This is a genomic window from Mycoplana sp. BE70 (genome assembly GCF_031455855.1).
In the GTDB taxonomy this organism is placed as follows: domain Bacteria; phylum Pseudomonadota; class Alphaproteobacteria; order Rhizobiales; family Rhizobiaceae; genus Mycoplana.
Genome location: NZ_JAVDTM010000001.1, coordinates 56139 through 168136, shown reverse-complemented (window position 1 = coordinate 168136; position 111998 = coordinate 56139). Strand labels below are relative to the sequence as shown.

General features: G+C 61.8%; 116 protein-coding genes, 3 tRNA genes and 2 pseudogenes (2 of these 121 cut by a window edge). 78 read left to right on the top strand and 43 right to left on the bottom strand.

Features of this window, described 5'->3' with window-relative positions; translation table 11 throughout:
* From cydB to J2Y48_RS00830, 10 genes are all read right to left on the bottom strand, one after another.
* Positions 1 to 174 carry the start of a cytochrome d ubiquinol oxidase subunit II gene (gene cydB / locus J2Y48_RS00875; protein ID WP_310411271.1) on the bottom strand. Its footprint begins 831 nt before the window's first position, so the window shows 174 of its 1005 coding nt (coding positions 1-174); its start codon is at positions 172 to 174; the stop codon falls past the left edge of the window.
* The gene (locus J2Y48_RS00870) at positions 171 to 1565 is read right to left on the bottom strand and encodes a cytochrome ubiquinol oxidase subunit I (protein ID WP_310411269.1); all 1395 of its coding nucleotides are present in this window, start codon (positions 1563 to 1565) and stop codon (positions 171 to 173) included. Before J2Y48_RS00870 ends, cydB begins: the two co-directional genes overlap by 4 nt.
* A 188-nt stretch (positions 1566 to 1753) precedes the next feature.
* Positions 1754 to 1984 carry a hypothetical protein gene (locus J2Y48_RS00865; RefSeq protein WP_310411267.1) on the bottom strand — a complete coding sequence of 77 codons (231 nt, stop codon included), beginning with the start codon at positions 1982 to 1984 and terminating at the stop codon, positions 1754 to 1756.
* A 292-nt stretch (positions 1985 to 2276) separates the two neighbouring features.
* The gene (locus J2Y48_RS00860) at positions 2277 to 2519 is read right to left on the bottom strand and encodes a hypothetical protein (protein ID WP_310411264.1); all 243 of its coding nucleotides are present in this window, start codon (positions 2517 to 2519) and stop codon (positions 2277 to 2279) included.
* A gap of 305 nt (positions 2520 to 2824) precedes the next feature.
* Positions 2825 to 3994 (bottom strand): M20 aminoacylase family protein, encoded by a 1170-nt coding sequence (locus J2Y48_RS00855; protein ID WP_310411261.1) that lies wholly within the window; start codon positions 3992 to 3994, stop codon positions 2825 to 2827.
* A gap of 1 nt (position 3995) precedes the next feature.
* Positions 3996 to 4817 (bottom strand): ABC transporter permease subunit, encoded by an 822-nt coding sequence (locus J2Y48_RS00850; protein WP_310411258.1) that lies wholly within the window; start codon positions 4815 to 4817, stop codon positions 3996 to 3998.
* The gene (locus J2Y48_RS00845; RefSeq protein WP_310411255.1) at positions 4817 to 5548 is read right to left on the bottom strand and encodes an ABC transporter permease; all 732 of its coding nucleotides are present in this window, start codon (positions 5546 to 5548) and stop codon (positions 4817 to 4819) included. The genes J2Y48_RS00850 and J2Y48_RS00845 overlap by 1 nt, the downstream gene beginning before the upstream one ends.
* A gap of 105 nt (positions 5549 to 5653) precedes the next feature.
* Positions 5654 to 6436: a transporter substrate-binding domain-containing protein gene (locus tag J2Y48_RS00840; protein ID WP_310411252.1), complete on the bottom strand. Its 783-nt coding sequence runs from the start codon at positions 6434 to 6436 to the stop codon at positions 5654 to 5656.
* An 80-nt stretch (positions 6437 to 6516) separates the two neighbouring features.
* Positions 6517 to 7296: a transporter substrate-binding domain-containing protein gene (locus tag J2Y48_RS00835; RefSeq protein WP_310411249.1), complete on the bottom strand. Its 780-nt coding sequence runs from the start codon at positions 7294 to 7296 to the stop codon at positions 6517 to 6519.
* A 31-nt stretch (positions 7297 to 7327) separates the two neighbouring features.
* Positions 7328 to 8101, bottom strand: a complete 774-nt coding sequence (locus J2Y48_RS00830) for an ABC transporter ATP-binding protein (RefSeq protein WP_310411246.1) — start codon at positions 8099 to 8101, stop codon at positions 7328 to 7330.
* 245 nt (positions 8102 to 8346) lie between these two features.
* Here J2Y48_RS00830 and J2Y48_RS00825 point away from each other — a divergent pair, with 245 nt between their 5' ends.
* The 5 genes from J2Y48_RS00825 to J2Y48_RS00805 all read left to right on the top strand — a co-directional run bounded on the left by J2Y48_RS00825 (position 8347) and on the right by J2Y48_RS00805 (position 13516).
* Complete coding sequence (locus tag J2Y48_RS00825; RefSeq protein WP_310411244.1) at positions 8347 to 9225, top strand: arginine deiminase family protein; 879 nt, start codon at positions 8347 to 8349, stop codon at positions 9223 to 9225.
* Positions 9222 to 9851, top strand: coding sequence for a TetR family transcriptional regulator C-terminal domain-containing protein (locus J2Y48_RS00820; RefSeq protein ID WP_310411241.1), 630 nt, complete (start codon positions 9222 to 9224; stop codon positions 9849 to 9851). The genes J2Y48_RS00825 and J2Y48_RS00820 overlap by 4 nt, the downstream gene beginning before the upstream one ends.
* A gap of 17 nt (positions 9852 to 9868) precedes the next feature.
* Positions 9869 to 11059, top strand: coding sequence for a pyridoxal phosphate-dependent aminotransferase (locus J2Y48_RS00815; RefSeq protein WP_310411236.1), 1191 nt, complete (start codon positions 9869 to 9871; stop codon positions 11057 to 11059).
* Entirely contained in the window at positions 11056 to 12672 is a 1617-nt protein-coding gene (locus tag J2Y48_RS00810) for a 5-guanidino-2-oxopentanoate decarboxylase (RefSeq protein WP_310411233.1), read from the top strand. The genes J2Y48_RS00815 and J2Y48_RS00810 overlap by 4 nt, the downstream gene beginning before the upstream one ends.
* A gap of 109 nt (positions 12673 to 12781) precedes the next feature.
* A complete protein-coding gene (locus tag J2Y48_RS00805; RefSeq protein WP_310411230.1) occupies positions 12782 to 13516 on the top strand; it encodes a DUF1003 domain-containing protein in 735 nt (244 codons plus the stop codon).
* Between the two features lie 21 nt (positions 13517 to 13537).
* On the opposite strand, the gene J2Y48_RS00800 is transcribed toward J2Y48_RS00805, so the two are convergent.
* Positions 13538 to 14434, bottom strand: a complete 897-nt coding sequence (locus J2Y48_RS00800) for a LysR family transcriptional regulator (protein WP_310411228.1) — start codon at positions 14432 to 14434, stop codon at positions 13538 to 13540.
* A gap of 165 nt (positions 14435 to 14599) precedes the next feature.
* Between J2Y48_RS00800 and J2Y48_RS00795 the strand changes: the two genes are divergently transcribed.
* The 6 genes from J2Y48_RS00795 (at position 14600) to J2Y48_RS00770 (ending at position 22115) form a co-directional block, all read left to right on the top strand.
* A complete protein-coding gene (locus J2Y48_RS00795; protein ID WP_310411225.1) occupies positions 14600 to 15463 on the top strand; it encodes a D-amino-acid transaminase in 864 nt (287 codons plus the stop codon).
* A 42-nt stretch (positions 15464 to 15505) separates the two neighbouring features.
* Positions 15506 to 16366, top strand: a complete 861-nt coding sequence (locus J2Y48_RS00790) for an ABC transporter substrate-binding protein (protein WP_310411222.1) — start codon at positions 15506 to 15508, stop codon at positions 16364 to 16366.
* A 19-nt stretch (positions 16367 to 16385) separates the two neighbouring features.
* Positions 16386 to 17489 (top strand): amino acid ABC transporter permease, encoded by a 1104-nt coding sequence (locus J2Y48_RS00785; protein ID WP_310411220.1) that lies wholly within the window; start codon positions 16386 to 16388, stop codon positions 17487 to 17489.
* A gap of 25 nt (positions 17490 to 17514) precedes the next feature.
* Positions 17515 to 18258, top strand: coding sequence for an amino acid ABC transporter ATP-binding protein (locus J2Y48_RS00780; RefSeq protein WP_310411217.1), 744 nt, complete (start codon positions 17515 to 17517; stop codon positions 18256 to 18258).
* A 117-nt stretch (positions 18259 to 18375) separates the two neighbouring features.
* A complete protein-coding gene (locus J2Y48_RS00775) occupies positions 18376 to 19407 on the top strand; it encodes a P1 family peptidase (protein WP_310411214.1) in 1032 nt (343 codons plus the stop codon).
* A 494-nt stretch (positions 19408 to 19901) separates the two neighbouring features.
* Positions 19902 to 22115: a hypothetical protein gene (locus J2Y48_RS00770; RefSeq protein ID WP_310411212.1), complete on the top strand. Its 2214-nt coding sequence runs from the start codon at positions 19902 to 19904 to the stop codon at positions 22113 to 22115.
* A gap of 61 nt (positions 22116 to 22176) precedes the next feature.
* Here J2Y48_RS00770 and J2Y48_RS00765 read toward each other — a convergent pair whose 3' ends face one another.
* Entirely contained in the window at positions 22177 to 22983 is an 807-nt protein-coding gene (locus J2Y48_RS00765; protein ID WP_310411209.1) for a nickel-binding protein, read from the bottom strand.
* 240 nt (positions 22984 to 23223) lie between these two features.
* Here J2Y48_RS00765 and J2Y48_RS00760 point away from each other — a divergent pair, with 240 nt between their 5' ends.
* From J2Y48_RS00760 to J2Y48_RS00745, 4 genes are read left to right on the top strand one after another with little or no spacing between them, the layout of a single operon-like run.
* Complete coding sequence (locus J2Y48_RS00760) at positions 23224 to 24177, top strand: metallophosphoesterase (protein ID WP_310411207.1); 954 nt, start codon at positions 23224 to 23226, stop codon at positions 24175 to 24177.
* Between the two features lie 32 nt (positions 24178 to 24209).
* Positions 24210 to 24554, top strand: a complete 345-nt coding sequence (locus J2Y48_RS00755) for a cupredoxin domain-containing protein (protein WP_310411205.1) — start codon at positions 24210 to 24212, stop codon at positions 24552 to 24554.
* Positions 24555 to 24602: 48 nt separating this feature from the next.
* Positions 24603 to 25154, top strand: coding sequence for a sigma-70 family RNA polymerase sigma factor (locus tag J2Y48_RS00750; RefSeq protein WP_310411202.1), 552 nt, complete (start codon positions 24603 to 24605; stop codon positions 25152 to 25154).
* Positions 25147 to 25941, top strand: a complete 795-nt coding sequence (locus J2Y48_RS00745) for an anti-sigma factor (protein ID WP_310411199.1) — start codon at positions 25147 to 25149, stop codon at positions 25939 to 25941. Before J2Y48_RS00750 ends, J2Y48_RS00745 begins: the two co-directional genes overlap by 8 nt.
* Before the next feature lie 78 nt (positions 25942 to 26019).
* Here the strand turns inward: J2Y48_RS00745 and J2Y48_RS00740 are convergent, their stop codons facing one another.
* The 3 genes from J2Y48_RS00740 to J2Y48_RS00730 all read right to left on the bottom strand — a co-directional run bounded on the left by J2Y48_RS00740 (position 26020) and on the right by J2Y48_RS00730 (position 28975).
* Positions 26020 to 26754: a DUF1003 domain-containing protein gene (locus tag J2Y48_RS00740; protein WP_310411196.1), complete on the bottom strand. Its 735-nt coding sequence runs from the start codon at positions 26752 to 26754 to the stop codon at positions 26020 to 26022.
* 96 nt (positions 26755 to 26850) lie between these two features.
* Positions 26851 to 28356, bottom strand: a complete 1506-nt coding sequence (locus J2Y48_RS00735) for a DegQ family serine endoprotease (protein ID WP_310411193.1) — start codon at positions 28354 to 28356, stop codon at positions 26851 to 26853.
* A gap of 145 nt (positions 28357 to 28501) precedes the next feature.
* Positions 28502 to 28975 carry a hypothetical protein gene (locus J2Y48_RS00730; RefSeq protein ID WP_310411191.1) on the bottom strand — a complete coding sequence of 158 codons (474 nt, stop codon included), beginning with the start codon at positions 28973 to 28975 and terminating at the stop codon, positions 28502 to 28504.
* A gap of 388 nt (positions 28976 to 29363) precedes the next feature.
* Between J2Y48_RS00730 and J2Y48_RS00725 the strand changes: the two genes are divergently transcribed.
* Positions 29364 to 29756, top strand: a complete 393-nt coding sequence (locus J2Y48_RS00725; RefSeq protein WP_310411188.1) for a hypothetical protein — start codon at positions 29364 to 29366, stop codon at positions 29754 to 29756.
* Positions 29757 to 30369: 613 nt separating this feature from the next.
* Here the strand turns inward: J2Y48_RS00725 and J2Y48_RS00720 are convergent.
* A complete protein-coding gene (locus tag J2Y48_RS00720; protein ID WP_310412731.1) occupies positions 30370 to 30606 on the bottom strand; it encodes a hypothetical protein in 237 nt (78 codons plus the stop codon).
* Here J2Y48_RS00720 and J2Y48_RS00715 point away from each other — a divergent pair.
* Positions 30517 to 30934, top strand: a pseudogene (locus J2Y48_RS00715) (ParB-like protein). The gene J2Y48_RS00720 and the pseudogene J2Y48_RS00715 overlap by 90 nt on opposite strands.
* Positions 30935 to 31255: 321 nt before the next feature.
* Positions 31256 to 31465, top strand: a complete 210-nt coding sequence (locus tag J2Y48_RS00710; protein WP_310411185.1) for a hypothetical protein — start codon at positions 31256 to 31258, stop codon at positions 31463 to 31465.
* Positions 31466 to 31537: 72 nt separating this feature from the next.
* On the opposite strand, the gene J2Y48_RS00705 is transcribed toward J2Y48_RS00710, so the two are convergent.
* The 10 genes from J2Y48_RS00705 to J2Y48_RS00660 all read right to left on the bottom strand — a co-directional run bounded on the left by J2Y48_RS00705 (position 31538) and on the right by J2Y48_RS00660 (position 37908).
* Positions 31538 to 31613, bottom strand: a tRNA-Phe gene (locus J2Y48_RS00705).
* 173 nt (positions 31614 to 31786) lie between these two features.
* Complete coding sequence (gene yacG / locus J2Y48_RS00700) at positions 31787 to 31993, bottom strand: DNA gyrase inhibitor YacG (RefSeq protein ID WP_310411183.1); 207 nt, start codon at positions 31991 to 31993, stop codon at positions 31787 to 31789.
* A 4-nt stretch (positions 31994 to 31997) separates the two neighbouring features.
* A complete protein-coding gene (locus tag J2Y48_RS00695; RefSeq protein ID WP_310411179.1) occupies positions 31998 to 32618 on the bottom strand; it encodes a Maf-like protein in 621 nt (206 codons plus the stop codon).
* A 52-nt stretch (positions 32619 to 32670) separates the two neighbouring features.
* Positions 32671 to 32889, bottom strand: a complete 219-nt coding sequence (gene infA, locus J2Y48_RS00690) for a translation initiation factor IF-1 (RefSeq protein WP_004435948.1) — start codon at positions 32887 to 32889, stop codon at positions 32671 to 32673.
* A gap of 139 nt (positions 32890 to 33028) precedes the next feature.
* Entirely contained in the window at positions 33029 to 33502 is a 474-nt protein-coding gene (locus J2Y48_RS00685; RefSeq protein ID WP_310411176.1) for a low molecular weight phosphatase family protein, read from the bottom strand.
* Positions 33503 to 33507: 5 nt separating this feature from the next.
* Positions 33508 to 33975: a UPF0262 family protein gene (locus J2Y48_RS00680; RefSeq protein WP_310411173.1), complete on the bottom strand. Its 468-nt coding sequence runs from the start codon at positions 33973 to 33975 to the stop codon at positions 33508 to 33510.
* Positions 33976 to 33992: 17 nt separating this feature from the next.
* A complete protein-coding gene (hisD, locus tag J2Y48_RS00675) occupies positions 33993 to 35291 on the bottom strand; it encodes a histidinol dehydrogenase (protein WP_310411170.1) in 1299 nt (432 codons plus the stop codon).
* 104 nt (positions 35292 to 35395) lie between these two features.
* Positions 35396 to 35833, bottom strand: a complete 438-nt coding sequence (locus tag J2Y48_RS00670; RefSeq protein ID WP_310411167.1) for a DUF2948 family protein — start codon at positions 35831 to 35833, stop codon at positions 35396 to 35398.
* Positions 35834 to 36039: 206 nt separating this feature from the next.
* Positions 36040 to 37332, bottom strand: a complete 1293-nt coding sequence (murA, locus tag J2Y48_RS00665) for a UDP-N-acetylglucosamine 1-carboxyvinyltransferase (protein ID WP_310411164.1) — start codon at positions 37330 to 37332, stop codon at positions 36040 to 36042.
* A gap of 339 nt (positions 37333 to 37671) precedes the next feature.
* Complete coding sequence (locus J2Y48_RS00660) at positions 37672 to 37908, bottom strand: hypothetical protein (RefSeq protein WP_310411161.1); 237 nt, start codon at positions 37906 to 37908, stop codon at positions 37672 to 37674.
* A 156-nt stretch (positions 37909 to 38064) separates the two neighbouring features.
* Between J2Y48_RS00660 and J2Y48_RS00655 the strand changes: the two genes are divergently transcribed.
* From J2Y48_RS00655 to J2Y48_RS00640, 4 genes are all read left to right on the top strand, one after another.
* A tRNA-Thr gene (locus tag J2Y48_RS00655) sits at positions 38065 to 38139 on the top strand.
* Between the two features lie 320 nt (positions 38140 to 38459).
* Positions 38460 to 38807 carry a hypothetical protein gene (locus tag J2Y48_RS00650; RefSeq protein ID WP_310411159.1) on the top strand — a complete coding sequence of 116 codons (348 nt, stop codon included), beginning with the start codon at positions 38460 to 38462 and terminating at the stop codon, positions 38805 to 38807.
* A gap of 34 nt (positions 38808 to 38841) precedes the next feature.
* Positions 38842 to 39243 (top strand): hypothetical protein, encoded by a 402-nt coding sequence (locus J2Y48_RS00645; protein WP_310411156.1) that lies wholly within the window; start codon positions 38842 to 38844, stop codon positions 39241 to 39243.
* 421 nt (positions 39244 to 39664) lie between these two features.
* Positions 39665 to 39740: transfer RNA gene (locus J2Y48_RS00640), tRNA-Ala, on the top strand.
* A 308-nt stretch (positions 39741 to 40048) separates the two neighbouring features.
* On the opposite strand, the gene J2Y48_RS00635 is transcribed toward J2Y48_RS00640, so the two are convergent.
* The 3 genes from J2Y48_RS00635 to J2Y48_RS00625 all read right to left on the bottom strand — a co-directional run bounded on the left by J2Y48_RS00635 (position 40049) and on the right by J2Y48_RS00625 (position 44440).
* Positions 40049 to 41146, bottom strand: a complete 1098-nt coding sequence (locus J2Y48_RS00635) for an acyltransferase (RefSeq protein ID WP_310411153.1) — start codon at positions 41144 to 41146, stop codon at positions 40049 to 40051.
* A 550-nt stretch (positions 41147 to 41696) separates the two neighbouring features.
* Entirely contained in the window at positions 41697 to 43979 is a 2283-nt protein-coding gene (locus J2Y48_RS00630; RefSeq protein ID WP_310411152.1) for a methyl-accepting chemotaxis protein, read from the bottom strand.
* 206 nt (positions 43980 to 44185) lie between these two features.
* Complete coding sequence (locus J2Y48_RS00625) at positions 44186 to 44440, bottom strand: GlsB/YeaQ/YmgE family stress response membrane protein (protein WP_310411149.1); 255 nt, start codon at positions 44438 to 44440, stop codon at positions 44186 to 44188.
* A gap of 240 nt (positions 44441 to 44680) precedes the next feature.
* On the opposite strand from J2Y48_RS00625, the gene pncB reads away from it, so the two are divergent.
* From pncB to visR, 14 genes are all read left to right on the top strand, one after another.
* Entirely contained in the window at positions 44681 to 45985 is a 1305-nt protein-coding gene (gene pncB / locus J2Y48_RS00620; protein ID WP_310412677.1) for a nicotinate phosphoribosyltransferase, read from the top strand.
* Between the two features lie 766 nt (positions 45986 to 46751).
* On the top strand, positions 46752 to 48335 hold the full coding sequence (locus J2Y48_RS00615) for a globin-coupled sensor protein (RefSeq protein ID WP_310412674.1): 1584 nt from the start codon (positions 46752 to 46754) through the stop codon (positions 48333 to 48335).
* 116 nt (positions 48336 to 48451) lie between these two features.
* The gene (locus J2Y48_RS00610) at positions 48452 to 48751 is read left to right on the top strand and encodes an STAS domain-containing protein (RefSeq protein ID WP_310411146.1); all 300 of its coding nucleotides are present in this window, start codon (positions 48452 to 48454) and stop codon (positions 48749 to 48751) included.
* The gene (cheY1, locus tag J2Y48_RS00605; RefSeq protein ID WP_310411144.1) at positions 48748 to 49113 is read left to right on the top strand and encodes a chemotaxis response regulator CheY1; all 366 of its coding nucleotides are present in this window, start codon (positions 48748 to 48750) and stop codon (positions 49111 to 49113) included. Before J2Y48_RS00610 ends, cheY1 begins: the two co-directional genes overlap by 4 nt.
* Before the next feature lie 16 nt (positions 49114 to 49129).
* On the top strand, positions 49130 to 51415 hold the full coding sequence (locus J2Y48_RS00600) for a chemotaxis protein CheA (protein ID WP_310411140.1): 2286 nt from the start codon (positions 49130 to 49132) through the stop codon (positions 51413 to 51415).
* 4 nt (positions 51416 to 51419) lie between these two features.
* Positions 51420 to 51884 (top strand): chemotaxis protein CheW, encoded by a 465-nt coding sequence (locus J2Y48_RS00595; RefSeq protein ID WP_310411137.1) that lies wholly within the window; start codon positions 51420 to 51422, stop codon positions 51882 to 51884.
* Entirely contained in the window at positions 51881 to 52783 is a 903-nt protein-coding gene (gene cheR, locus J2Y48_RS00590) for a protein-glutamate O-methyltransferase CheR (protein WP_310411134.1), read from the top strand. The genes J2Y48_RS00595 and cheR overlap by 4 nt, the downstream gene beginning before the upstream one ends.
* On the top strand, positions 52780 to 53838 hold the full coding sequence (cheB, locus tag J2Y48_RS00585; RefSeq protein WP_310411131.1) for a protein-glutamate O-methylesterase CheB: 1059 nt from the start codon (positions 52780 to 52782) through the stop codon (positions 53836 to 53838). The genes cheR and cheB overlap by 4 nt, the downstream gene beginning before the upstream one ends.
* A complete protein-coding gene (locus tag J2Y48_RS00580; RefSeq protein WP_310411129.1) occupies positions 53838 to 54227 on the top strand; it encodes a response regulator in 390 nt (129 codons plus the stop codon). Before cheB ends, J2Y48_RS00580 begins: the two co-directional genes overlap by 1 nt.
* Complete coding sequence (gene cheD / locus J2Y48_RS00575) at positions 54224 to 54778, top strand: chemoreceptor glutamine deamidase CheD (protein WP_310411127.1); 555 nt, start codon at positions 54224 to 54226, stop codon at positions 54776 to 54778. The genes J2Y48_RS00580 and cheD overlap by 4 nt, the downstream gene beginning before the upstream one ends.
* 83 nt (positions 54779 to 54861) lie before the next feature.
* The gene (locus tag J2Y48_RS00570) at positions 54862 to 55254 is read left to right on the top strand and encodes a hypothetical protein (protein WP_310411124.1); all 393 of its coding nucleotides are present in this window, start codon (positions 54862 to 54864) and stop codon (positions 55252 to 55254) included.
* 341 nt (positions 55255 to 55595) lie between these two features.
* A complete protein-coding gene (fliF, locus tag J2Y48_RS00565) occupies positions 55596 to 57281 on the top strand; it encodes a flagellar basal-body MS-ring/collar protein FliF (protein ID WP_310411121.1) in 1686 nt (561 codons plus the stop codon).
* 633 nt (positions 57282 to 57914) lie between these two features.
* On the top strand, positions 57915 to 58655 hold the full coding sequence (gene visN, locus J2Y48_RS00560; protein ID WP_310411119.1) for a transcriptional regulator VisN: 741 nt from the start codon (positions 57915 to 57917) through the stop codon (positions 58653 to 58655).
* Positions 58656 to 58666: 11 nt separating this feature from the next.
* Positions 58667 to 59401, top strand: coding sequence for a transcriptional regulator VisR (visR, locus tag J2Y48_RS00555; protein ID WP_310411116.1), 735 nt, complete (start codon positions 58667 to 58669; stop codon positions 59399 to 59401).
* A 24-nt stretch (positions 59402 to 59425) separates the two neighbouring features.
* Here visR and J2Y48_RS00550 read toward each other — a convergent pair whose 3' ends face one another.
* The 6 genes from J2Y48_RS00550 to motA all read right to left on the bottom strand — a co-directional run bounded on the left by J2Y48_RS00550 (position 59426) and on the right by motA (position 64686).
* Positions 59426 to 59881 (bottom strand): hypothetical protein, encoded by a 456-nt coding sequence (locus J2Y48_RS00550; RefSeq protein ID WP_310411112.1) that lies wholly within the window; start codon positions 59879 to 59881, stop codon positions 59426 to 59428.
* An 18-nt stretch (positions 59882 to 59899) separates the two neighbouring features.
* A complete protein-coding gene (gene flhB, locus J2Y48_RS00545; RefSeq protein ID WP_310411109.1) occupies positions 59900 to 60967 on the bottom strand; it encodes a flagellar biosynthesis protein FlhB in 1068 nt (355 codons plus the stop codon).
* Between the two features lie 145 nt (positions 60968 to 61112).
* Positions 61113 to 62150: a flagellar motor switch protein FliG gene (fliG, locus tag J2Y48_RS00540; protein ID WP_310411106.1), complete on the bottom strand. Its 1038-nt coding sequence runs from the start codon at positions 62148 to 62150 to the stop codon at positions 61113 to 61115.
* Between the two features lie 27 nt (positions 62151 to 62177).
* Complete coding sequence (fliN, locus tag J2Y48_RS00535; RefSeq protein WP_310411104.1) at positions 62178 to 62810, bottom strand: flagellar motor switch protein FliN; 633 nt, start codon at positions 62808 to 62810, stop codon at positions 62178 to 62180.
* Between the two features lie 52 nt (positions 62811 to 62862).
* Positions 62863 to 63813, bottom strand: a complete 951-nt coding sequence (locus J2Y48_RS00530) for a FliM/FliN family flagellar motor switch protein (protein ID WP_310411101.1) — start codon at positions 63811 to 63813, stop codon at positions 62863 to 62865.
* Positions 63814 to 64686 carry a flagellar motor stator protein MotA gene (motA, locus tag J2Y48_RS00525; RefSeq protein WP_310411098.1) on the bottom strand — a complete coding sequence of 291 codons (873 nt, stop codon included), beginning with the start codon at positions 64684 to 64686 and terminating at the stop codon, positions 63814 to 63816.
* Between the two features lie 185 nt (positions 64687 to 64871).
* On the opposite strand from motA, the gene J2Y48_RS00520 reads away from it, so the two are divergent.
* The 37 genes from J2Y48_RS00520 (at position 64872) to J2Y48_RS00340 (ending at position 97909) form a co-directional block, all read left to right on the top strand.
* Positions 64872 to 65651: a DUF1217 domain-containing protein gene (locus tag J2Y48_RS00520; protein ID WP_310411096.1), complete on the top strand. Its 780-nt coding sequence runs from the start codon at positions 64872 to 64874 to the stop codon at positions 65649 to 65651.
* Positions 65651 to 66376, top strand: a complete 726-nt coding sequence (flgF, locus tag J2Y48_RS00515; RefSeq protein ID WP_310411092.1) for a flagellar basal-body rod protein FlgF — start codon at positions 65651 to 65653, stop codon at positions 66374 to 66376. Before J2Y48_RS00520 ends, flgF begins: the two co-directional genes overlap by 1 nt.
* A gap of 45 nt (positions 66377 to 66421) precedes the next feature.
* Positions 66422 to 67804 carry a flagellar protein export ATPase FliI gene (gene fliI / locus J2Y48_RS00510; RefSeq protein WP_310412671.1) on the top strand — a complete coding sequence of 461 codons (1383 nt, stop codon included), beginning with the start codon at positions 66422 to 66424 and terminating at the stop codon, positions 67802 to 67804.
* Positions 67801 to 68361: a flagellar protein gene (locus J2Y48_RS00505; protein WP_310411090.1), complete on the top strand. Its 561-nt coding sequence runs from the start codon at positions 67801 to 67803 to the stop codon at positions 68359 to 68361. The genes fliI and J2Y48_RS00505 overlap by 4 nt, the downstream gene beginning before the upstream one ends.
* 175 nt (positions 68362 to 68536) lie before the next feature.
* Complete coding sequence (flgB, locus tag J2Y48_RS00500; protein WP_310411086.1) at positions 68537 to 68917, top strand: flagellar basal body rod protein FlgB; 381 nt, start codon at positions 68537 to 68539, stop codon at positions 68915 to 68917.
* Positions 68918 to 68919: 2 nt separating this feature from the next.
* Entirely contained in the window at positions 68920 to 69339 is a 420-nt protein-coding gene (gene flgC / locus J2Y48_RS00495) for a flagellar basal body rod protein FlgC (protein ID WP_310411083.1), read from the top strand.
* Positions 69336 to 69674, top strand: coding sequence for a flagellar hook-basal body complex protein FliE (locus J2Y48_RS00490; protein WP_310411080.1), 339 nt, complete (start codon positions 69336 to 69338; stop codon positions 69672 to 69674). The genes flgC and J2Y48_RS00490 overlap by 4 nt, the downstream gene beginning before the upstream one ends.
* Before the next feature lie 11 nt (positions 69675 to 69685).
* A complete protein-coding gene (flgG, locus tag J2Y48_RS00485) occupies positions 69686 to 70468 on the top strand; it encodes a flagellar basal-body rod protein FlgG (protein WP_310411078.1) in 783 nt (260 codons plus the stop codon).
* Between the two features lie 20 nt (positions 70469 to 70488).
* Positions 70489 to 71007, top strand: a complete 519-nt coding sequence (gene flgA / locus J2Y48_RS00480; protein ID WP_405030139.1) for a flagellar basal body P-ring formation chaperone FlgA — start codon at positions 70489 to 70491, stop codon at positions 71005 to 71007.
* Complete coding sequence (locus J2Y48_RS00475) at positions 71004 to 72119, top strand: flagellar basal body P-ring protein FlgI (protein WP_310411073.1); 1116 nt, start codon at positions 71004 to 71006, stop codon at positions 72117 to 72119. Before flgA ends, J2Y48_RS00475 begins: the two co-directional genes overlap by 4 nt.
* Positions 72116 to 72658 (top strand): MotE family protein, encoded by a 543-nt coding sequence (locus J2Y48_RS00470; RefSeq protein ID WP_310411068.1) that lies wholly within the window; start codon positions 72116 to 72118, stop codon positions 72656 to 72658. Before J2Y48_RS00475 ends, J2Y48_RS00470 begins: the two co-directional genes overlap by 4 nt.
* The gene (gene flgH / locus J2Y48_RS00465) at positions 72655 to 73365 is read left to right on the top strand and encodes a flagellar basal body L-ring protein FlgH (protein WP_310411065.1); all 711 of its coding nucleotides are present in this window, start codon (positions 72655 to 72657) and stop codon (positions 73363 to 73365) included. The genes J2Y48_RS00470 and flgH overlap by 4 nt, the downstream gene beginning before the upstream one ends.
* A gap of 23 nt (positions 73366 to 73388) precedes the next feature.
* The gene (locus J2Y48_RS00460) at positions 73389 to 73907 is read left to right on the top strand and encodes a flagellar basal body-associated FliL family protein (protein WP_405030138.1); all 519 of its coding nucleotides are present in this window, start codon (positions 73389 to 73391) and stop codon (positions 73905 to 73907) included.
* Positions 73904 to 74644, top strand: coding sequence for a flagellar type III secretion system pore protein FliP (gene fliP, locus J2Y48_RS00455; RefSeq protein WP_310411062.1), 741 nt, complete (start codon positions 73904 to 73906; stop codon positions 74642 to 74644). The genes J2Y48_RS00460 and fliP overlap by 4 nt, the downstream gene beginning before the upstream one ends.
* Before the next feature lie 354 nt (positions 74645 to 74998).
* On the top strand, positions 74999 to 76189 hold the full coding sequence (locus J2Y48_RS00450) for a flagellin (RefSeq protein WP_310411059.1): 1191 nt from the start codon (positions 74999 to 75001) through the stop codon (positions 76187 to 76189).
* Positions 76190 to 76497: 308 nt separating this feature from the next.
* A complete protein-coding gene (locus J2Y48_RS00445) occupies positions 76498 to 77688 on the top strand; it encodes a flagellin (RefSeq protein ID WP_310411056.1) in 1191 nt (396 codons plus the stop codon).
* A 227-nt stretch (positions 77689 to 77915) separates the two neighbouring features.
* The gene (locus J2Y48_RS00440; protein WP_310411053.1) at positions 77916 to 79160 is read left to right on the top strand and encodes a flagellin; all 1245 of its coding nucleotides are present in this window, start codon (positions 77916 to 77918) and stop codon (positions 79158 to 79160) included.
* A gap of 353 nt (positions 79161 to 79513) precedes the next feature.
* Entirely contained in the window at positions 79514 to 80794 is a 1281-nt protein-coding gene (locus J2Y48_RS00435) for a flagellin (RefSeq protein ID WP_310411050.1), read from the top strand.
* Between the two features lie 351 nt (positions 80795 to 81145).
* The gene (locus J2Y48_RS00430) at positions 81146 to 81799 is read left to right on the top strand and encodes a hypothetical protein (protein ID WP_310411047.1); all 654 of its coding nucleotides are present in this window, start codon (positions 81146 to 81148) and stop codon (positions 81797 to 81799) included.
* Complete coding sequence (locus J2Y48_RS00425; protein ID WP_310411044.1) at positions 81796 to 82956, top strand: flagellar motor protein MotB; 1161 nt, start codon at positions 81796 to 81798, stop codon at positions 82954 to 82956. The genes J2Y48_RS00430 and J2Y48_RS00425 overlap by 4 nt, the downstream gene beginning before the upstream one ends.
* 4 nt (positions 82957 to 82960) lie before the next feature.
* The gene (gene motC / locus J2Y48_RS00420) at positions 82961 to 84316 is read left to right on the top strand and encodes a chemotaxis protein MotC (protein ID WP_310411041.1); all 1356 of its coding nucleotides are present in this window, start codon (positions 82961 to 82963) and stop codon (positions 84314 to 84316) included.
* Positions 84313 to 85701, top strand: coding sequence for a flagellar hook-length control protein FliK (locus tag J2Y48_RS00415; RefSeq protein ID WP_310411037.1), 1389 nt, complete (start codon positions 84313 to 84315; stop codon positions 85699 to 85701). The genes motC and J2Y48_RS00415 overlap by 4 nt, the downstream gene beginning before the upstream one ends.
* On the top strand, positions 85634 to 86203 hold the full coding sequence (locus J2Y48_RS00410) for a lytic transglycosylase domain-containing protein (RefSeq protein ID WP_310411034.1): 570 nt from the start codon (positions 85634 to 85636) through the stop codon (positions 86201 to 86203). The genes J2Y48_RS00415 and J2Y48_RS00410 overlap by 68 nt, the downstream gene beginning before the upstream one ends.
* Positions 86204 to 86472: 269 nt before the next feature.
* Positions 86473 to 87144, top strand: a complete 672-nt coding sequence (rem, locus tag J2Y48_RS00405) for a transcriptional activator Rem (protein WP_310411031.1) — start codon at positions 86473 to 86475, stop codon at positions 87142 to 87144.
* A 114-nt stretch (positions 87145 to 87258) separates the two neighbouring features.
* Positions 87259 to 88815: a flagellar hook protein FlgE gene (locus J2Y48_RS00400; RefSeq protein WP_310411028.1), complete on the top strand. Its 1557-nt coding sequence runs from the start codon at positions 87259 to 87261 to the stop codon at positions 88813 to 88815.
* A 38-nt stretch (positions 88816 to 88853) separates the two neighbouring features.
* Positions 88854 to 90284 (top strand): flagellar hook-associated protein FlgK, encoded by a 1431-nt coding sequence (gene flgK, locus J2Y48_RS00395; protein WP_310411025.1) that lies wholly within the window; start codon positions 88854 to 88856, stop codon positions 90282 to 90284.
* A 4-nt stretch (positions 90285 to 90288) separates the two neighbouring features.
* Entirely contained in the window at positions 90289 to 91350 is a 1062-nt protein-coding gene (locus J2Y48_RS00390; RefSeq protein ID WP_310411023.1) for a flagellar hook-associated family protein, read from the top strand.
* Between the two features lie 38 nt (positions 91351 to 91388).
* A complete protein-coding gene (flaF, locus tag J2Y48_RS00385; RefSeq protein WP_310411020.1) occupies positions 91389 to 91736 on the top strand; it encodes a flagellar biosynthesis regulator FlaF in 348 nt (115 codons plus the stop codon).
* On the top strand, positions 91733 to 92179 hold the full coding sequence (flbT, locus tag J2Y48_RS00380) for a flagellar biosynthesis repressor FlbT (protein ID WP_310411017.1): 447 nt from the start codon (positions 91733 to 91735) through the stop codon (positions 92177 to 92179). Before flaF ends, flbT begins: the two co-directional genes overlap by 4 nt.
* Positions 92173 to 92586 (top strand): flagellar hook assembly protein FlgD, encoded by a 414-nt coding sequence (gene flgD / locus J2Y48_RS00375; protein WP_405030137.1) that lies wholly within the window; start codon positions 92173 to 92175, stop codon positions 92584 to 92586. Before flbT ends, flgD begins: the two co-directional genes overlap by 7 nt.
* A 5-nt stretch (positions 92587 to 92591) precedes the next feature.
* Positions 92592 to 92858, top strand: a complete 267-nt coding sequence (gene fliQ, locus J2Y48_RS00370; protein ID WP_310411014.1) for a flagellar biosynthesis protein FliQ — start codon at positions 92592 to 92594, stop codon at positions 92856 to 92858.
* 112 nt (positions 92859 to 92970) lie between these two features.
* Positions 92971 to 95058: a flagellar biosynthesis protein FlhA gene (flhA, locus tag J2Y48_RS00365; RefSeq protein WP_310411011.1), complete on the top strand. Its 2088-nt coding sequence runs from the start codon at positions 92971 to 92973 to the stop codon at positions 95056 to 95058.
* Positions 95055 to 95804 (top strand): flagellar biosynthetic protein FliR, encoded by a 750-nt coding sequence (gene fliR / locus J2Y48_RS00360; protein ID WP_310411007.1) that lies wholly within the window; start codon positions 95055 to 95057, stop codon positions 95802 to 95804. The genes flhA and fliR overlap by 4 nt, the downstream gene beginning before the upstream one ends.
* 10 nt (positions 95805 to 95814) lie before the next feature.
* Positions 95815 to 96213: a hypothetical protein gene (locus tag J2Y48_RS00355; protein ID WP_310411004.1), complete on the top strand. Its 399-nt coding sequence runs from the start codon at positions 95815 to 95817 to the stop codon at positions 96211 to 96213.
* 224 nt (positions 96214 to 96437) lie between these two features.
* The gene (locus J2Y48_RS00350; RefSeq protein ID WP_310411002.1) at positions 96438 to 97001 is read left to right on the top strand and encodes a rod-binding protein; all 564 of its coding nucleotides are present in this window, start codon (positions 96438 to 96440) and stop codon (positions 96999 to 97001) included.
* Between the two features lie 15 nt (positions 97002 to 97016).
* Positions 97017 to 97385, top strand: a complete 369-nt coding sequence (locus tag J2Y48_RS00345) for a hypothetical protein (protein WP_310410999.1) — start codon at positions 97017 to 97019, stop codon at positions 97383 to 97385.
* Entirely contained in the window at positions 97382 to 97909 is a 528-nt protein-coding gene (locus J2Y48_RS00340; RefSeq protein WP_310410996.1) for a hypothetical protein, read from the top strand. Before J2Y48_RS00345 ends, J2Y48_RS00340 begins: the two co-directional genes overlap by 4 nt.
* A gap of 120 nt (positions 97910 to 98029) precedes the next feature.
* On the opposite strand, the gene J2Y48_RS00335 is transcribed toward J2Y48_RS00340, so the two are convergent.
* Complete coding sequence (locus J2Y48_RS00335; RefSeq protein ID WP_310410993.1) at positions 98030 to 98923, bottom strand: WecB/TagA/CpsF family glycosyltransferase; 894 nt, start codon at positions 98921 to 98923, stop codon at positions 98030 to 98032.
* Between the two features lie 296 nt (positions 98924 to 99219).
* Between J2Y48_RS00335 and folD the strand changes: the two genes are divergently transcribed.
* Entirely contained in the window at positions 99220 to 100119 is a 900-nt protein-coding gene (folD, locus tag J2Y48_RS00330; protein WP_310410990.1) for a bifunctional methylenetetrahydrofolate dehydrogenase/methenyltetrahydrofolate cyclohydrolase FolD, read from the top strand.
* Positions 100120 to 100187: 68 nt separating this feature from the next.
* Here the strand turns inward: folD and J2Y48_RS00325 are convergent.
* Positions 100188 to 100379: pseudogene (locus J2Y48_RS00325) on the bottom strand (transcriptional regulator); the annotation flags it as partial.
* 128 nt (positions 100380 to 100507) lie between these two features.
* Here J2Y48_RS00325 and J2Y48_RS00320 point away from each other — a divergent pair.
* Complete coding sequence (locus tag J2Y48_RS00320; RefSeq protein ID WP_310410985.1) at positions 100508 to 100921, top strand: hypothetical protein; 414 nt, start codon at positions 100508 to 100510, stop codon at positions 100919 to 100921.
* A 185-nt stretch (positions 100922 to 101106) separates the two neighbouring features.
* Here J2Y48_RS00320 and edd read toward each other — a convergent pair whose 3' ends face one another.
* The 3 genes from edd to zwf all read right to left on the bottom strand — a co-directional run bounded on the left by edd (position 101107) and on the right by zwf (position 105261).
* On the bottom strand, positions 101107 to 102927 hold the full coding sequence (edd, locus tag J2Y48_RS00315; RefSeq protein ID WP_310410982.1) for a phosphogluconate dehydratase: 1821 nt from the start codon (positions 102925 to 102927) through the stop codon (positions 101107 to 101109).
* A 154-nt stretch (positions 102928 to 103081) separates the two neighbouring features.
* The gene (gene pgl, locus J2Y48_RS00310; RefSeq protein ID WP_310410979.1) at positions 103082 to 103780 is read right to left on the bottom strand and encodes a 6-phosphogluconolactonase; all 699 of its coding nucleotides are present in this window, start codon (positions 103778 to 103780) and stop codon (positions 103082 to 103084) included.
* Positions 103781 to 103788: 8 nt separating this feature from the next.
* The gene (gene zwf / locus J2Y48_RS00305) at positions 103789 to 105261 is read right to left on the bottom strand and encodes a glucose-6-phosphate dehydrogenase (RefSeq protein ID WP_310410976.1); all 1473 of its coding nucleotides are present in this window, start codon (positions 105259 to 105261) and stop codon (positions 103789 to 103791) included.
* A gap of 431 nt (positions 105262 to 105692) precedes the next feature.
* Here zwf and J2Y48_RS00300 point away from each other — a divergent pair, with 431 nt between their 5' ends.
* Positions 105693 to 106655: a sterol desaturase family protein gene (locus J2Y48_RS00300; protein WP_310410972.1), complete on the top strand. Its 963-nt coding sequence runs from the start codon at positions 105693 to 105695 to the stop codon at positions 106653 to 106655.
* Positions 106656 to 107000: 345 nt separating this feature from the next.
* Here J2Y48_RS00300 and J2Y48_RS00295 read toward each other — a convergent pair whose 3' ends face one another.
* Positions 107001 to 108287 carry an FAD-binding oxidoreductase gene (locus J2Y48_RS00295; protein ID WP_310410969.1) on the bottom strand — a complete coding sequence of 429 codons (1287 nt, stop codon included), beginning with the start codon at positions 108285 to 108287 and terminating at the stop codon, positions 107001 to 107003.
* A 111-nt stretch (positions 108288 to 108398) separates the two neighbouring features.
* On the bottom strand, positions 108399 to 109835 hold the full coding sequence (locus J2Y48_RS00290; protein WP_310410965.1) for a glutamine synthetase family protein: 1437 nt from the start codon (positions 109833 to 109835) through the stop codon (positions 108399 to 108401).
* A 185-nt stretch (positions 109836 to 110020) separates the two neighbouring features.
* Here J2Y48_RS00290 and J2Y48_RS00285 point away from each other — a divergent pair, with 185 nt between their 5' ends.
* Positions 110021 to 111202, top strand: a complete 1182-nt coding sequence (locus J2Y48_RS00285; RefSeq protein ID WP_310410962.1) for an NAD(P)/FAD-dependent oxidoreductase — start codon at positions 110021 to 110023, stop codon at positions 111200 to 111202.
* A 226-nt stretch (positions 111203 to 111428) separates the two neighbouring features.
* Positions 111429 to 111581, top strand: coding sequence for a hypothetical protein (locus J2Y48_RS00280; RefSeq protein ID WP_310410959.1), 153 nt, complete (start codon positions 111429 to 111431; stop codon positions 111579 to 111581).
* Between the two features lie 50 nt (positions 111582 to 111631).
* Here the strand turns inward: J2Y48_RS00280 and J2Y48_RS00275 are convergent, their stop codons facing one another.
* Positions 111632 to 111998 carry the end of a helix-turn-helix transcriptional regulator gene (locus J2Y48_RS00275; protein ID WP_310410956.1) on the bottom strand. 716 nt of this gene lie beyond the right edge of the window, so the window shows 367 of its 1083 coding nt (coding positions 717-1083); the start codon falls outside the window, past its right edge — the gene reads right to left on this strand; it ends in the stop codon at positions 111632 to 111634.

Below are 111998 nucleotides of genomic sequence, written 5' to 3'. Positions count from 1 at the left end.
TTCATTGCCATCCCAGACGGGGGCGACCGAGTTCATCATCACGTCGCGGTCGTGCTTTTCGGGAAAGAAGGGGAAGAGGATGCCGACACCGAGGTCGAATCCGTCGAGGATGACATAGGCCAGGACCGCAAAAGCGATGATCGCGGCCCAGATGAAGGGAAGGTCGATGGTCATGGCGTGCTCCCCTTGTGACTGTGTGCCGGCGTGATGCCGGCGGAGCGAAGGGGACCCTCCTCCAGATCCGGCCTAGCGTCATGCGGCAGGCGCGACATCAGGCGCAGGATGTAGAAGGTGCCGGCGCCGAAGACGAGGAAGTAGACGATCACGAAGGCGGTCAGTGAGGTTGCAACCGCGGGCGCGTCGATCGGTGAGTGCGATTGCGCCGTCAACATGTGCCCGTAGACCGTATAGGGTTGCCGCCCGACCTCGGTCGTCACCCAGCCGCACAGGACCGCCACGAAGCCCGCCGGTCCCAGCAGTACCGCGGCGCGATGGAGCCAGCGGTTCGATGCGAGCGTTCCCCGCCAGCGGCACCACAGCGACCACCCGCCGATGCCGAGCATCGCAAAGCCGATGGCGACCATGATGCGGAAGGACCAGAAGACGATCGCGACCGGTGGTTCCAGTTCGTCGGGCACCGTGTCGAGCCCATCCAGCGGCGCGTCGAGGCTGTGCTTGAGGATGAGGCTGGAGAGTTTCGGGATTTCGATCGCGTAGTCCACTCTCTTTTCCGTCTGGTTGGGAATGCCGACGAGGATGAGCGGTGCGCCCTGCGGATGGCTGTCGAAGTGACCCTCCATGGCCATGACCTTCGTCGGCTGGTGTTCCAGCGTGTTCAGCCCGTGTAGATCGCCGGCAAAGATCTGGATCGGTGCGACGATCGCCGCCATCCACATGGCCATCGAGAACATGGTGTACGAGCGCCGGTGTGCCGTGTTCCTCAGGAGATGCCACGCGCCGACACCGCCGACCACGAAGGCGGTGGTCAGGTAGGCGGCGAGCACCATGTGCACGAGCCGGTAGGGGAACGACGGACTGAAAATGACCGCCCACCAGTCCGTTGGGACGAATTGTCCGGCGGCATTCATGGCGAACCCGGCAGGGGTTTGCATCCAGGAGTTCGCCGCGAGGATCCAGGTGGCCGAGATCAGCGTGCCAAGTGCCACCATGCAGGTGGCGAAGAAGTGCAACCCGGCACCGACCCGGTTCAAGCCAAACAGCATGATGCCGAGAAAGCCGGCTTCAAGGAAGAAGGCCGTCAGAACCTCGTAACCCATCAACGGTCCGATGACCGGCCCGGCCTTGTCCGAGAAGACGGCCCAGTTCGTGCCGAACTGGTAGGTCATGACGATGCCAGACACGACCCCCATGCCAAAGACAAGCGCGAAGATCGTCTTCCAGAAGTCGAATAGCTCCTGATAGACCTCGTCCTTCTCCCACAGCCAAAGCCCGTTCAGTACCGCCAGATAGCTGGCAAGGCCGATCGAGAAGGCGGGGAAGATGATGTGGAACGACATCGTGAAGGCGAATTGGAGCCGGGCCAGCAGAGCAGTATCCAGCATCATGCATCCTTCCTCGGCCAGTCGGGCCGGGCGAAAGCAAGCCGCGGGTCGGCGCGGACATATAATGAATGTGGCGCGGAACGGCGAAACGTCAATTCCGATGCGAACGGCAGGTTGTCAAACGGACGCTACCGCGCGCGGGAAACAGCAGGGGCGGGGATGCATTCCGCAAGCACTCCGGAGGACTCCGGTCACTTCAAGGGCATTTGCCAGTTGTGGCTATGCTTTCGTTCGGCGCAGTGCCCGCTGGCTGCATTGCAAGGCCTTTCTCCGATCCGTCCGGTCTCCTTCCGGGCGAGGCCGCCATTGCCCAGCCACTCGTCGACCTGGACAAAATGGGGCAAGCCGAAGCTTTGCGGGAAGGCGGAGGCAGCGGTTGCGGGCAGCGCCAGAACCACAGCGGCAACGACAAGGCTTTTCATTTTTAGATCCTCGGAGCTCTGCCCGGTCACAAGGCCCAGTGCCGCAAATGGGCCGTTCACTGTATTTTAATAAAATCTGATATAAAAGAAACGTTGACCAAAGCGTGGTCTGCCCCTGGCAGTGAAGCAATCCACCGCTTGGAGGATGAACGCACGGTCACACTGCCCCGATGGAGCGGGGAAGAAAACCCGTGTCTGATTGCGGGGCCGACGCCGATTGGTTGGCACGGAAGGGTCCCCGACCAACCGCCAGCCGCAAGGCGGTCATTCGGGGACCGATGTCATCGCGGGTTCAGTTCTTCTGGGAACCCTCTTGAACCGGCTTGGCTGAAGGGTCGGCGCAGCGCCGCACCGTCTTGACGCCAAACTTGCAAGTCTGCAGTTCGACCGACCCGGTCATGGTATTGTCTATCATGCTTTCATTGGACGCGATGATCGGATCTCCGAACCTTGCGCGATCAAAATTTGCGGTAACTGCAAATGCACCAGTGGCCGAAACGGCCACGACAGCAATCGATACAACGAATGTCTTCATGGTGAGGTCCTTTGATTGCGGGGAACATCGGACATCCTCGTGCAGCAAACGAATCATATGGGGTAAAGGCGGGTTGTGTTAAGTGGGGTGTCAAACGAAAAATCGTCACGTTTTAGTGATCGCTGAAAAACAGCGGGCCGATCCGGCCATTCCGGGCGGCGAAGAGCGCCGCGCGCTTACTACAATTGGAGGGTCGTGGCCCGAGCGGGCCGTGAAAATGGAGCGGATTCCGGTTCCGCGTACCTCAAAAGAAAAGCGGCGCATTCTTTAGCGCCGCTCTTAAAAAGGATAGCCCTTACCCGACCTCAGACGGGCCTGAGATAGCTCTCGGTGAGCTCCGTCCAGAAAGCCGCGCCGATCGGCAGCAGGTCGTCGTTGAAGTTGAAGCCGGGGTGATGCAGCGGCTTTGCCTGGTCCGACGCCTTGGCGCCGAGGAAGAAGTAGCTGCCGGGGCGCTCCTTCAGCATGTAGGCGAAATCTTCGCTGCCCATGAACGGTCGCGGCAGATCGACCACCTTGTCGGCACCGGCGAAACGGGTGGCGAGATCACGCAGCAGGTCGGTTTCGGCCTTGTGGTTGATGGTGGCGTCGTAGCTGCGCCGGTAGTCGACCGTCGCGGTCATCGCGTAGCTTTCGGCCTGACGCTCGGCGATCAGGCGGATGCGACGTTCCAGCTCGTCACGGACGCCGGGATCGAAGGAGCGGATGCCGACGACGATTTCGGCCCGCTCGGGGATGATGTTGCTGGCTGAGCCGCCGTGGAAGGAGCCCACGGTGACGACGGTCGGGTCAAGCGGATGGATGTTGCGCGATACGATCGACTGCAGCGCCATGATGATCGAAGCGCCGGTGACGATCGGATCGGCGGTCTCCTGCGGCTCGGCGCCATGCCCGCCCCGACCGTTGACCGTGATGCGCGCCTCGTCGACGGCGGCCATGATCGGCCCTTCGCGCAGGGCGAACTGGCCGAAGGGCAGACCCGGTTCGTTGTGAAGCGCAAAAACGGCATCGCACGGGAAGCGGTCGAACAGGCCTTCCTCGACCATGATCTTCGCGCCGCCGAAATTCTCCTCCGCCGGCTGGAAGATCAGGTGAACAGTGCCGTCGAAGTTCTTCCGTTCCGCAATGGCGCGCGCCGCGCCAAGCAGCATAGCCGTGTGCCCATCGTGGCCGCAGGCATGCATCAGGCCGGGCGTCTTGCTGGCGTAGGGCAGGCCGGTTTCCTCGAAGATCGGCAGCGCATCGATGTCGGCACGAATGCCGATCGATTTGCGGCTGGTGCCGTTCGAGAGCGTCGCCACCAGGCCGGTCTTCGCCAGTCCGCGCGTCACCTTGTAGCCGTAGCTTTCCAGATGCCGCGCAATTACGTCCGAGGTGCGCACCTCCTCCAGCCCGAGTTCTGGATGGGCGTGCAGGTCGTGGCGGATGGCGACCAGTTCCGGGATGGCGTTGGTGAGGGAAGCGCGAATGTTCATGTCAGGCACCACGAGTTGGAATCTTGTTTTCGAGATAGCGGAACCCCACAACGAGGATCGCTGTCAAGCAAAGGTAGATGAGTGCAAGCAGGAGCAGGGGCTCGTAGGTCAGGTAGGTCATCTGCCGGATCTTGGAAATCACGGCGTAGACGTCGATGACGGTGATGGTGGCGACCAACGGGGTCGATTTCAGCTGCAGCACCGTCTCGCCGTTCAACGTCGGCAATGCCCGGTGGATTGCGCGCGGGAGCCAGATGCGGCGGAAGACCTTCCAGCGGCTCATGCCGTAGGCGCGGGCCGCCTCCAGTTCGCCCGCGGGCACGCCGGCGAAGGCGCCGCGCATCACCTCGCCCTCGTAGGCGGCGAACGAGATCGTCAGGGCGGCGAGGCCATAGGGCCATGCCTCGCGCAGATAGGGCCAGAGGAACGAGTCCCGGATGGCCGGAAACTGGGGAAACAGCGAGCCCAGGCCGTAGTAGAGCAGCCAGAGCTGGAGCAGCAGCGGCGTGCCGCGGATGATCGTACAGAAGCCCTTGGCGAGCATCTTCAGCGGCCACGGGCCGGTGACCTGAACAAGGCCAATCGGGAGCGCGAAGAGAAAGCCGAGAATGCAGGTGCTGAAAAGCATCAGCAGCGTGACGCCGACGCCGGACAGAAGCCGTCCGCCATATTCCGGCACCCAGTCCCAGCGCATGAACCAGACGACGCAGAAGACCATGATCGCCGCGATTGCCATCAGCGCGATCCGGTGCGGCTTGAAGAAGCTTTGCCGGTTCGGCAGTTCGGTGAGCGCCATGGCGTCGATCGTGCTGCCCTCGCTCATCATGCTGTCGCCACCATGCCGCGCCGCGCGCGGGCTTCAATAATGCGGATGATCACGTTCGAAACGAGCGTAAGGGTGAGATAGAGGGCGCCGGCGGCGCAGAAGAACAGCAGGTAGGCCTTGGTGCTGCCGGCCGCCTGGCGCGTCACGAGCGTCAGCTCGCTGAAACCGACGACGGCGAGCAGCGCGGTGTCCTTCGTGGCGATCAGCCAGAGATTGGAGAGGCCGGGGATGGCATGCGGCAGCATGGCGGGCAGCGTCACGCGCCGCATGATCTGGGCGGGCGACATGCCGAAGGCGCGGGCAGCCTCGATCTGACCGGCCGGCACGGCCTTGATCGCCCCGCGTAGCACCTCGGTCGAATAGGCGCCCTGCACGACGCCGATGACGAAGATGCCGGCGGCAAGCCCGCTGATGTCAACGGGGCCGTAGCCGATCGCCGACATCAGCTGGTTCAGAAGATCCGTTCCCGCATAGTAGAGAAGCAGGATCAGCACGAGTTCCGGAATGGCCCGCACGAGGGTCGTGTAGACCTCGAGCAGATCCTTCAGCACGGGTCCGCCATAGAGCTTGCCGAAGGCGCCGCCGGTTCCGAGCGTGAGCCCGAGTGCATAGCCACCGACCGCGATCTTGATCGAATTGAGGAGACCTCCAAGAAGCACGCCGCCCCAGCCGGGCGGGTCGAGCGCCAGAAGGCTCCAATTGATCAAACTACCGGGATCGGTCGCCATGAACCTTGTATCCGTTTGAATCCGGCCGGTCGCCCGGCGGAAAAGTCGTTGACAGTACCAGCCAGGAAGCCGTGCCGCGCTTCCCGCGGCACGGCTCGAGACGGATCATTCGCCGTAGATGTCGAAGCTGAAGTAATTCTTCGTGAACTCTGCGTAGGTGCCGTTGTCTCGGATCGCCTTGATTGCCGCGTTGAGCTTGGCCTTCAGTTCATCCTCGCCCTTGCGGAGGCCGATGCCGGTGCCGACGCCCAGGATCGCCGGATCGTCCTTGACCACGCCCTTCATCTCGCAACAGGCCTGGCCTTCCTCCGTCTTGAGGAAGTCCTCGAGCGGGATCAGGTCGGCCTGGATCGCGTCGATGCGCCCGGCGACCAGATCCTGGTTCGCCTCGTCCTGCGTCTGGTAGATCTTCACGGTCGAGCCATTGCCGCTGAAGTACGTGTTTGCGTAGACTTCCTGCGTCGTCGATACCTGGACGCCAATCGTCTTGCCGGCGAGACCTTCCGGCGTGGGTTCGAACGCCACGCCCTTCGTGCCGATCACACCGCTCGGTGTCTTGTAGTACCGGTCGGTGAAGTCGATGGTCTTCATGCGTTCTTCGGTGATCGTCATCGAGCCGATGATGACGTCGATCTTTTTCGACGTAAGCGCCGGGATGATGCCGTCCCAGGCAACCGGGGTCAGTACGCAGTCGAGCTTGGCTTCGGCGCAGAGGGCCTTTTGAAAATCGATCTCCCAGCCTTGCCAATTGCCTGTTGCGTCGGGCGATGTGAACGGCGGATACGGTTCGGCCGCCAAGCCGACCTTGATTGTTTCCGCGGCGGCGGCGCCCGCGGCGATGATGCCGAGCGCGGTAGCCATCGCCAGGATTTTCGCAGTCTTTTTCATGCTGTTCCCTTGGTTTTTTTTAGCAATTCAAAGGTCACGGGGCTGGCGCGCTTCTCCCGATGCGCGCCAGCCGACGGTGATCAGTCGCCGTACACGTCGAAGTCGAAGTACTTCTTGGTGATGGTATCATAGGCGCCGCTTGCACGGATCGCCTTGATCGCGGCGTTCAGCTTGTCCTTCAGTTCGGTTTCGCCCTTGCGCATACCGACGCCGACACCGGCACCGAGGATCGCCGGGTCATCCTTGACGAGACCCTTGAGCTCGCAGCAGTCCTTGCCCTGATCAGTCTTCAGGAAATCGCTGAGGGCGATGGAGTCGGCCTGGACGGCGTCCAGACGGCCGGCGGCCAGGTCATTGTTGGCTTCGTCCTGGGTCTGGTATTCCTTCAGCGTCGACGTCGCGCCGAAGTAGTGGTTGGCGTAGGCCTGGTGAATGGTCGCGACCTGGACGCCGATGGTCTTGCCGGCCAGGCTTTCCGGAGTGGCGTCGAAGGCCACGCCCTTCGGCCCGATCACGCCGGTGGGCGTGTTGTAGTATTTGTCGGAGAAGTCGATCGTCTTCTGGCGTTCGGCGGTGATCGACATCGAGCTCATGATCATGTCGATCTTGCCGGAGGTGAGCGCCGGGATGATCCCGTCCCAGGCCACCGGGGTCAGCACGCACTCGAGCTTGGCCTCGGCGCAGACCGCATTCATGAAGTCGACTTCCCAGCCTTCCCACTTGCCGGCGGCATCAGGCGCGGTGAACGGCGGATAGGGCTCGGCCGCAACGCCGACCTTCAGTGCAGCGGCGGCTGCGCCGGTGATGCCGGCCAGGCCGACGACGGCGGCCAGCGCGAGCGTTTTCAATGCAGTCTTCATGCTTTTTCCCCTCTGTTGGTTATTTATACTTTCAGTGGATGGAGCTGATAAACTTCTTCAATCGTTCCGATTTCGGTGCGCCGAAGATCTCTTCGGGCGGGCCCTGCTCCTCGATCACGCCATTGGCGAGGAAGACGATGTGGTTGGCCACGTTGCGGGCGAACTTCATCTCGTGCGTCACGAGGATCATCGTGCGCTTTTCCTTCGCCAGGTCGCCGATAACGGTCAGCACCTCTCCCACCAGTTCCGGATCGAGTGCCGACGTTGGCTCGTCGAAGAGCATGACATGCGGCTGGACGGCGAGCGCCCGGGCGATGGCGGCGCGCTGCTGTTGGCCGCCGGAGAGGAACGCGGGATAGGCGTCGCGCTTTTCGAACAGGCCGACGCGGCGAAGGATCGCCTCGGCGCGCTCCACCGCCTTGGCCTTCTGCTCGCCCAGAACATGGACGGGCGCCTCGATCACGTTTTCGAGGATCGTCATGTGTTGCCAGAGATTGAAGCTTTGGAACACCATTCCCAGGCGCGAGCGAATGCGCTGCACCTGCTTCCGGTCAGCCGGCATGAGGCCGCCGTGGCCGTCCTTCTTCATGGCGATCGTTTCGCCGTGGATCGTCACGGATCCGGCGCTGGGGAGTTCCAGCATGTTGATGCAGCGAAGCAAGGTGGACTTGCCCGAACCAGACCCGCCGATGATGGCGATCACGTCGCCTTCTCGTGCCGTGAGCGAAACCCCCTTGAGGACCTCGAGCGGTCCGAAGCGCTTGTGCAGGTTTTCGACTGCGATTGCCTCGGCGCGATCCGTCATCGGACAGATTTCTCCGCGCGGCAGAACACAGCATCACTCATGCGCATTTCTTCCCCTGTTTTTCTTCGCACACCGTGCCGTTGCAGCCGGTGGCTCTTCGTCGTGCGGGCATCTTCGGCTCGTCACGTCCTTCCATTGACACCATCGTTGCACTTGTGGCGTAATTGTTCAAGCGTATAATAACCCGCGTCGCCGACTTTTTGTTTGGCGCCGCCAAAACGCCTTTTCGGTCAAAGGAGTAGCTCATGTCCGCGTTCGGATCCCAGGAAATGTCGGCCCCGCTCTTGCGCGTGCTGATGCGCCGTCCCGGCCCGAGCCTGGTCGCCGCCGATCCGGTCAAATGGCACTACGGGCCGACTTTCGACGGACAGAAGGCGGTGCGCCAGTATGCGGAATTCACTCGGCTCGTAGAAAAGTCGGGGACGGAGATCATCTGGCTCGAAGATTCCGCCGACGGGCTCGCCGATGCGATGTTCACGCACGACCCCTCGCTGATGTCCGACCACGGCGCGATCATCCTGCGTATGGGCAAGCCGCTTCGGGCGAACGAGACCGAACTGCACGAGAAGGCCTATGCCGAACGGCAGATCCCCATTCTTGGGCGGATCGAGTCCCCGGGCACGGTCGAGGGCGGCGATTGCATCTGGCTCGATACGAAGACGCTCGTCGTCGGCCGGGGCGTGCGCACCAATCAGGAGGGTATCGACCAGTTGACGAGCATGCTTGCGCCGCATGGCATCTCGGTGCTGGCCTATGACCTGCCGCTCTGGCAGGGCGAGGAGGCGTGCCTGCATTTGATGAGCGTGATGAGCCCGCTTGCCGGCGACCTCGCTCTCGTCTTCGCGCCGCTCCTGCCGGCAGCATTCTATCTGCTTCTCAAAAAACGTGGCATTCGCCTGATCGAGGCACCGGCCGACGAGTTCCATGCCAGCAACGGGCTTAGCCTCAACGTCCTTCCGACCCGGCCGAACGAGGTCATCATGGTTGCCGGCTTTCCCAAGACGAAGGCGGCGATGGAGGCTGCCGGCTGCACGGTCGAAACCTTCGAGGCCGACGCGCTCTGTATCGCCTGCGAGGGCGGCCCGACTTGCCTGACGCGGCCTGTCCTCAGGCGGGCTGCATGACGAGACGCCCCTTTCATCGCGCGCCCGAAAGCGAACGCCGCCACGATCTGATCGAGGCGACGCTGGACTGCATCGCCGAATCCGGCTTGCAGGGCGCGACGGTGCGCCAGATCGCCATCAAGGCCGGCGTGACGGCCGGGCTGATCCGGCACTATTTTTCCTCCAAGGAGCACATTCTCCACGAGGCCTATCGGGTGGTGATCGCCCGGCTGACGGAAAAAGCTGAGCGCGTGACCGGCGACCCGGAGGAGCGGCTGCGCTCGTTCATCGTCATCAACCTGACGGAGCCGGTTGCGAATAGCCGCAGCCTGTCGCTCTGGGCCTCGTTCATCAGCCAGGTGAGCGTCGACCCGATGCTTTCGGCCATCCACCGCGAGGGCTATCTCAGTTTCCGCGATGCGCTGGAGGGGTTGCTTGCCGACTTCCTCGCGAACAGGGGGCAGGATGCCAGCCCGGCGCGCTGCCGGGCGCTTGCCATCGCGATAAACGGACTGCTCGACGGTCTCTGGCTGGAAGGCTGCCTGGCGGGAGATCTTTTCGAGGAAAGCGAACTGGTGAAAATCGCACTCGCCTCCGTCGAGGCGTTGGTAGGAGTGCCGATCGGGTTGCCGAAGGCAATTGACTAGAAATGGAGAGGACGACGATGCGCTATGCATCCATCACGGATCGGCTGGCAAGCCTGGGCTCAGAGAAGTGGGCAGTGCACTCGGAGGCACGCCGCCGCAAGGAGAAGGGCGAGCCAATCATTGAATTGACGATCGGCGAACCCGATATGCCTCCGCACGAGAGCCTCCTGGCCGAAGCGACGCGGGCGATGCATGCCGGTCGCTACCGCTATTCCAATGGCCGGGGCGAGCCGTCGGTGGTCGAGGCACTGGTTCGCAAGTACAAGAAGCGCCGCGCCGATGTGACGAGCGCAAACGTGCTCTGCTTTCCCGGCACGCAGACGGCTCTCTTCGTCGTCATGCTCGGGCTTGTCGAGAAGGGTGACGGGGTGTTGGTCGGTGACCCGCTCTACGCTACCTACGAAGGGGTGATCCGCGCCACCGGCGCAGATCAGGTGACGGTGCCGCTGAGTGCGGAAAAGGGCTTTCACATGCAGGCGGAGGACCTCGAGCGGGCGATCACGCCGCAATGCCGCGTGCTGCTGCTCAACACGCCGCACAATCCCACTGGAGCGGTGCTGACCGCCGCCGAGATCGTGGCGATCGGCGAAGTCTGCCGCAAGCACGATCTCTGGATCGTTTGCGACGAGGTTTACGAGGAACTGGTGTTTTCCGGCGGCTTCGCCTCGCCCTTCGACAGTCCCGACCTCGCCGAGCGCACGATCGTCTGCTCGTCAATCTCGAAGTCGCATGCCGCCCCCGGGTTCCGCAGCGGCTGGGCGATCGGACCGGAGGAATTCACGAACCGGTTGCTCTCCGTTTCCGAGACGATGCTCTTCGGCACGCAGCCCTTCATCGCCGACATGACCGCCTTTGCGCTGGATAATGCCATCGACACCTCTGCGCGCATGCGGAAATCCTACAAGAGCCGGGCCGAGCGGATTGTGACGGTTCTGTCCGAGGCGCCCGGGCTGGTTCCGCTGATGCCGGAGGCCGGCATGTTCATCGTCGTCGACGTCTCCGGGACGGGCATGAGCGGTGAGGAATTTGCATGGGCCCTGCTGGATGAGGAGCAGGTCGCAGTCATGCCCGGAGCCTCCTTCGGAGACAGGGCGGCCGACTTCATCCGCATCAGCTTGACGGTGCCGGATGACCAGATTGAAGAGGCCAGCCGGCGGATTTCCGCCCTGGCGATGCGATCGAACTGCAGGAAGGAAAAGCGGGCATGACGAGTTCCATCACGAGACCAAAGACAGTCGGCGAGGCGATGGTCGATCTCCTCGAGGCGAACGGCGTCGAGGTGGTCTTCGGCATTCCCGGCGTGCACACGGTCGAACTTTATCGAGGCCTTGCCACCTCCAAGATCCGCCATATCACGCCGCGCCATGAGCAGGGCGCAGGCTTCATGGCCGATGGCTACGCCCGCGTGACGGGCAAGCCCGGCGTGGCGCTCGTCATCACCGGCCCGGGCCTGACGAACACGATCACGGCCATGGCGCAGGCACGCCAGGATTCGGTGCCGATGCTGGTAATCTCCGGCGTCAACCGCCGCAACTCGCTCGGCCATGGCCGCGGTCTGCTGCACGAACTGCCGGACCAGGCAGCGATGATGAAGAGCTTTGCCCTTTATTCGCACACCCTGGTCGATCCCGCCGACCTGCCCGCGGTGATCGCGCAGGCCTTTTCGATCATGGGTTCGGCACGGCCGGGTCCGGTCCACATCGAAATCCCAACGGATGTGATGCCGCTTCCGGCCGGCGACTACACGCCGAAGGCAACCCGAGCGGCGCGCCCCAGTGCGGATACCGCGACGCTGGCGGAACTGGCCGCCCTGTGCAACCAGGCAAGACGTATCGTGCTGATGTGCGGTGGCGGCGCCGCCTCGGCGGACAAGGCGGTTACAGCGCTGGCCGAAAAACTGGATGCACCGGTCGTCCTGACGACGAATGCCCGTGGCATGCTGTCCGGCCATCCGTTGCGAGTACCCGCAAGTCCAAGTCTGAAGGCGCCCCGGGCGCTGATCGCGGATGCCGACCTCGTCATCGGTCTCGGGACGGAGATGGGGCAGACGGACTACGACATGTATGCCAACGATGCCTTCCCGGCGCTGAAGAAATTCGTGCGGATCGATATCGACGCCCAGCAACTGGCGCGGGAGCCCCGGGCGGACCTGCCGGTTCTGTCGACGGTGCAATCGGCCATCGACGGATTGCTGCCCTTGCTGTCTGCGCACAGCGCCGAGGGCGCACAGCTGGCTCGCAATGCGCGCGAGGGCGCCTGGAGCGAGCTTTCGCCGAAGATCCAGACGGAGATCGGTGTGATCGGCATGATCTACAAGGCGCTGCCAGATGCGGTTGTCGTTGGCGATTCCACCCAGGCCGTCTATGCCGGTAACATCTACCTCGACGTCGCGCGACCGATGAGCTGGTTCAACGCCGCGACCGGATTCGGTGCGCTTGGCTACGGCGCGCCGGCAGCGGTGGGGGCGGCGATCGGCGCTCCCGACCGTCCAGTCGTCTGCCTCACCGGCGACGGCGGCTTCCAGTTCTCGCTGGCAGAAATCGGCTCTGCGGCGGATGCCGGCGCAAAGGTCATCTTCCTCGTCTGGAACAACGACGGCTACCAGGAGATCGAGAACTACATGGTCGAAAACGGGATCGAGCCGGAAGGCGTTAAGCCTTCGGCGCCCGACTTCCTGGACATCGCCAAGGCCTACGGGGTTCCGGCCGTCCGGCTCTCGGATGTCGCGGAATTTGGTCCTGCATTGCAGGCGGCCGCACGCCGCAACGGCCCGAGCCTGATTGAGATCCACCAGACACGAACCAGAGGCGCGACCGCCTGAATTCGCGTCGGGCGAGCGGCGACGCGAGTTGCCGCTCGCCTTCGCCCACTGTAGCTTTCCGGTCGGGCAGGCTTTCTGCAGGCTTACCGATTGGTGGGAGAGTTGCGGGATGGGCAAGAACGGAAACGGCCTCCACGCCAGGACGGAGCGATGTGCCGTCTGCGGCGAACTGTTTGCCGCCGGCAGGCTCTACCACGCCTCCTCCATCCGACCCGGCATTTCGGAGCTGATCGCCAGAGACGTGAAGGATTGGAATGCCGACAGCCGTATCTGCGGTCCGGACCTGTCGTCGTACCGCCGTCGCTACGTGGCCGACCTTCTCGAACAGGAGCGCGGCGAACTAAGCGATCTGGACCGTCAGGTGCTGGAGAGCTTCGAGAAGGGCGCCTCCTCCGTTCACGCCACTGCTGCAAGCGCGGTGAGGAAGGACCTCGAAGCGGAAACCTTCGGACAGCGGGCCGCGGACAACGTTGCCGCGTTTGGCGGTTCCTGGACCTTCATCATCGCCTTCTGCTTGGTGCTGGTCGGCTGGATGACGATCAACGTGACAGGGTTGCTGGTCGGCGGGTTCGACCCCTATCCCTTTATCCTGCTCAATCTTGTTCTTTCCTGTGTGGCCGCCTTCCAGGCGCCAGTCATCATGATGAGCCAGAAACGCCAGGAGGCGAAGGATCGCCGGCGCTCGGAAAACGACTACATGATCAACCTGCGCGCCGAGCTCGAGATCCGTCAGCTGCACGACATGATCGATCACCAGATGGCGCATCAGTGGGAGCGCCTGGCGGAACTGCAGCAGATCCAGATCGAGCTTCTTGAGGGTAGACAACAGGGGAAGCGCGACTGAGCGCACCGACGCTCACGGCCTCTATCCGGAGCGGATCGCCTGCCAGAAGGCTTCCACGATCGGTCGGCCCGCCGCGGCGTGGCGGTAGATGCGGATCTGCGTTTCAAGGTCCCAGGCGGGATCATCGCTCGCCCGTACTAGGCTTCCTTCCGCCAGTTCCTGGCGGATGAGGCTCTCCGGCAGCCAGGCGAGCCCCCAGCCGGCCAGCGCCATCGTCTTCAGGCCAATGGAGATCGTGTTCTCGTGGACGATCCGTCGCGTGAACGCAGGCCGTGCCGCAAAGAGCTTCGCCAATGCGACCCCGAAGAACGAGAAGTCGCCGTAGCTCAGATAGGGAATCGGTTCTCCGCTTTTGATTGTCGCGTCAAGCGTCTGAACGCCGGTGTCAGGGCGGCAGACTGGAATGACCCGTTCCGTCCCAAGTACGCAGTAGGGAAAGAGTTTTGAATCCAGCAGAAACGGCACGGCGGGGTGGGCGTAGGTGAGGAGGAAATCCGCCTCTCCATCCACCAGTGTACCGATATTCTCCTCGATCCCACCCTTGTCGGGGCTGAGGCGGGAGCGAATGCTGCTCAGCCTCTTGGCCACGGTGTTGAGCCACTCCGGGAAGAACGTCACCGTCAGTGTGTGGAGCGCCGAAAAGGTGAGCGTCTGGTCGTTCTTGTGCGGACGGAGGGCGTCGCGGGTCGCGTAGAAATTCCGGATCGTTTCCTGTGCGACCGGCAGGAACGCCCTTCCTTCGCGGGTCAGTTCGGCAGGAAAGGTTGCGCGGCTGACGAGCGTCACCCCGAGCCACACCTCAAGCTGTTTTATCCGTCGGCTGAACGCCGACTGCGTGACGTTGCGCTCTTCCGCGGCTCGCGAAAAGCTGAGTGTCTGAGCGAGAGTCGTGAAATCCTCGAGCCATTTCAGTTCCATGGGCGCCGCTCTCCTCGTGCGGATGTGTCTTCCTATCAAAGTGCCGCAAATGAGCCTATGCAAAAAATGCATAAATCTTGAAAAACAAAGCATTGGCCAGGCAAAGGCCTTTTCCATAGCGTTCGGCCCGCGAGCTTTTCATCTCAATTTACCGAGGTTTTCGCCTTGACCAGGACCGTTTATGTGAACGGGCAGTACCTGCCCGAACACGCTGCACAGATTTCAATTTTCGATCGCGGTTTCCTTTTTGCCGACGGCATTTACGAGGTGAGCGCAGTCATCGACGGCCGACTCGTCGACAACGACCTGCACCTTGCCCGCCTGGAACGGTCGCTCAGGGAAATCATGATTCCGCTGCCGCTGCCGGTCGCCGAGATCATGAAGGTCCAGGCTGAACTGATCCGCCGCAACGAACTGCGCGAGGGCGTCGTCTACCTGCAGGTGACGCGTGGAGCGGCGGACCGCGACTTCGGCTTCGCCGACGGCATGCAGCCGACTTTCGTTGCCTTCACCCAGGCGAAGAACCTGCGCGGTGCCGCATCGGTGCAAAATGGCGTCGCTGTGGACGTGATCGAAGACCAGCGCTGGGCGCGCCGGGACATCAAGACCGTGATGCTGCTCGCACAGGTGTTGGCCAAGAAGCAAGCGAAGGCCAAGGGCTTCCACGAGACCTGGCTGGTGGAGGACGGCTTCGTCACCGAAGGGGCCTCCTCGACCGCCTATATCGTTACCGCCGACGGCAAGATCGTCGTCCGGCCGAACTCCCATGCCGTCCTGCCCGGCTGCACGCGGCAGGCCATTCTGAAAATTGCGGAAGACCTGGATGCTCTAATCGAGGAGCGCCGGTTCACGGTCGAGGAAGCCTATCAGGCCAAGGAAGCCTTCCTCACCAGCGCGTCCAGCCTTGTGACCCCGGTCATAAGAATAGCGGATCGCACGATTGCGGACGGCAAGCCCGGTCCGATCACGCGCCGCCTCCAGACCGTCTATCTCGAGCTCGCCCTGAAGAACTCTGAGCCGCTCCTCTAGACGCCAATCCTCTCAAGCAAACGACCATAAAGGAAGGGAACCATGACCATCTCCAAGATCACGAAACGCGTTGCGACCGGCGCACTGCTCGCCGCCTCGCTGGCGCTTTCCGCCGGCACGGCAATGGCTTCGGAAGGCTACGGCGATTGCCCGCTGACCGGCCAGAAGGGCACCGCTTCGATCACTCCGGCCGTTCCGGGGCAGTTCACCGTCATCATCAACCTGCCGGCCGTGGGCCAGTTCAACGGCGACACGCCCGAGACGATCAAGGACGGCTTCGAGTTCTGCATGGCCGTCAACATCGCCCACCGCCTCGGCCTCGACAAGGTCAAGCTGGTCAACGCCTCGTTTGATTCGATCGTTGCCGGCCAGAACAGAGAATTCGACATCGCGCTGGCGCTGATCTCGGTCACCGAGCCGCGCAAGAAGGTCGTCGATTTCTCCATGCCCTATGCCTCCTCCGACTACGGCATCGCCGCCAAGGCCGGCTCGACGCTGAACGAAGAGACGATCAAGACGAGCCACATGGGTACCCAGGCCGGCACGACGATGATCCCGTTCCTGCAGGAGACGCTGAAGGTCGCACAGGTCGACGTGTTCGACGACACCGGCTCGATGTTCACCGCCGCCGCAGCCGGCAAGGTCGATGCGGTCATGACCGACCTCGGCATCGTCCTCGGGCAGGTTGCCAATTCGAACGGCAAGCTCGTCACGCTCGGCAAGTACTCCACCGGCGGCCAGACGGCCGGCATCTACCAGAAGGGCTCGTCCAACAACCCGGTCATCGACAAGGTCATGGAAGAGCTGAAGGCCGACGGCACGCTGAAGCAGCTGGAAAAGGCCTATCTGCTGGAATCCTTCGGCGGCGTTTCGCCGGACGATGTTCCGGCCTGGAAGCAGTAATCGAGAATAGAGAGACCCCATGACCATATCGGCTGTCGAAGCCGGGGGAGAGCGCGCCAACAACTGGCGCGCTCGCAACCAGGTGAAAACCCATGGCAGGCGCGCCTTCGTGGTGCTGATCTGCTCGATCCTCACGCTTCTGGCCGTTGTCTACACGGTCTATACCATCCGCGACTACGTCCTGGCCCAGGGCTGGTCGGCAATGCCGGTCAATCTGATCTCGATCCTTGCGGTCATCCTTCCTGTCGTCGTGGTCGGTGTGGCGCTGCGGGCCGTGTCATTGTCGCGACAGTCGGCACGTTCCTCGGACATCTATCTTGGTCGCGAGCTTGGCGCGAAAGCGTCCGACACCTCGTGGAAAGCGCTCGCCTATGCGGCTTCGTTGCTGATCATCTGTGCCGCCGCCGGGTTCCTTGTCGTCAATGACGCGGCGGTAAGCCGGACCTTCTTCGACGTCGGGCTGATTGCGAAATCCGCTGGCGCCGTGCTGAAGGCCTTCGGTACCAACGTCTTCATCTTCGTCGTTTCCTGTATCCTGATCCTGGTTTGGGCATTGGTCGTGGCGATCGCCCGCACCTTGCCGGGCGAGGCGGGCAGGCCGATCCGCACCATCGCCATCATCTATGGCGATCTGTTCCGTGGCCTGCCGGCGATCATCACGATTTACCTGATCGGTTTCGGCCTGCCGTTGACCGGGCTGCCGATCCTGAAGGATCTTTCGTCCAACGCCTATGCGATCATCGCGCTGACGCTGACCTACGGCGCCTACACGTCCGAGGTCTATCGCGCCGGCATCGAGAGTATTCACCCGAGCCAGATCGCCGCCGCCCGCTCCCTTGGCCTCTCCTACTTCAGGACGATGCGCTATGTCGTCGTGCCGCAGGCCGTGCGTGGCATCGTGCCGCCGCTGATGAACAACTGCATCAGTTTGCAGAAGGATACGGCACTGGTCGCCATCATCGGCACGATCGACGCCTTCAACCAGTCGAAGATCATCGCCAGCAACTATTTCAACCTCTCCGCCGTCACGACCGTCGCGATCATCTTCATCATTATCACCATCCCGCAGGCCCGTTTCGTCGACAAGCTGATCGAACGCGACCGCCGCAAGATGCGCTCGTGAGCCGGCAGGTAAGGAATTCAGAGACATGGCACTCGTCGAAATCGACAAGGCATACAAGCGCTACGGACCCGTCGAGGTTCTGGCCGGCATCTCGCTGGATATCGAGGAACATCAGGTCGTCTGCCTGATCGGCCCGTCCGGCTGCGGCAAGTCCACGCTGCTTCGCTGCATCAACCGCCTGGAGACGATCCAGGAAGGGGAAATTCGCCTGCATGGCGACCGGGTCACTGGTCCCGGCGTCGATCTTGACATGCTCCGGCGCGAGATTGGCATCGTCTTTCAGGGCTACAATCTTTTTCCGCATATGACAGTGATGGAGAACGTCACGCTGGCGCCGCTCAAGGTGCTCGGTATGGACAAGAAAGAGGCTGTCGAGAAGGGCAAGGAGCTGCTTGCCCGTATCGGCCTCGATCACAAGGCAAGTGAGTATCCCGATCGCCTCTCCGGTGGCCAGCAGCAGCGCGTGGCGATCGTCCGCGCACTGATGATGGACCCGACCTTGCTCCTGCTCGACGAGATCACCTCGGCGCTCGACCCGGAACTGGTCTCCGAAGTGCTGGACATCGTCCGCGATCTTGCCAAGAAGGGCATGACGATGGTGCTCGCCACCCACGAAATGGGCTTTGCCCGTGAGGTGGCCGACAAGGTCTGCTTCCTGCAGGGCGGCGTCGTCTATGAGGAAGGTCCTCCGTCGCAGATCTTCGGCCAGCCGCAGGGCGAGCGCACGCAGGCTTTCCTGAAGCGGATCATCGAGGCGGGCCGGCTTTGATCCGTTGGGTAGCGGGCGAACGGCCGGGCCGATAAGGTTTGGCCCGGGTCTCGGCCGCCTCGCCTCGGTCGGTGAAACCGGCACCATTCGAGACAGTAGAGCAGAAGGGAAGACGTCATGTCGATGGCAGCACGCAATCTCGGAATCGTCTGTGGCATCCTGCCGACCGGCGAGAAGAACGCCATTACCGACGTGCCGGGCGTCCGCGTCGGCCACCACACGATCCGTGACGGCGATGTAAACACCGGCGTGACCGCGATCCTGCCGCATGGCGGCAATCTGTTCCGCAAGAAGGTGCTGGCGGCCAGTGAGGTGATCAACGGCTTCGGCAAGTCCGCGGGCCTCGTGCAGGTCGATGAGCTCGGCACGATCGAAACGCCGATCCTGCTGACGAACACGCTCTCGGTCGGCACCTGCGTCACGGCGCTGGTGCGTGAGGCGATTGCGGCCAATCCGGACATCGGCCGCACCACCTCGACCGTCAATGCCGTCGTGGGCGAATGCAACGACGGTCCGCTGAACGACATCCAGGCGCTGGCCGTGACCGAGGAACACGTTCGCTCGGCGCTGGCAGAGGCGCATTCAGGCGAGGTCGCCGAAGGCAGCGTCGGTGCGGGCACCGGCATGACCTGCTTCGGCTTCAAGGGCGGGATCGGTACGTCCTCGCGCCGGATGGTGCTTGACGATCGGGACTTTCACCTAGGCGTGCTCGTGCTGTCCAACTTCGGCCGTGTCGGCGACCTCGTGCTGCCGGACGGCCGCCGTCCCGACCCGCGCGCGAAGCAGGAGGCGGAGAAGGGGTCGATCATGATCGTGCTCGCCACGGACGTGCCGATGGAACACCGCCAATTGAAGCGCGTGACGCGGCGGTGTGGCGCCGGTATCGCCCGGCTTGGGGCCTTCTGGGGGCACGGCAGCGGCGATATCGCGATCGGTTTCACGACCGGGGCTAGCGTTGACCACGACGAGTCGGGGGACTTTTACCCGATCACCGCGCTGAACGAGGATCGGATCGACATGCTCTTTCGCGCCGCCACCGAGGCGACGCAGGAGGCCATCCTGAACTCGTTGTGTGCGGCCGAAGCCTTTCGGGGAAGGGGCGGAACCAAGCGGCCCTCGCTCGCGGACTGGCTGCGCCAGCAGAGCTGACCCGGCTTCGAAAAAAGCCGGCGGGCGAACCCGCCGGAGTTTTGCTCGGTCTCCATTCCGAGCAGGTGCAGTGACAAGCACCAGGTAAATGACGGTTGAAAGGCCCGATTTGTTCCCGGCATCATCCGAAATGATGACGTTTTTCGGCGTGCTTTCCGTATCGAGGCACTTGGCATGCGAACGCTTGCGTGCATGACGCTGCGTCATGCTCGCGTGAATGGTCAGGTGTCTTGGTGCAAGCAACCGATGATGCGTTGAAAACCTTTGTTTTGGCGGTACCCTTCAATTGCACTCTGTGCGCGTGCTGGGGCGCCCAAGCGCCTTGCTCATGAACTTTCCCAATCGGATCCGCCCGGTCGATCGCATTGCGTCCCACGGCTCGAACGAATGGAAACTCGAATTAAGCGTGCTTCCGAACTCCAATCTTCCGGGCCATCCAATCGTCCCGAAGGTTGGTAGATCCGCTGAACACTGCGGAAGGAGACGTCGAAGCGATGCCCAAGAACGCGAGGTCTGGTGTGAGCGGCCTCGACGTGGGTGCGTTCCTCATCTGTGCAGCGTTTGCGGCCGGACTTGCCCTCCTGATTGCGGCGCGATCCTCGTCCGATCTTGTCTTCATTCTGCCGATCGACCGGCAGATTGATGTTCACTCCGCGCAGGCGTTGAAGGTCCGTATTGCCGACCTGAGTGTGCTGGACGAGGACTTCGGCGCATCGTTGCGCAAGAAGGGTGGCGAAGACTTGGCGCTGTCGCTTGAAATCGACAGGGCCGAAAAGCTGGTCACGGTCAAACCTCTGTCGCCCCTGGAAGGGGCGAGCGAATATACTCTTTGTCTGTCGCGTGTATGGCAGAGGTCCGTCTTCCGAGAGATGCTCGAAGATTGGTTGCCGAGCGCCAGTTGCACCTCGTTCACGACGCGTGCCGTTGCGGCGGGAAACCATCAGGACGGTGCAGCCGGCCTGATCGTCGTTGGAACGGACAACACCTACGCCTCCTACTACGAGGAGATTTTGAAGGCTGAAGGGCTCAACCTCTTTGATTCGGTGCCGCGGGAGCGTTTCGATACCGGCTTGCTCAAGCACTATTCGACGGTCGTTCTGGCCAATTCTTCCCTCCCGTCTGCGCAGCTTGCGTCGCTGGTCGAATGGGTGAGGGCAGGAGGAAGCCTGGTCATGATGCGGCCAGACGATGACCTCCTTGCCCTGATGTGCCTGGAAAAAGACGGGACATTGCTTCACGACGCCTACCTGCGTGCGACCCCGGACCTCGAGGCGGTCAAGGCGTTCGCGACCCGACCGCTGCAGGTCCATGGCGAGATTGACCGGTTGAAACCACGGACATCATGCGAGGCTAAACCGGTTGCGGCGGGCGGCGGCGTGTCGGAGGAAGCACCACGCACCATTGCCGCCCTGTCTGTGGGGGCTTCTTCGCCGTCTCTGGCACCGGCCATTGCCATGCTGCGTATGGGCCGGGGCACCTTGACGGCGTTCTCATATGACCTCGCCCGCTCCATTGTCTATACCCGTCAGGGAAACCCCGACTGGGCGGGCCAGGACAGGGACGGCCAGGCGCCGCGCCGTCCAAACGACCTGTTCTATCCGGACTATCTCGATCGCGAACTGATCGGCGTGCCGCAGGCGGACGAGCATCAGCGTTTGTTCGCCAACATCGTCCTCTCGACGACCGCGATGCCGCTTCCCCGCTTCTGGTATCTGCCTGGAGACCGCCGCGCTGCCATCGTCATGGTTGGCGACGATCACGCCACCCGCGATGCAACGGCGACCCTGCTTGCAAAGCTTGTCGAACTTAGCCCCCTGAACTGCAGCTTGAAGGGTTGGGCGTGCTTGCGCGCGACCGCACTGTTGACGCCGGAGACTGAGATGGCGCCTGCGCTCGTCAAGACCTACCACGATCAGGGCTTCGAGTTTGGGGTGCATGTGAATACGAAGTGCAAAAACGCCGACACGGAGGAGTTTGAAGAGCTGCTGCGCCGGCAGGTGAGCGAATTCAGGGCCAGGTATCCTTTCCTCGGAAGGCAGCAAGTCGAGCGCTTTCACTGCATCGTCTGGAACGGCTGGACAGAGTCGGCCGAGCTGGAGGTCGAGGCCGGGATCCGCTTCGACATGAACTATTACAACTGGCCGCCCGCCTGGCTCGAAGGACGCCCCGGTTTCATGACCGGGTCGGCCTTGCCAATGCCGTTCGTGACGGAGGACGGAACTGTTCTCGACATCTATCAGGCGGCGACCCAACTGGTAAATGAAGACCAGGTCCCCCATCCATTCGGTGTCCGGACGATGATCGAACGGGCACTCGGCGCCGATCAGTTCTTCGGCGCCTTTGTCACCCACTATGACTATTCCGATGACTACGCCGACATACTGGTCGACGAAGCGAGGCGGCACAACGTGCCGCTGATTTCAGCCGAACAATTGCTGGCTTGGGTCGATGGTCGCAACCGCTCCCGTTTCGCCGACCTGAGCTGGCGAGACGGCGTGCTGCACTTCAGTCAGCGTGTCGCAAGGGGGGCCGAAGACGCCTTCGTGCACCTGCCCCTGCACGCGACTGGGGGACAATTGCGTGCCGTCCGCTGCAATGGTCAGCAGATCGCCTTCAATATGCAGGATATCAAGGGGCTGCCGGTTGCCACCTTCCCCGCCCGCGCAGGCGACTGTACGGCGACCTATGGCGGCGGCCGGGCAAGTTGAAGGCTGTCGCGGTCTTCAGATCCGCTCGCTGTTCCGACTCCGCCATATGGGAAGCGCCGGATCAGTTCATCCACTTGCATTGGTAGGCAAGGACGGGGCGCGCAAATCCTTTGAGGTGGCGGTGAGTGGCGTGCGCGAAGATGTCGGCCGCGCCATACTCTCTGTAGATGTTCTCGGAAACCAGGATCTGATCGCCGCTCGCCGCCGCGCACAGCCTTGCCGCCAGTTGGACCGTGGAACCGAAAAGATCGTTGCTGTCCTCGACGGGCTCGCCGCAATCGATCCCAATCCTGACATGAACCGGCTCGGAATTGCTGGAATTGAAGCGTCGGAACTCCCACTGGATGTCCATTGAACACTCCACGGCCGATACGATTGAGGAGAAGGCGGCCATTATGCCGTCGCCGGTATGTTTGATTTCCCTGCCATTTGTTCGGTTTAGGCAGCGGCGGACAAGGGCATCGTGCGCCCTGACGAGTTCCGTCGCTATGCGATCGCCCAGCCGCGAGGTCATTTCCGTCGATCCGACGATGTCCGTAAAGAGGATGGCGCGATGACCAGGATCATTGTCGCTGGCGCTTGAGGGCGTGAGATCTTCTATGCGCCCCAGGAAGGCCTCGACCGCCGACAGGGGCACCTCCAGGACCTCAGCGGCGACAAAACCGTGAGCCTCGCGGTGGACGCACTGTGCGGTCTCGGCATCAGGAGCGTCAATCAGGCAGAACGTGTTCCCATTGCGATGGTCGAACCAGTAGGTGAGAAATTTGACGCCATACCGATCCTGTATGCTCAGATCCTTGAGGTGAGCTTGAGCCACGTCCGCCGCGGACACACCCGGAAGCACGTGTCGGTCTATAAAGATTGGCATTCGCTAGCTCCTGCCAAGACCATTGGGGATGGGAGTTTAGAGCAGGCGTCGCCGATCGTCCATCTTCCTGTGGCGACCCTCACCGTCGGGCTTTGCCTTCGTCCCCGATGGGCGACTCGCCCTGGCGGCCAATTTCGTCGCCGCACCCCGGCTCACGAGAACGTGTGCGCTTGCCCAGAATAAGCGCGCGGCTTCCTCGGTCTCCTACTCCGACGACGGACGTTTGAAAGGAGAACGGCAATGCGCAAGGACGAACAAGAGACCGATGCTGGCTTCGTGCTGACGCGCCGGCATGCGCTCGAATGCATGGTATGGGCGGGAACGGGCGTGCTGTGGACCATCTCAGGCGGCATCCCTAGGTCGCTCGGGTTGCTCGACACAGCCCAGGCCGCCGACGCCGCGCAAGGCGCGATGACCTTCCTGCAGATATCGGACAGCCATATCGGCTTCGACAAGGAAGCCAAGGTAACCGCCGTCGATACGCTGACCGAGGCGATCGACAGGATCAAGGCGCTTCCGGTCAAGCCCGCCTTTATGATCCATACGGGCGACATCACCCACTTGTCCAAGAGCGGTGAATTCGACGATGCCGCCCGAATCATCGGCAGCACTGGACTGGAGGTTTCCTATGTTCCCGGCGAACACGACCTGATCGATCCGGAACAGGGAAAGGCCTATCTCGATCGCTATGGAAAGGGAACGCTTGGCGCCGGCTGGCATGCATTCGACCGCGACGGGGTCCATTTCATCGGGCTGGTCAACGTCGTCAATCTCAAGGCCGGGGGGCTCGGCAATCTCGGCGCCGAGCAACTCGCCTGGCTGAAGAACGACCTCGACGGGCGCTCGGCCTCGACGCCGATTGTCGTCTTCGCCCATATCCCGCTGTGGTCGATCTATCCGCAATGGGGCTGGGGCACCGACGACGCCGCGCAAGCACTCGCGTTGCTCCGGCGCTTCGGTTCCGTGACTGTTCTCAACGGCCACATCCACCAGATCATGCAGAAGGTGGAGGGCAACATGGTCTTCCACACCGCCCGCTCGACGGCCTTTCCGCAACCGCAACCCGGCACGGCCGACAAGCCCGGCCCCGTGATCGTTCCGGCTGACCAGTTGCGGTCGATGCTGGGCCTGACCTCCGTCGACTTCACGGTCGGCAAGGAAAGGCTCGCGATCACTGATACCACCCTCGCGTGAGAGGCCTGACATAAACATGCAGGAAGGGAGCAATGACCATGCCCGGCATTCTGCTTAACACTGTCAAGATGGGGTTTGCCGCCACGTTTGTCGCCTTTCTTGTCCAGCCGATAACGCCGGCTGGCGCAACGGAGGCGCTGGTGACAATCTCGAATTTCACATTCAAGCCGCAGGCGTTGACGATCGAGCGTGGCGACACGGTGCGCTTCGTCAATTCCGATGACATGGTCCACATAATCGTGGCGGGCGACGGCAGCTTCCGCTCCGCGCCGCTCGATACCGACGACAGTTTCGTCCGGACCTTCGCCCAATCCGGCACGATCGATTATTTCTGTGGTCTGCACCCCTTCATGAAGGGTAGCATTGTCGTCAAATGACCGACGCGGCGGCCGCTCGGCCGGCGCGGCAACGAAGGACACGAGCGCTTGCACGAGGATCAGCCGGCGACCCGATTCCGGGAATTGGTCGTGCCGCACCTTCAGGACGCGCTGATCTTCGCGCGCGGGCTGACGGGCAATCGCGACGATGCGGAGGATGTCGTGCAGGAGGCTTGCCTCAGGGCCTATGCCGCGGCCGGCCGCGGCACCGTGCTGCACCCGCGTGCATGGCTGCTGGCCATCGTGCGTAATACCGCGTTCACCTGGATGGCGAAGAACCGCCCGAAAGCAGTCCTCGTGCTCGGCGATGACGCGGAGCTCGATCGGCTGGCCGAGACGGCAGACGCAGCTTTCACCGATACCCCGATCCTGACGCCGGAGGCCGAACTGATCCGCAAGGCCGAGGCCGCCGCCGTCCAGCGGGCCGTCGATGCGCTGCCGGCGCCGCTGCGTGAGGTTCTGGTGCTGCGCGAATTCAATGATCTGAGCTATCGCCAGATCGCTGACCTTTTGTCGGTGCCGATCGGTACGGTGATGTCGCGTCTGTCACGCGCGCGCCTCCTGCTCGCCATCTCGATCGCGGAGGCTCATCGTGACTGAAGCCAGATTGCCGCCGGAAGCCGATCTTGTGCTGCTGAACGCGCTTGTCGACGGCGAACTCGACGCACCCACCGCTGCGGCAATAGAACGCCGTATCGCGGATGAGCCGGAGATGGGGAAGGCCCATGAGGCCATCGTCGTCACGCGCGCGGCACTGGCCAGGCTCGAACGCGAGGAGGTTGGCACGAGGCTGCTCGACAGAATCGAGTCCGGCGCCGGCATCTCCGTTCCTGCTTCCCCCCAGCGGCAACCACGCGGACTGGCGGACTGGCGGGCGATGGCCGCCTCCGTTGTCGTCGCCTTCGTCATGGCCGGAGGCGGTGGCTACTGGCTGGGTGCGACCCGCCCAAGCGAAACCACCAGCGATCTCGTGGCAAGCACCCACCGCCGCAGCCTGCTTGCCGCAAGCCCGGTCGACATCGCCTCGTCCGATCGCCACACGGTAAAGCCCTGGCTCGATAATCGGATCGGCATTTCGCCGCCGGCCCCCGATCTGGCTGCGAAAGGCTTTTCGCTTGTCGGTGGCCGCGTCGACGTCATCGGCGGCCGCGCCGTCCCGACGCTCGTCTACCGCCACAACGAGCATCTCATCACGGTGGTGGCGGAGCCGGCAGCGGCCGGGACTTCCGGTCCCCAAAGCAAACAGGCCGACGGTTACAACATGGTGAGGTGGACGGGCAGCGGCTTTAGCTACTGGGCGGTGTCCGATCTGGAGCGCGCCGAACTGGATGGCTTCGCTGAAGGTTATCGCATTGCCACTGGCGTGACGGCGGCGCCTGAGCCTTGATGCCGGCCAGTCGTGTCGACTGCGTCGGGTATTGGGTCCTGAAACAAAGTGAAGCCGCTGCGGCCATTTCGTTTCTCTTCATGCAGAGCCGCCGCGCCCGCGCGCAAGTTCTTCGAACATGTCAAGTTGTGCTTCTTGTATCTTCGATAACCGCTCCCATTGACCAATGAGAATGTGATCGAGTTTTTCGTGCAAGTGGCGGATCTCGAGCTCTGCCTTGAGATTGATCTGGTAGTCGTTCTGAGAACGCAACCGGTCTTTTTCTTCCTGTCGCCGCTGGCTCATCATAATCAATGGAGCTTGAAGCGCCGCAACCATGGACAGGAATAAATTCAGCAGGATGAAAGGGTAAGGATCGAAAATCGAAAACAGGGCCGGCAAGATGTTGATGAACATCCAGAACAACATGAAGGCAACGAACGACACGATGAAGGTCCATGACCCGGCAAATGACGACGTGCGGTCGGCAACGCGGTCTCCGATCGTCGTGGTTTCCTCGTAGCTTTCATCGGTGTTCTCTGTAACCGTTTCGTGCGCTGCTAAACTCTCGATAACCTCTCTATCCAGTTCAGTCAGTTCGCCGTGCTCACGCCTGATCATCGCTTCTACGGATTTGCGTCGATAGTCCTGCAGATCGGTCCGGCAGATCCAGCCGGTATCCCGCCAGTCTGGAATGGCTTTATCCAGTTCCGCGGCGACTGAGGTGCGCACAATGTCGCATTCGGTCATGTCCGTGAGGGGTTTGGTTAATCCGCAGACACCGCAGACTTGCGTGAGCGTTTCTCGATGCAAGTGATTTCTGGATTTGGACATGACCCAACTCCCTGATCTCGAAATATCGACGAGAAATGCCGACCGGTCAGAGACCGGACGGCAATGGAGTACTGACCAAGCGTGCCAGCAAGCGGCTCAGTTGACGGCGAACGGTACCGTTACCAAGCTCTGACCATCTTGCCCGCGGACCAAGAGCAAGACTGACTTATGCCCGCTACGACCGGCATCAGCGACGGCAGCCTTCGCCGCTTTGGCTGAGGTGACCGGTTGCTGGTTTACCGACATGATGACGTCCCCGGGCTGCAGGCCGGCGTCCGCCGCCGGCTGGCCCTCAGCAACGCTTGTGATCACGGCGCCCGATTCGTCGCGCGGCAGATGAAGCTGGCGTCGAATGCCGGGCGTGATATCGCCGAGGTGTATGCCGATTGTGGGCCGCCGTTGGGCAGACGCATCGGATTTTCCGCTCGTATCAGCAACTGCAGACTGCTGCGCTGCTTGGTCCTGCCCGATCGTGATGCTGAGCTCGTTGCTCTTGCCCCTGCGCCATACGGTAACGGTCTCCGGTGTGCCCGGGGCAAGATCTGCGACAACCCGCGAAAGATCGCGAGGCGAAGATATTGGAGTTTTGCCGAAAGCGGTTATCACATCGCCCGCCTTGACGCCGGCAAGAGCTGCCGGCTCGCCCGGCTTCACACCAGCGACCAGGGCACCAGCCGCTTTCGGCAGGCCAATCGCCTCCGCGACGTCGTCGGTGACTGGCTGGATCATGACACCAATCAGGCCGTGAGCGATCGTTCCATCTTTGATGAGTTCCGCCACCACCTTACGCGCCTGATCAGAGGGAATAGCGAAGCCAACGCCCACGCTGCCGCCATTTGGTGAGTAGATCGCCGTGTTGATGCCGACAACTTCACCGTTGCGATCGACCAGCGGCCCGCCCGAATTGCCGCGATTGATCGGCGCATCGATTTGAATGAAATCGTCATAAGGCCCGCTGTGAAGATCACGGCCGCGTGCGGAAACGATCCCAGCCGTCACAGTCGTGCCTATCCCGAAGGGGTTCCCGATCGCAATGATCTGGTCGCCCGCACTCAGTACATCGGAATCGCCCCAGTGCAGAACGCTGAGCACCTTTGGCGTCTGCACCTTGAGCACGGCGAGATCGGACTTCGGGTCGGCGCCGACTAGCTTAGGCGTGAGTTCAGTGCCATCGTCGAGCGTGACCTTGATCGATGTCGCATTTTCGATCACGTGGTTGTTGGTCACGATATAGCCGTCGGACGCGATGATGAAGCCCGAACCAAGCGACTCGGTCTGGGGCAGAGGTGTCGAGGGCGAAGATGAATCACCTTGGTCACCGAAGAACTGGTGGAACTGTTCGCCGAAGGGCGTGCCAGGCGACACGTCGGCAGAAGCGGAGTCTTGCTCCTTCACCGTCGCCTCGATCGTAACGACGGCAGGCCTGTCGACGGAAACAATGGGAGCAAAGGAGTCTGAAACTCCAGTCGGAGCAGCACCTTTTGGCGCGGCTGCAACATTGTCAGCAGCCCCTGCGGTTGACGTCAACATTACGATCGGTGCGGCAGCTATCACGACCCCGAAAAGTGCCGCGACTTCGCGCCTATGAAGAGTGGTCGCCATGTCGTTTCTCCCTCGAACCCTGGATCAACCTGTTTCCAGTATTTGCCTGCGGTCGGGCGCGGTCCCGGGGAGCCATAGCCAGTATGTTCCAGGCCTCCGGAAGCCGCGGAATTGGCGCCGGGCCGGCCGTTCGGCCGCTTGCGGCTCAACTCGATCGCGCGACGTCGCGATCAAGTTGACGGATTTCATTCTGCAACTGCGCATAGGTCAGGTTTGGAATAGTGCCGCCATGTCGGTCGGCGGTGTTAACTGCCTGAGCCCGAATGTTCGATTCCTCGCGCTCGAGGCGGTTGAATGCAGTGGCGGAAAGCTTGCCGTGTGTGCGGTCGCGGTCAATTCGATGATCTTCGGCACGCAGTTCACCCAGAACATGGGTAAGGCGCGGCCGCTCGACAACGCCCCGGTGTGGCGCCACGACGACCATCATGTTCGCGGGATAACCAGGATTTTCATCGACAAAGTGGTCCTGGCCCTGGTTGGATTGAGGTTGCGATGACGCCACGACATGTTGATCGCCGCTATCGTGGTCATGGTGACTGGCTGCGTATGCTCCGCCTCCGCCGGCGCCTGCATACAGAATTAGTGTGGCAATCGCAGTAGTCTTGAGAAGCGAGCGCATGATTGAATCTCCACAATTGCGGATACCGTCGCGTCGCGGCTCACCGAGTCGCCGGCAGTATCCGGCTAGATGCAGAGTGTATTCCTTCCAGTTTTTCGGGTCATGTTACGTTTGAGTAAGATTCTGTTCGGTTGAGCGGTCGCGGTCACGGGCGATCAATATTTGTTTACCGCAAAAATGGCGCAAATTTCAAATGCATAGCAAGGGTCGACCTGCAGAGAATCACTAGGTAGCTGCTGTGTGTTCAAATTATTTATAGTTGCCTATATTTAATTTTGATATTTTTTCTTTTCGCTCCAAAGTGTCAGTGTGCTGGCATTCGTTGCCGGCATGCAGAATACGCCCGCGCAATTCGAATTGATCCCGAGACGTGAGGCGGAGGAGGCTCATGGATCGTTCGATTTTTCTTGCCAGACTGGTCGGGCCGACATTGATCGTGGTTGCGCTCGGCATGCTGGTCAACATCGGTATGTACGAGAAGATGATCGTGGACGCGCTGCACTTCGGCATCCTGCTCTATCTGTCCGGTCTTTTGTCGATGCTCGCCGGTCTTGCTATCGTCAACCTGCACAACAAATGGCAGATGGACTGGCGGGTGGTCATCACCATATTGGGCTGGCTGATGACCGTCGGTGGCATTATCCGAATTGCTTTGCCGAAAGTCGCAATTGCGGCAGGTTCGACGATCTATAGCGGTCGAGCGTCTATCGTCGTGGTGGCGATGATTTCCGGATTTGCTGGGCGCTTTCCTAAGCTTCAAGGGATATGGGGGCGTGGCTGAAGGGCAGGTGCGCCGTGATGGGTGATGCGGAGGCGGCGCGCGCCGCCATTGCCTCGCTCCTCAAGTCAATTCACGGATGCGCGATAATGGCATAGCGCGATGGCTGCGCGCCGACAGGTTGCTGACGCGCCGCAGCGGTTCGCGCCGACTCCTAAAAGCAGATGGGAGGGCATCACTGATAACGTTTGGCGTCACTCTGCTCGCAATCTCAGCCGGCCCGGCCTGGGCCCTCAATGTTCACACAGTAACCGGGATGAAGGGGCAACCGAGCCAAACGATTGGCACCCCTCAGACGGGCAGTGCTACGCCCGGCCATGCCAGTTCTGCTCCGGGTTCGGCCTTCAACCCAGATGGAAACGCTGGGGCACACTACGCCGGCACCCAGCCACAGAATTCCAAGAACCCGAAAAGCGTATCTCAGTACGACGTAGCTGGTTTCCAGCAGTCGCATAAACGTCACTGACCGGAGCGGTGGTCTTTGCTGCAAGATAGCGGTGCTCGACCGGCCAGACCGGAGCGGAAACAGCAGGCATTTCGAACTGCTGTTGTTGGAGGTGCTCCTTCAGAGCAGCATTGGGCAAAGCTCGCTTCGGTTCCGCATTCCTGGGCTGCCTCAGCTCGAACTCACTACCCATCCAAATGCATGAATACGTCGATTTGCAGAAAGTCGCGATGCCGCCGTGACAAGGGATACCCCATGCCCATGAACGTCTTCCCCGTCCTGCATGCCGTTTCCTTGAAGTCCCTGCGCCCCACCCAGATGACCGTTGGTATGCGCGAGGTGGCGCTGAAGCGCAAAGAACTGCAGAAGATGACGACCGGCAAAACCGGAATTTTCCTGGGCGGCCATTTCCTTCCTGCGGTTCCGCTCGTGGCTGCATCCGTTCGACGCGTCTGGCAGGCGACGGCCTTATGGCGATCTTCCCGAGAGACTCGACAAGCTCAGCGACGACCCGTTCCGCAGCCTCGCTGGCGAGGTGAGGCGCCTTGGCGGCTATGCCAAGGAGGAGGCGCCCTTCGCCGAGTTCCTGTGGGCGGACTTCTTCTGCCGCCGCATGGACGCTGATGGCCTATGGGACGAACTGCAACTGGCGAGGCACAAATCGGCCGCCTATCTGCCGGGCGGTGCGGTCCGGAGGATTGATTGCGCGGTATCACGTGAACCCGTCGGGAGATGACATCAGGAGCATCGGAGTGCAATGCGCATGCCCTGATTTGGTGGCTCAGGGTGCCGTCGTAGAAGAATGCGACCGGCGGTCGAGGACCCGCCGGTCACTCTGAGGCATTTAAGTTTGAGCAAAGCGGCAAGCTCAAACTTGCGAAAGGATGCCATGAGTTTCTGACAGAAGCCTGAACAATTCCCGGTAGAAAGGCGCACAGTGGCGGGGCAACGGGCGTCACACATGGCTCTGGCAATGCGGTCACGCCTCCGCGGGAGATGGCGGGTATTCCGTCCTCCCCTCCGTGTCGCAATCCTCGCCCACGTCGTGGATTGGCAGATGGCCGTTCCCGCCAGCCACTCCCGAACGATCAGTGCGATCGTATACTCGCGACCCAACGGGATGATCTGCCACTTCCGTCCCTCGACGATCGAGGGCGTGCATCTCAAGGCCGAGATGATGCTGCAGGCACTGTTCATCGTCGAATGCGAGAACGATGACTATTTCACCCAGGCCGAACGGATCAGTGGCTTCCTACCACCGGATTGATGGTAGACGGCGAGGGTGCAACGGTCGCGCTTTTTGCTATGAGGCTGAAAAACAGGGATCTTTGAAAGCAAATGGTGCCCGGAGGCGGATTTGAACCACCGACACGCGGATTTTCAATCCGCTGCTCTACCAACTGAGCTATCCGGGCATCCTTGCTGGCTTCCTTTGGAAGCCGTGGGGCGGTTGGTTTCGCCCCGGAAGCGAGCGGGGTTATAGCATCTTGCTCGACGGTGTCCAGCCCCCTCGGATGATTTTCGCTGGAAAAAACGGATAAAGACAAGCTGCGGAAATAATTGAATTTTCCGCCGCGATGTGCAGCCCTTACTCGTCCTCGTCAGGCTTTCTCTCGTCTTCGCTGGCGGGAATGGCATAGGAGCCCGACAGCCAGCGGTTCAGGTCGATGCTGCGGCACCTGTCCGAGCAAAAGGGATAATGTTCCCGCGTCGACGACCGGCCACATTCGGGGCAGGGACGGCTCTTGCGCAATGGGGCGACCTTGGCGGTCGGCTTTTCCTTGTTTGCCGGCATTCTCTCAGGCCTCGGACCAACGCCTGTGGATGTCGTAGCCCTCGCCCGAAAGAAGCGACAGCGTCTCTTGCAGCGGCAGGCCGACAACGTTGGTATAGGAGCCGACCAGCTTGACGACGAAGCTGCCGGCGATCCCCTGGATGGCATAGCCGCCCGCCTTGCCACGCCACTGGCCGGAGGCGAGATAGTTCTCGATATCGAGCCCCGAGAGGCGCTTGAAGCGGACTTTCGTATCGACGATGCGCTGGCGGACTTTCCTGTCCGGCGTGACCAGGCAGATGCCGGTGAAGACGCGGTGGCTTCGGCCGGAAAGCAGATGCAGCGCGCTCGACGCCTCGTCGACCATCTCGGCCTTGGGCAGGATGCGCCGCCCGACCGCCACGACCGTATCGGCCGCCAGGATATAGCTGCCCTCCGCGCCCGGATCGCCCTTGATGGCGGCCAGTGCCGCTTCGGCCTTGCCGGTGCTCAGGCGCCGTGCCAGGGAACGCGGATGCTCGGATTTCTTCGGCGTCTCGTCGAGGTCCATCGGCATCAGACGCGCAGGTTCGATACCAACTTGCGCCAGAAGCTCGACGCGGCGCGGCGAACCGGATGCCAGGATGAGCTTTTCGTCCAATGCCATGAAACCTCGAAGGAGCCTGACCCCAACGCCGGTGGCGCCGGGAGCGATGTGCTTATTTGAAACGGTAGGTGATGCGGCCCTTGGTGAGGTCGTAGGGGGTCATTTCGACAAGGACCTTGTCGCCGGCAAGCACGCGGATGCGGTTCTTGCGCATGCGGCCGGCCGTGTGCGCGATGATCTCGTGCTCGTTCTCGAGCTTGACGCGGAAAGTGGCGTTCGGCAGCAGTTCCGTCACGACGCCGGGAAATTCTAGGACTTCTTCTTTGGCCATACTGTGGTGATGATCCTTCGTTGATGGGCCGCACAATGCAGCCCCTCGGAATTTTGCCGGAAACTACACAATCGGTGGTCCTTTGTGAACACCAATGATTCGGCTTTCTGCAATTGCGCGCGCAACAGGCCATCTTTGCCTATGAAGGTGTGGCCATGCCGTTGCCCAGATGACGTCCAATCAATGATGCTAGGTGGTTCCGAACGTCCCGATAGGCCGTCAGGATCTGGTCGCGCGTACCCGTCACCACGGTGGGATCAGGGGTCGGCCAGTAAACCACCTCTACCGCATTGGACCGGGTCAGTTCCAGCGCGGCGTGATGGGCTTCTGGTGCCAGCGTGACGATCAGATCGAAATAGTCGTCCTCAAGTTCTTCGAGCGCGCGGGGCGCGTGGCGCTCGATCGAAAGCCCGATCTCGTCGAGGACGGCATCGACGAACGGATCGCGCTCGCCCGGCCGGATGCCGGCCGATGCCACGTAGGTGCCCAACGGCAGGACGCTGCGGGCAATCGCCTCGGCCATTGGCGAGCGCACCGCGTTCATGCGGCACATGAAGAGGAGCGACCTGGGGCTGCGCGTCACGTCCTGTCCCTGCGCGGTGCCGCCGATCATCTCGCCTACCCGCGCCAATAGAGCACGCAGACGAGCGTAAACAGCCGCCGCGCCGTGTCGAAATCCAGTTTTATCTTGCCGGAAAGGCGATCCATCAGCGTCTGCGATCCGTCGTTGTGGATGCCGCGACGGCCCATGTCGATCGCCTCGATCTGGCTCGGGGTGGCTGATCGGATCGCCTGGTAGTAACTCTCGCAGATCAGGAAGTAGTCCTTGACGATCCGCCGGAAGGGGGTGAGGGAGAGGATGTGCGTCGCGACCCTCCCGCCGTCCTCGGTGGTGATGGCAAAGATAAGCTTCGAGTCCATCAGCGACAATTGCAGCCGGTACGGCCCGCCCGAGTGGCCGACGGGCTCGAAAGCATTCTCCTCGATCAGATCGAAGATCGCCACCGCCCGCTCATGCTCGACGTCCGGTGTGGCACGGCCGATCGTCTCGTCCAGCACCACGTCGCACAGGCGGAATACGGGCATTTTCGTCATCCCCGTCGTCAACCTCCCGGATTGAGGCGGATGGCGACGGACCGTGCATGCGCGCCAAGCCCTTCTGCCTCGGCCAGCGTGATGGCGGCGGGGCCGAGTGTGCGGAGCTGGTCCGGGCCGAGCCGGAGGATCGAGGTGCGCTTCATGTAGTCGAGCACCGTAAGCCCGGAGGAGAAGCGCGCCGAGCGCGCGGTCGGCAATACGTGGTTCGAGCCGCCGACATAGTCGCCGATGACTTCGGGGGTATGGCGGCCGACGAAGATTGCGCCCGCATTGCGGATTTTCGGCACGAAGGCCTCGGCGTCCCCGGTGGCGATCTCCAGGTGTTCGGCGGCGATCCGGTTGGCCAACGGTATGGCCTTTTCCAGATCGGGCACAAGGATGATCGCGCCGAAGTCGCGCCAGCTCGCCTCGGCGGTCTCGGCGCGCGGGAGCGTTTTCAATTGGCGCGCCACCGCGGCCTCGACCGCGTCGGCGAGGTCCGCGCTATCGGTGACCAGAATCGATTGGGCGCCGCGATCGTGTTCGGCCTGGGCCAGAAGGTCCGCGGCCAGCCAGTCGGGATCGTTCTCGCCATCGGCAATCACCAGGACCTCCGAGGGGCCGGCAATCATGTCGATGCCGACCGTGCCGAACACCTGACGCTTGGCGGCGGCGACGAAGGCGTTGCCGGGGCCGGTGATCTTGGCGACCGGTTCGATCGTCTCGGTGCCGTAGGCGAGCGCCGCCACGGCCTGCGCCCCGCCGATGCGATAGATCTCGTCGATGCCGGCAATGCGGGCGGCCGCCAGCACCACCGGATTGATCGCGCCCTCCTTCGCCGGGACGACCATGACGATGCGCGGCACGCCGGCCACCTTGGCCGGAACCGCGTTCATCAGCACCGAGCTCGGATAGCTCGCCGTGCCGCCCGGAACGTACAGGCCCACCGCATCGATCGCCGTCCAGCGCGAGCCGAGTCCGACACCGATCTCGTCTTCGTAGATGTCGTCCTTCGGAAGTTGCCGGGCGTGGTGCTTCTCGATGCGAGCCGCCGCCAGCTCAAGCGCCGCCACAAGTTCGGCAGGCGTCTCGCGATACGCCTTTTCGATCTCATCAGCGCTGACGCGCATCGGGGTGACGTTGAAATCGAGGCCATCGAAGCGCAGCGAATAGGCGGCGAGCGCCTTATCGCCGTTGTCGCGCACATCCTCGATGATGGCGCGGACGGTGGCGTTCACATCTTCCGAAACTTCGCGCTTGGTGGTCAAAAAGGCGGCAAACCGCGCTTCAAAGTCACCGTCGCCATAATCAAGCCTGATCGCCACTTTCTAAATTCCCTGTCCTTGCGGGCTCAGCCCGTTGAGCGTGCCCCGCGGCCTTTGCGGGCGGGTCGCATCGTCGTTGAGCAACATCGCGAACCTTTTTTGCTCTAGCCCGCTGGATGGCGCGGTTTCAAGCTGGTTTCCCACGCCCCGCCGGTATCCGCAAGCTGACTTTCTATGCATTCCACCTCGAGTGCGATGGAGGCGTCGCCGGACATCAGGAATTCAACCGTGCCTTCGGGACCGTCTGCCGACGGCGCAAAGCGGATCGCCAGCAGGGACAGCACCGCATCGCGATCGTTGCGGTCGATGCCGATCGATCGGACCGCCCGCACCCGCTTGAACGCAACCAGCGCGCGGCGGCGCTGAAAACCCTTGCGCCGCTCGCCGGCCTTTTCCCAGACGAAGCGGTTGACGGCGACGGAGAAAACGCCGTGACCGGCATCCCAGCTGATGTCGTCCGTCTTGAATACGGCATCCTGCAGGTGCGCCGAAACGACGGCGAGATCCTCCGCATCCAGCGCCAGCAACTTCAGACTGTCCATAGCGTTCCTTCCAGGCGGCCGCGTTGCATAACCGCTGCTTCGGGGCGGCTTCCGCCTCGCTCCCGAAGCCGGCCTCAGTAGTGGCAACGGTTGAGGGAAAGGCGAGGGGGCCGCCTGTTTTCCTGTTCAGGAAATAGGACGGGCGGCAGGCAAGCGCAACCGCCGACCCGCTGAATGACGCTCGGGTCGGCGTCGAAACGTGATGATCAATCGCTGACGCGCTCGACGGAGGCGCCGCAGCGGCGGAGCTTTTCCTCCAGCCGCTCGAAGCCGCGGTCGAGATGGTAGACGCGCGAAACCATCGTCTCGCCCTCGGCGGCGAGGCCCGCGATCACCAGCGAGACCGAGGCGCGCAGGTCCGTCGCCATGACGGGAGCGCCGCGCAGGCGCTCGACGCCCTCGATTTTCGCAGTCTGGCCGGAAAGCGAAATCTTTGCGCCAAGGCGGGCCAGTTCCTGCACGTGCATGAAGCGGTTCTCGAAGATCGTCTCGGTAATGTGCGAGACGCCGGTCGATTTCGTCATCAGCCCCATGAACTGGGCCTGCAGGTCGGTCGGGAAGCCCGGATAGGGATCGGTGACGATGTCGACCGGCTTGATGCCGCCGCCGTTGCGCACGACGCGGATGCCGCTTTCGGTCGAGGTGATTTCGGCGCCGGTGCGGCGGATTGCTTCCAGTGCCGTCGAAAGCAGTCCTGCCTCGGTGCCTTCCAGCAAAACGTCGCCGCCGGTCATGGCGACGGCCATGGCATAGGTGCCGGTTTCGATGCGGTCGGGCAGCACGCGATGGCGTGCACCGGAGAGGGCTGTGACCCCTTCGATGGTGATCGTGCTGGTGCCGGCGCCGGTGATCTTCGCACCCATCGCATTCAGGCACTTGGCAAGATCTTGCACTTCGGGTTCGCGCGCGGCGTTGCCGATCACGGTCGTGCCGCGGGCAAGGGTTGCCGCCATCAGCATCACGTGCGTCGCGCCGACGGAAACCTTGGGGAAGGTGTAATGCGCGCCGATCAGCCCGCCGTCGGGCGCGGTGGCGTCGACATAGCCGCCGTCGATCTCGATCTTGGCGCCGAGCGCGGCCAGCGCTTCGATGAAGAGGTCGACCGGGCGCGTGCCGATCGCACAGCCGCCGGGCAGGGAAACGCGTGCGTGGCCTTCCCGCGCCAGAAGCGGACCGATAACCCAGAAGCTCGCCCGCATCCGTGAGACCAGCTCGTAGGGGGCGGTCGTGTCGACGATCTGCCGGGAGGTGAAGTGGATGGTGCGCGAATAGCCTTCGCTCTGGCGCTCGCGGCGGCCATTGACGGAAATGTCGGCGCCGTGATTGCCGAGAATGCGGATCAGCTGCTCGACGTCGGCCAGGTGGGGCACGTTTTCCAGCGTCAGCGTATCGTCCGTCAGGAGCGAGGCGATCATCAGCGGGAGCGCTGCATTCTTGGCGCCCGAAATCGGGATCACGCCCTTGAGCTCGTTGCCGCCTACAATCCTGATACGATCCATGTGTCCCTACGGGCCCGCGCCCGCCTTTCTCAAACTAGCGGCTCTTGGAGGAAGGCGCCTCTTTAGAGCATCGTCGCAAAAAAATGAAGTCCACCGCATTGGCGCGGGCGTGGAAGTATTGGTGCTGGGCCGATCCTGTCCCTGGGATTGCGTTTCAGCCCTTCTCGATGCCGCACGCAACAATTCAGCTCGAATATCGATGACGTCCCCTGGCGCCAGGATTGGCGCTGTTCAACCTGAAGCGCGTCGCGATCTTCCAGATTCGCTTGGCACGCTTGGGGCCTTGTTCTCTCGCATGTCTTTGTCCCGAAACCGGTTCCCACTTTTGGGAGACATGCTTTAGTTCTCTGATTCGTCCGTTTTTGCGGCAGGCAGGCCTTCGGTCTCGTCGGCTGCCCCTTCGCGGCGGGCACGGGCCTGCTGTTTGCGGCGGGAGAGATTGTCGCGCAATGTCTTTGCCAGCCGCGCCTTGCGCTCCTCGGCACGTGCCCGCACCGCTTCGCTTTCCGGCGCCTGCGGCTTTGCCCTGCGTCCGCCGTCGGCCCTGGCGCCGTTTGTGTCGTCTTCGCTTTGCATGGGCTATCGATAGCGCGAATCCGCCCCGCGCAAAAGCGCGATGGCGTTTTCCAGAATTTGTTGTCCCGATCACGCGTTTGCGGCTTGCATAGGGGGTGAGACTGTGGCAATAGGCGCCTCGCTTGACGCGAACGCAGCCACACTGCTTCGCCGGATGCTGCTATAGCTCAGGGGTAGAGCACTCCCTTGGTAAGGGAGAGGCCGAGAGTTCAAATCTCTCTAGCAGCACCATTCTTTCTGCCATGATTTCAGAAAGTTACGGTTTTTCAGGCTATTGAGATGCCTCCGGTTATGTACAGCGGGCATGTACATGGTGCTTCCTCTGGTCAATCCCACAAAGTCCAAAGACGACGTCTATTACTTCATCCAGCGCGTTCCCTCGTTTTATCGCCCCAGTGCCGCATAACGGGGGACGACAAGGCGCGCCCAAAGAGTGCCCAGTCATTACCTGATCGCTAACCACGACGGAAACATTTCCGGGACCGAGTTGTGCCGCGCTAACCACCTCGAATAGTGGTTGCAGTAGCTTTTGCATGAAGGTGTGCTGTCCCTTGGCGGAGGTTGATTTGGAGAGGGTTGCCGTAATCTTGATCGGAGCGATGTTAGCTGTCGCCGGTGTGCTGTTCCGCCCGCTGTGGCAATCCGAGTGGGGGCCATACGTTTTCATCTTCCTCCTGTGGCTTTCAACGTCGATTGCCTGCGGTTGGGGCGGCAAAGGTAAGCCGTACTCCCTGAGTTTCGGTTTGGTTGTTGGGGCCGGTGCTGCCATTGTGATGCTGGTTACACTTTTCACAAACCCCTACCTCGCCATCGGTGTGGGAGCTGGCCTTGTTCATATCGGGTTCAAGTCAGGGTTCTTTGACCGTCGAGCCGAACAGCTAAAGTCCAATCAGGACTAACAGATTACGTGGCTGTACCCGCCGGAGTGATGGAATGTGGAAATTTTTCTCTGTTTTGACCATCGTGATGACATTCTACGGCGTGAGCTTGACGAATGACGAACCCGTAACGTTCGAGAAGATTATTGGGAACGGCATGGCGTTGTTGTCATGCTATGTAATTTTTGGATACGCCTTTAAGAAGAATGTATTGCCAAGGAAAACGGCAAAGACATTCGCTTGGTTGTTTAGTGGCTACCTGATCGTAACGAACTTGGTGTTCATAGCCAGATTGTATGAGAAGTACTCCACCGCAGATACTCCGCTGTGGGCCGCAGTGGTGGCATTCGTGATTGGCGCTGGCATTAACTACATCGAATGGTTGGCTGTTTGGCGCTACGGTAATGACGAGATCGATACCTCAGCACAGGTTGCTTGGGACCGCCCCCGGCCATGAGGGCTAATTCCGAAACAGGTCGCCTAGAAACAGGTCGCCTATGGGGCAACGACTATTTCGCGGCTAGATACCGGCAGCGGCAGCATCACGGCCTCCACGTACCTGCGCTTCTTGGCCTCCGAGGCCCCTCAGAGGAGACCTTGAGCGTGATCTTGCGGCAGCACCATTCTCCTCAATTCTCCTCGACAGAATTCAACTTGTTAGAGCCGCTCTGATGCGCGACATCCTGAAGGATCGCCGGGGCACCGGTTGCCCCGGCTTTTCCATGACGTTCATCCTGCAGTGACATCCGTGATACCTCGGCTGCGGACAACGCTTGATCGACATGATGAACGCGCTTCTGCGTTGCGAGTTCCAGTGGCCATTAGACTTTCCTCCGCATTGTCACGGGCGTGTTCTGGTGCTCTACTGCAGATGTCGTGGGGCCGTAGCTCAGCTGGGAGAGCGCCGCAATCGCACTGCGGAGGTCGGCGGTTCGATCCCGCTCGGCTCCACCAAGACCGGATGGCATGGCCCAGGACGAGCGGCGCCGGCCTCCGCGCGGCGGCCCTCGGGCTTCAGCACAATGGTGGCCTCTAGGTCGACAGGGCTTGCAGCGAATCCCGGGCTCTGCCCGGTCCTCTGACGCTGCCGGCGGATGCGGTCAGGCCACGATGGCCGCGGTCCTGATCTCATCTCTGGGACGTTGTAGTGACGCAAAGGCGCGATGCGGGGAACCGCGCGGTTTTGACTTAAGACTGCGCGGAAGGCGACCCGAAACGTCCGGGTGACGCGCGCAAAACACGCACATTCCGTCTTCTCTGCCTCATGGCGAGCGCTGTAGGCTGCCCGCTTGGGGAGCCGGCAGTCTGCCATGGCTGCCGCGCCGAAACGAGGTCTCTACAAAGACATAGGATGCGATCGAGACGCAAAACGACAGAATCGACGCCAGCACGACGCTCCACCAGTGATCAAGGCCCAAATGCACATCCACCAAGTAGAAAATGGGAAAATGCCAGAGGTAGAGCCCGTAGGAAATCATGCCAACACCGACCAAGGCCGGTCGCGTCAAGCACCATCGAACCAAGCCGGTGGAATGAATGGAAATAATGATCAGAAGTGATGTGGACACGATAATGGTGAGCCACGCAGCCTGGAGAGAGATAGACTTTGGATCGGCGGCGGAGACGATCGCCAGCGCACTGAGGGCGACAAGAGCTGCTATGTCAGCCATGGGTTGAGGGGCGGAAGGCATTTGCAGCGTGCCCTTGAGGCGGATGAGGGCGAGCAAGGCTCCGCATATCAGCATTTCGAACCCTCCGAGGCTTGCGAGCAGATTCTCGCCTTGCGGCGACGGCTCGCGGCGAAGGGTGACCACGATGCCAAAGACCAAGATCAAGATGAGGGCACCGGCCGCTCTGCCGGCAAGTTGCGGGGCCAGACCGGGCCGCCGGCTGGCAATCCACAGCAGTAGCGCTGGCCAGAAGAGGTAGAATTGCTCTTCGATCGACAGCGTCCAGGTATGATGCAGCATGCCAAGGCCCTTGTCCGGGTTCAGGACCAGCATCCAGTTCGTAAAATAGAACACACTGGCAAGCGCACCGCGTAGCGTGCCCCAGCCCGGGACAAAAAAAAGTGCGATCGAGCAAAAGGCCAGCGCAAGCACATAAGCTGGCAGCAGACGTCGCACACGCCGGATGTAAAAATTCCTCAGCGAGAAGCGCCCCGTATTCCCGATCTCCGTCATGATCAAAGTGGTGATCAAGAAACCGCTGAGTACAAAAAAGACGCCCACCCCCACGATGCCTGTCCGGAAGCCGTCAACTCGCCCATGAAACAGCAAAACCTGCAGGACCGCTAATCCGCGTAGGCCGTCCAGCGCAGGCTGATAGCCCAAGGGCCTGACAATTTGGGCGGTTTGCATGAATTTTCCCGTCAGCGTGAGGGTGCGCTAGTCGCTCAGGGAGTGTCAGTCGTATATGCTGCAATGGTCAATTACGACAAAAGACGGACGCCAACGTCTTCGTTCTCGCAAAGCGTTCAAAATATTTATGTCGATGCATTTCTCCGGCTTTATTCCAAGGCATTCGCCCCAGCTACTGCGTCTCCGAGACATCGGACTTCCTGCGCTCGGAGGGCGCCGCGTCAAGCATGGACATCGGGTTGGCTGCGCGGCTTCATCGGAACCTTCGCTGTCGACGCCGACCGTTCACAGCGCCGGCCGTTCTGATCACCGGAGCGGTCAAGAGCATGCCGGAGGACGGGAGGCCCGCCTCGATCGCAACGATCATCCCGGAAGATGGCCAGGTTTCTATCAAGCTCGGCCGGGTCGCAACTCAGGCTCCCGGTCATCCCCGCCCAGTTAAAGGCTTGGGGTGCGGTCTCGCGCAACAGGCTTCAGGTCACGACGCATGCAGGCCGCCCCGAAATGCCGCCTGCATGATCAGAGATGCGAGCCGAGCACCGGGATGGGCTCAGAACCGCTCCCAGCTTTCCTGGCGTGCCAGGGCCAAATTGCCGTGGCTGGCATAGGCAACCGCTGTTTGCCGCTTCGGCGCTGGCTGTGGCGGGGAGGCAAGTGTGCTCGAGCTTGCATACGCACCGTCCCCCCGCCTTGTTGGCTGGTCGTCGAGGCGGAAGTTGGCGAGGAGTGTCGAGAGATTTTCGCTTTCCTTGGCGAGCGCCACGCCGGCTGCGCTCATCTCCTCGACCATGGCGGCGTTCTGCTGTGTCGTCTGGTCCATCTGGTTGACGGCCGTATTGACCTGCTCGAGCCCGAGAGATTGCTCCTGCGCGGCCAGCGCTATTCCGTCCATATGCGCGTTGACGACCTGCACGAGTTGCGCAATCGCGTCGAGCCCTTCGCCCGTGTCGCTGACCAGGCGGACGCCCTCGCTGACCGCCGTCGCCGAATTGCCGATCAGCCGCTTGATTTCCTTTGCAGCATTTGCCGAGCGTTGCGCGAGTTCCCGCACCTCCTGGGCGACGACGGCAAAGCCCTTGCCCGCTTCGCCGGCGCGGGCGGCCTCGACCCCCGCGTTCAACGCCAGCAGGTTGGTCTGGAAGGCAATCTCGTCGATCACCCCGATGATCTGGCTGATCTGCTTGGAGGACGCTTCGATCTTTTCCATGGCGACGATCGCGGTGCGCACGATGTCGCTCGAGTGATCGGCCTTTGCCCGGGCATCGCGCACGACGTCGCGTGCTTCCGTCGCCCGTTTCGAGGTCGCCGCGACGTTGGCCGTGATCTGCTCGAGTGCTGCCGCCGTCTCTTCCAGGGATGCGGCCTGCTGCTCGGTCCGGTACGACAGGTCGTCGGCGGCAGTGGATGCTTCCCGAGACCCGTCGGTCACCGCTGATACCGAGTCCCCGACGCTTTGCAGCGCGTCCCGCAACTGCCTGACCGCGCTGTTGAAGTCCATCCGCAGGGATTCGAATTGCGATGCCAGCGGCTCATGCAACTCGCAAAGCACATCGCCTGCCGCCAGACGCTTCATGCTGGCCGCGAAGGTGCTTGTCGCTTGAACCAGGTGCGCCTCTGCCTCGGCCTCGGCGGCACGCTGCATTTCCGCCCTTTCGCCTTCCGCCCGCGCCCGGGCCGATGCCTCGGCCGCTTCTAGTTCACGGTTACGGATGGCGGCTTGCCGGAACACCTCGACAGCGCGCTCCATGTCGCCGACCTCGTCCTTGCGCCCGGAAACAGCCGGAACAGCATCGATCTCGCCGCTCGCAAGCCGGGTCATGGCCTCAACCAGCCGGCCGATCGGGCGCACGACGCTCATGGCGATCAGCGCGGAAAATGCGAGCATCGCGGCACCGCCGACAATGCCGGCACCGGCGATGATGATCAGGTCCCGGAGCGCGCTTTCGGCGTTTCGGTCTGCAAGGGCGCGGGTTTCCGTCAGGCTTTCATTTTCGATCTGTTTCAGCGTATCGATGCGCTTGGTTGCCGTAGCGAACCAACGGCTGCTGTCGAGACCGTCCAGTTCGGCGTTCTCGCCGTTGGCAATGATGCGAGAACGCATCTCGGCAACGTCTTTCAAGACTGGAGACAACATGGCCTGGAATTGCGTGCGCTCGTTTTCGCCGATGGCGGAGTAAAACACATCGATGAGCGCATCCTGGCGGCCCTGCATGGATGCAAACTGGCCAAATCGCTCCGCATCGACGCGCCGGGCGGTGATGAAGCTGTTGCCCAGTGCGCGTTCCTGACCGGCGTATTCCTTGGCTTGCATCAACTGGACATAACCGGCCATGCGCCGCGAAAGCTCGCCGTCCGCCCCGATGTCCGTCGCAGCTTTCGTCAGCCCGATCGTCGTTTCGATCACCCCGCTATAGGTCTTTATGGCCACGCTTCCGCTTGCCGTGAACCCGTCGACGGAGCGCCGCAGGTCGGCGATCTGAGCCAGGCGCTCGCCTACATCGCGGGTCGCCGACGACGCTTCCTGGCTGGCGGCAGCACCGCCGAAGGTTTTGATCGCGCTATCGGTTGCGATACGGGCGTTGCGAAGCTCGGAGGCGTTTTTCGCGCCCTTGGAGCCAATGAAGCCGGCGGTGAGCCCCCGCTCGACCTGCAGGGCATGCACGAGGTCGCTCATCTGCGTCAGTTGTTCGCTGACCACGACGATCTGGTGCATGTCGTGGTAGGCGCTCCACCTGTCGGAAACTTGAGCCGCGGCAAGATAACCCGCGGCAGCCAGCGGCAGCACCACGGCAGCCAGAAGCCGCTTGCTGATGGACACATCGACCAGTCTCATAGGAATTACTCCGGGAACTCTGGCCTCATGCCGTCAGCAAATGTGCGGATCATGCACTGCGATAGTCTGGACGATCTGCCGCAGGCTTTCTTTGTCGGATGTCAAATATCTCCGCTGTTCAGCGCCGCAGGAGGGGGTCAGCGGCCGCGAGCCCGCTTGCCGCCGATACATTGCGGTCGATGGGTTGCTGTGCCGGTGCTGACCTTTCAGGCCTGCTTCAAGATCCTGATCAGCACGAGGAAAATCACGGCGCCAATCGTGGCGTGGACGATCGCCCAGAGGATGCCGCCGCCGACCGCAAGCCCGAGCTTGGGGAACAGGTAGCCGGCAATGAAGGCACCGACGATGCCGACGACCATGTTGCCGACGAGGCCGAAGCCATAGCCGGAGACGACGAGGCCGGCCAGCCATCCTGCGATCGCGCCGACGATGAGAAAGACAATGATGCTTTCGATACCCATGGATGCGCCTCCGGAGAGAGATTGTTGAGCATCGCCAGCATTGATTGAGGTTGGCGTGATTACAAGAGCGTATCATTTTACAGTCCCGCCCGCGTTATACTTGCTCAGGTCGCAGCAGCAGTCTTGCGGGAGGCATAAAAGGCGTGCCATGAGTGCGTTGCAGCGGTAGGCGCAACTGCCGGCAGTCTCGATCAGCTGCGATAGATCGAGACTGGAATGAGTGCAGCGAGGTTCGATTTCATGACCAAGACGGATATTGCCCGTCGCGTGTACGACAATGCCTGGAAGCTCGACCCGATCGTGCGCAGCCTGCTGGACACGGACTTCTACAAGCTGCTGATGCTGCAGATGATCTGGAAACTTTATCCGGACGTCGACGCGACCTTCTCGCTGATCAACCGGACCAAGACCGTACGCCTTGCCGACGAGATCGATGAGCAGGAGCTGCGCGATCAGCTCGACTACGCCCGAACCATCCGCTTCACCAAGAAGGAGATGATCTGGCTTGCCGGCAACACCTTCTACGGCAAGAAGCAGATCTTTTCGCCGGAGTTTCTCGCCTGGCTCGCCGACTTCCAGCTGCCGGAATACCAGCTGTCGCGGAAGGACGGCCAATATGAGCTGACCTTCGCTGGGCGCTGGTCGCATACGACGATGTGGGAGATCCCGGCGCTCGCAATCATCAACGAATTGCGTTCGCGCACTGCGATGAGGGGTATGGGCCCGTTTGCGCTCGACGTGCTCTATGCGCGGGCGAAGGCGAAGATGTGGTCGAAGGTCGAGCAGCTTCGCGCCCACCCGGATCTGCGCATCTCCGATTTCGGCACCCGCCGGCGGCATTCTTTCCTGTGGCAGCGCTGGTGCGTTGAATCGCTCAAGGAGGGGATCGGCTCGTCCTTCTCCGGCACCAGCAATGTGCTCCTGGCAATGGACACTGATCTGGAGGCACTCGGCACGAATGCGCATGAACTGCCGATGGTGGCGGCGGCATTGACGAAGACCGACGCCGAACTGGCCGAGGCGCCCTACAAGGTGTTGCAGGACTGGAACCGGCTCTATGGCGGCAATCTGCTGATTGTCTTGCCGGATTCCTTCGGCACGGCGGCCTTCCTGAAGAACGCGCCGGACTGGGTCGCAGACTGGACGGGGTTCCGGCCCGACAGTGCGCCGCCGATCGAGGGCGGCGAGAAGATCATCGCCTGGTGGAAGGCGAAGGGGCGTGATCCGCGCGACAAGCTTCTGATCTTCTCCGATGGACTGGATGTCGACACGATCATCAGGACCTACGAGCACTTCAAGGGCCGCGTGCGCATGAGCTTTGGCTGGGGCACCAATCTCACCAACGACTTTGTCGGCTGCGCGCCGCAGCCGTTCCGCGGCCTCGATCCGATCTCCGTCGTTTGCAAGGTTCGCGACGCTAACGGGCGGCCGGCGGTGAAGCTGTCCGACAATCCGAAGAAGGCGACCGGCGATCCGGCGGAGGTGCAGCGCTACCTGAAGTTCTTCGGGACGGAGGATTTCGTCGAACAGACGGTGAGGGTCTGAACTCGTTTCTCCGGAAGGGGCAGGGTCACTGAACCGACCCGCGTGCCTTGGCTTGAAGAAGCGGTCGTTCTATTTCCTGTCCGTGACGCAGCCAGGCGCGGTGCCGACTGCCCGCAGCCGTACACAGATCGTCAGGTGATCGTGGAAATCAGAATATCGCGGCTGCCCGGGCGGGCTGTCGGCCATCGATATCGATAAGCGCGGCCACGGCTGCGAGGGTTGCGATAGTCAGAAACACTGCACTCAACAATAGAACAATCATTGCTCGTTCCCAGAGGACGTCATCGTCTCGAATCCGCTTATAGCAATGGAACGTTGCTTATACCTTGACGTTTTCGAGTTTGGTGCCGCCAGACTAAGCGAAATTCCGCGATATCGTGGCCGATTGGCCGCATCGATCGGCGCCAATCGGCCCAATCCGCCATTCTCTGCGGCTTTGTACGGTACAGAACATAGCGATGGATCCGTCCATTAACCTTCAGGCAAGGAATTAACCATAAACATGAACCACGCGTCGGAATGGGAAATTGGACCATTTCCCACTCAGGCATGATGCCGTACCGCCCGTACCGGTTTCGACCCGGTATCAAGCTTCACCGAATTTCACCATGGACCGGCGAACGGCTGTCATCAGGCTCGCTTGCTGGAGCAATGCGGCTTACGGCGTCGCACAATCGTTGCCGGCCCGCATGGGAGAAATTCATCGGCTCGGCTCGGGAAACCGGCCGGCGAACTGCATTGCGCATGGGGACAACAAGTGCAGGAGATGCCAGCAGAACAGGCTCAGACGGCGCAGGCGGCAAGCCTTCGCGACCGCCTGAGATTCGCTGGCCTGGAGCCCTCCCAGGGGGAGATCCTACGCGCCCATCGCCAGACGCTCGAACGTCACGTCGAGATGGCGCTCCGCGATCTCTTCCAGCGTTTCCAGACCTTTCCCGATGCCACCCGCCATTTCCAGAGCGAGCGTGCGATCGATCGCCTGCATGACCTTCACGCCTCCCACTGGAGCGTTCTCACCGACGCGCGGTTCGACAGTCTCTATGCCGAGCGGGTGAAGGTCCTGGCCGACGTGGAAAGCCAGATGGGGCTGGACCCGCGGTGGCGAATGTCCGGCCACGCGGTCGTGCTCGAACATGTCATCGACGGGCTGGTCGCAGAATATTGGCCGAAGCCCATCCTGCCCGGCGCAAAGGCTAGCCGGCGGCAGGAACTGACCGAACTACTGACGGCCTTTATCCGCACCGCGCTGGTCGACGCGGAGATCGGCGTGTCGCTGCGCTTCAACGAACTGCGCCACAATCACCACCGCGCGATGGGCGAACAGCGGCAGGCTGACCATGGCGCGCTCGAGGGCGCGTTCGGCGATGTCATCCGCAGCCTCGCCAATCTCGACCTTACGCACAGGGCAGGCGAACAGATGCCGGACGCCTGGCGCGAGCTTGGCGGAATGCTGAACGCCGCGCTTGACGATGCACAGCGGCACCTTGGCGCGGCGTCCGACAGCGCCGAAGCTGCGGACACCCAGGTTCAGACCCTCTCCGCGCAGACGGAGCGGCTCGCCGAGCGATCGGCATCGCAATCGGCCGAACTTGTCGAAACGGTCGGCTCACTTGCAGCAATCACCGATCGGCTGAAAGCAACGCTTGCCGAAACACGCAAGGCCGAAACGGCCGTTCAGGCCACGCGGGTGGCGGCCGAGCAAAGCGGCCGCATCGTCGGCGAAGCGAAGTCGGCGATGGCCGATATCGAGGCCTCGGCCGAAAAGATCGGCCAGATCATCGGCGTCATCGACGAGATCGCCTTCCAGACGAACCTGCTGGCGCTCAACGCCGGGATCGAAGCGGCGCGGGCCGGCGACAGCGGCAGGGGCTTTGCCGTGGTCGCACAGGAAGTGCGCGCCCTGGCGCAGCGCTCGGCGGATGCCGCACGTGAAATCAAGCAACTCGTGACGGGCACGAAAGCGCAGGTCGAGGCCGGCGTCGACCGTGTCAACCGAACCCAGAACGCGATCGGTGGCATCGTGCACCAGGTCGTCGAAATCAATGACGCCGTCACAGGCATTGCCATGCAGAGCGGCGAGGATGTCACATCGCTCGACGGTGTGGCCGGTGAACTTGGCAGGATTGGCGCGCAGGCGCGCGCCGATGCCGAGTTTGCCACCGGTGTCGGCCAGAACGGCGCCGATTTGCACGCCGTCATTCTCGAACTCGGTCAGACGATCCGACAGTTCCACATCGGCCGACAGTCGGCAGCGGGCAGCACTGCGCGGGTCGTCGATGCGGCGGAGGAAGCGCGTCTCGTGCCGGTGCCACCGGTTCCGGCCTTCCGCGCTGCCGGGCGTGGAGGCTGAGCATGTGTGGGGATCGCCATTGTCCGCCGAGCATGGCCGGCGTCGGTCGGTGTCCGGCCAGAACGGCCACTCTAGCAAACACTCAATGCGGTCAGCCGCAGACAAGGAACGACGTGATGGCGAGCAAGAAGGCCACTCAGAAAAGCCTGAGCCTGGCACCGGTGCTGGATCTCAACGAGGCGACTGCGCTTTGCGACAAGCTGATGGCGCTGAAGGGTAGCGACCTGGCGATCGACGCATCCGCTGTCGAACGCATCGGCGCACTTTGCGCCCAGGTGCTGATGGCAGGGGCGAAGACCTGGGAAGCCGACAGCCGTGCCTACACTTTCACCAGGGCGTCGGAGCCGTTCCTGAAGACGATGCAGTTGATCGGCGTCGACATTGAACACCTGCTGGCCAAGGAGACTCAGCAATGAAAAAGAAGGTCCTGACCGTGGATGATTCACGGACGATCCGGAACATGCTTCTGGTGACGCTCAACAATGCCGGATTCGAGACAATCCAGGCGGAGGACGGCGTCGAAGGGCTTGAAGTTCTGGATCAGGCCAATCCCGATGTGATCGTCACCGACATCAACATGCCGCGTCTCGACGGTTTCGGCTTCATCGAGGGCGTTCGCCGCAACGAGAAATACCGCGCCATTCCGATCCTCGTCCTGACAACGGAAAGCGATGCCGAAAAGAAGAACCGTGCCCGTCAGGCCGGTGCCACCGGCTGGATCGTCAAGCCGTTCGACCCCACCAAGTTGATCGACGCAATCGAGCGCGTAACCGCCTAAATCGAGGTCCTTCCCGATGGATATGAACGAAATCAAGGAGATTTTCTTCCAGGAGTGCGAGGAGCAGCTCGCCGAACTGGAATCCGGTCTCTTGAAGCTGAACGACGGCGATCGCGATCCGGAGACGGTCAATGCCGTTTTCCGCGCGGTGCATTCGATCAAGGGCGGCGCCGGTGCGTTCGGCCTGGATGATCTCGTGTCGTTCGCCCACGTGTTCGAAACCACGCTCGATTGCGTTCGATCCAACAAGCTCGATCCGAACCAGGACGTGCTGAAGGTCATGCTGAAGTCGGCCGACGTGCTGGCCGACCTCGTCAGTGCTTCGCGCGATGGTGGCGGCGTCGATGCGGCCAGGAGCAAGCAACTGATCGGCGAACTGGAAGCGCTGGCAAAGGGCGAGACGCCCGCGGCGAGCGAAGCCCCCGCAGCGAAGCCGGCGCCGACCCCAACGGTTGCGCCCGCACCGGTCGCCGCCGCACCCGTCAACGATGAAGGTTTCCAGCCGATCCCGTTCTCCTTCGACGACTTCGACGATGAAGAGGAGCCGGTCAAACCGTACGTTCCGACCTGCGAGGTCAGTTTCCGGCCAAAGCGTGAGCTCTACGCCAAGGGCAACGAGGCGGCGCTGCTTCTGCGTGATCTCTCCCGCCTCGGTGAGATGAGCATCCATTGCGACATGGCGAGCCTGCCGCTGCTTCAGGACATGAACCCGGAAGAGGCCTATTTCTCGTGGACGATCTCGATCTCGACGGAGAAGGGCGAGGACGGCGTTCGTTCCGTCTTCGAGTTTGCCGAATGGGATTGCGATCTCGAAGTCCGCACCATCGAGGACGAGGGGGAGGCAGCCGCAGACGACGAAGAGCTGCCGATGCAGCCTGTTCCGTTCGATCTCTCGATCCTTGACGATGGTACCGACGACGCTGAGAGCGCGCACGAGGAGCCGTCCACGACATCGGATATTGCTGCTGTTGAAACGGCAAGCAATATTCTCCAACTGGTAAGCGCTCGCGTCGACGCCGCCAAGGAGGAGCCGCGTGCGGCAACGCAGCAGAATGCGAGCCAGGCAGCAGCGGCCTCCGCATCGTCGGCCGCTGCCGCTCCCACCATCCGCGTCGACCTCGACCGCGTCGATCGCCTTATCAACCTAGTCGGCGAGCTCGTCATCAACCAGGCGATGCTGTCCCAGAGCGTGATCGAGAACGACAATACCGGCGTTTCCTCGATCAACATGGGGCTCGAGGAACTGCAGCAACTGACGCGCGAGATCCAGGATTCGGTGATGGCGATCCGGGCGCAGCCGGTGAAGCCGGTGTTCCAGCGCATGTCTCGAATCGTCCGCGAAATCGCCGACGTTACCGGCAAGTCGGTTCGCCTCATCACCGAGGGCGAGAACACCGAAGTGGACAAGACCGTCATCGATAAGCTCGCCGAGCCGCTGACGCACATGATCCGCAACGCCGTCGACCATGGGCTTGAAACGCCCGAGAAGCGCATTGCCGCCGGCAAGAACCCGGAAGGCACGGTACGTCTCACCGCCAAGCATCGTTCGGGGCGCATTGTCATCGAGCTGGCCGACGACGGCGGCGGCATCAACCGCGAGAGGGTGCGCCAGAAGGCCATCGACAACGACCTGATTGCGGCAGACGCCAACCTGTCGGACGAAGAGATCGACAACCTGATCTTCCACGCCGGCTTTTCGACGGCCGACAAGATCTCCGACATTTCCGGCCGCGGTGTCGGCATGGATGTGGTCAAGCGCTCGATCCAGGCGCTCGGCGGCCGCATCTCGATTTCGTCCAAGCCGGGACAAGGCTCCGTCTTCACGATGAGCCTACCGCTGACGCTGGCAGTCCTCGACGGGATGGTCGTCACGGTCGCCGGACAGACGCTGGTCGTGCCGCTGACGGCGATCGTCGAGACGCTGCAACCGGAGGCCTCCGCCATCCATTCGTTCGGTGCCAGCCAGCGGCTGATCTCGATCCGCAACTCGTTCTGCCCACTGGTGGACGTCGGCCGGATCCTGAACTTCCGCTCCGCTCGCGCAAACCCGGTCGAAGGTGTTGCCCTTCTCGTCGAGTCGGAAGGGGGCGGGCAGCGGGCGCTCATGGTCGATGCCATCCAGGGCCAGCGCCAGGTCGTCATCAAGAGCCTGGAGGCCAACTACTCGCACGTGCCGGGCATCGCCGCGGCGACGATTCTCGGCGACGGGCGCGTGGCGCTCATCCTCGACGTGGACGCCGTCGTTGCAGCATCGCGGGGGCAATCCCTGAGCCAGGAAATGTCGCTTGCAGCAGCCGGGTAACGAAATGACGTATGCAGCCAAGGCATTGACGCAGGGCCGGGAACTCATCGCCTTCCGGATCGGTGATCAGGAGTTCTCCGTGAACATCATGTCGGTGCGGGAGATCCGCGGCTGGACGCCCGTGACCCCGATGCCGCATGCGCCGCATTACGTGCTCGGCATCATAAACCTGCGCGGTGCAGTGCTGCCGATCATCGACCTGTCGCTCCGGCTCGGCATGAAGCCGGTGGAACCCACTGTCCGTCACGTCATCATCGTCGCCCAGGTCGGCGCAAAGATTGTCGGTCTGCTGGTCGACGCCGTTTCCGACATCCTCACGGTGACGGACGAGAACGTCCAGCCGACGCCGGACATCGCCAGTGAGCTGGAGAAGAACTACGCCCGCGGCATTCTCGCGATCGAAGGCCGGATGATCTGCATGATCGAGCTGGAATCGCTGTTTCCGCAGATTGAAAGTGAAGCCGCATGAAAATGTCGACTGCGTTCGAGCCCAGACTCTCGCCGGACGAATGCCTGGCCAGCGGCGAATACCCGCTGACGCGCCGAGACCTGTCCGAAATCGCCGCGATGATCTACGCGGACGCCGGCATCTACCTGAATGAATCGAAGGCATCGCTCGTCTATTCGCGGCTGTCGAAGCACATCCGCAATCTCGGGCTGAAGGGTTTCCGGGAATATTGCGACCTGGTGTCGTCGCCAGCGGGTGCCGCGGTACGGCGCGAGATGCTGTCGCATCTGACGACGAACTTTACCCGCTTCTTCCGCGAGAACCACCATTTCGAGCATCTAAAGGGCGAGGTCCTGCCGGAGTTGATCGCTCGCGCCAAAGCTGGTGGCCGCGTGCGGATCTGGTCGGCCGCCTGTTCGGACGGGCAGGAGCCTTATTCCGTCGCCCTGACCGTGCTGTCGCTGCTGCCGAACGCCACGGACTACGATTTCCGGATTCTCGCCACCGACATCGACCCGAAGATCCTGGCCCAGGCGCGCATCGGCGCCTACGACGCGACGGCGCTGGAGACGGTGAACCCGGCGATGCGCAAGCAATACTTCCGCGAGGTCGAGATCGACGGCCGCCAGAAGTGGCAGATCGACGACCGGGTCAAGAAGCTGATCACCTACAACGAGCTCAACCTGATGGCCCAATGGCCGTTCAAGGGGCCGTTCGACGTGATCTTCTGCCGCAACGTCGTGATCTATTTCGACGAGCCGACGCAAATGAAGATCTGGGCGCGATTCTCCGGGATGCTGGCCGAGGGCGGCCATCTCTATATCGGCCACTCCGAGCGCGTGTCTGGTGAGGCCAAGGGCCTGTACGACAACATCGGCATCACCACCTACCGATACATCGGCAAGGGAGCACGCGCATGACCGCCTCAGCCCGCGTGCTTGTCGTAGACGATTCCCCCACCATGCGTGGTCTCATCACGGCCGTCCTGAGCGCGGATCCGGCGATCACCGTCGTCGGCCAGGCCGGCGACGCGATGGAGGCGCGCAACGCCATCAAGCAGCTCAATCCGGACGTGGTCACGCTCGACATCGAGATGCCGAACATGAACGGGCTGGAGTTTCTCGACAAGATCATGCGGCTTCGCCCGATGCCGGTAATCATGGTGTCGACGCTGACGCATCGCGGCGCAGACGCAAGCCTGGCGGCGCTCGAAATCGGCGCCTTCGATTGCGTCGGCAAGCCCCAGCCGGGGGACGCCCGTCCGTTTGGAGACCTTGCTGAAAAGGTGAAGGCTGCCGCCCGCTCGCGGCGTCGCGATATAAAGGTGGAGGCGCCTAGCGCCCCATCGACCGCCACGAGCGCCAGTGCCGCAGCCGCCTATCGAAACGGCCGCAAGATCGTTGCCATCGGCGCGTCAACCGGCGGCGTCGAGGCACTCATTGCCGTCCTGCAGAAGTTCCCCGTGAACTGCCCGCCAACCGTCATTACCCAGCACATGCCGCCCTCCTTCACCAAGAGCTTTGCGGAGCGCCTCAACCGTCTGTGCGCGCCAAGGGTCGAGGAAGCGACCGACGGTGCTCGGCTGGAAATCGGCAAGATCTACCTGGCGCCGGGTGGCGAGCGTCATCTTCAAGTCGTGAATGCGACGGCGCCCTGCTGCCGTCTTCTGGATCGCGACCCGGTCAATGGTCACCGACCTTCGGTCGATGTGCTGTTTGACTCGGTCGCCGAGCTTGCCGGCCGCAATGCCGTGGGCGTCATCCTGACCGGGATGGGGCGCGACGGAGCGGCGGGTCTACTGAAAATGCGTCATGCCGGTGCTCGAACCATTGGCCAGAACGAAAGAACATGCGTCGTATACGGGATGCCCAGAGTGGCATTCGAGCTGGGCGCAGTCGAACACCAGTTTCCGCTCACGTCCATCGGGGAGGAAATTCTGAAGATCACTGCGGCCCGTAGAGAAGGGAGCGAATAATGTCTATCGCTGAAAAAATTAAGGTCCTCATCGTCGACGATCAGGTGACGAGCCGCCTGCTTCTGGGAGACGCGCTCCAGCAGCTCGGCTTCAAGCAGATCACCGCGGCTGGGGATGGCGAGCAGGGCCTGAAGATCATGACCCAGCAGCCGCATCACCTGGTGATCTCCGACTTCAACATGCCGAAGATGGACGGTCTGGTGTTCCTGCAGCACGTCCGCGCCAATCCGGCGACGAAGAAGGCGGCGTTCATCATCCTGACGGCCCAGGGCGATCGCGCACTGGTGCAGAAAGCTGCGGCCCTTGGCGCCAACAACGTGCTCGCCAAGCCCTTCACGATCGAGAAGATGAAGGCGGCCATCGAAGCCGTGTTCGGGGCACTAAAATGAGCACCGATGCCGGGACGCGCCGCGTCCACGTGATACAGGGCGAATACAAGGTGGTGAGCGAGCCGGACGTCGTGCTGACGACAATCTTGGGATCCTGCGTCGCCGCCTGCCTGCGCGACCCGGTGACCGGTGTCGGTGGCATGAACCATTTCCTCCTCCCCGGATCGGCGGAGGCGATGGCGTCCGGTGGCGATGCGACCCGGTACGGTGTGCACTTGATGGAACTGCTGATCAACGGTCTTCTGAAGCAAGGCGCCCGGCGCGACCGGCTGGAGGCGAAGATCTTTGGCGGGGCCAGGACGATGGCTCGCTTCTCCAACGTCGGCGAGCAGAACGCGCTCTTCGCCCGGCAGTTCTTGACGGACGAAGGCATCAGGATCGTTGGCGAAAGCACCGGTGGCGAGCATGGGCGAAAGCTCGAGTTCTGGCCGTCGACCGGGCGCGCGCGCCAGCACGCGCTCACCGGCGTCGAGACACAACGTGCCGTCGCTCTGGAACAGCGACCGGTAATGGTGCCGAAACCGGTCGAGAGCTCGATCGAATTCTTCTGAGGCCGCAAGCCGACCTTACGACGCAATGTACAGCCGCAAGATGCGCGCCACGGGCGCTGCCGCTGCGGGAAAGTGGAGACGCCATGAGCCAGTATCCGAGTGAAGCACCCGTCATGGAGGAATCCCTTCCCGCGGTACTGATGCGCGTCGTATCCGAGTTAAATGAAGTTGCCGATCTGGTCGAGAGAATTGAACCGCTGATCGGCGAGTTGCATCCGGAAGCGGGGCAGGACGACGTCGCGGAACGCATGATGGTGTTGCAGGGGATCGATCTGGCCGTTCAGAAGACGCGAGGCCTGGCCGAGTTCATAAGCCAGGTCACCGCCGGCATGCCCGGCGGGTGGGTGGTCGATGTGACGACTGCGCTTAATCTCGTCAAGCTTGCGGACATGCAGAAGGCGCTGGGCAGCGGTGCCGGGGGCCCTGGGCATGCGCAGCCACTCGCCAAGGCCTCCGGAGATTTCGAGGCCTTCTGATTCGCCCCTTCCGCGTCAGGCTTGTGGCACCGCACGTTCCATGATGACGTGCGGTGTTTTGCGTTTTGATGCAAAATTCCCAGAAGCTTCTGATTTGTAATAACGATTTCGATTTTTGCAGATGTCGACGTTCCTGTCCGGACGCCGAAAACGGCCTCTTCCCGCGAAACGTTCGCGCAAGTTTCGCCATCTAGGTTGCGAAGCGGGTCCCTTTGGATCTGCGTAATTCTTGGGGCTGAAGGCGCCGTTGGCTAAGGCGCCTTACCGAGGGTGGGCAATTCAACTGAGCAGGTCTGCCTTCATGGCCGATGGCAACCTGGCAAAGTTCGTGCGGGAACAGAATGAATCTGTTGGAACAGCTTAAGAGTATTGGCAAGAATCTCGCGTCACTCGGGCAAACGAAGCTGGCGCTTCTGGCCGGCGCAGGCGTCGTTACCGTAGGGTTGGTGCTTGCAGCCGCATTCTTCGTCAACAAACCCGCCTTCGAGACCTTGTATGTCGGGCTGGAAAACTCGGACATCAACCAGATCAGCATCGCGCTGGCGGAAGCAAACATCAACTTCAAGGCAGGCACCGAAGCCGGGAGCCTCCAGGTCCCCGTCGGCGAGACCGGAAAGGCGCGGCTTTATCTCGCCGAGCGCGGCCTGCCGAACAGCTCGAACTCCGGCTACGAACTCTTCGACAATGTCGGCTCGCTGGGCCTGACCTCGTTCATGCAGGAAGTCACCCGCGTTCGTGCGCTTGAAGGCGAGATCGCCCGCACGATCCAGCAGATCAACGGGATCGCCGCCGCCCGCGTTCACATCGTCATGCCGGACCGCGGCAATTTCCGCAAGGCGGAGCAGGCGCCGACGGCCTCGGTCATGATCCGCGCCAGCGGCACCGCCGGCCGCAAGTCCGCCGCGTCCATTCGCCATCTCGTCGCTGCATCCGTTCCGGGGCTGGAAGCCGAACATGTGACGATCCTCGACTCCGCCGGCCAGTTGCTCGCCTCCGGCGACGACGCGGAGGGCAACACGCTCAACCGCTCGCTCAACATCGTGCAGTCGGTGCAGGAAGACGTCGAGCGCAACATCGAGAAGGCGCTCGCCCCCTTCCTCGGCATGGACAATTTCCGTGCTAGCGTCATGGCGGCGCTCAATACCGATTCCCAGCAGACGCAAGAAACGGTCTATGATCCGGAATCCCGCGTCGAGCGTTCCGTGCGCGTCACCCGGGAAAGCCAGAAATCCAACCAGAGCCAGTTGCAGAAGCCGGCGACGGTCGAGCAGAACATTCCCCAGGGCGGCCCCGACGAGGGCATTGGCCCGCAGTCGAGCGATCAGGCCGACAAGAAGGAAGAGCAGACCAACTACGAAATCAACAGCAAGACCGTTGCGACCGTTCGCAACAGCTTCCAGATCGAGCGGCTCTCGGTTGCCGTCGTCGTCAACCAGGGTCGCATCGCCGCGCTCGTCGGCGAGCCAGCCGACCAGGCGAAGGTGGATGCCTACCTGGCGGAGATGCAAAAGATCGTTTCGTCGGCGGCCGGCCTGAACGCCGATCGCGGCGACGTCGTCACGCTGACCGCCATGACCTTCCTGGACAACCAGCTTCTCGATGAGGCCGTGCCCGGCCCGGGCGTCATGGAAACGCTGGCGCGGAACCTGTCGACGATCATCAACGCGCTTGCCTTCGTCGCCGTCGCCTTCCTCGTCGTCTGGTTCGGCTTCCGTCCGGTCGTGCGCTCAGTCACGGGCGGCGCCGGTGCCACGGCGCTGGAAGCCGATTCGGCCGGCCTGGAACTGCCCGACTTCTCTCCGGCCGTCGGCGTCGGAGCAGGCGGCGGTGCGCTGATGGACGGCTTCGGTGCGGACTTCGGCTTCGACAGCACCGACGATCTCCTCAGCGCTGGAGACGATGGCGAGGGCGTCTTCAACCGCCGCGTCAAGGAAGGGCCGGAACGGCGGCTGGCCCGCATGGTCGAGATCAGCGAGGAACGCGCGGCCAAGATCCTGCGCAAATGGGCCGAGAACCAGGCCGCCTGATTCACCGCACAGACGAAACAACGAAGGTCCCGCCGCAAGGCGGGATTCTTTTTTCGGGCAATGTCACGCGCCATCAAGGATTAGGCCTGGCCGGGTCCAAAATTCACCGGTTGCGTCCACGAGCAACGGTGCAGAGAAGCCCGGCCTGCGTTCGGAGCTTTTTGCGCAGGGTGTGACTCGAAAGTAACGATTTCCCGAAGCTGAGACCGAACTTCCCCTGCGTCAGTTCCGGCTGTCCCCGATTTTTCTCGCGCTCAAGAAAAAATGTTCCGCCCAGGCATGACGAACGTCAGGCCGAATTTGAGCACCGCAAGGTTGGTAGCACCGGGCGCGAGAATGCGGTTGGAATGACGCCCGATCCAAAAGTCTGATTGTTAACAAAAGTTTAAATCCAGAAGTGGGGCCTGCGGCAACATGCCCCGCGCGGTCGACGCGAATCGATTCACGGCGCGACACAAAAGTAAACCCCGATCTGGGGCTGTGGCTTTTGATTCGCGTCCCTGTACACTTTAGTCACTGATTCGTTTGGTGAATCCCGCCCCATGCGGCTTGATCGGGCGGCGCCGGGGGCTCTTGGCGCCGACACGAGGGGAAGGCGGGATGATCCGGCCGAATTCGGCAACGGGGGCTATTATGGAATCGATCAGAGCGGATGTAGCGCTCCGGGAACCCCGTGGGTTTCCTGCGATCGCCGGTGAGCGTAAGAGTGCGCGTGAACTTCTGGTTCATCAACTGAGGCGCTGTGCGGATCGCGCCAGCCTCTCGGCGGGATTGCGGGTGCTCACGCAGTATGTCAGCGCTTCCCATTATCTCCTCGTCCGCCATGACCTGTCGTTGAACGCCGACATCGATTTCGTTGTCGCTTCGGACTGGCCTTTCGATATGGTGCGCAGCCTTGCGAGCTCGATCGGAGCGAACCATGTTCGCATGAGCGAGTTCGAGCGATGCTGCAACGTGATGCAGCCAAGCTTTTCGCACCTTGCCGACGATGTCGCCGTGCCTGACGGCGTCAGCCGCGAGTATTGCGCCATCGCCTTCAATGTCGGGCGGGTGCGGATGGCGTTTCTCCTTCTTTTCCCCGAACACATTATCCTGTCGCAGAGCAAGCTTCGCGATGTTGGACTTCTAGCCGGCTATCTCGCCAGCGTCTGTTGCCGACCGGCGATGAGGCTGGAGCGCGAATCCGACCTTACCGATCGCGAAATCGAGTGCCTCTATTGGATTGCCGAGGGCAAGACGAGCGACGAGATTGCGGTGATTCTCGGTATCTCGCGCAACACGATCAACAACTACATTGCCAGCGTGATGCGAAAGACCGCGACCAAGACGCGCTCCGAAGCGATCGCCTGGGCGGTGCGAAGCAATCTCGTCTGAAGGCAAGTGCGATGGACATTCAGCTTCCCCCGGTCGCTGCGGAAATCCAGATCGGTAAACTTTCCAAGCCGCAACGCACCGGCGACGCTGTGGCCACGCTTCAGCATCTGCAGAAGGTGATCGGTGCGAGGAACTTCGCCGTCTTGCGCAGCCTCGGCCAGGGACTCCCTTCGGCCCGGCGTTTGACTTGCGCGCTCAGCAACTGGGCCGATCAAGCTGAGCACCGGACGCGCCTGCTGCTGGAGGCCTATGGCGAAGAGTTGATGGCCCACCTTGAGGTCTCCACTTTGCCGGTCGTTTGGGAAGGTGAGGAGGCCGACCGGATCACGGCGATGGAACTCGCTCCCTTTACCGAGCGCCTCACGTCGGGACGCCTCGCGTCCTCCGGGATCGCCTTGCCGGTTCGCCTCGGCTCGAACGGCAACGGTTTTGTCGTCTTCACCGGTAAGGACCTCGTCTTTGACAGCGAGGTCGTGCTCGACATGCACATGCGCGCCAATCAGATCATGATCGATCTGCTGGGGGCAAACGAGAAGCGGATGCAGTCGGTCGAAACGCTGAACGACCGTGAGATTGTTTGCCTGCAGATGGCGGGTGACGGCTGCATCAGCGAAGCCATTGCGGAGAAGTTGGGCCTCTCGGTCCACACCGTCAACGCCTACCTCGGTACGGCCACGGGCAAGCTGGATGCCGTCAATCGCATTCAGGCCATCGCAAAGGCGATCCGCTTCGGCTACATCAGGTGAGCCGAAGCGGCGCGGCCGGAAGACTTATGCCGCAGCGTCCATAGCGTCCAGAGAAGGCGACCCCATGCGCTTGAACTGCGCGTCCTTGAGGCTGGCGACCAGCAGTGCTGTATTGTCGTCGGGATCGGCCGCGGGGTTGTCGAAGGCGACGTGGGTGATTTCCAGGCCGGCGCGCTCGTTGCCCAGCTGTAGCCGGGCATAGACGGTGACGCCCTGCGGGCGCAGTTCGAGGTCGAGCGTGACTTCGGGTTCGTCACCCCACTCGAGCTTGTAGTCCCCGCCGGCGCCGAAGACGACGGTGCCGGGCAGGAAGTAGAGCTCAGCAGCCGACGCCACCAGGTCGGCCAGATTTCCGTAGCACTCGAAGCGCAACAAGGACACGAGATCGGCTGCGTCGAGCAGCCGTAGTTCCGTAGCAACCGGGCCGATCGCCTCGGCCACAATCCTCTCGCGCTGGGCAGAATAGGAACATTTTCTCATCGGATCTCGCTTACCGTCTTATTTGGGCGAAGCTTGGTAGACCCGGTGAATCAGCTCCGCCACGGCTTTGTAAAACACCGGCGGAATGACACTATCGACCGAGACTTGCGCAAACATGGAGCGTGCGAGCGGCGGATCCTCAAAAACCGGAATGCCATTTTGCTCGGCCAACTCGCGGATCTTCAGGGCGACCAGATCCTGGCCCTTGGCAACCACGATGGGGGCCTCCTGCTCTTCGCGCACATAGCGCAGCGCCACGGCAAAGTGGGTCGGGTTGGCGATGACGAGGGTGGCGCGCGGCACGTCGGCGATCATCCGCTTGCGGGCGCGATCGCGCTGGATCGAGCGCAGGCGGCTCTTGACGATCGGGTCGCCCTGCGCCTGCTTGTGCTCCTCCTTGACCTCCTGCTTGGTCATGCGCAGCTCGGAGTACCAATGGTGGCGCGTCCAGGCGAAGTCGAGCGCGGCGATCGCGGCCGTGGCAAACAGGATGATCACGAGGATCTTGTGGGCTTCCTTCGCCAGGATGGCGAACACCGCCGAAGGATCGGCGAACATGGCGTTCAGGGCGGCAAAGTAGTCATCCCAGAGGACGAAGACGACCACGACCGAAACAACCCCGACCTTGATGAAGGATTTGCCGAATTCGACGAGGCCCTGCTTGCCGAACATCCGACCAAAGCCCTTGATGGGCGAGAGCCGCGACAACTGCGGGCGCACGCGCTCCAGCACCGGGCTCGGCAGGTTCTGCAGGATCGAAGCGGCGAGCCCGAATGTCATCATCATGATGAGTGCCGGCAGCAGCAGCGCGCCGGCCTCCCAAACGAGGTGGCGGAATAGCGCGATGATGTCGCCGCTGGTCTCCAGATCCCATGCCTCGGGTTGTTCGAAGAGGTCGCGCAGCGTTTCGGTGATTCGCGATATGCCACCCGGCAGGAAGAAGACCAGGAAGAGATAGATCGCAATCGAGGAGGCGAAGACGGGAATTTCGCGTGCAAACGGCGTGTTGCCCTTTTCCGCCGCGTCGCGGATTTTCTTCTCTGACGGGGCTTCTGTTTTGCTATCCTTGTCCTCGCCGTCGGCCATGGACAACTCTCCCGCAGTTCGCGTGACCGATCAGGTTCGATCCGGCCGCGCTGCGCCGGCGCCGGCGCACAAAAAAGGACCCGATTCTCGTCGAGGATCGGGTCCGGGAAACGGTCAAGCCTGGAGCAAGGAGAGTCAAGTCGGATCAGGCCGCGGCCTGGGTCTCGTCCCGCTCTTTCAACTGAATCTGACCCGCTGCGGCCAGTCGGATTGCCTCCTGGGTGATCGAGCGGCGGGCGATCGCCACGTCGCGGGGGCGAACGCCCTGGTCGCCGGCAGCGAGGTCGGACTCGATCATGCGGCGCTGGCGCGCGCCGATCGAGGACAGGACGGCTTCGCGCAGATCCATCGACGTCCCCCGCAGCGCGGCCGTGATGATATCGCCGGCAACGTCGTTGAAGAGCGACACCCGGCTCGCCTGCGGCATGGAGAGCAGATCCTCGAACAGGAAGATCTTCGGCCGGACCTTCTTGACGGAAGCGGTGCTGATCGTCCCCAGCGAGGCGAGCAGTTCGTCGACCTGGTTCTTCTCCAATTCGTTCATCATCTCGGCAACCTTGTTCGAGCCGGGCGAGTTGCGCTCGGCCTCGAAGGCATCCATCATTTCAAGAACGCGGTTCTCGATAATGGCGGCGGCCTTGGGGCTGGCCTCCTTGAGGTTGACGGCGCGATTGATGATGTCGGCACGGCTCTCCTCCGGGACTTCGAGGAGAATCTTCGCGCCGAAGGCAGACGGCATCATCGAGAGGATATAGGCGATGGTTTGCGGATGTTCCTTCAGCAGATAACGGCTGATGAAGGCTGCGTCCGCATCCTGCAGGCGATCCCAGATGGTCGTCTCGTAGGCCTGGAAGGCGGTGCGGCGACCGAGCAGGCCGTCGACCTCGTCCGGTGTCAGGCCTTCCTCGAGGATGCCTTCCATCATCTTGGCGTTGTCCATCAGACCCGCGCCTTCGGTGAACAGATCCTCGAACTCGTTGACCAGCTCGAGCAATTCCTGCGGCGGGATCGGGCGGAGGTTCTGCGCCGCGGCGATGATGCCCTGGAGCTCACCTTGTGTGAAGAACTTCAGAAGTTTGCCGGCGACCGGTTTGCCCATCGCCAGAAGCACCGCTGCTGCCTTGTCCACCGGCGTCAGCGGTGCGCCGACTGCGGTGCTGCCGAAATTGTCGAAATCCATCATGGATGCCTCCTGAAACCTTCACCGGTATCAGATCTTTGAAGTGCTCTTGACCTCGATGAGTTTCACCCCAAAACGGGTGTCATCGTTTTCGAGGACGGTGATTTCGCCGCGACCGATAGTCCGGCCGTTGACCATGATCTCGACGGGTTCGCCGATGCGGCGGTCCAGCGCGATCGTGCCACCTTCGGTGAGGTTCATAAGGCCGGAGACCGGCATCTGCGACGAGCCGAGGACAATCTGCAGGTCGATCGGGATGTCCATGATGAGGCCGAGATTAGCCTCCATGGCGCTTCCCAGCGGTTGGGTCGGGGACTCTCCTAGTTCCGGAATGCCAAAATCGCCGGGGAGCCCCGAATCGCTGAACGGCATTGTTTCGGCGACCCCGAAGCCGTCGCCGAAGCCGGTGGCAGCCGTGTCGGCACCGAAGTCGCCGCCAAAACTGGTGTCGGTCGTACCGGAGCCGAAATCGCCGCCAAAAGCGGCCAGTGGATCGCTTTCCGCAGCTTGCGGGAAGTCCATGCCGAAGTCAGTGGTGGATGGACCGGTCGCATCCTGTTTCAAGACGCCGCGCAGATCATCGATCGCCTGTTCGAGTTCGGCGTCGTTGGCGCTGATGGTTGACGCAAGGTCGTCCGCAAGGGGTGATTTTTTAGGTGCCATGTGATCACTGTTCCATCTTGAGCTTGCCCGAAGCGTGCTGCCTGGACTGGTGCTATCCCATAATGTGTTGCAGCAGCTCGTCTTCCGAGCCGTAAGTATCCTTTACGCGGACCGTATAGCGCGCACCGGAACGACCAAACTCGCAAACATAGAGCTTGTTGCCGTTGGCGCTGACGTCGACGCGGACGTCGGTCGTATCGTGGAACGGGATGATATCGCCTGCTTGCAGGCGGCTGATCGTGTCCAGGGTCTGGCTCTCCAGCCGGATCCGGGCCTGCAGCGTTACTTTCGAGCGGCGCACCTGCTCGCTGAGTTGCTCGCTCCACTCCCTGGGCGTCTTGATCTCATTGGCCGCCTTGGGGGCGGCGATCGCCGATTTCAACAGTGCGCGTTGCGGTACGACGAGATAGAAGTTCGACAACACAGGACCGATACCGACGGACATCTGCACCATAGCGGCAAATGCTTCCTCCGAACCATTCTCCGGCGTCTTGCGGCCCTCGACGTTGTAGGGGGGGCCGACGAGCGGCTCGTAGCTGTTGGTACGGCCGACGGCAATCTTAAGCACACCGGAGATCCGGTCGACGATCATCGCAGCGACATCGAGTTCGATGCGAGACAGTGGCCTGGGTTCCGGCTCCTCGATCGAGTCGCTGACGGCGCCGAGCATGTTCTCCACCAGGGTGACGATGAAGGGGCTGTCGCAAACGACGGCATACTGGCCGCTCCAGTCGCGAAGTTCGCAATCGGCCAGCGCCATGGCGCCGCCGAGCCCGGAAATCAGCTGCCCGTAGCGACCGACCTCATAGCCGGCGTAGGAAACGGCGATCTCGAAGCCGAATTCTCCGGCCAGCACGTCGGGCAGCAACTCGGCGAACACGTCGCCAAGGGCGGCGCAACGCTTCGAGATGGTTTCCCGATCTCCGAGTTGCCCGACAAGGCGGGCAAGCACGATCGGATCATGTTTGGGCTTTGGGGACGCGGTCATGTCGTTCCTGCTCATTTAGGCCGCCTTCGAGTCGCCGCGCGGATTCATCATTTCCTGCTCGACGGCATCGATGGATGGCCGCTCATAGGAGGAAATGGTCTTGCGACCGTACTCGAGCGCGACTTGCGGAACCGACCCGTTCATGTAGGCAAGCAGTGTCTGCTTGACGATGATGTAGAGCCGGTTCTGCTTGGCGCGGACGGACTTGATGTTGGTCGCGATCGGCGAGACCACCGAATAGGAAAGGAACACGCCAAGCAGGGTTCCGACCAGGGCGGCTGCGATCTTGCCGCCCAGGATTTCCGGAGATTCGTTGATGGCGCCCATGGCCTTGACCACGCCCAGGACGGCCGCGACGATGCCGATCGCCGGCAACGCGTCGGCGACGGTGCTCATCGCCGTGTAGGGCTTCATCTTGTCGTTGCTGATGGTCTGGATTTCCTCGTCCATCAGCGCCTCGATCTCGTGCGAGCGAGCATTGCCGATGATGATCAGGCGGACGTAGTCGCAGATGAACGTGGTCAGTTCCTTGTTCTGCAGGACGGTCGGGGACGACTGGAAGATCGATGATTCTTCCGGATTGTCGATGTGGCTCTCGATCTCGTTGCGCGATTTCGTGCGAAGGTCCCGCATCAGGCTGTAGAGCACGCCGAGTGTGTCGAGATAGTGCCGTTCCTTCGGAACCGTATGTTTGAATGCCTCGAGCAGCGCCTTGCCTGTGTCCTTCACCACCTTCATCGTGTTGGCGATGATGAAGCCACCGAGACCCGCGCCGCCGATAATCAGAAGTTCGTAGGGCTGGTTGAGCACCTCGAGATGCCCGCCCATGGCCATGTAGCCGCCAATGACGCAACCGAAGGTGACGATCAGACCGATGATGATGTTCATTGTAAGCCCACAAGCCCCGACATAATTCCGACCGTACCTGAATAGGATTCCAGCCTTGTGTGAGGCTGTACCTACGGGCCCCATTTCAAGAAAGAACCGGTTACAGGTTCGCGCAAGCAAGGAAGGTCAGGTTGGCGCCGCGGGCGGCACTGTGCCCTGATGAACGGAAAAGGGCGGAAGCCATCGTGACGACCACCTACACGAGCTACAGACTGATCAGCGCCGATCTCGCAACCTCGCTCAAGCGGGTCGCCGAGCAGCCGGACGTGAAACGCGAGAGCGAATACTATCTGGCCAAGATCGGCTCGATCAAATCCATCGACGCGTTCTTCGCCGACAGCCGCCTTTACAACTATGCGATGAAGGCACACGGCCTGGAAGACATGGCCTATGCCAAAGCCTTCATGCGCAAGGTCCTGACCGAGGGTATCGACAGCAACGACGCATTCGCCAACAAGCTCTCGGACAGCCGCTACAAGGAATTGGCGGAATCGCTGAATTTTGCCCGGCACGGCGAGGCAGCCACCAGTTTCGATCGTGCCCAGAAGGGCGTCGTCGACAAGTACAGCCGCCAGACGCTCGAGGTGGATGCCGGCAACGAGAATACCGGTGTCCGGCTTGCGCTGTATTTCGAGCGGATGGCTTCCTCGATTTCCAGCGGCTATTCGATCATCGCCGATGACGCGATCTCGCAGGTCGTTCGGACCGCGCTTCAGCTCCCCATGGAGTTCGTCGGTACCGACGTCGACCGCCAGGCCGCCTACTACGAAGACGTTCTCGATCTTACCGACTTCCAGGATCCGGTGAAGGTCGGCAAGTTCCTCGAGCGCTTCACGGCGATGTGGGAGCTCGACAATCCGTCCGGTTCCTACGACCCGCTGATGGTGTTCCAGCCGACGAGCCTGACCGGGATCTCCACCGATCTTCTCATTTCCATCAACAACCTGAAACTCGGAGGCCGCTAATGGAGACCGGGCTTTATGTCTCGCTTTCGTCCCAGATCGCGCTCGATCGTCGCCTGACGACGCTTGCCGACAACGTCGCCAACGCCAACACGGTCGGCTTCCGTGCAACCGAGATCAAGTTCAACGACGTCGTCGCCAACAATGGCAAGGCCAGGATCGCCTTCGTGGACCAAGGCAACGAGTACCTGTCGACCCGCAATGGCGGCATGACAGAGACCAACGGCCCGCTGGACTTCGCGATCAAGGGTGAAGCCTGGTTTGCCGTCCAGACGCCACTCGGCCAGACGCTGACGCGCGACGGGCGCTTTACGCTGACGGAAAACGGCGATCTGGTTACGCTGAACGGTTATCCCGTGCTCGATGCCGGTGGCGCGCCGATCCAGATCGACGCCAATGCCGGCCCGATCAAACTGAGTGCCGATGGCCAGCTGAACCAGAACGGGCAACCCGTCGCCGCGCTCGGCCTGTTTGCGGCCGATCTTTCAGCCGGCTTCGCGCGCGCCGGCAACAGCGGCATCATTCCGACGCTGGCTCCCGAGCCGGTCGTCGACCGCATCGACGTCGGCGTGGCGCAGGGCTTCGTCGAGGAATCGAACGTCAATCCGATCTCCGAAATGACCCAGCTCATCACCGTCACGCGTGCATTCGAGAGCATCAACTCGCTGCTGCAGCAGAGCGAGTCTTCAATCGACAATGCGATCAAGACGCTCGGCGGCAGCCGGTAACACCCGATGAGCATTGTGACGGACAATCAACCAGGCAATCCGGCAATGAGTGGTGGCGCCCGCAAACTCAGTGCGCTTGCAGGGCTCGTGCGGCGCTATTCCAATCCGGAATTCTCCGTCGCGCACGGCGGTCATGTGCAGACCATCGCGGCGGGAAACTATACGGTCAGCGGCTTGTCGCGGCATGTGCGGCTGGGGGAGTTCGTGGCGCATCGCAGCCCCACGGGCATCCATCTCGGCGAAGTGGTTCGGGTCGAGCCGGATAGCGTGGTCGTCTGCCCGATCGAGCCGGGCGAGCCGATCGGTATCCACGACACGGTCATCCGCAAGGGCGCGTTCCGCATAGCGCCAACGGCGGCATGGTGCGGCCGCACCATCAACGCGCTCGGAGAGCCGATCGATGGCCGCGGGCCGTTGACGCAGGGCGATGTTCGCCGATCGATCGCCAACACGGCGCCACCTTCGATGACGCGTCGCCGCGTCGAGCAGGGTTTTTCCACGGGTGTTCGTGCCGTCGATATCTTCGCGCCGCTTTGTCTGGGCCAGCGCCTGGGGATTTTCGCCGGATCAGGGGTCGGCAAGTCGACGCTGCTTTCGATGCTGGCCCGCGCCGATGCTTTCGACAAGGTCGTGATCGCCCTTGTCGGCGAGCGCGGCCGCGAGGTGCGCGAATTCATCGAGGACACGCTCGGCGACAATCTGTCGAAGTCGGTGGCGGTGGTTGCGACCAGCGACGAGAGCCCGATGCTGCGCAAGATGGCGCCGCTGACGGCGGTTACGATCGCCGAACACTTTCGCGACCAGGGCGACAACGTGCTGCTGATCGTCGACAGCGTCACGCGCTTCGCGCATGCGATCCGTGAAGTGGCGACCGCATCCGGCGAGCCTCCGATCGCGCGTGGCTATCCGGCGTCGGTGTTCACCGAACTGCCGCGGCTGCTGGAACGGGCCGGTCCCGGCGCGGAAGGGACGGGGACGATCACCGCGATCATCTCGATCCTGGTGGATGGCGACAACCACAACGACCCGATCGCCGATTCGACGCGCGGCATTCTCGATGGTCACATCGTGTTGGAACGCAGCCTGGCCGACGAGGGGCGCTACCCGCCGATCAATCCGCTCTCCTCGATCTCGCGCCTGGCCCGCAAGGCCTGGACCGCTGATCAGGAAAAGCTGGTGGCGCGGCTGAAAGCGTTGATCCACCGCTACGAGGAAACGCGTGACCTGCGCCTGATCGGCGGCTATCGCCCCGGCAGCGATGCTGACCTCGATATGGCGATCAGGCAGGTTCCGATCATCTATGACGTGCTGCGTCAGACACCAGGCGACAAGCCGGCCGTCGATTCCTTCGCCGATCTGGCGACGGCGTTGCGCAACGCGCCGGCAAATCAGCCGAACGGGGCCGGCAATGCGAGGGCAAGGGGGTGAACTTGACGGACTATGAAGCAGACAAGACTGTCCTGCCGATGAAGCGACCGGATAAAATCGGCAGCTTCGGTGATCGGCTGCTCGTCACCGCGGGCGTGACGCTTGCTGCCCTGGCTGCCTTCTTCCCCTGGTATGTCTTCCTCAACCCGCAGGAATTCTCCGTTCCGCCGCTGTGGCAAGGCAACACCCGCGATCTGCCGGAAACGCCGGCTCGCGAAGTGATGAGCGTTTCGCCAGCCGCAATGGTTGATGACGACGATGCGGATAAGGCGGGCGACGTCGACCCGGTCAAAACCGCCACGGTGCCAAATCTCGGCCTTGAGAAGAAAACGGGTGCCACGCCCGAGAAGTCGCTGGATCAGCCGCTTCCCGCGCCGACCGGCTTCCGGCTGATGCATGTCGCAAACGGCCGCGCCCTGATCGAGGATGCTTCGGGACTGTACATCGTGCGGGTTGGATCGATTCTGCCCGACAGCAGCCGGCTTGCGACGCTGGAACAGCGTGACGGAGAATGGGTGATCGTCACCTCCAACGGCGATATCTACAAGCGCAACTGATTCACTGGTCCACAGGAACAGCCTGACACCGACCGCCGGCCGCCCCGCCGGCGGTCGCTGCTTTTTGAGCCCCACCTCCACGGCTTCAGGCTCAAACGGAAGCACAAACTCCCGGCAAGTCCCACGCAAGTTTAACGCCGTAGGTTCCGTGGCACCAACGATGGAGTTTGCCGTCATGCAACCAATTCAATTCTTCGAGCTGGCTTCCAGGCAGGCCGAGTGGCTTTCCGTTCGCCAGTCCGTGGTCGCAGGCAACATCGCCAACGCCAATACCCCCGGTTACCGGGCCAAGGATGTGAGCGCCTTCCAGTCGGTGCTCGAAAACACCGGCATCCGCATGGCGGCCACCAATCCGATGCATTTCGCCGAGGCGAGCCTGAGCAGCGAGATCACCGAGATCGAGCCGAACAAGGATGTCGGCGAGCAGATTTCGGGCAACACCGTCGGTCTTGCCGAGGAACTGATGAAGCAAGGCCAGGTCAAGCGTGAGTTCGAGCTCAATGCCGGCCTCGTCAAGGCGTATCATCGCATGATGCTGATGACTGTCAGGAAATAATGATGGATCCCCTACTCGCCTCAATGAAAGTCGCCGCCTCCGGTCTGGAAGCGCAGTCCACCCGTATTCGCATCGTTTCGGAAAACCTGGCGAACGCCCGCTCGACCGGCGACACGCCCGGAGCGGACCCGTACCGACGCAAGACCATCACCTTCGTGTCCGAGCTCGACCGCGTAAGCGGTGCTTCGCTCGTCGAGGTCGACCGTCTGGCGGAGGATGAAAGCGACTTTGCGGCGGAATTCGATCCGGGCAATCCGGCCGCCGACGAGAAGGGCATGGTGAAGATCCCGAACGTCAATGTGCTGGTCGAAATGGCGGACATGCGCGAGGCCAATCGCTCCTATGAAGCCAATCTGCAAAGCATCAAGCAGTCGCGCGATCTCATCAGCGCGACCATCGACCTCCTGAGGGCATCGCAATGATCGAATCAATCCAGAGCGTCCGGTCGTTCTCCACCTCCACCCTGACCGGAACGGCGACGGAAAACACTGTCGCCGGCAGTGCGGTCCAGTCGCCGCTGGCCCCGAGTGTGCCGCAGCCGATGAGCTTCTCCCAGGTGCTGGGCGACATGGCAACCGACGCGGTCAACTCGTTGAAGCTCAGCGAAACGAAGTCCTTCGAGGCGGTTCAAGGCAAGGCGAGCACCCGCGAGGTCGTTGACGCCGTGATGAACGCCGAGCAGGCGCTGCAGACGGCGATCTCGATCCGCGACAAGGTCGTCACCGCCTACCTCGAAGTCGCCCGCATGCAGATCTGAAGGACAGTGCCATGAAAGCTCTCGCCATCGCCGCAACCGGCATGAACGCGCAACAGACCAATCTCGAGGTCATCGCGAACAACATCGCCAACATCAACACGACGGGTTACAAGCGGGCGCGCGCCGAGTTCTCCGACCTGCTCTACCAGACCGAGCGCGCCCAGGGCGTACCAAACCGCGCCAATGCGGCCATCGTCCCGGAAGGTGCGATCATCGGTCTCGGCGTCAAGACCGCGGCCGTCCGCAACCTGCATCTGCAGGGTGGTCTGACTCAGACCGGCAACTCCTTCGACATCGCGCTTGTCGGCCGTGGCTGGTTCCAGATCGAAGCGCCGGACGGAACGACGCTCTACACGCGCTCGGGTGCCTTCAACACCAACGCCGACGGACAGCTCGTCACGCTCGACGGCTACACCGTTGCGCCGGGCATCACCGTGCCGCAGGAGGCAACCGCAGTCACGGTCAACCGCTCCGGCCAGGTCTTTGCGACCGTCAACGGCGAGGAGCAGGATCTCGGTCAGATCACCCTTGCGAACTTCATCAACGAGGCCGGTCTCGAGCCGCTCGGGGAAAACCTGTTCCGCGAGACCGATGCATCGGGCGATGCGATCGTTGGCACACCGGACGAGAACGGCTTTGCCTACATGCAGCAGAACTACCTCGAGGCGTCGAACGTCGATCCGGTCAAGGAAATCACCGACCTGATTTCGGCCCAGCGCGCCTATGAAATGAACTCCAAGATCATCCAGGCGGCAGACGAAATGGCGGCCGTCGTGAGCAAGAACCTCCGGTAACCGCAACAGACGAGGGGAACATGATGTTTCGCCTGTTACAATCGCGTCAAAAGAAGGCTCGAGCAGATCGGGCGAGGGGGCTGTTCGTTGTCCTCGTCCTGGCGCTCGCGGGCCTCACGGGCGGGCTGGGCACGGCGCAAGCCTCCGGCGAAGCGCGTTTCGCGGTTGTTCCCAAGCGAACCATCTATCCCGGCGAGCAGCTCGACGCGGCGCAGCTCGAGGAGGTCGAGGTCACCAATCCCAACATCGCGCCCGGTTACGCCGAAGAGATCGCAGCCGTCAACGGGTTGATCACCAAGAAGACGCTCCTTGCCGGCCGGATCATTCCCGTCTCCTCGCTGCGCGAGCCCTTCGCGGTCTCTCGGGGCAAGACCGTCCGGCTCGTCTTCCAGAACGGCCCGCTCATCATCTCGGCGTCCGGCACGCCGTTGGAAGACGCTTCGGTCGGCGACCTCATCAAGGTCCGCAACATGGATTCCGGCGTCATCGTCTCCGGGACCGTCATGGGCGACCATTCAGTGCACGTGGTGGCAAAATGATCAGACCGTTCCTGTCCCGCCTCTTGGGTCTCCTTGTGGGGCTTGCGCTTTCGGTCGCGCCGGCCCACTCGGCCGCGCGCGTCAAGGACGTAGCGTCGCTGCAGGCGGGACGAGACAACCAGTTGATCGGCTACGGCCTTGTCGTCGGCCTGCAGGGCACCGGCGACAGCCTGCGCTCGTCTCCGTTCACGGAGCAGGCGCTGCAGTCGATGCTGCAGAACCTCGGCATCAACACGCAGGGCGAGCGCTCGCGGGCAAAGAACGTCGCGGCGGTGCTGGTCACGGCTACGCTTCCGCCGTTCGCAAGCCCCGGCAGCCGCATCGACGTGACGGTCGGTTCGCTCGGCGACGCCACGTCGCTGCGCGGCGGCTCGCTGGTGATGACCTCGCTCACCGGCGCAGACGGTCTGATCTATGCCGTCGCGCAGGGCTCCGTCGTCGTCACCGGCTTCAACGCGCAAGGCGATGCAGCCTCGATCCAGCAGGGCGTTACGACCGCGGGCCGCGTGCCGAACGGCGCGATCATCGAGCGGGAGCTTCCGGCCCGGTTCAAGGACAGCTCCGACCTAGTGCTGCAGCTCCGCAACCCGGACTTTTCGACCGCGGTCGGCATGGCCGATGCCATCAACCGCTACGCCACGGCGCAGTACGGCGGCAAGATTGCCGAAGCGCGTGATTCGCAGTCCGTTTACGTCGCCAAGCCGAAGCGCGCCGATCTCGCCCGCCTGATGGCCGAAGTCGAAAATCTCGTGATCGAGACGGACGTGCCTGCCCGCGTCGTCATCAACGAGCGCACCGGCACGATCGTGATCGGCCAGGACGTGCGCATTTCGGAGGTGGCCGTGAGCTACGGCACGCTGACGGTGCAGGTGACCGAAATGCCGCAGGTCGTGCAGCCCGAGCCCTTTTCCAGAGGTGTTACGGCGGTCGAGCCGAACACCGACATCGTCGCCCAACAGGATGGCGGCACCGTTGCCATCCTTCACGGTCCGAACCTTCGCACGCTCGTCTCCGGGCTCAACAGCATCGGCGTGAAGCCCGACGGGATCATATCGATCCTGCAGGGCATCAAGTCCGCCGGCGCGCTTCAGGCAGAATTGGTGCTGCAATGACGGACGGGCCACACGACACATCCCTTCTCGGTGGTCTTCGCGGCCTGCTGCTGCCCGCCCTCGGCGCGCTCATGCTGGTGGTACCCGGTGCGCTTGCCGAGGAGCGTCCGGTGATTGTCACCAGCAAGGCGACGGCGGACGAGATCCGGGAATTCTGCACCAACATCGCCGACAAGGCGCGCGACCAGCGCTACCTGCTGCAGAAGCAGGAACTCGAGGCCCTGCAGAAGGACGTCGACAGCCGCATCGCCACACTGGAAGCGCGGCGGGCGGAATACGAGGACTGGCTGCGGCGGCGCAATGAATTCCTGCAGGTGGCCGAAGCCGGCCTCATCGAGATCTACAAGAAGATGAAGCCGGACGCCGCCGCCGCGCAGCTTCAGGAGATCGATCCGGAGATCGCTTCGGCGATCGTCATGAAGCTCAATCCGCGCATGTCGAGCCTGATCATGAGCGAGATGGAGGCCGGTAAGGCCGCCGTGCTCGCCCGCATCATCGCCAGCGCCTCTGACCCGAATACCTCGAAGGACCCGTCATGAAGAAGCTCGCACTCGCCATGATGGCCACAGCGCTTTTGTCAGGCTGCGCAAACCAGGCGATCAGGGAGATCGGCCAGGCGCCGTCGATGAGCCCGATCGGCAGCGGCCTGCAATATGCGCAGACGCCGCAAATGGCGCTCTATCCCAAGCAGCCGCAGACTAGGATGGCCGGCTATTCCACCTGGAGCGATCAGCAGTCGAACCTGTTCAAGGATTCGCGGGCGATCAACGTCGGCGACCTGCTGACGGTGAAGATCCGCCTGAACGACGAGGCGACCTTCGACAACAAGACCGACCGCAGCCGCGTCAACAAGAGCGGCATGAACTTCGGCATCGGTGGAGAGGGCGAAAACTTCAGCCTCGACACGAAAGCTGACCTCAACTACGGCTCGTCGACCAGCACCAAGGGCAACGGCAAGACCGAGCGCTCGGAACGGCTCAGCCTGTTGGTTGCCGCCGTCGTCACCGGCGTGCTTGAAAACGGCAACCTGCTGATCAGCGGCTCGCAGGAAGTGCGCGTGAACCAGGAACTGCGCATCCTCAACGTTGCCGGGATCGTCCGACCGCAGGATGTCGATTCGGATAACCGCATCTCCTACGAGAAGATTGCCGAGGCACGCATCTCCTACGGCGGTCGCGGCCGTCTGATGGAAGTGCAGCAGCCGCCATGGGGACAGCAGGCCGTCGATCTCTTGTCGCCGATCTGATCGCACGCGCACGGAAGCAGCTGATGAAAATGGACATGTCGGACGAAGACCAGGGCGGCGAAGGCAAGAAGAAGCCTTCGCCTGTCGTGACAATCGCGATCATCGCGGGCCTCAGCGTCCTCGCCGGTGGCGGCGGCTGGCTCGTCGGGAATCTTCTGGCGCCGGCGGCGCCTGCCGAGCCCGTTGCGGCGGAGGCGGCCGGCGAACAGGGCGCGAAGAAAGACAAGGACGGCGAACTTGCGCGTCTTGCAACAGAAGCCAACGGCATCGTTGCCTTGGAGGCATTCACCAGCAATCTGGCCTATCCTGCCGACAATCTCGTGCGGATGGAAGTGGCGCTCGCTTTCAAGGACACGCCCGACCCGGTGCTCGCCGAGGCCATTCACCAGGACATCATGGCCTATATGCGCACGGTGTCACTGCAGCAGATCCAGGGGCCGCGCGGGTTTCAATATCTGCGGGACGACCTGAAGGAGCGGGTTGACCTGCGCTCCGAAGGGCGCGTAACGAACATCATGTTCCGGACCTTTGTGATCGAATGATTCGATTTTTCACGACGACCTTTATTGCCATGATGGCAATGACCACCATGGCGTTTGCCCAGCAGACGCCCGCGCAGATTCTCAACACGCCCATCGACGGATCAGTCGCGTCCTGGATCATCCGGACGTTCGGCCTTTTGACCGTGCTTTCGGTCGCGCCGGGCATCCTGATCATGGTGACGAGCTTTCCGCGCTTCGTCATCGCGTTCGCGATCCTGCGATCCGGAATGGGGCTTGCGACGACGCCGTCGAACATGATCCTGGTCAGCCTGGCGTTGTTCATGACCTTCTACGTCATGATACCGACTTTCGACCGTGCCTGGGTGAACGGCGTCGAACCGCTGCTCGCCAAACAGATCGACGAGACGGAGGCGGCCAAACGCGTCGCCGAGCCCTTCCGCGAGTTCATGACCGCCAATACCCGTGAAAAGGACATGAATCTTTTCATCTCGCTCGCCGAGGAGCGGGGGCAGACCGTGGTCGAGGACGGCAAGGTCGATCTGCGCGCAGTCGTTCCCGCCTTCATGATCTCGGAAATCCGGCGCGGCTTCGAGATCGGCTTCCTCGTCGTGCTGCCCTTCCTTGTCATCGACCTGGTCGTCGCCACCATCACCATGGCGATGGGCATGATGATGCTGCCGCCGACCTCGATCTCGTTGCCATTCAAGATCCTCTTCTTCGTGCTGATCGACGGCTGGAACTTGCTGGTCGGCAGTCTGGTCAGATCCTTCCACTGATTTTTCGGCTATCCGATCGCCCGCGGCCCTCGCGGGATTTGTTCGCCTGCGGATCGAGTTGGCGGCGCGCTGCTCGAGCATGTCCGGGACGCTTCTCGCTGCCGTGGTTAATTTGCCTGTTTCGGAATTTGTTGCAGGTTTGGTTTCGTTAACCACGGTCTCTGCTTCGCTCGAAAGCCACCGCCGCAATTAAGAACCTGGCAAGACTCGGCGCCTAGTTTCATCCGCACACGACAGGTTTGGTTTTCACGGTAAGTGAACCAAGTGGCATGATGCCTATCTGTAGTAACCGGTAATAATTCATAAGTCCGGTATGTCCCAATCGGTAGTATTCAGTAAAAAGGGACAACTCCTATGACCAGCATTCTGACCAATGGCAACGCCATGGCAGCGCTTTCGACGCTGCGCTCCATCTCCTCGAACATGGAAGACACCCAGAACCGGATTTCGTCCGGTCTGCGCGTCGGTTCTGCTTCGGACAACGCCGCCTACTGGTCGATCGCCACCACCATGCGTTCGGACAACATGGCTCTTTCCGCCGTGCAGGACGCCCTGGGCCTCGGCGCCGCCAAGGTCGACACCGCCTATGCCGGTATGGAATCGGCGATCGAAGTCGTCAAGGAAATCAAGGCCAAGCTCGTCGCCGCCACCGAAGACGGTGTCGACAAGGGTAAGATCCAGGAAGAGATCAACCAGCTGAAGGACCAGCTGACCTCGATCGCTTCCGCCGCTTCGTTCTCCGGCGAGAACTGGCTGCAGGCAAATGCCAACGGTTCTGTCACCAAGTCCGTCGTCGCCTCCTTCGTTCGCGATGACAAGGGCAATGTCTCCGTCAAGAAGGTCGACTACGCCCTGAACGGCGGCAACGTCCTGTTCGACACGTCGGGCGGCAACCTGGGTATCCTCGACAAGACCTACAACGTGTCGCAGAAGAGCGTCACCGTATCGGTCAACACCGACGGCGTTGCCTCCGAGCACACCGTTGCTGCTTACTCGGTCGATGACCTGATTGCGCAGAACGCCACCTTCACGACCAACACGGTCGCAGGCAAGACGACCCAACTCGCTGACGTCGGCGGTACCTTCTACGTCAAGATCGACGAGAACAACTGGGTCGAAGCGATGGACGTGACCGGCACCGGCCAGGAAGCGGTCCACGACGAGGGCGGCGTCTACTACGGTGTCGACACCGGCGCTGGCCCGGCCACCGCCGTTGCCGCTCCGAGCTCGATCGCCAACATCAACATCGTTGGCATGTCGAGCACTGCCCTCGACGCCCTGATCTCCGGCGTTGACGCGGCCCTCACCGACATGACGAGTGCTGCCGCCGACCTCGGTTCGATCGGCATGCGCATCGACATGCAGGAAGAGTTCGTCAAGAAGCTCAGCGAATCGATCGACAAGGGTATCGGCCGCCTGGTCGACGCCGACATGAACGAGGAATCGACCCGCTTGAAGGCTCTGCAGACGCAGCAGCAGCTGGCCATCCAGGCTCTGTCGATCGCCAACTCCGACTCGCAGAACGTTCTGTCGCTGTTCCGTTAATCGGATCTCGCGTCCACAACTCGATAGTTCGAAGAGGCCGCACCTGGAAACGGGTGCGGCTTCAACCTTTTCTTAAGCATGCACTGCTACGCGCGCGCACACGTCAGGGCTGCAAAATAAAATCTGCGGCTGTATCGCTTTACCTGTTTCATTTAGCTCTTCGTTAACCAAACAAGCGTTAGCTAGCCTCATTGAGACGGCGAGTTAACCTGAATTGTTAACGGGTTAGCAAGCATGACGCTGTGCGCCGGCTCCCGGTAGTCCGGAATGTCCCTTCACACATCAGCCATTCAAGGGGCACCCATCATATGACCAGCATCTTGACTAACGTCGCAGCCATGGCTGCGCTCTCGACCCTGCGCGGAATCGCCTCCGGCATGGAAGAGACCCAGGCTCGCGTATCGTCCGGTCTGCGCGTCGGCGAGGCGTCGGACAACGCCGCCTACTGGTCGATCGCGACCACCATGCGTTCGGACAACATGGCGCTTTCCGCCGTGCAGGACGCCCTCGGCCTCGGCGCCGCCAAGGTCGACACCGCCTATGCCGGTATGGAATCGGCGATCGAAGTCGTCAAGGAAATCAAGGCCAAGCTCGTTGCCGCCACCGAAGACGGTGTCGATAAGTCCAAGATCCAGGAAGAAATCGACCAGCTCAAGGACCAGCTGACCTCGATCGCTTCCGCCGCTTCGTTCTCCGGAGAGAACTGGCTGCAGGCAAATGCCAACGGCTCCGTCACCAAGTCCGTCGTCGCCTCCTTCGTTCGCGACGACAAGGGCCATGTCTCCGTCAAGAAGGTCGACTACAACCTGAACGGCGGCAACGTGCTCTTCGACACTGCGGGCAATAACCTGGGCATCCTCGATAAGACCTACAACGTGTCGCAGAAGAGCGTCACCGTATCGGTCAACACCGACGGCGTCGCCTCCGAGCACACCGTTGCTGCATACTCGGTGGATGAACTGATTGCGCAGAACGCCACCTTCACGACCAACACGGTCGCGGGCAAGACGACCCAGCTCGCTGACGTCGGCGGTACCTTCTACGTCAAGATCGACGACAACAACTGGGTCGAAGCCATGGACGTGACCGGCACCGGCCAGGAAGCGGTCCACGACGAGGGCGGCGTCTACTACGGTGTCGACACCGGCGCTGGCCCGGCCACCAACGTTGCCGCTCCGAACTCGATCGCCACCATCAACATCGTTGGCATGCCGAACGCACAGCTTGACGCCCTGATCTCCGGCGTTGACGCGGCCCTCACCGACATGACGAGTGCTGCCGCCGATCTCGGTTCGATTGCCATGCGCATCGACATGCAGGAAGAGTTCGTCAAGAAGCTGAGCGAATCCATCGACTCCGGCATCGGCCGCCTGGTCGACGCCGACATGAACGAGGAGTCGACCCGCCTCAAGGCTCTGCAGACGCAGCAGCAGCTCGGCATCCAGGCGCTGTCGATCGCCAACTCGGCTTCGGAAAGCATTCTGACGCTCTTCCGTTAATCCTGAGACATTTCAGCAGCTTAAAGGCCGTCCCCTGGGGCGGCCTTTTCGCTTGGGTGAACTTCGTGAATTCTGTTTAAGATTTGTTAACCATGGCCGGCTTAACTGCGCTCATCGTAACGATGGGTTAACCAAGACGAAGAAGCGGTTAACGGCATCAGGCCACACCATCGTTCCCGGCGCTTCCGGGATGTCCCTCATCTAGCCAATCCAGGGGCAAAATCATCATGACCAGCATTCTCACCAACGTCGCAGCGATGGCTGCACTACAGACCCTCCGCTCCCTCGACGCGAAAATGGAGGAAACCCAGTCGCGGGTCTCCACCGGTCATCGGGTCGGCACCGCCTCCGACAACGCTGCCTACTGGTCGATCGCGACCACCATGCGCTCTGACAACATGGCCTTGTCCGCCGTTCAGGACGCTCTCGGGCTGGGCGCCGCCAAGGTCGACACCGCCTATGCCGCCATGGAAACAGCTGTCGAAGTTGTCAAGGAAATCAAAGCCAAATTGGTTGCCGCGACGGAAGAAGGCGTCGATCGCTCCAAAATCCAGGAAGAAATAGAACAGTTGCAGGAACAGTTGCGGACGGTCGCCTCAGCGGCAAGTTTCTCCGGGGAAAATTGGCTTCAGGCTGACATAACCACGCCGGCGACAGTCGTGACGAAAAACGTCGTCGGTTCTTTCGTGCGCGCCGAAGATGGCAGCGTTTCGGTCAAGAAGATCAACTATAATCTCGGTAGGGACACCGTTCTTTTCGATACGTCCGGAAATAAAAACGGCATCCTCGACAGGGTTTTCAATGTTTCGCAGAATGCTGTCACGCTAACCGTAAATACAAGCGGTGTCGGAGCAGAGCACACCGTAGCGGCATATACGATCGACCAACTGATCGCAGCGGGAGCAACCTTCACTACCAACTCGGTTGGAACGACGACGACGCAACTTGCCGAGGCGACAGCAGACCTGATCGTGGGCGGGGTCACCGTCATCGCGAACGGCGACTTCTTTGTTCAGGTGAGCGCCAACACCTGGGCCCTGGCGTCCGACGTGACCGGCACGGGGCAGGAGGCGCTGCATTACGACGGCGTGGCGATCTACTACGGCGTTGACACGGCCAATGGCCCCGCCGCCAACATTCCGGCGCCGAAGTCGATTGATGACGTAGACATCACCGTTCTGACCAATGATGAACTCGACGTCATGGTCAGCGCCGTCGACAAGGCTCTCGAGGCGGTCATCAGCGCCAGCGCCGATCTCGGCTCGCTCGCCATGCGCATCGAGATGCAGGAAAACTTCGTGGCAAGCCTCACGGACTCCATCGATTCCGGCATCGGCCGCCTCGTTGATGCGGACATGAACGAAGAGTCGACGCGTCTCAAGGCGCTGCAGACGCAGCAGCAACTGGCCATCCAGTCGCTGTCGATCGCCAACACCAGTTCGGAGAATATTCTCCAACTCTTCCGTCAGTAAGCGGCGCCCGGCTAGGGGCGACTTCGTCCCGCTCTGAAGGAAAAACCGCGGCTCCGCAAGGAGCCGCGGTTTTCGCGTGTTTGGCCCTTACGAACGGTACCACCGCGCCTCCGGCGCGGCGCTGCAGAGCTTGCGTCAGGCTTGCCGGATTGTCGAATGTTTACGAAATCTTCATAATTCCTAACGGCTTCCGGCTGGCGTTAACCATTTGTTAACCTATTTTTCATTAACTTTTCGTTAAGAATGACGGACTGTCGCCCAGGGCAAACGGTTGGCGACAGCGCGCATGACGCGGTCCGCCGTTACCGGTGTTCACTCCGGCATGCATCGCTTTTTCAGACAAGGCAACAACGATGGCCAGCATCCTGACCAACGCCGCCGCCATGGCGGCCCTACAGACCCTGCGCTCGATCGATCGGGATCTCGAAACAACGCAGGCGCGTGTTTCCTCCGGTATGCGCGTCGAGACCGCTGCGGACAACGCGGCATACTGGTCGATTGCAACCACCATGCGCTCGGACAACCGTGCGCTTTCCACCGTGCAGGATGCGCTTGGACTTGGCGCGGCAAAGGTCGACACCGCCTACGCCGCCATGGAAAGCGCCATCGAGGTGGTCAAGGAGATCAAGGCGAAGCTGGTTGCCGCCTATGCCGTCGGCACCGACCGCGCCAAGATCCAGGAGGAAATCGCCCAGTTGCAGGAGCAGCTGCGCAGTATTGCCGAATCAGCCTCCTTCTCAGGCGAGAACTGGCTGCAGGGTGTCATCAGCGACGGCGGCACGCCGGCCGTCGAGAAGCCTATCCTCAAGCAGGTTGTCGCTTCCTTCATCCGCAGCTCCTCCGGCCAGGTTGCGGTGACGACGGTGGACTACCCGATGGATTCCACCTCCGTGCTCTTCGACCAGGGCGGCGGCAAGCTCGGCATCCTCGACCGGGAAGTCGACTTTCTGAAGAAGAACGAGACCACCGTCAGCGTCGAGGTCGACGATGGGGTGGACAAAATCACAACGAACTACGCCGTCCGAAACTACACCGACGCCGAACTGACTGCGCTCGGCCCCAATGCAAGCAGCGATCCACGGATCTATGAAGTGGGCGCCGGCCCGACCCTTTATCTGAAGGTCGCCGAAGGGAGCTGGGTGGAGGTCGTAACAGCCGATCCGGCCGCCCCGGACACCACGACGCCGGCTTACAACGACGGCACCGACGACTATTACGTGGTCCTCACCGGCGCCAGCGACATGGCCACCCGCAATCTCGGCCTTTCCGTCGCCACACTCGACATCAACAAGCTGCTCGACCTCGCCACCACGATGAACGGCATGACCGGCGGCGGCTATACGGAAGTCGACGTGCTCGACGTCATGACGCAGTTTGTCGACCAGCAACTGCTTGCCATGACCAGCGCGGCCTCCGGCCTCGGATCGATCCAGAGCCGCATTCAGATGCAGGAGAGCTTTGTCGCTAGTCTGGTCGACGTGATCGACAAGGGCGTCGGCCGTCTCGTCGATGCCGACATGAACGAGGAGTCGACACGCCTCAAGGCCCTGCAGACCCAGCAGCAGCTCGGGATCCAGTCGCTGTCCATCGCCAACACCAACTCGGAAAACATCCTGCAGCTCTTCCGGCAGTAGTCCGTCCGGAGCGCCGCCCCTGTAGAAGAACGGTTTGGCTGATCGGGGCGTGCGTAAGAAAACCGGTGTGTCGTGGCCATCGCCACACCGGCATGCTTGGGCCGCGCGGTTTGCCCTGGCGCGGCCCAAGACCTTCATCTTCGCACAAGTTTGAACTTCTAGTCTTGCAAGCTGCGGTCAAGCAGATTGGGCGTCGTGCCGGGCAGATCCGGCGAGGCGATACGTCCGAGGAGACGGGGCAACAGTGTCGAAGTGTAAGAAGGTATCGATGCACGAACCACGGCGGGGTGACTCGCGATGCGTTTGCGCGGCCTGGGAGCAGGCGGCCGGCCATGCGACTGGAGCAACGTCATGAGCGTGCATCTTGCCAGATACCTGAAGGATTTCAGCGCGCCGCGGCAATCGCCATCGGCTTTCCCGCGTGACGGTGCGTCCGAACAGGTAGGCAGCGCGATCGAGCAGGTCGTCTTCGAGATCCCCGCGCCGGAGCCGCAGGTCGACATCGAGGCAGAGCGCGCCCAGGCGTTTTCCGCCGGTCGTACCGAGGCGACAGCTGAACTTGGACGCCGCCACCAAGCCGAAGTCGAGGCGTTGCGCAGCGCACATACGGAAGAACTTGAGGCGTTGCGCGCCAAATACGAGCAGCAGGCCGCGGCCATGGTCGCCGAACGTTTTGCGCAAATGGCCGAAACTGTCGCCGACCTCGTCGCCGACCAGGCGGCCAATGTCCTGGCGCCGGTGCTCGATGAAACATTGTCTCGCAAGGCGGTCGCCGACATGGCCTCTATGATCCGGGCCGGCCTTTCCGACGGCGAGGGAATTACCGTGACGGTCAAGGGATCGTCACATCTGTTTGAACAGTTGAAGTCGCATTTCGAGGGCGAGATTCCGGTGTTCCGGCATCAGCAAGCCGACGATCTCGATCTTGCGGTGGAATTTGGGGAAACGGTCCTGGTCACCCGCATGACGGCCTGGGCTGATACGGTCCGCAAGGTGCTGGCATGAGCGACGGCGACAACAATCATCACGGCAAGAACGAAGTCATCATCATCAAGCGTCAATCCGGCCAGGAGGGCGAGCACCACGGATCGGCGTGGAAGATCGCCTATGCTGACTTCATGACGGCGATGATGGCGTTCTTCCTCGTCATGTGGCTGGTAAACGCAGCCAACGAGGAGACGAAGGCTTCCGTCGCGTCCTACTTCAATCCGATCAAGCTCACCGACGACAAGCCGGCCGACAAATCGCTGAAGAAGCCCGGAAAGCAGGCCGAGGGCGAGGATACCCAGGAAAAATCGAGGAGCGAGGGCGATAAGCCGTCGCAATCGAACGGCGCCGAAAAGGGCAAGGACCAGAGCACGACCGCCGGCGATGAAGCCCAGTACTCGCAGGCCGACTTTTTCGAAAACCCCTATTCCGTGCTGTCGGAGATCGCCCAGGAAGTCGGCCAGCAGGCCAATGTCAGCGCCAAGGGCGACGGCGGCGCGGCCGACTCGGGGCCGGCAACGGGCGCCGCTGGCGGCGAGGCCTATCGCGATCCGTTCGATCCCGATTTCTGGACCCAGCAGGTCGAAATCAGCCAGGCCACCAGTGCCGGCACCGAGAACGTCTCCAGGCCCGGCCCGAACAAGGAAGCCGACATCGCCGCCGAAAAGCCCGAAGACGGAGCGACGAAGGACGATGCGGATGCCGCGGAAAAGGCAGCCGGCGAGGCGGAGAAGTTGCAGAAGGAGATTGCTGAGAACATCGGCGCGCTTGGTAAGCTCGCGGACGGCCTGACCGTTACTCCGGCCGAAGGCGGCCTGCTCGTCAGCCTGACGGACCAGATGAATTCTGCGATGTTCAATGTCGGTTCGGCTCTTCCGAAGAAGGATCTCGTGGTTGCCATGGAGAAGATCGGCAAGATCCTCGCCGAACGGAAGGGAGCGATCACCATTCGTGGCCACACCGATGCGCGCCCCTTCAAGGGCAACGGCGACAACTGGCAATTGTCGACGGCGCGCGCGCAAAGTGCCTACTATATGCTGGTGCGCGGCGGATTGGACGAGAACCGCGTCAACCAGGTCAGCGGCTTTGCCGATCGGCGGCCGAAGGTGCCCGAAGATCCACTGGCAGACGTCAATCGCCGCATCGAAATCCTGATCCAGGCGACCGAGGGCTAGCACTATGCCGGCAAGGCTGCGGGTGGCATCGATGGGAATGGCGCTTGCTGCGGGCCTCGGGCTCGCAGCCTCTGCGCACGCGCAGGGCCAGGACAATCTTGCGCCCTACAAGATGATCCGCTCCCTGCAATACGTGCAGGACACGGTCGTTCTGGGCGATCATTCCGCCATGGAGATGCAACGCTTCCTGCTGTCGACGATCGACGAGCGGTTGCGCACGGCCGATCCCTCTCTGTTCAGGGACCCGCGCAATGTCGACGCGGCGCTCATCTATGCCATGAGTGGGGGTAACCCGGAGACGCTCGAGCTTTTGACCAAGCAGGACGTGGCCGGTCACTTCGATCCGCGCATCACGGATGCGGTGCGCAACTATCTCGATGGTCGCGGCTCCGCCAATACGAGGACGTTGGCCGAGATATTTCCCGAATACAAGGGCCTTCAGATCGGGCCGTACCTGGCGCTCGTTTCCGCCAACTCCGTTTTGCGCAAGGATCCGAAGCTCGCGCTCGGCTATTTCGATTGGGCGCGGTTGACCGCGCCGGGCACGATCGTGGAGGAGGCGGCGCTGCGGCGGTCGATCTACGTCGCCGAACAGAACGGCATGGTCGACAGGGGAGTTGCCTATTCGAGCCGCTATGCCCGACGCTTTCTGCATTCGCCCTACGCCAGCCAGTTCGCCGACCTCTTCGTCAAGCTGGCTACGGACAATTTCGAGAACGTCGGCGAGGAGAACATCCAGGAAATTCTGTCCTTCATGGATATACCGCGTCAGCGCGAGGTCTATCTGCGCATGGCGCGTCTCGCTGCGATCTCCGGTAAGGAACGGCTGGCGACAATGGCCGCGGACCGGGCGCAGGCCTTGTCGGGCGACGGCGAGCAGGTACCCAAGACCCTTGCCGACCTGTACTCCGGACTTGCCTCGATCTCGTCTGCCGACGTCAGTCAGGCAGCAGAGAAGCTGATCGCCATTCCCGATTCAGATCTTTCGGCAAAGGATCGTGCACTCAAAGAGGCCGCGCGCGTCCTGGCGGAGGAGGTGCTGCGCCCGCCGATGATGACAGACATGCCGGACTTGGCCGCATCGCCGGACTTGCCAGGGGCGATGCCATCGGCCGCGACCGATACGCCGACCGCAGACGCTAGCGACCTCGACGGCACGAGCCCGAAAGTCGTGACGGAAGCGGACGGGGCGCAAGGCTCTCCCGTCGCAGCAGGGGAACCGGCAGCAGCGATCGAGTCGGCGGAGAAAAAGACCAGCGAACAGGAAGGGGCAAGCGATCCCGCGTTCGATAACTACGTCGCGACGGGTCGTGAGAAATTGAACGAGATCGACAAACTTCTGGAGGGAGACGGCAGTTGACCACTATCGACACCAGCGCACTGAACCAAGTCGCCCCCAAGCCGGGTGCAGGGAAAGACAAGGCGCAGACCGATGGCGACAGCAAGGGCCACGGCAAGTTTGCAGATGCATATGCAAACGTTGCGACCGGGGGTGCAGGCTCCGGTGCGGCGGACCAACAGCCGATCGCAAACAGGGCTTTGGACGTCGAGGCGTCCGCCTCCGAGGGTGGGCGTTCGACCAAGTCGATCGGGCATAGACCGGCAGCGTCATATCGCTCCGGTGGATTTCCCGTTTTGGCCGATGCCGCAAGGTCGCTCGACGCGGCCGAGGCAGGCAGAGCCGACGGGCCCGGAAACTCCATGAAGGGCGATGGCATCGGAACGGGTCGGGCTGGGCGGCAATCTGCATCGGGCGCGGGCGATGCCGAAGGTGCGGAAGCCGGCGAATTGAACGAAACCACCGGCACCGATGGACTTGGCAATCTGCTGTCGATGCTGACCAGCACAACCGCTTCCGAGACCGATCCGTCGAATGGTGCGGTGTCCACCGCGTCGCTCGGTGCCGCCGTTGCCGCCCTGGTACAGGTTGGTCAAGGCGGGAAGGGCCGATCGGACGATACCGCTAGGCGGATTTCGGGTGTGGGCGCTGACGGTGCGGCTGCGACGCCGGCTGCAGAAGGTCTGGGCGACATGGATGTCTCCGACGCAAACTCCGATCCGGATCAGGTCTTCCGGCTGGTCCGTGCCGATGGCAGGGGCAAGGCGGTTGAAATTGCGATTTCCGGCAATGGCGAGGCTTCGTCCGTCAAGGACCAGGCCGGCGCCAAGGTCGAGGCCGTCACCATCCTTGATTCGCGTCGATACATCGGACTGGCGCAGGCCGGCAATTCAGCGGCGGTGACAGCGGCGATCGCGCAGGATCCCTCCTGGGCTGCCGCCCTGGAGACAGCCGACAAAGCACCCGATCTGACCGGCAAGGTCGTCAACACACTCAAGATCCAGTTGCATCCGATCGATCTTGGCACCGTCACCGCAACGCTTCGCCTGCAAGGCGATGCTCTTGTGGTCGACCTGAAGGTCGAGACCGGTAAGGCCTACCGGAATCTCAGCGAGGATCAGGATGCGATCGTGAAGGCCTTGCGCGGACACGGCTTCAGCGTCGACCAGATTAGCGTGCAGCTAACGTCATCGTCCGATCGCAGCGGCGGGGCAGGGCAGGGAGACACGCAGGCTCAATTTTCCGGCCAGCAGCAGCAGGCGCGCGAAGGCGGCGGTCGCCAGAGCGGCGGGGAGACGCGTTTTGCGGCCTCCATGGATCCAAACGAGGGATCGACACATGATTACGGGCAAACGGACATTTCTGCCGCTGATCAGCGTCGCGGCGTTGGCGGCGTCTATCTGTAACGCCAATGCCTCCGCGGGGAGTTGTGAGCGTGAGATCCTGGCCGCGGCCTCGAAATACCGCGTCCCGGCCGGCATCCTCTATTCCGTTGGCCTGACGGAGACCGGCCGCAAAGGATCGCTGCAGCCCTATGCATTGAACATCGAAGGGAAGGCCTATTTTGCCGCCGACCAGCGTGAGGCGCTCATGCGCTTCCAGCAGGCGCGGGCGAGTGGTGCCAAGCTGATCGATCTGGGCTGCATGCAGATCAATCACCATTTCCATGGTTCGGCGTTCTCCTCTCCGGCGGAAATGCTCAATCCGCGTCGCAATGTCGAGTATGCCGCGCGGTTCCTGGCAGAACTGCACGCGCGGCACGAGACCTGGACGATGGCTGTTGCGCGCTACCATGCCGGCCCCAACAACGATCCGGCCCAGAAGCGATATGTCTGCCGCGTGATCGCCAACCTGGTGGCGACCGGTTACGGCAGTTGGACGGACAACGCCCGCACCTTCTGCAAATAATGCAATTTAAGATTGAATAACGCTGCGAGCGTGAATTGTGGCGTTAATGCGTGCTCTTTGTGGTCCGCAAGCGATTGCTGATATTGCGTTAACCTTTTCCACTGCAAAATAGTCGCAATCGCACTACTACCCACTAGATGTAGATCAAATCACTACGGAGTGGTTAATCAATTATTAAAAAATTCAGATGATTTTATCTAATTGCCGCTGATTCGCTCGATTCGTACCACTCTTCCAACGAAGCACCACACTGATTCGGAGGCGGACGAATGATCGTAGTGGTTGATGAGCGCGAGCTCGTTAAGGACGGCTATACTTCTCTATTTGGGCGCGAGGGCGTGCCCTCGACCGGATTTGACCCGAAGGAATTCGGCGAATGGGTCATCTCGGCGGCGGATACCGATCTTGATGCGGTGGAAGCCTTTCTGATTGGGCAGGGACAGCAAATGCTGGATCTGCCGCGGGCGATCCGTGACCGTTCCCAGGCGCCGGTGATCGCGGTCAGCGACAGTCCTTCGCTGGAGACCACGTTGGCCTTCTTCGACTGCGGTGTGGACGATGTCGTGCGCAAGCCGGTCCATCCCCGTGAAATCCTGGCGCGTGCCGCGGCAATCCGGCGGCGCCTGAAGGCGATCGCGAACTTCACCGACATCGGCCCGATCCGTGTCTTTTCGGATGGTCGCGATCCGGAGATCAACGGCGCCGTTTTCCCCCTGCCGCGCCGCGAGCGTCGCATCCTCGAATACCTGGTCGCAAACCGTGGCCGACGCCTGTCCAAGACGCAGATCTTCAACGCAATCTACGGCATCTTCGACGAGGACGTCGAAGAAAACGTCGTGGAAAGCCACATCAGCAAGCTGCGCAAGAAGCTGCGCAAAAAGCTCGGCTTCGATCCGATCGATTCGAAGCGCTTCCTCGGTTACTGCATCGACTGGAACTGATTTTGGGCGGGCCGGTTTCCGGCCCGCATTGTGATTTTCATCACAAGCCACAGACAGCCTCACGCAAGGCCCGCACAATACTTTCAGCGACAATTCGAATAGCGAGGAATCAGTATGAGCCTCTACGGAACCATGAGAACCGGCGTATCCGGCATGAATGCCCAGGCAAATCGCCTGAGCACGGTTGCTGACAACATCGCCAACGCCAATACCACGGGCTACAAGAAGGCTTCGACGCAGTTTTCCTCGCTGATCCTGCCTACCACCGGCGGCGCCTACAATTCGGGCGGCGTCACCACGGACGTGCGCTACTCGATCTCGCAGCAGGGGACCTTCACCTACACGACGTCGGCCACTGACCTTGCCATTAACGGCCAGGGGTTCTTCATCGTGACCGGTGCCGACGGCGTCGAATACCTGACCCGCGCCGGCGCCTTCACCGTCATGGACGACGGCTCGATGGTCAATTCGGCCGGCTTCAAGCTGATGGGCTATGAGTATTCCTCCACCGACGATCCGACGATCGTCGTCAACGGTTTCGATGGATTGAAGGAGATCAATCTCGCTTCGGGATCGTTGACCGCAACGGGATCCACCGCAGGAGCTCTTGACGCCAACCTGCCCTCGAACGCGCCAGTTGGCTACTCTAAGACCACTTCGCTTGTCGCCTATGACAGCCAGGGCAACACCCGTCTGCTCGACTATGTCTACACCAAGGCGGCCGACAACACCTGGACGGTGGACGTCAAGTACAATGGCGTCTCCGTGATGAACCAGCCAATGCAGGCTTCGACAAGATCGAGCGCGCTCGGGAACCTGGACCCAGCCAGCGCGAGCTTCACGCATACCGCGACCGCCTACGACAGCACCGGCGCCGCCCGTACGCTGACGTACAACTACACCAATACCGGACCAGGAACCTGGGACGTGGAAGTCTTCGACGGAGCGACCTCCCTCGGCGCTCCCGTCAACCTGACGTTCGATGCGGCCGGAAAACTGACGTCCGGCGGCCCCATGGTGACGACGGCAGCGCCCCCGCTCGGCGCGCTCAGCATCGATTTCAGCTCCCTCACGCAGCAGACCGGTGCCTCGTCGGCATCCGCCATCGTCAACGGCAACGCCGCGAATGCCAGCGGTCCTGTCACCCTGACCTTCGACGCGGCAGGCAAGTTGCTCAATCCTTCGTCGCTGCGGACGCAGGGGCTGACGATCAACGGCGCAACGCTTGCGCCGCTCGACATCAGCATCGGCGGCACGACGCAGCTCGCCTCCGACTTCAACGTCTCCAATGGCAAGATCAACGGCAACTCGGCCAGCAAGGTGATCGGCTACGAGATCAGCGCCGACGGCGTCGTCTCGCTGAAGTACAACAATGGCGAACTGGAGCCGAAGTACCGCATTGCCATGGCGAACGTGCAGAGCCCGGACAACCTGAAGCCGCTGCCCGGCAACGTCTACTCGCAGAGCAACGATTCCGGCGTCATCGTCATGGGTTATGCCGGCAACAGCAGCTACGGCTCGATCCTCTCCGGCGCGCTCGAAGACTCCAACGTCGACATTGCCGAGGAACTGACCAGCATGATCGAGGCGCAGCGCAACTACACTGCCAACTCGAAGGTCTTCCAGACCGGTTCCGAACTGATGGACGTCCTCGTCAACCTCAAGCGTTGACGAGAACGGGTGCTGCAATAGAACGTTAGGTTGATACGATGTCGCTTTCAACGGCAATCAAGATTGCCCAGTCCAGCTTTTCGAATACCGCGATCCAAACCGCCGTGGCATCGAAAAACGTTGCGAACGCAAGCAACCCCGCATACAGCCGACGTGCCGCAATTCTCGCCTCGTCGGCCAACGGCTCGACGGTCGTCCAGACCTTCCGCGCGCAGAACGAAGCACTCCAGAAGCAAAATCTGCTGAGCATCTCTAAGTCCGCCGCGCAGGACACGACGCTGGCCGGTCTCGAGCGCATGAAGATGATGCTCGGCGGCGACTACGAGCTGTCGGCCGCCAATCTGATGTCGGTCCTGCGCAACAACCTTCAGGCGTTCGCGGACAAGCCAAGCGAGCGGTCCCTGGCGGAGACGGTCGTCGCGAACGCGACCGACGTCGCAAATTCGCTGAATTCGACCAGCCAGGCCATCCAGAAGATGCGCGCGGAGGCGGATGCGGACATCGGGACTGCCGTCAACGAACTGAACCGCCTGCTTGCCGAGTTCAAGACCTATAACGATCAGGTCAAGGCTGGCACGGCCGCCGGTACCGACGTGAACGACGCGCTTGATCAGCGCGACAGGCTTCTGACTCAGATCTCCGAGATCGTCGGGGTCAGCACGCTGGTCCGTACCAACAACGACATGGCCCTCTATACCAGCGACGGAACGGTCCTGTTCGAGACGTATCCGCGCTCGGTCACGTTCGTCCCAACCGCGACGTTCACGGCTGGATTGGTGGGCAACAAGGTCTACATCGAGGGCGTCGCAGTGCCGGCGGGCCAAGGTGGCAACACCAGCGCCCAGGGGACGCTGGCGGCACTGCTGCAACTGCGTGACGACATCACCCCCACGTTCCAGACGCAGCTCGACGAGCTCGCGCGTGGGCTCATCTCGATGTTCCAGGACGCTGGCCAGCCCGGCCTCTTCGCCTGGATGAACGGGACCACGCAGTCAACTGTCGTTCCGGGTGCGCTGCAGGATGGATTGGCAGCTTCGATCATCGTCAACCCTTTGGTGATTACGGCGAAGGGTGGCAACCCGCTGGCGCTTCGCGACGGCGTGAACGTGAGCCAGAACACCGCCAACGATGCGAGCTTCTCGACATTGCTGGAAGGCTACGCTGCTGCCTTCGAGACGGACATGACGTTTGACGTCTCGACCGGTATCAATCCGACAGCGAACATTCTGAACTTCTCGACCGCTTCGATCGGCTGGGTAGAGCAGTTGCGCAGTGCGGCGGTAACGGCCAACGACGACAAGACCGCACTTCTGTCGCGGACACAGGATGCACTGAAGAGTGTGACGGCCGTCAGCCTCGACGAGGAACTGGCGCTGCTGCTCGATCTCGAACAGTCCTACAAGGCTTCGGCGAAACTGGTCGCGGCAGTCGACGAGATGATGACCGCGCTCCTCCAGGCAGCAGGCTAAGCACATGAAGACGTCGTTCGTATCCAACATGACCATGCAGAGCACTCTGCTTCGGACCATCGCCGAGGCGCAGACGGAGCTCATGCAGAAGCAGAAGGAGACGGTCACCGGCCGGCATGCCGACGTCGGCGCCGTTCTGGGCGCCAAGACCGCCCGCACGCTCAATCTGCACCGTGACCTGCAGCGCCTTGAGTCGCTGCTGAGCACGAACTCGCTGACAAAGCAGCGCCTCAGCGCTTCGCAGCTGGCGCTCGGAAACATCTCCGAAGCGGCAAAGCAGGTGCAGGAAACGCTGATCACGTTTGCCGGCACGGAAACGCAGACCCAGCTCAATCAGACCAAGGAGAGCTTCGCCGGTGCGCTGACGCTCTTCACCAATGCCGCCAACACATCCTTCAGCGGTGAGTATCTTTTTGCCGGCATCAATACCGATGTCATGCCGGTGAACAACTACCTCGCCGCCGGTTCTACGGCGAAAACAGCCTTCGACAGTGCTTTCTCCGCTTTCTTCAGCTTTCCGCCATCGGATCCGCAAACGGCAAACATCACCGATCTGCAGATGTCGGCGTTCATCGACGACCTCGAGACCAGGTTCATGGACACTTCGCCTGCGGGAACCTGGGCAACCGACTGGTCGAATGCGTCCAGTCAGAACATGACAAGCCGGATCAGCAGCTCCGAGGTCATCCAGAGTTCGACCAATGCCAATACCGACGGCATGCGCAAGTTCGCGCTCGGTGCGGTGATCGGCTACGAGCTCTTGAACCTGAATATCAGCACGGCGGTCCGCAAGACAGTCAGCGACAAGTCGCTGGAGTTCATCGGCTCCGCTATCACGGGCATCGACGGCGAGCGCACCACGCTCGGTGTATCGGAGGCACGCGTCAAGCAAGCGAACATCTCGCTCGAGGCGCAAACCAAGATCATGACGACGAGCATCAACAATCTCGAAAAGGTCGATACCAACGAGACCGCAACCCGCATCACGACTCTCGAAAACCAGCTGTCGCTGGCCTACACGCTGACGGGCCGATTGCAGAACATGAGCCTGGTGAACTACCTCTGATGATCAGAGGTGCGACGACAAACATGAAGGGTGTCTGAATGTACCAGTTCTCATACGTTGAGATCATGGAGGATGGCGTTGAAACCTCCAGAAGCCGGGAGCGGCAGGTTCTCGATCGCTCGATCGATCTCCTGCGGCGGGCGCAGCAAAGCGAAAGCTACGGCAGGGATGCCATTGAGGCGGTCTACTATACGCGCCGCGTCTGGATCCGCTTCGTGGAGGATCTCGGGGACCCGGAGAACCAGCTCGACCAGGAGCTGCGTGCCAATCTAATTTCAATAGCCCTCTGGATCTTGGGGGAGGTCGAACGCATCCGTAAGCGCGAGTCGGCCAATTTCCAGGGGATCATCGACATAACAACCATCATCAGGGATGGCATTAAATGAAAAGCACATTGCGGATCTCACTGAAGTCGGGCGAGCGTATCTTCGTGAACGGGGCGGTCCTGCGGGTTGACCGCAAGGTTGCGCTTGAGTTCCTGAACGATGTCACCTTCCTGTTGGAAAACCACGTCCTCCAGCCCGAGCAGGCGACGACGCCGCTGCGCCAGCTCTATTTCATTGCGCAGATGATCCTGATCAATCCGGAAGGCGCCGAGCAGTCGACGACGATCTTCCGCAAGTCGGTGATCATGCTCCTCAACTGCTTCAAGAACGAGGAAGTGCTGGCGGAGCTGAAGCGAATCGACGGTCTGGTCACGCAGGGGCGCGCCTTTGAAGCGCTGAAGGCCATCCGCGCTCTCTATCCGATCGAGGATCGCATCCTTAACAACCAGGAAATGACGCCGGCGACGATCGAGCATATCCGCAAGGAGATCGCCATATGGTGACGCCGGTCGGAGCCGCAGGAACCGGTTACACGCCGACCGTATCGGGCATGGAGTCCGGGTCGGACTCCAACAAGGCCACGCTCAACTACGAGAGCTTTCTGAAGCTGCTTGTCGCCCAGCTGAAGAACCAGGATCCGACGGAGCCGATGGATCCGACCCAGCAGATGGCGCAGCTCGCGACCTTCTCGCAGGTCGAGCAGACGATCAAGACGAACAAGAACCTCGAGAGTATGCTGCAGCGCACGGCTCTCCAGGAGGCCAATTCTGTGATCGGACGGACCGTGACCAGCGACGACGGCCAGATTTCTGGTGTCGTCAAGGAAGTGACGTTGTATACCGACGGCATCGTTGCGACGCTTGAGTCGGGCAAGAAGCTTGTCATCGGCCCCGGCGTGAAAGTGAGCTGACCGAAATGAATGAGGCCGACGCCCTCGATATCGCCCAAGCCGCCATCTGGACCGTGATCGTCGCGTCCGGTCCCGCGGTTCTGGCGGCCATGGTCGTCGGCGTCAGCATCGCCTTCATCCAGGCGTTGACACAGGTCCAGGAAGTAACCCTGACCTTCGTCCCGAAGATTCTTGCGGTCTTCGTGACGGTCGCGCTCTCGGCGCCCTTCATCGGGGCGCAGATCTCCATCTTCAGCGACGTCATCTTCTCCCGGATCGAATCCGGCTTCTGAGCTTCTAGACTTCGTCCCCCGCTGCCACCCTCGCGCAAGTTTCGCGCGCTACCACTGCGGGCAGCATGGCGGCTCTTGCGGGCTGCGCCTCTCATGACGAGACGGGACGAATATGGCACAGGTACCATCACTCTCCATTCCCAAGGTGAATCCGAGCGGTCGGGACGTCGCGTTTGCGATGGGCATCGTCGCCATTCTCTCGATCCTGTTCCTGCCGATACCGGTGTTCCTGATCGACATGGGTCTGGCGTTCTCGATCGCCTTTTCCGTTCTGATCCTGATGGTTTCGCTCTGGATCCAGCGGCCTCTCGACTTCTCGTCCTTTCCAACGATCCTCCTGATCGCGACGATGATCCGGCTGGCGCTCAACATCGCCACCACCCGCGTGATCCTCTCGCACGGCCACCAGGGTCACGATGCGGCCGGCGGCGTCATCGCCGGTTTTGCCAACCTCGTCATGTCGGGCGATTTCGTCATCGGACTGATCGTCTTCCTGATCCTGATCACGGTGAACTTCATCGTCATTACCAAGGGTGCGACCCGCATCGCCGAAGTCGGCGCCCGCTTCACCCTCGATGCCATTCCCGGCAAGCAGATGTCGATCGACGCGGACTTGTCCGCCGGACTGATCGACGAGAAGCAGGCACAGCATCGCCGGCGCGAACTGGAGGACGAAAGCTCCTTCTTCGGCTCGATGGACGGTGCGTCCAAGTTCGTTCGCGGCGATGCGATCGCCGGCCTTATCATCACGGCCATCAATATCTTCGGCGGGATCATCATCGGCTATTTCCGCCACGGCATGGAAGTTGGCGAGGCGGCCGATGTTTTCGTCAAGCTGTCGGTCGGCGACGGCGTCGTGTCGCAGATCCCCGCCCTCATCGTGTCGCTCGCGGCCGGCCTGCTCGTTTCGCGTGGAAGTGCACCGGGCTCGACGGACAAGGCCGTTGTCGACCAGTTGAGCGGCTACCCGCGCGCCCTGCTCGTCGCTGCCGGACTGATGATGCTTCTGGCGGTCATGCCTGGGCTGCCCTTCTTTCCGTTCATGGTGCTCGGCGGTGTCATGGCGTTCGGCGGTTGGATCATTCCGCGCCAGCAGGAGGAGGAGAACAGGCTGCGGCGCGAGCAGGAGGCAAACAATGCCGTGCAGGCAAAGGACGCCGACAAGGACTCGGTCAAGTCGGCGCTAAAGACCGCCGAGATCGAACTCCTGCTCGGCAAGCAGGTATCGACACGCCTCCTCGGAGCTCACCAGGAATTGGCGTTCCGCGTCGGAAAGATGCGCAAGAAATTCGCCACGCAATACGGGTTCGTCGTCCCGGAGATCAAGGTCTCCGACGACATTTCGATTGCCGACAAGTCGTATCATATCCGCATCCATGGAACGACCGTCGCCTCCAACCTCGTGCGCGTCGGTGAGGTTATGGTCGTCACCGGCGGTGGCCGCAAGCCAAGCGTTCCGGGCGACGATATTCGTGAGCCCGCCTTCGGCATGCCCGCGGTTTCGGTCCTGGAGACCTTCATCGAGGATCTCCGCCGCGAGGGTTTCCATCCGATCGACAACGTTTCGGTCGTCCTCACCCATCTTTCCGAGGTCATCCGCAACAATCTGCCGCAACTGCTGTCCTATAAGGACGTCAAGATCCTGATCGAGCGGCTTGATCCGGAGTATCGCAAGCTGGCCGACGAGATCTGCTCGTCGCATATGTCCTACTCCGGCCTGCAGGCGGTGTTGAAGCTGCTGCTTGCCGAACGGGTTTCGATCCGCAATCTGCATCTCATTCTTGAAGCGGTCGCAGAACTCGCGCCTCACGTCCGCAAGACCGAGCAGATCGTCGAGCACGTCCGCATTCGCATGGCACAGCAGATCTGCGGGGATTTGGCCGAAAACGGCGTTCTGCCGGTTCTGCGCCTCGGAAACCGCTGGGACATGGTGTTTCACCAGGCACTCAAGCGCGATGCCAAGGGTGAAGTCGTGGAGTTCGACATCGACCCGCGCCAGCTGGAAGAATTCAGCGAGCAGGCAACGAAAGTTATCCGTGAATTTCTTGATCGCGGCACGCCCTTCGTACTTGTCACCTCGCCCGAATCCCGGACTTATGTGCGCATGATCATCGAACGCCTGTTTGCCACGTTGCCGGTCCTCTCGCATGTCGAGCTTGCCAAGGGCATCGAGATCAAGATTCTCGGCTCGATCTCATGATCACCGATCCGCAGGGCACGGTGCTGGCGCTGTTCGCTGCCTTCTGCCGTGTCGGCGGCTGTTTTATGCTGCTTCCGGGTATTTCCTCGGCCCGCATCGCCATGCAGGTCCGACTGTTCCTGGCGGTTGCCGTTTCGATGGCAGTTCTGCCGATTCTCTGGGACACGATCTATCCGAAGACACAAGGGGCGACTGTCAGCTATGTCGAGGTGATCCTGTTCGAGACGCTGACCGGCGCCGTGATCGGATTGATCACCCGCTACTATGTGCTGGGCCTCCAGTTCGCAGGCACGTCGCTGACGATGATGATCGGATTCAACTCACCGCCGTCGCCAGACATTCTTGAGGACGCGTCGGAAAACCAGCTGACCAACCTCATCAGCTTCGCCGGGCTCATGGTGCTGTTCACTTTGAATTTTCACCACATCGTCTTCCGGGCACTGGTCGATTCCTACACGGCGATCCCGATGGGGGGCTTCAACCCGCAAAGCGCGCTGATCACGCTGACCGACACGCTGGCGCAGACCTTCAGCATCATGCTGCGGTTGGCCAGCCCCTTCATCATCTACGGTTTGCTGTTCAACGTCACCGTCGGTCTGATCAACAAGCTTGCGCCGCAGATGCCGATCTATTTCATCTCGCTGCCCTACATCATCCTGGGCGGTCTGTTTCTGCTCTACTTCGGCGTCTCCTCGCTGCTGGAGATTTTTGCCAGCGGCTTCATCCCGGTGTTCGAAGGCCGCTGAGGGAGGTGACATGAAGAACCGTTCCGACAAACTCAAGCGCCTGGTCACGGTTCAGCGTCATCTCGAGCAGATGGCGGAAATGGATCTGGCGATGACGACGCAGCAACGGCAGGAAGTGGCCGACACCATGGATGCGGTCGCCGGGGCGATCAATTCGCTCAATCCAGTCCACCGCGGGTTCTCCGGCATCTATGCCGCGCAGATCGGCAAGCTGCGCCATAAGGACACGATGCTGGCCGGCGTGCAGCAGATGCATGAGATGCGGATTGTGCGCGAGCGCACAAAAGGCGACCGCTTGGAAGAGCGCATGCACGAAGCTCGCGACCTCGAGACGCGCGAGGCCGACGACGATGCCATCTACGATCTCATCGACCAGCGCATCGCCTATGGTGATGAGGGCGGACGTTAGTCGAGGAGCCGCTCTCCGATTGGCGCGAGCGCATGACCAGCCTCCCGTAAGGTTGGGCGGCGATAGTCGAATCCAAGACGAAGGATGAAACCCGCGGGCGTTGGCATGCAAGCCGGAACGATGGCGTTCCGTTGGCGGTCAGTGTCGCGGTCTTCGCTGCGAATAGGTCGGCGGTCTGCCATGACGGTGGGTGCGGCTTCCTCACATCCGAGAGGCAAAGAGACGTGGCAATTTCACCCCCCAGCGATCTGGTGCTTGACGTTGTGCGAGCCGCCGACCCTGCATCGGTGCAGGAAGCGCAGGCGCAGCTAAGATCGAACCGCGCAAGCTTCGAGGCGACCAGCCTCGCCGATGCCGGCGGCGGCTTCGGTGCTGCCGTCAGTATTCTGAACCGCAATTCCGCCGGATCCGCCATGCCCACGGCCGTGAGTGGCGGGGACAAGGCGATCCCGGAGACGTACCGCAAGTTCGAAGCGATGGTGCTGCAGAACTTCGTGAAGTCCATGCTGCCCGCCGAAAGCGAAGAGATCTACGGCAAGGGTACCGCCGGTGAAATCTGGCGCGGCATGATGGCCGAGCAGATCGGCGACGTGATTTCCAAGGGCGGCGGCATCGGCATCGCCGAAAGCCTCATGAAGGACAATGAAAAGAAGCCAGTCACGGAGGATATCGCCGTGATCGACCCGAATGCCCAGCGCGTTTCCACCGCCATGGTTCAGGAGTTGCAGCGCAACACTTTCGCTGAGCTGACACCGGGTGAAACGAAGAACGACAAAAAGACATCCTGATCGGAGGAAGCAACAATGGACATGGCAACGAACGATCTCCGTATCCGTACCGTACTGAACCGGCTTGAAAACATCGTCGACGCGGAAAACGACGGCATCGGCGTCGACCCCGACTTCGATCTGCAGACCTCGAATGCGCACAAGAGCCGCTGCCTGTATGAGCTCGCCATGCTCTCGCGCGACGTCCAGCCAGACGAAATGCCGACGTCCTTCGGTCCGCAGCTGAAGAACCTGAGAGAGAAGCTCGCCGTCAACGCCCAACGCGTGTCGGCCCACCTCGAGGCCGTTCGTGCCGTCGTGCAACTGCTGAAGGATGCGGTGCGTGAGCAGGAAGAGGACGGCACTTACTCGCAGGAGCAGTTCCGTCTGGGATACCAACTGTGATCAAGCTCGTCCTCACCGGCATCTGGATCTGCGCCATCACGCTGGCGTCGGTCTATTTCTCCATGCAGATGGCTGCCGCACCCAGGGTCGATGAGGAGGCTGCCGCGCGCGCGGCGGCACTGGAGCTTGTCAAGGGCGGTCAGGCGACCATTCCCGTGATTTCCGATGGCGCCGTCAAGGGATATTTCCTCACCCGCCTGTCCTATGCTGCCAACACGCAGCTAGCGGCAAAACAGGTGGTTCCGATGAACGAAGCAATCACCGACGAGCTCTTTACGCTGCTCGTCGGACAGCGGATGATCGATATCGAGAAGCTGGATCATTTCGACATCGACACCTTTCGCGCTGCGGTAAAGGACGGCCTGAACAAGCGTTTCGGTGAAGCGGTCATCGACCAGGTGATCATCGAGCAGATCGACTACATCGCCAACGTGGAGGTGAACTCGAAACCTGCGCGAAAAGGCACCAACATCGTCAAGGGCGATGCTGCAACGGGCGCGGCTGCTCAATCCCCGACAAACTGAGGGCATGACCGGTCAAGCAGGGGCGTCGCGTTGCCGGTTAACGCGCCCTTTGTCGTTATGTTGACCGCTGATCGAAGGCGCCGGGTGCACCGTCGATTGCCCGGCACGGCATTAGGGATCTCATGCGCTTTCGCCGCGCTGACGGCTGAACAGGCTGCGAAGCTTGTAGCGGGCGACATGATGCAGGAACCGCGGGTACCCGACGATATAGCGATACCAGCCCAGCCGCGGCTCCTTGATCAGACGGAACAGCCACGCGAACCGGAGATGGTGCACGCGTGCCGGGGTTTTCGCCGTTTCGCGGGCGATCGCGTCAAACAGGTTGCTGACGCTGATCACGAGCCGCACATGGCCGGGCGCCACATGCCGGTCGATCCATTTTTCCTGCAAGGGGCTCCCCATGGCGACGAGCAGGATGTCCGGGGACAACTTCCGCACCTTCTCCATGACGGCTGCAGATTCGCTGCGATCGAAGAAAGCGTCGGAGACGGCGTGAAACTCGTGCCAGGGCGCATGTTCCCGCAGCTTTTCGGCCGCCCGCAGCAGGACTGGCCACTCGGCGCCGATCAGTGCGACGCGCTTCGGCGCCTCCATATAGGTCAGCAGGGCCGGCACGAAGTCCGTGCCGTTGAGATTGGCCGGGAAGGAGCGGCCGTGGATCACCTGCGATGCCACGTCCACGCCTTGGCCGTCCGGCAGGACGATCTGCCGTTCGAGCGCGTCCCGGTATTCGGGATCATTCAGCATCAGGTTCGCGCCGTCGGCGTTCAGGAAGGCGATCGTCGTCTGCCCGATCGGCATTTCGGCCAGGCGCGCCACGAAGTCGAAGGCGTCGGCCCAGTCCAGATCGCATACCGGAAGGCCCAGGATGTCGCGCTGCGAAGCCTTTAGCGCGGTTGCCGTCCGAGGTGTCAGGCGAGGCTCGGCCGAAGGCGAGGTTCCCTTTCGCGGCGAGGCGGAGCGGCGGGCCGGATCGGCGGACATCGTCCGGTCATCGGCGAACAGATCGGTCATCGGGCGTGTCCTTCAGGCTTCCCACTGCGTGTACCAGCTTCGCCTCAAGGCAGACTTAAGTTGCTCGCTAAAGAGCGATGCTTTGCATTCAAGAATCATTTGCCATAGCGCGAGATCCGGGCCGGGCAGCGCCCGTTGATCCCACCCGCTTGCCGGACGCTGGCAGTGCAATGCGCCACTTGGTCGCCGGTTGGCGCGCTTGCATTATCCGTTTTTTGACAACATAGGGCGTGAAGAGGCTATTGCCGGTACTCAGAAGCCTTTAGATTTTCGCGCAGTTCGCGAGGGAGAAGAACGTGACCACCATTATCGATGGGAAGCAGGTTGCCGCTTCCGTAATTGACGCCGTCAAGGCTGCGGCCCGCAATCTCGAGCAGGAGACTGGTGTTAAGACAGGCCTGGCGGTGGTTATCGTCGGCGACGATCCAGCAAGCCATGCCTACGTGTCCTCCAAGAGCCGGATGGCCAAGGAGTGTGGCTTCACCTCCATCCAGCACACGCTGCCCGAGGAGACGACCCAGGAGGAACTGGCCGCGCTGGTGCAGACGCTGAACGCCGACGAAACGGTGCACGGCATCCTCGTGCAGCTGCCGCTGCCGAAGCATCTGAATTCCGAGCCGGTCATCCAGTCGATCCTGCCGGAAAAGGACGTCGACGGACTGCATGTGGTCAATGCCGGCAAGCTCGCCACCGGCGATCTCGACGGTGGGCTGATCTCGTGTACGCCAGCCGGCGCGATGGTGCTGGTGCGCGGCATCCACGGGGAAGACCTGTCCGGTTTGAACGCCGTCGTCATCGGCCGCTCCAATCTGTTCGGCAAGCCGATGGGCGCGCTGCTTCTCAACGCCAACGCCACCGTGACGATGGCCCACTCGCGCACCAAGGATCTCGCATCCGTATGCCGCAACGCCGACATTCTTGTCGCCGCGGTCGGACGCCCGCAGATGGTCAAGGCGGATTGGGTCAAGCGGGGAGCCACCGTCATCGACGTCGGCATCAACCGCGTGCCGGCACCAGACAAGGGCGAGGGCAAGTCGCGCCTCGTCGGTGATGTGGCGTACGAGGAATGCGCGGAGATTGCCGGCGCGATCACGCCGGTTCCGGGCGGCGTCGGCCCCATGACCATCGCCATGCTGATGGCCAACACCGTCATTGCGGCCTATCGCAAGTCCGGGCGCAAAGCACCGAAGTTCTGAACTGCTGATAGGTGCGGGGCGGTCGGCCGCCTCGCGCACTGGCCGGTCAAATGGTCGTGATGGCCGGGCTACCGTGGCGCCGGCCCGGTCGATCCGCGGACGATTAACTCCGCCTTCCATAGCTCCTGATCCGGCAGCACTTCCAGGTTGAGGATGCGGGAGATCAGCGGTTTGGCGATCCGCGATCCGGCGGCGCGCAGCGACGAGCGCGTCGTTGTCAGCGGCACGCTGAAGTCTTCCGGTTTCAGCATCGGCAAGACGGCCGCAAAAAGCTGCCGCATCCTATGACATTGCAGAGCGGCTGGCCGTCTTTTAGCGGAACACTCAATCTGATTTTAAAGTTTTCCCAGCTAATGTTTCACCGCAAGCAAGGCATGGGAATACCGCAATGAGCACGCCTCCTTCTCCTCAACGTTCGATCTACCTGAACAAGGAAGAATCATTCATGTACGATCGGGAAAAGACCTTCCCGATGGAGGACACCTGCAACGAGGCCCGCATCGAGTTCACCGAGAACGGCGGTATCGTCAATCTTGCATCCCGCCGCTGTCAGATCATCAGGCTCTCGCGCAGCGGGGCATTGCTGAAAATCTCGACCAGATTCAAGCTGCCGAAAAACTTCTATCTCGACATCGTCAGCGCCCGGGTTCCGATGATCGGCTGCCTCGCGCTGCGCGTCCATGCCAATGATACCGTCGAGGCTCGCTTCCTGCGGTTGATTGCCGAAAAGGACATGAACCGCATCTTCGTCTACAGCACCCATCCGAACCATCGGGACCGGACACTGGACATTTACAGCTGAGGGCTGAGGGTTTTCCCATCATCCCCAGCCGGGATCGTCTCCCCGCACGCGGGGAGAAGCAAAATATTGGTCCGCACCTCGTAGAAGGAGCTGGCGACAGGATAAGGCCTGGCCTCTTGTCTCCTTCGCCCCGCCTGCGGGGAGAAGGTGGCCGGCAGGCCGGATGAGGGGCGACGCCGTCCAGCCTAAGCAAACAAGACGCTTGCGCCGTGATCGGCGGGCCCCGCAATGGCGCGGAAGGCAGCGAAAAGTTCCCGGCCCATGCCGAAATTGTTGCCGGAAAGATCGGCCGATACCGGCGTTCTCGCGGCAAAATCGGCGGCGTCGACCAGCACGTCGAACGTCCCATTGATCGCATCGACCCGGATGATGTCGCCCTCGCGGATGCGGGCGATCGGCCCGCCGTCGGCGGCTTCGGGGGTGACATGGATCGCCGCGGGAACCTTGCCCGAGGCGCCCGACATGCGCCCGTCCGTCAGCAGCGCAACCTTTTGGCCGCGATCCTGCAGGATGCCGAGCACGGTGGTCAGCTTGTGCAGTTCCGGCATGCCGTTCGCCTTTGGCCCCTGGAAGCGGACCACCGCAACGAAATCGCCCTCCAACTGCCCCGCCTTGAAGGCCGCGTTCAGCTCGGCCTGGTCGTGGAACACCCGTGCGGGGGCCTCGATCACATGACGCTCCGGCTTGACCGCGGAGATCTTGATGACGGCGCTGCCGAGGTTGCCCGAGAGCATCTTCAGCCCACCGGTGTGCTGGAAAGGATGTTCGACTGTGGCGAGCACCTTCGGGTCGTGACTGACGATCGGCGCCGGCTCGCGCCGCACCGTGCCGCCGTCGGAAAGCTGCGGCTCGATCGTGTACGCATGCAGCCCCTGGCCAAAGACGGTGCGAACGTCGTCGTGCAGGTAGCCGGCCTTCAACAGTTCCTTGATCAGGAAGCCCATGCCGCCGGCCGCATGAAAGTGGTTCACGTCGGCCAGTCCGTTCGGATAGACGCGGGCGAGCAGCGGCACGATGTCGGAGAGGTCGGAAATGTCCTTCCATGTGAGGATGATGCCGGCCGCGCGCGCCATCGCGATCAGATGCATCGTGTGGTTGGTCGAGCCGCCGGTGGCATGCAGTCCGACGACGCCGTTGACGATCGAACGCTCGTCGATCATCTCGCCGGCCGGCGTGAACTCGTTGCCCTGCGCCGTGATGGCAAGCGCCCGCTTGGCCGCCTCCTTCGTCAGCGCATCGCGCAGCGGTGTGCCCGGGTTGATGAAGGACGCGCCGGGCAGGTGGAAGCCCATGATCTCCATCAGCATCTGGTTTGAGTTGGCGGTGCCGTAGAAGGTGCAGGTGCCGGGGCCGTGATAGGATTTCGATTCCGCCTCCAGCAGTTCGTCGCGCCCCACTTTGCCCTCGGCGAAGAGCTGGCGCACGTGTGCCTTCTCGTCGTTCGGCAGGCCGGACGTCATCGGCCCGGCGGGAACGAAGACCGCCGGCAGATGGCCGAAGGTCAAGGCCGCGATCGTGAGCCCCGGAACGATCTTGTCGCAGACGCCAAGATAGACGACGGCGTCGAACATGTTGTGCGACAGGCCGACGCCGGCCGCCATGGCGATCAGGTCGCGCGAGAACAGCGACAGTTCCATGCCCGGCTGGCCCTGTGTGACGCCGTCGCACATCGCCGGGACCCCGCCGGCCACCTGCGCCACGCCACCGGCTTCGCGCGCGGCCTGCCGGATCAGCGCCGGATAGGTTTCGAACGGCTGGTGGGCCGAGAGCATGTCGTTGTAGGAGGTGATGATACCGAGGTTGGGGACGCGGTCGCCGGCAAGGGCCGCCTTCTCCGCAGGCGAGCAGACGGCGAAGCCATGCGCGAGGTTGCCGCAACCGAGGACCGATCGGTGCACGCCCTGGGACGCTGCGGCACGCACACGGTCGAGATAGGGTTCGCGGAGGGGCTTCGAGCGTTCGACAATGCGAGCTGTTATGGCTTCAATGCGGGAATCGGCGGACATGGGAGCTATCCTGATTTCTCTCTGCAGTGTTTTCGCGGGAGCCGTTGAGTGGCTTCTGCGGTTTTCCGGTGGCGACCGTTGCGGCCGACTCTGGCGCGAAATCCCGTGTCAGAGCGCTCTGTCCTGCACGATGTCGCTCTGCCTGTTCGGCCGGCTACGGCGCCCAGAAGATGTCGACCGGCGTCGCCGCGCGCCGGAAGATCGCGCGCACCGGCATATCGTTCTCGCCACCGTCGCCAAGGGCTTTCTCCAGCGTCTCCTTCTTGGCCTGGCCTTCGATGTGGAGCACCAGAAGCCGCGCGTCCTGAAGACTGGAGAAGGTGAGCGTGAGGCGGGGTTCGCCGGCACCTTCGGCTTCCATGGTGATCACACCGCGGGGTGTCGCTGCGGACAGCGCCTCCGCCAGGTGGTCTCCGCCCGGGAAGAACGAAGCCGTGTGGCCGTCATTGCCCATGCCGAGGACCACCACGTCGAAAGGATCCGCGAGCTTGGCCAGTTCCCCACCGGCCAGCCGGGCAGCTTCCTCTGCGCTATTCGCCTTGCGGTAGAGGGGCAAGAAACCTGCTTCTGCGGCAGCGCCTTGCAGCAGGTTTTCGGCGACCAGAAGATGGTTGGACCGCGGGTTGTCGGCCGGAACGAAACGCTCGTCCACCAGTGTGACCGTCACCTTCGGCCAATCGATCGCTCGTGTCGAAAGCGCCTTGAAAAACTGCCTCGGCGTTGAGCCGCCGGAGACCGCGATCGTCGCCTTGCCGCGTTCGGCAATCGCCGTCCGCAGCGCTGTGGCAACCGTATCCGCTAACCCTTCAGCCAATGCAGTGGCGTCGGCAAACTCATGAAACTTCGTCACCATGGCTTGCCTCAGCTTTCGTGCCACGTGCGGCCATCGCGCTCGATCAGGGCGATCGCCTGGCTTGGACCCCACGTGCCGGCCGTGTAGCCCTGCGCCTGCTGGCTGGTCACGTCCCAAGCTTTCAGGATCGGGTCGACCCAGCGCCATGCGGCTTCGACCTCGTCGCGGCGCATGAAGAGGGTCTGGTTGGAGCGGATGACGTCGAGCAGCAGCCGCTCATAGGCGTCCGCATTGCGGGAGTCGAAGGCCTGGGCGAAGGTCATGTCGAGGGGCACGCTGCGAAGCCGCATGCCACCCGGTCCGGGGTCCTTGATCATCAGCCATTGCTTGACGCCTTCGCCGGGCTGCAGGCGAATGATGAGTTGGTTGGCCTCGATGCGGCCTGCGGCCGGCTCGAAGATCGAATGTGGAATCGGCTTGAAGGTGATGACGATCTCGGAGACGCGGGTCGCCATGCGCTTGCCGGTGCGGATGTAGAAGGGCACGCCGGCCCAGCGCCAGTTGCCGATCTCGGCCTTGATGGCGACGAAGGTTTCTGTGTTGGAGACACCGCCTTCGAGCTCCTCGAGATAGCCTTTCACCGGCCCGCCGGCCGAGGCGCCGGCGCGGTACTGGCCGCGTACCGTCAACCGCTCGACGTTGTACTCGTCGATCGGCTTGAGCGCCCGCAGCACCTTCAGCTTCTCGTCGCGGACAGCTTCCGCATCCATCGAGGAGGGAACCTCCATCGCCACCAGACAGACAAGCTGCAAGATATGGTTCTGCACCATGTCGCGCAGTGCGCCCGCCTTGTCATAGTAGCCGGCGCGGCTCTCGAGGCCGACGGATTCGGCCACCGTGATCTGCACGTGATCGATATGGGCGGAGTTCCAGAGCGGCTCGTAAAGCGCATTGGCAAAGCGCAGCACCATGAGGTTCTGCACCGTCTCCTTGCCGAGATAGTGATCGATGCGGAAGATCTGGTCTTCGCGGAACACCTTGCCGATCGTGTTGTTGAGTTCCGTGGCCGAGGCGAGATCGCGACCGATGGGCTTCTCGACCACGATACGCGTCTGCTTGGTGATCAGCTTGTGATCGCGGATCTTCTCGGCGATCTCACCGAAAATCGCCGGTGCGACGGCAAGATAGAAGGCGCGCACGCGCTCCTTGCCGTCGTCGAGAATCTCCTTGAGCTTGTCCCAGCCTTGTTCCGACTTCGCATCGACCGAAACGTAGAAGAGGCGCTCGGTAAAGGCTTTGAGCTGTCCGTCGTCGAGCTCACCGGGTTTCAGGTGCTCGCGTAGGGCCTTGGTTGCGAATTCGCGGTACGCCTCGTCGGTCATCGCCGCCCGCGACGCACCGATGATGCGCGTCGGCTCGGAGAACTGGCCCGCAATCTGGCGGTGGTACAAGGCCGGCAGTAGCTTGCGCTCCGCCAGGTCGCCGGTACCGCCAAAGACGACATAGTCGAACGGCTCGACCGGAATGAATTGGCTACTCATTGCAATTCTCGATTTGGTTCGCGTTGGCGCCGTTATATTCTAATCGATTTAAAATGACCAGAGCGGTTACGACAAAATCGCTCTATCAGGTGGCAAATGCCCACCAACGGCCGCTTCTGGCCCGATGCGGACGTTCGGCTGTGCTGTCATTTTGCACGAGGATAGAGCGTCCACTTCCGTCACGCAAAGAAGCTTGACAGACTCTCCGAGCTCGTCGGCAGCAGAAGTAACAATGCTATTTCCACCATCATTGTCGGCCGGCATACTGCAGCGCAATCCGTTCACCAAACGGCGAACTTGGGCTATCACGATCTAATGTTCAGCCGCCGCCGGTAATACATCAAAAGGATGATCCGATCGTCCTTGAGCAATCTGGCAAGAGCGCATCGTCAGGACTAACCTGTACGGGTTCATGTTTTGGAGGCAGTGGCATGGATCTGGTCGAATACTGCCTGCACAAACTTGGAAGCTTTTTTTACAATACTTATTATCTGAATGGTAAGGCAACGGCGCTCAGTTTCGCCATTTCCATTGGCCTGGTGCTGACGGTTTTCGCGGTGGAACTCACCTATGTGGGGTTCGGCAATTCCGGGTTCCGTCGGGTTTTCTTCGAACGCAGCAAATCCACAATCACCGACATCGTCTATTTCGTCCTTCAGGCGACGGGAATGATTACACTATTCGCGGCGCTCGCATCATTTGGTCTGTCCTATGCGATCACCCGCGCGGCTCAGGATGCCCCCCACCTGGACCTTGCCGGGAGGCTGCCAGGCTGGGCACATGTTCTCTTGTTCCTACTGCTGTCAGACTTCTTGAGCTACTGGCAGCATCGTTTGATGCACCGGCTGCCCGTGCTATGGCGGCTGCACGAATTTCACCACGCAGCCGAAGAGTTCAACGCGCTGACTTCGACGCGGGAGCATCCGCTGGAGAAGGCCATAAACATGGCCATCATGGTCGTTCCGGCGCTGCTTATCGGCCTGCCAACGGCCTATTTCGCCCTCGTGACCATCACCTTTGGCACCATTGGTCTGATCAAGCACAGTGCCATTCCCTGGCATGGCTGGTTTGGCAAATACGTGATCCAGTCACCACGCGACCACTTCATCCATCACTCCCGGGAGCGGGAACATCACGACAAGAATTTCGCCAACTATTTCCCGATCTGGGATCATTTGTTCGGCACCTATTACGAGGGCGATGCAGACGGTGCAAAGCTCGGTCTGGACTGCGACTACTTCAACCAAACCGATCCGTTGCGCGAAACCATCGCCACAGAAATCCGTTTCTTCCAACGCGCGGGGCAAGCTGCCAAGGCCAAGTGTGGCATAAGCCCCACAACCGGAAACCCTGCCTCGCCGCAGGGGCTGTCGGGTCCGGAGAAGCGCCGGTAGCGCGAAGCTGGTATCGCTCTGTTGTGATAAGCGGCAGCTTTCGGGAATCCACGAACTAGCTCCGAAATGACAGAAATGGGTCGGGAGCTGCCTGCCTCTGATTGGTTGATGAAGCCGCTATCGCAGTTTGGGCCTTGAAAGCGGATAGACCGCTCCCGGCCCCAAGGCGGCCATTCATGTCTCCCATTGGCGCATTCCAGTCGTGCAACCTTGTCGCTGGCGCGTCTGCTTTCGGGCAGCGGCCAAGCTGGCCTCTACGGCCGACATTGGCGCAAAGCGGTCGGCGCACGACCGCCGACCGGTGGCATTTGCTGCATAATCCCGCAAAATTGAGGTTGCGTGCTTCTACAGCTTGTCGCGCAGCGAGTACCAGGTCAATGCAAGGAAAAGCAGTGGCGAGCGGAAACGTCGACCACCGGGGAACGCCGGAATCTTGAATGCTTTCAGCATGTCGAGTTCCGCACTGCCGCCCGCGATCTCCTCGGCATAGAGCTTGCCGCAATAGTTCGCCAGCATCACGCCATGGCCGGAGTAGCCGCCAATCGAGGTGATGCCGGGCATCACCTCGCGCACATAGGGCTTGCGCGGCATGGTGATACCGACCGAGCCGCCCCAGGCGTGCGGGATGTCGACCTTCGAAAGCTCCGGATAGATCTCGGTGATCTGACGGCGGATATGCTGCGTGATGTCGCTCGGATTGTCGGCGGTGTAGGCCTCGCGCCCCCCGAACAGCAGGCGGCCGTCGCGGCTCTTGCGGAAATAGCGCACGACGAAACGCGAATCGGCGACGGATTCGCCGCCCGGCAGGATCTTCGGAAACCTGTCGAGCATCGGCGTCGCGCCGATGAAGGAGCGGATCGGCATCACGTGCGCTGCCGTCTTCGGCTCGAGATTGCCGATATAGGCATTGCAGGCGATCAGCGCCCTGTCAGCCGTGATCGTGCCGGTTGCCGTGGTGATGACTGCCTTGCCGCCGGCGCGGTCGACCTTGATGGCAGGTGTCTTTTCGTGCAGGACGGCGCCCGCAGCCTTTGCCGCCCTCCCGATCCCAACCAGCAACTTCATCGGGTGGATGTGGCCGGTGCCGGTATCCCGCACACCGAAGATGTAGCGGATCGAGCCGAGCCGCTCCTGCGTTTCGGCCTTATCCATGAAAGTCGAGTGCGTGTAGCCGTAGCGCGCCGCCGCAATCTCAGCATTGGCGCGGTAGTCCTTCTCGAGATTAGGTTTGTGGGACACATTCAGTTGCCCCGCCACGTACTCGATGTCGAGGCTCTCGGAGGCGGCAAAGTCGTGGATGTAGTGCTTGGCATGTTCGGCAAGATCGAAGAGGCCTTTGGAGCGTTCGTAGCCGAGTTCTTCCTCCAGCTCTTCCGGCCAGGCGCGCTGACCGGTGCCCAACTGACCGCCGTTGCGGCCGGAAGCGCCGTCGCCGAGGCGGTGAGCCTCGAGCAAAACGACGCGGATGCCCTTGCTGGCGAGATTGTAGGCGGCCTGCAGGCCGGTGAAGCCGCCGCCAATGATTGCGACGTCGGTTTCGCAGGAGCCGGACATCGGCGGGTATTCGGGTCGTTCGCCAACCGTTGTTTCGTACCAGGAGACGCCAGGTGAAATCGGGCTTTGCCAGGACATGGGAAATTCTTTCGATCGCAATAGTTTGAGCAGCCGACGCGACCGGAACGCCGACTGCCGGAGCCTCGATGTGCTACCGCTTTGGCGTTCCGGCGCAGCCGGAAACGGAGATCAGACGTTGAGCAGCAGGAACTCACGTTCCCACGGGCTGATCACCTGCATGAAGGTCTCGAACTCGCCGCGCTTCACGCCGGCATAGAGCCCGATGAATTCCGGATCCAGGACTTTCGCCAGTTCCGTGTCGGATTCGAGCAGCGCGACGGCTTCCAGGAGGCCGCGGGGCAGATCGATCGATCCTTCGTTGGCCGCTTCATCGGTCGGCGGCGACGGCTCGCTGGCATTCATGATGCCGAGCAGGCCACAGCCCAGCGAGGCGGCGAGCGCCAGGTACGGGTTGGCGTCGGAGCTTGGCAGCCGATTTTCGACGCGACGGGAATTTGCGTCCGACACGGGGATGCGGAACGCCGTCGTCCGGTTGTCATAGCCCCAGGCATTGTTGACCGGCGCCGACATTTCCGGGGTCAGGCGGCGATAGGAGTTCACGTAGGGCGCCATCATCACCAGCGTCTTCGGAACGTAGGCCTGCATTCCGCCGATGAAATGGAAGAACTCCTTCGAGGGCGAGCCATCCGGGTTGGAGAAGACGTTCTTGCCGGTCTTGAGATCCACCACCGACTGGTGGATGTGCATCGCCGAACCGGCCTGGCCCTGCATCGGCTTGGCCATGAAAGTGGCGTAGATGCCGTGCTTGAGCGCCGCCTCCCGGATCGTGCGCTTGAACATGAAGACCTGGTCGGCAAGCTCGATCGGGTCGCCGTGGCGAAGGTTGATCTCGAGCTGTGCGGGGCCTTCCTCGTGGATCAGGGTATCGATCTCGAGGCCCTGCTTCTCGGAGAAATGGTAGATGTCGTCGATCAGCTCGTCGAACTCGTTGATGCCGGCAATTGAGTACCCCTGGCCGCCGAGAATGGTACGACCGGAGCGGCCTTTCGGTGGGTGCAGCGGATAGTCCGGATCGTCGTTCATGGCGACCAGATAGAACTCGATCTCCGGCGCCACGACGGGGCGCCAGCCGCGCTCCGCATACATGTCCACCACGTTCTTCAGGACGTTGCGCGGCGCATAGGCCACGTTCTCGCCGGTTGACCCGACGACGTCACAGATCAGTTGCGCCGTAGGGTCGGATTCCCACGGTACGACGCTCAGCGTGGACAGATCGGGAACGAGCTTGAGGTCGCTGTCGCGCGGCTCATAGCGGAATTGTCCGGTCTCTTCCGGATACTCGCCCGAAATGGTGTGGCGGTAGACGGCGGAGGGAAGGGCAAGCGAAGTGTTGGATGTGAACTTCGACGACGGCATCATCTTGCCGCGCGGTACCCCGGCAAGGTCCGGGGTGATGCACTCAATGTCTTCGATGCCTCGGAACTTAAGCCAGTCGACTGCCTCTCTCCAGGTCTTGACGCCGCGCGGAGCGGTGAGGGCGGGAGGGATTTTGGAGGAGCGGCTGACTTTCTGAACTGTAGTGGCAACGGTCTTTTTTGAGGGCATGTTACACCGGGTTTGGTTTCGGATGCGCCATCATAGCCGGAGTTTAGGCATTGGCTAGGGGGGCGGATTGCTGAAAAACAAGCCCCTACGCGCAAAATTCGCATTCGATCCGCACTGAGACGAAGGGCCGGATTGACTTTCATCAACGGGAGCGGAATTGGAGGGCCGAACGAGGAATTTGCGGCGTGATGGATAAAAGAGATGTGGTCATCATCGGTGCCGGTGCCGCCGGCATGATGTGTGCGATCGAGGCGGGCAAGCGTGGACGGCGCGTGGTCGTGATCGACCACGCGAAGGCGCCGGGCGAAAAGATCCGTATCTCGGGAGGCGGGCGCTGCAATTTCACCAACATCGACGCCGGCCCGAAGAATTTCCTCTCGCAGAACCCGCATTTCTGCAAGTCGGCACTGGCCCGCTACACGCCGAAAGACTTTCTCGGCATGGTGGAGAGCCACGGCATCGCCTGGCATGAGAAGACACTCGGCCAGCTCTTCTGCGATCACTCGGCGAAGGACATCATCGCCATGCTTCTGAAGGAGATGCGCGCGGTCGGGGCGGAACTGCGGTTGGCGACCGACGTGTCTTCCGTCGAGCGGTCACAGTCCGGTTTCCGGGTAGTGACGAGTGATGGTCCCGTTGAAGCCGGATCGCTGGTCATCGCCACGGGTGGAAAGTCGATCCCGAAGATGGGCGCGACGGGCTTTGCCTATCGCATCGCCGAACAATTCGGGTTGCGCATCGTCGAAACCCGGCCAGCGCTTGTACCGCTGACGCTCGATCCGCAGGCGCTGGCAGAACACGACGGTATGCCGGGCGTTTCCGCCGAGGTGGTGGCCACCCATGGAAAGACGGAGTTTCGCGAGGCCATGCTGTTCACGCATCGCGGCTTGAGCGGCCCGGCGATCCTGCAGATCTCCTCTTTCTGGCGGGAGGGCGAGGACATAACCCTGCATCTTCAGCCCGGGCTGGACATCGCCGAAGTGTTTTCCACGGCGCGCAAGGTCAATGGCCGGCAGTCCGCGCAGACCGTGCTTGCAGAGCATATGCCGCGCAAGCTGGCGCAACTGCTCGTCCGGCAGGTTGGCATCGAGGGAACCTTGGCGGATCTTTCGGGACACAAGATCGAGGCGCTTGGGCAGCATATTCGCCGCTGGCGTGTCCGTCCGGCCGGGTCCGAGGGTTACCGCACGGCCGAGGTCACGCTCGGTGGTGTCGATACCGACGACCTGGATTCGCGCAGCATGGTCGCGAAGTCTGTGCCGGGTCTCTATTTCATCGGAGAGGCGGTCGACGTTACCGGCTGGCTCGGTGGCTATAACTTCCAATGGGCCTGGGCCTCGGGTTATGCCGCAGGCCAGGTCGCCTGATCAGTTACTGGCGACGATCAGGGCAGCCATGCGAAAGTAGGACTGGCATTGCTGCCATCCGGGCTTTACTCTTCGTTAGGAGTTACGGGCCGATCCTGTTTTCACAGTCGGCGTTTCGGCCGCCCCGGCTTGAATGATCGTTCTCGCGGGTTGGCAGGGACAACATGATGTGGGCCGGCTGGCCGGATTATCCGGGTGTCCCGTATCTCGTAAACGGAGTCACGCCATGCCTGCAGACCACCGCCGTCCCGTTGCCCGCGCCATTGCCATCGCCGCCGCGGAAAATAGTCGTCGCCGCGCGATCGGGCTCGCCTTCAATTGCGCTGCGGCAGCGCTGCTTCTGGCCGTGTTGGCCGCTACGGCCATCGCTGTAATTTAGTCTGCGGCGACCCCCGTGGGCGCCCGGCGCATCTTGGTCGGGCGCGAACCTCATCGCATCAGCATCGCGACAAGCGCCGCCTGCGAGTTCACATGCAATTTCGCGTAAATGCTCTTCAGGTGTGTGCGGATCGTTTCGTAACTGACGCCGTCGGCCAAGGCCATGTCCTTCGGCGACAGACCCGCCAATAGGCCGGACGCAATCCGAGCCTCTTTGGGGGTCAGTTTAAAGGTCTCCATCAGGCGTTCCTGGCGAACATCGGGGCGTTCTGTCGTCATCGGCTCCACGATGATGGCCACAGTCGGTCCGTTCAGAAGTTCCAGGAAGAGATCGGATGTCATGCGGATCAGCGTCAGCCGATAGAGGACGTCGTCACTGCCCTTGATCATCGAGACATGCGGCTCGGAGTGGACTCCA

Coding starts and splice junctions, on each gene's coding strand:
- J2Y48_RS00800 (WP_310411228.1), bottom strand. CDS start 14,434: ATGGAACTGAAATGGCTCGAGGATTTCACGACTCTCGCTCAGACACTC.
- edd (WP_310410982.1), bottom strand. CDS start 102,927: ATGTCCGCCGATTCCCGCATTGAAGCCATAACAGCTCGCATTGTCGAA.
- J2Y48_RS00680 (WP_310411173.1), bottom strand. CDS start 33,975: ATGCCCGTATTCCGCCTGTGCGACGTGGTGCTGGACGAGACGATCGGC.
- J2Y48_RS00755 (WP_310411205.1), top strand. CDS start 24,210: ATGACCATGCCCGGCATTCTGCTTAACACTGTCAAGATGGGGTTTGCC.
- J2Y48_RS00730 (WP_310411191.1), bottom strand. CDS start 28,975: ATGCGCTCGCTTCTCAAGACTACTGCGATTGCCACACTAATTCTGTAT.
- cheR (WP_310411134.1), top strand. CDS start 51,881: ATGAAAATGTCGACTGCGTTCGAGCCCAGACTCTCGCCGGACGAATGC.
- motA (WP_310411098.1), bottom strand. CDS start 64,686: ATGAACATCATCATCGGTCTGATCGTCACCTTCGGTTGCGTCATTGGC.
- J2Y48_RS00855 (WP_310411261.1), bottom strand. CDS start 3,994: ATGAACATTCGCGCTTCCCTCACCAACGCCATCCCGGAACTGGTCGCC.
- J2Y48_RS00845 (WP_310411255.1), bottom strand. CDS start 5,548: ATGGCGACCGATCCCGGTAGTTTGATCAATTGGAGCCTTCTGGCGCTC.
- pncB (WP_310412677.1), top strand. CDS start 44,681: ATGACCAAGACGGATATTGCCCGTCGCGTGTACGACAATGCCTGGAAG.
- J2Y48_RS00300 (WP_310410972.1), top strand. CDS start 105,693: ATGGATCTGGTCGAATACTGCCTGCACAAACTTGGAAGCTTTTTTTAC.
- J2Y48_RS00460 (WP_405030138.1), top strand. CDS start 73,389: ATGAAAATGGACATGTCGGACGAAGACCAGGGCGGCGAAGGCAAGAAG.
- J2Y48_RS00780 (WP_310411217.1), top strand. CDS start 17,515: ATGGCACTCGTCGAAATCGACAAGGCATACAAGCGCTACGGACCCGTC.
- J2Y48_RS00550 (WP_310411112.1), bottom strand. CDS start 59,881: ATGAGAAAATGTTCCTATTCTGCCCAGCGCGAGAGGATTGTGGCCGAG.
- J2Y48_RS00320 (WP_310410985.1), top strand. CDS start 100,508: ATGAGCACGCCTCCTTCTCCTCAACGTTCGATCTACCTGAACAAGGAA.
- J2Y48_RS00840 (WP_310411252.1), bottom strand. CDS start 6,436: ATGAAAAAGACTGCGAAAATCCTGGCGATGGCTACCGCGCTCGGCATC.
- J2Y48_RS00530 (WP_310411101.1), bottom strand. CDS start 63,813: ATGAGCAGGAACGACATGACCGCGTCCCCAAAGCCCAAACATGATCCG.
- J2Y48_RS00710 (WP_310411185.1), top strand. CDS start 31,256: ATGGCCGTTCCCGCCAGCCACTCCCGAACGATCAGTGCGATCGTATAC.
- J2Y48_RS00470 (WP_310411068.1), top strand. CDS start 72,116: ATGACGGACGGGCCACACGACACATCCCTTCTCGGTGGTCTTCGCGGC.
- flgD (WP_405030137.1), top strand. CDS start 92,173: ATGGTGACGCCGGTCGGAGCCGCAGGAACCGGTTACACGCCGACCGTA.
- J2Y48_RS00830 (WP_310411246.1), bottom strand. CDS start 8,101: ATGACGGATCGCGCCGAGGCAATCGCAGTCGAAAACCTGCACAAGCGC.
- flgB (WP_310411086.1), top strand. CDS start 68,537: ATGCAACCAATTCAATTCTTCGAGCTGGCTTCCAGGCAGGCCGAGTGG.
- J2Y48_RS00770 (WP_310411212.1), top strand. CDS start 19,902: ATGCCCAAGAACGCGAGGTCTGGTGTGAGCGGCCTCGACGTGGGTGCG.
- J2Y48_RS00870 (WP_310411269.1), bottom strand. CDS start 1,565: ATGATGCTGGATACTGCTCTGCTGGCCCGGCTCCAATTCGCCTTCACG.
- J2Y48_RS00600 (WP_310411140.1), top strand. CDS start 49,130: ATGGATATGAACGAAATCAAGGAGATTTTCTTCCAGGAGTGCGAGGAG.
- rem (WP_310411031.1), top strand. CDS start 86,473: ATGATCGTAGTGGTTGATGAGCGCGAGCTCGTTAAGGACGGCTATACT.
- J2Y48_RS00695 (WP_310411179.1), bottom strand. CDS start 32,618: ATGGCATTGGACGAAAAGCTCATCCTGGCATCCGGTTCGCCGCGCCGC.
- fliN (WP_310411104.1), bottom strand. CDS start 62,810: ATGGCACCTAAAAAATCACCCCTTGCGGACGACCTTGCGTCAACCATC.
- J2Y48_RS00345 (WP_310410999.1), top strand. CDS start 97,017: ATGGACATGGCAACGAACGATCTCCGTATCCGTACCGTACTGAACCGG.
- J2Y48_RS00490 (WP_310411080.1), top strand. CDS start 69,336: ATGATCGAATCAATCCAGAGCGTCCGGTCGTTCTCCACCTCCACCCTG.
- J2Y48_RS00785 (WP_310411220.1), top strand. CDS start 16,386: ATGACCATATCGGCTGTCGAAGCCGGGGGAGAGCGCGCCAACAACTGG.
- cheD (WP_310411127.1), top strand. CDS start 54,224: ATGAGCACCGATGCCGGGACGCGCCGCGTCCACGTGATACAGGGCGAA.
- J2Y48_RS00410 (WP_310411034.1), top strand. CDS start 85,634: ATGATTACGGGCAAACGGACATTTCTGCCGCTGATCAGCGTCGCGGCG.
- fliQ (WP_310411014.1), top strand. CDS start 92,592: ATGAATGAGGCCGACGCCCTCGATATCGCCCAAGCCGCCATCTGGACC.
- J2Y48_RS00835 (WP_310411249.1), bottom strand. CDS start 7,296: ATGAAGACTGCATTGAAAACGCTCGCGCTGGCCGCCGTCGTCGGCCTG.
- flgF (WP_310411092.1), top strand. CDS start 65,651: ATGGAGACCGGGCTTTATGTCTCGCTTTCGTCCCAGATCGCGCTCGAT.
- J2Y48_RS00280 (WP_310410959.1), top strand. CDS start 111,429: ATGCCTGCAGACCACCGCCGTCCCGTTGCCCGCGCCATTGCCATCGCC.
- yacG (WP_310411183.1), bottom strand. CDS start 31,993: ATGCCGGCAAACAAGGAAAAGCCGACCGCCAAGGTCGCCCCATTGCGC.
- fliI (WP_310412671.1), top strand. CDS start 66,422: ATGAGTGGTGGCGCCCGCAAACTCAGTGCGCTTGCAGGGCTCGTGCGG.
- J2Y48_RS00860 (WP_310411264.1), bottom strand. CDS start 2,519: ATGAAGACATTCGTTGTATCGATTGCTGTCGTGGCCGTTTCGGCCACT.
- murA (WP_310411164.1), bottom strand. CDS start 37,332: ATGGATCGTATCAGGATTGTAGGCGGCAACGAGCTCAAGGGCGTGATC.
- zwf (WP_310410976.1), bottom strand. CDS start 105,261: ATGAGTAGCCAATTCATTCCGGTCGAGCCGTTCGACTATGTCGTCTTT.
- pgl (WP_310410979.1), bottom strand. CDS start 103,780: ATGGTGACGAAGTTTCATGAGTTTGCCGACGCCACTGCATTGGCTGAA.
- J2Y48_RS00570 (WP_310411124.1), top strand. CDS start 54,862: ATGAGCCAGTATCCGAGTGAAGCACCCGTCATGGAGGAATCCCTTCCC.
- J2Y48_RS00760 (WP_310411207.1), top strand. CDS start 23,224: ATGCGCAAGGACGAACAAGAGACCGATGCTGGCTTCGTGCTGACGCGC.
- visR (WP_310411116.1), top strand. CDS start 58,667: ATGGACATTCAGCTTCCCCCGGTCGCTGCGGAAATCCAGATCGGTAAA.
- J2Y48_RS00355 (WP_310411004.1), top strand. CDS start 95,815: ATGAAGAACCGTTCCGACAAACTCAAGCGCCTGGTCACGGTTCAGCGT.
- J2Y48_RS00295 (WP_310410969.1), bottom strand. CDS start 108,287: ATGTCCTGGCAAAGCCCGATTTCACCTGGCGTCTCCTGGTACGAAACA.
- J2Y48_RS00820 (WP_310411241.1), top strand. CDS start 9,222: ATGACGAGACGCCCCTTTCATCGCGCGCCCGAAAGCGAACGCCGCCAC.
- J2Y48_RS00775 (WP_310411214.1), top strand. CDS start 18,376: ATGTCGATGGCAGCACGCAATCTCGGAATCGTCTGTGGCATCCTGCCG.
- flgG (WP_310411078.1), top strand. CDS start 69,686: ATGAAAGCTCTCGCCATCGCCGCAACCGGCATGAACGCGCAACAGACC.
- J2Y48_RS00740 (WP_310411196.1), bottom strand. CDS start 26,754: ATGTCCAAATCCAGAAATCACTTGCATCGAGAAACGCTCACGCAAGTC.
- J2Y48_RS00790 (WP_310411222.1), top strand. CDS start 15,506: ATGACCATCTCCAAGATCACGAAACGCGTTGCGACCGGCGCACTGCTC.
- J2Y48_RS00645 (WP_310411156.1), top strand. CDS start 38,842: ATGTGGAAATTTTTCTCTGTTTTGACCATCGTGATGACATTCTACGGC.
- J2Y48_RS00865 (WP_310411267.1), bottom strand. CDS start 1,984: ATGAAAAGCCTTGTCGTTGCCGCTGTGGTTCTGGCGCTGCCCGCAACC.
- J2Y48_RS00440 (WP_310411053.1), top strand. CDS start 77,916: ATGACCAGCATTCTCACCAACGTCGCAGCGATGGCTGCACTACAGACC.
- J2Y48_RS00595 (WP_310411137.1), top strand. CDS start 51,420: ATGACGTATGCAGCCAAGGCATTGACGCAGGGCCGGGAACTCATCGCC.
- J2Y48_RS00720 (WP_310412731.1), bottom strand. CDS start 30,606: ATGGCCGCCCAGGAAAATTCCGGTTTTGCCGGTCGTCATCTTCTGCAG.
- flgC (WP_310411083.1), top strand. CDS start 68,920: ATGGATCCCCTACTCGCCTCAATGAAAGTCGCCGCCTCCGGTCTGGAA.
- flgK (WP_310411025.1), top strand. CDS start 88,854: ATGTCGCTTTCAACGGCAATCAAGATTGCCCAGTCCAGCTTTTCGAAT.
- infA (WP_004435948.1), bottom strand. CDS start 32,889: ATGGCCAAAGAAGAAGTCCTAGAATTTCCCGGCGTCGTGACGGAACTG.
- J2Y48_RS00425 (WP_310411044.1), top strand. CDS start 81,796: ATGAGCGACGGCGACAACAATCATCACGGCAAGAACGAAGTCATCATC.
- J2Y48_RS00825 (WP_310411244.1), top strand. CDS start 8,347: ATGTCCGCGTTCGGATCCCAGGAAATGTCGGCCCCGCTCTTGCGCGTG.
- cheY1 (WP_310411144.1), top strand. CDS start 48,748: ATGAAAAAGAAGGTCCTGACCGTGGATGATTCACGGACGATCCGGAAC.
- J2Y48_RS00630 (WP_310411152.1), bottom strand. CDS start 43,979: ATGAGACTGGTCGATGTGTCCATCAGCAAGCGGCTTCTGGCTGCCGTG.
- J2Y48_RS00765 (WP_310411209.1), bottom strand. CDS start 22,983: ATGCCAATCTTTATAGACCGACACGTGCTTCCGGGTGTGTCCGCGGCG.
- visN (WP_310411119.1), top strand. CDS start 57,915: ATGGAATCGATCAGAGCGGATGTAGCGCTCCGGGAACCCCGTGGGTTT.
- flbT (WP_310411017.1), top strand. CDS start 91,733: ATGAAAAGCACATTGCGGATCTCACTGAAGTCGGGCGAGCGTATCTTC.
- flhB (WP_310411109.1), bottom strand. CDS start 60,967: ATGGCCGACGGCGAGGACAAGGATAGCAAAACAGAAGCCCCGTCAGAG.
- J2Y48_RS00625 (WP_310411149.1), bottom strand. CDS start 44,440: ATGGGTATCGAAAGCATCATTGTCTTTCTCATCGTCGGCGCGATCGCA.
- J2Y48_RS00335 (WP_310410993.1), bottom strand. CDS start 98,923: ATGACCGATCTGTTCGCCGATGACCGGACGATGTCCGCCGATCCGGCC.
- J2Y48_RS00450 (WP_310411059.1), top strand. CDS start 74,999: ATGACCAGCATTCTGACCAATGGCAACGCCATGGCAGCGCTTTCGACG.
- J2Y48_RS00805 (WP_310411230.1), top strand. CDS start 12,782: ATGGGCAAGAACGGAAACGGCCTCCACGCCAGGACGGAGCGATGTGCC.
- J2Y48_RS00660 (WP_310411161.1), bottom strand. CDS start 37,908: ATGCAAAGCGAAGACGACACAAACGGCGCCAGGGCCGACGGCGGACGC.
- fliP (WP_310411062.1), top strand. CDS start 73,904: ATGATTCGATTTTTCACGACGACCTTTATTGCCATGATGGCAATGACC.
- flaF (WP_310411020.1), top strand. CDS start 91,389: ATGTACCAGTTCTCATACGTTGAGATCATGGAGGATGGCGTTGAAACC.
- J2Y48_RS00430 (WP_310411047.1), top strand. CDS start 81,146: ATGAGCGTGCATCTTGCCAGATACCTGAAGGATTTCAGCGCGCCGCGG.
- J2Y48_RS00290 (WP_310410965.1), bottom strand. CDS start 109,835: ATGCCCTCAAAAAAGACCGTTGCCACTACAGTTCAGAAAGTCAGCCGC.
- J2Y48_RS00445 (WP_310411056.1), top strand. CDS start 76,498: ATGACCAGCATCTTGACTAACGTCGCAGCCATGGCTGCGCTCTCGACC.
- J2Y48_RS00735 (WP_310411193.1), bottom strand. CDS start 28,356: ATGGCGACCACTCTTCATAGGCGCGAAGTCGCGGCACTTTTCGGGGTC.
- J2Y48_RS00435 (WP_310411050.1), top strand. CDS start 79,514: ATGGCCAGCATCCTGACCAACGCCGCCGCCATGGCGGCCCTACAGACC.
- motC (WP_310411041.1), top strand. CDS start 82,961: ATGCCGGCAAGGCTGCGGGTGGCATCGATGGGAATGGCGCTTGCTGCG.
- fliR (WP_310411007.1), top strand. CDS start 95,055: ATGATCACCGATCCGCAGGGCACGGTGCTGGCGCTGTTCGCTGCCTTC.
- J2Y48_RS00580 (WP_310411129.1), top strand. CDS start 53,838: ATGTCTATCGCTGAAAAAATTAAGGTCCTCATCGTCGACGATCAGGTG.
- J2Y48_RS00615 (WP_310412674.1), top strand. CDS start 46,752: ATGCCAGCAGAACAGGCTCAGACGGCGCAGGCGGCAAGCCTTCGCGAC.
- J2Y48_RS00670 (WP_310411167.1), bottom strand. CDS start 35,833: ATGGACAGTCTGAAGTTGCTGGCGCTGGATGCGGAGGATCTCGCCGTC.
- J2Y48_RS00400 (WP_310411028.1), top strand. CDS start 87,259: ATGAGCCTCTACGGAACCATGAGAACCGGCGTATCCGGCATGAATGCC.
- flhA (WP_310411011.1), top strand. CDS start 92,971: ATGGCACAGGTACCATCACTCTCCATTCCCAAGGTGAATCCGAGCGGT.
- cheB (WP_310411131.1), top strand. CDS start 52,780: ATGACCGCCTCAGCCCGCGTGCTTGTCGTAGACGATTCCCCCACCATG.
- J2Y48_RS00610 (WP_310411146.1), top strand. CDS start 48,452: ATGGCGAGCAAGAAGGCCACTCAGAAAAGCCTGAGCCTGGCACCGGTG.
- fliF (WP_310411121.1), top strand. CDS start 55,596: ATGAATCTGTTGGAACAGCTTAAGAGTATTGGCAAGAATCTCGCGTCA.
- flgH (WP_310411065.1), top strand. CDS start 72,655: ATGAAGAAGCTCGCACTCGCCATGATGGCCACAGCGCTTTTGTCAGGC.
- J2Y48_RS00475 (WP_310411073.1), top strand. CDS start 71,004: ATGATCAGACCGTTCCTGTCCCGCCTCTTGGGTCTCCTTGTGGGGCTT.
- J2Y48_RS00815 (WP_310411236.1), top strand. CDS start 9,869: ATGCGCTATGCATCCATCACGGATCGGCTGGCAAGCCTGGGCTCAGAG.
- flgA (WP_405030139.1), top strand. CDS start 70,489: ATGATGTTTCGCCTGTTACAATCGCGTCAAAAGAAGGCTCGAGCAGAT.
- J2Y48_RS00810 (WP_310411233.1), top strand. CDS start 11,056: ATGACGAGTTCCATCACGAGACCAAAGACAGTCGGCGAGGCGATGGTC.
- J2Y48_RS00850 (WP_310411258.1), bottom strand. CDS start 4,817: ATGAGCGAGGGCAGCACGATCGACGCCATGGCGCTCACCGAACTGCCG.
- J2Y48_RS00635 (WP_310411153.1), bottom strand. CDS start 41,146: ATGCAAACCGCCCAAATTGTCAGGCCCTTGGGCTATCAGCCTGCGCTG.
- J2Y48_RS00390 (WP_310411023.1), top strand. CDS start 90,289: ATGAAGACGTCGTTCGTATCCAACATGACCATGCAGAGCACTCTGCTT.
- J2Y48_RS00725 (WP_310411188.1), top strand. CDS start 29,364: ATGGATCGTTCGATTTTTCTTGCCAGACTGGTCGGGCCGACATTGATC.
- fliG (WP_310411106.1), bottom strand. CDS start 62,150: ATGATGGATTTCGACAATTTCGGCAGCACCGCAGTCGGCGCACCGCTG.
- J2Y48_RS00685 (WP_310411176.1), bottom strand. CDS start 33,502: ATGATCGGCGGCACCGCGCAGGGACAGGACGTGACGCGCAGCCCCAGG.